General features: G+C 68.4%; 112 protein-coding genes, 1 tRNA gene and 1 pseudogene (1 of these 114 cut by a window edge). 45 read left to right on the forward strand and 69 right to left on the reverse strand.

All coding sequences use genetic code 11. The features are described 5' to 3' along the window. Positions 1-16, reverse strand: the 5' portion of a protein-coding gene (locus tag EOD42_RS08630; RefSeq protein ID WP_127787077.1) for a tripartite tricarboxylate transporter substrate binding protein. Its footprint begins 953 nt before the window's first position; the window shows 16 of its 969 coding nt (coding positions 1-16); its start codon is at positions 14-16; the stop codon falls past the left edge of the window. Positions 17-100: 84 nt separating this feature from the next. On the opposite strand from EOD42_RS08630, the gene EOD42_RS08635 reads away from it, so the two are divergent. Beyond that, the gene (locus EOD42_RS08635) at positions 101-472 is read left to right on the forward strand and encodes a glyoxalase superfamily protein (protein ID WP_127787078.1); all 372 of its coding nucleotides are present in this window, start codon (positions 101-103) and stop codon (positions 470-472) included. Here EOD42_RS08635 and EOD42_RS08640 read toward each other — a convergent pair. From EOD42_RS08640 to EOD42_RS08650, 3 genes are read right to left on the reverse strand one after another with little or no spacing between them, the layout of a single operon-like run. Next, entirely contained in the window at positions 469-1,626 is a 1,158-nt protein-coding gene (locus tag EOD42_RS08640; RefSeq protein ID WP_206020299.1) for an acyl-CoA dehydrogenase family protein, read from the reverse strand. The genes EOD42_RS08635 and EOD42_RS08640 overlap by 4 nt on opposite strands. 3 nt (positions 1,627-1,629) lie before the next feature. Further along, complete coding sequence (locus EOD42_RS08645) at positions 1,630-2,742, reverse strand: CaiB/BaiF CoA transferase family protein (RefSeq protein WP_127787079.1); 1,113 nt, start codon at positions 2,740-2,742, stop codon at positions 1,630-1,632. A 31-nt stretch (positions 2,743-2,773) separates the two neighbouring features. Further along, positions 2,774-3,562 carry a glycosyltransferase family protein gene (locus EOD42_RS08650; protein ID WP_127787080.1) on the reverse strand — a complete coding sequence of 263 codons (789 nt, stop codon included), beginning with the start codon at positions 3,560-3,562 and terminating at the stop codon, positions 2,774-2,776. Between the two features lie 167 nt (positions 3,563-3,729). Here EOD42_RS08650 and EOD42_RS08655 point away from each other — a divergent pair, with 167 nt between their 5' ends. Continuing rightward, positions 3,730-4,641, forward strand: a complete 912-nt coding sequence (locus EOD42_RS08655; protein WP_240655072.1) for a sensor domain-containing diguanylate cyclase — start codon at positions 3,730-3,732, stop codon at positions 4,639-4,641. Here EOD42_RS08655 and EOD42_RS08660 read toward each other — a convergent pair whose 3' ends face one another. The 4 genes from EOD42_RS08660 to EOD42_RS08675 all read right to left on the reverse strand — a co-directional run bounded on the left by EOD42_RS08660 (position 4,642) and on the right by EOD42_RS08675 (position 10,268). Then, complete coding sequence (locus EOD42_RS08660) at positions 4,642-5,616, reverse strand: quinone oxidoreductase family protein (RefSeq protein WP_127787081.1); 975 nt, start codon at positions 5,614-5,616, stop codon at positions 4,642-4,644. Between the two features lie 39 nt (positions 5,617-5,655). Continuing rightward, positions 5,656-6,801 carry an OmpA family protein gene (locus EOD42_RS08665; RefSeq protein WP_127787082.1) on the reverse strand — a complete coding sequence of 382 codons (1,146 nt, stop codon included), beginning with the start codon at positions 6,799-6,801 and terminating at the stop codon, positions 5,656-5,658. Positions 6,802-6,867: 66 nt separating this feature from the next. Next, positions 6,868-7,437: a DUF924 family protein gene (locus tag EOD42_RS08670; protein ID WP_127787083.1), complete on the reverse strand. Its 570-nt coding sequence runs from the start codon at positions 7,435-7,437 to the stop codon at positions 6,868-6,870. Further along, positions 7,434-10,268, reverse strand: a complete 2,835-nt coding sequence (locus EOD42_RS08675) for an FAD-binding and (Fe-S)-binding domain-containing protein (protein ID WP_240655073.1) — start codon at positions 10,266-10,268, stop codon at positions 7,434-7,436. The genes EOD42_RS08670 and EOD42_RS08675 overlap by 4 nt, the downstream gene beginning before the upstream one ends. 151 nt (positions 10,269-10,419) lie before the next feature. On the opposite strand from EOD42_RS08675, the gene EOD42_RS08680 reads away from it, so the two are divergent. The 3 genes from EOD42_RS08680 (at position 10,420) to EOD42_RS08690 (ending at position 13,173) form a co-directional block, all read left to right on the forward strand. Then, on the forward strand, positions 10,420-11,601 hold the full coding sequence (locus EOD42_RS08680; protein ID WP_127787085.1) for a pyridoxal-phosphate-dependent aminotransferase family protein: 1,182 nt from the start codon (positions 10,420-10,422) through the stop codon (positions 11,599-11,601). Beyond that, positions 11,601-12,401 carry a hypothetical protein gene (locus EOD42_RS08685; RefSeq protein WP_127787086.1) on the forward strand — a complete coding sequence of 267 codons (801 nt, stop codon included), beginning with the start codon at positions 11,601-11,603 and terminating at the stop codon, positions 12,399-12,401. The genes EOD42_RS08680 and EOD42_RS08685 overlap by 1 nt, the downstream gene beginning before the upstream one ends. Positions 12,402-12,477: 76 nt before the next feature. Further along, positions 12,478-13,173, forward strand: a complete 696-nt coding sequence (locus EOD42_RS08690) for a glutathione S-transferase family protein (protein WP_127787087.1) — start codon at positions 12,478-12,480, stop codon at positions 13,171-13,173. Between the two features lie 227 nt (positions 13,174-13,400). Here the strand turns inward: EOD42_RS08690 and EOD42_RS08695 are convergent, their stop codons facing one another. After that, positions 13,401-14,009 (reverse strand): class I SAM-dependent methyltransferase, encoded by a 609-nt coding sequence (locus tag EOD42_RS08695; protein WP_127787088.1) that lies wholly within the window; start codon positions 14,007-14,009, stop codon positions 13,401-13,403. 26 nt (positions 14,010-14,035) lie between these two features. On the opposite strand from EOD42_RS08695, the gene EOD42_RS08700 reads away from it, so the two are divergent. Beyond that, positions 14,036-15,400 carry a PleD family two-component system response regulator gene (locus EOD42_RS08700; protein ID WP_127787089.1) on the forward strand — a complete coding sequence of 455 codons (1,365 nt, stop codon included), beginning with the start codon at positions 14,036-14,038 and terminating at the stop codon, positions 15,398-15,400. Positions 15,401-15,473: 73 nt separating this feature from the next. Here EOD42_RS08700 and rpmG read toward each other — a convergent pair whose 3' ends face one another. The 9 genes from rpmG to ruvX form a co-directional block, all read right to left on the reverse strand. Beyond that, entirely contained in the window at positions 15,474-15,641 is a 168-nt protein-coding gene (gene rpmG / locus EOD42_RS08705; RefSeq protein ID WP_127787090.1) for a 50S ribosomal protein L33, read from the reverse strand. A 94-nt stretch (positions 15,642-15,735) separates the two neighbouring features. Next, a complete protein-coding gene (gene rnr, locus EOD42_RS08710) occupies positions 15,736-18,159 on the reverse strand; it encodes a ribonuclease R (protein WP_240655075.1) in 2,424 nt (807 codons plus the stop codon). Beyond that, positions 18,156-20,837, reverse strand: coding sequence for a type I DNA topoisomerase (gene topA / locus EOD42_RS08715; RefSeq protein WP_127787091.1), 2,682 nt, complete (start codon positions 20,835-20,837; stop codon positions 18,156-18,158). The genes rnr and topA overlap by 4 nt, the downstream gene beginning before the upstream one ends. Positions 20,838-20,872: 35 nt before the next feature. Next, positions 20,873-21,964 carry a DNA-processing protein DprA gene (gene dprA / locus EOD42_RS08720; protein ID WP_127787092.1) on the reverse strand — a complete coding sequence of 364 codons (1,092 nt, stop codon included), beginning with the start codon at positions 21,962-21,964 and terminating at the stop codon, positions 20,873-20,875. After that, positions 21,961-22,545 carry a glycerol-3-phosphate 1-O-acyltransferase PlsY gene (gene plsY / locus EOD42_RS08725; protein ID WP_127787093.1) on the reverse strand — a complete coding sequence of 195 codons (585 nt, stop codon included), beginning with the start codon at positions 22,543-22,545 and terminating at the stop codon, positions 21,961-21,963. The genes dprA and plsY overlap by 4 nt, the downstream gene beginning before the upstream one ends. Then, positions 22,542-23,813, reverse strand: coding sequence for a dihydroorotase (gene pyrC / locus EOD42_RS08730; protein WP_127787094.1), 1,272 nt, complete (start codon positions 23,811-23,813; stop codon positions 22,542-22,544). The genes plsY and pyrC overlap by 4 nt, the downstream gene beginning before the upstream one ends. After that, a complete protein-coding gene (locus EOD42_RS08735) occupies positions 23,810-24,253 on the reverse strand; it encodes a GNAT family N-acetyltransferase (protein ID WP_127787095.1) in 444 nt (147 codons plus the stop codon). The genes pyrC and EOD42_RS08735 overlap by 4 nt, the downstream gene beginning before the upstream one ends. Then, positions 24,250-25,200, reverse strand: coding sequence for an aspartate carbamoyltransferase catalytic subunit (locus tag EOD42_RS08740; RefSeq protein ID WP_240655078.1), 951 nt, complete (start codon positions 25,198-25,200; stop codon positions 24,250-24,252). The genes EOD42_RS08735 and EOD42_RS08740 overlap by 4 nt, the downstream gene beginning before the upstream one ends. A gap of 372 nt (positions 25,201-25,572) precedes the next feature. Continuing rightward, positions 25,573-26,049 carry a Holliday junction resolvase RuvX gene (gene ruvX / locus EOD42_RS08745; protein ID WP_127787096.1) on the reverse strand — a complete coding sequence of 159 codons (477 nt, stop codon included), beginning with the start codon at positions 26,047-26,049 and terminating at the stop codon, positions 25,573-25,575. Positions 26,050-26,083: 34 nt separating this feature from the next. Here ruvX and gatC point away from each other — a divergent pair, with 34 nt between their 5' ends. The 5 genes from gatC to EOD42_RS08770 all read left to right on the forward strand — a co-directional run bounded on the left by gatC (position 26,084) and on the right by EOD42_RS08770 (position 31,396). Beyond that, complete coding sequence (gene gatC / locus EOD42_RS08750; RefSeq protein WP_127787097.1) at positions 26,084-26,371, forward strand: Asp-tRNA(Asn)/Glu-tRNA(Gln) amidotransferase subunit GatC; 288 nt, start codon at positions 26,084-26,086, stop codon at positions 26,369-26,371. Next, positions 26,368-27,846 (forward strand): Asp-tRNA(Asn)/Glu-tRNA(Gln) amidotransferase subunit GatA, encoded by a 1,479-nt coding sequence (gene gatA, locus EOD42_RS08755; protein ID WP_127787098.1) that lies wholly within the window; start codon positions 26,368-26,370, stop codon positions 27,844-27,846. The genes gatC and gatA overlap by 4 nt, the downstream gene beginning before the upstream one ends. Continuing rightward, entirely contained in the window at positions 27,843-29,291 is a 1,449-nt protein-coding gene (gene gatB / locus EOD42_RS08760; protein WP_127787099.1) for an Asp-tRNA(Asn)/Glu-tRNA(Gln) amidotransferase subunit GatB, read from the forward strand. Before gatA ends, gatB begins: the two co-directional genes overlap by 4 nt. Then, a complete protein-coding gene (locus EOD42_RS08765; RefSeq protein ID WP_127787100.1) occupies positions 29,291-29,686 on the forward strand; it encodes a VOC family protein in 396 nt (131 codons plus the stop codon). The genes gatB and EOD42_RS08765 overlap by 1 nt, the downstream gene beginning before the upstream one ends. Before the next feature lie 96 nt (positions 29,687-29,782). Then, positions 29,783-31,396 (forward strand): methyl-accepting chemotaxis protein, encoded by a 1,614-nt coding sequence (locus tag EOD42_RS08770; RefSeq protein ID WP_127787101.1) that lies wholly within the window; start codon positions 29,783-29,785, stop codon positions 31,394-31,396. Between the two features lie 4 nt (positions 31,397-31,400). Here EOD42_RS08770 and EOD42_RS08775 read toward each other — a convergent pair whose 3' ends face one another. Next, on the reverse strand, positions 31,401-32,432 hold the full coding sequence (locus tag EOD42_RS08775; RefSeq protein WP_127787102.1) for a DNA topoisomerase IB: 1,032 nt from the start codon (positions 32,430-32,432) through the stop codon (positions 31,401-31,403). Between the two features lie 84 nt (positions 32,433-32,516). Here EOD42_RS08775 and EOD42_RS08780 point away from each other — a divergent pair, with 84 nt between their 5' ends. Next, a complete protein-coding gene (locus tag EOD42_RS08780) occupies positions 32,517-33,152 on the forward strand; it encodes a glutathione S-transferase family protein (protein ID WP_127787103.1) in 636 nt (211 codons plus the stop codon). On the opposite strand, the gene EOD42_RS08785 is transcribed toward EOD42_RS08780, so the two are convergent. The 3 genes from EOD42_RS08785 to EOD42_RS08795 all read right to left on the reverse strand — a co-directional run bounded on the left by EOD42_RS08785 (position 33,142) and on the right by EOD42_RS08795 (position 37,090). Then, positions 33,142-35,697, reverse strand: coding sequence for an HWE histidine kinase domain-containing protein (locus tag EOD42_RS08785; protein ID WP_127787104.1), 2,556 nt, complete (start codon positions 35,695-35,697; stop codon positions 33,142-33,144). The two genes, EOD42_RS08780 and EOD42_RS08785, sit on opposite strands and share 11 nt — an antisense overlap. A 2-nt stretch (positions 35,698-35,699) precedes the next feature. Beyond that, entirely contained in the window at positions 35,700-36,281 is a 582-nt protein-coding gene (locus EOD42_RS08790) for a biliverdin-producing heme oxygenase (RefSeq protein WP_127787105.1), read from the reverse strand. Between the two features lie 557 nt (positions 36,282-36,838). Beyond that, a complete protein-coding gene (locus tag EOD42_RS08795) occupies positions 36,839-37,090 on the reverse strand; it encodes a hypothetical protein (protein ID WP_127787106.1) in 252 nt (83 codons plus the stop codon). Positions 37,091-37,305: 215 nt separating this feature from the next. On the opposite strand from EOD42_RS08795, the gene EOD42_RS08800 reads away from it, so the two are divergent. The 5 genes from EOD42_RS08800 (at position 37,306) to EOD42_RS08820 (ending at position 41,090) form a co-directional block, all read left to right on the forward strand. Further along, positions 37,306-37,713: a hypothetical protein gene (locus EOD42_RS08800; RefSeq protein WP_127787107.1), complete on the forward strand. Its 408-nt coding sequence runs from the start codon at positions 37,306-37,308 to the stop codon at positions 37,711-37,713. A 174-nt stretch (positions 37,714-37,887) separates the two neighbouring features. Next, positions 37,888-38,394: a YciE/YciF ferroxidase family protein gene (locus tag EOD42_RS08805; protein WP_127787108.1), complete on the forward strand. Its 507-nt coding sequence runs from the start codon at positions 37,888-37,890 to the stop codon at positions 38,392-38,394. Next, entirely contained in the window at positions 38,391-38,579 is a 189-nt protein-coding gene (locus tag EOD42_RS08810; RefSeq protein ID WP_127787109.1) for a hypothetical protein, read from the forward strand. The genes EOD42_RS08805 and EOD42_RS08810 overlap by 4 nt, the downstream gene beginning before the upstream one ends. 230 nt (positions 38,580-38,809) lie before the next feature. Further along, positions 38,810-39,022 carry a hypothetical protein gene (locus EOD42_RS08815; RefSeq protein ID WP_127787110.1) on the forward strand — a complete coding sequence of 71 codons (213 nt, stop codon included), beginning with the start codon at positions 38,810-38,812 and terminating at the stop codon, positions 39,020-39,022. 1,330 nt (positions 39,023-40,352) lie between these two features. Beyond that, positions 40,353-41,090 carry a Crp/Fnr family transcriptional regulator gene (locus EOD42_RS08820; protein ID WP_127787111.1) on the forward strand — a complete coding sequence of 246 codons (738 nt, stop codon included), beginning with the start codon at positions 40,353-40,355 and terminating at the stop codon, positions 41,088-41,090. A gap of 430 nt (positions 41,091-41,520) precedes the next feature. On the opposite strand, the gene EOD42_RS08825 is transcribed toward EOD42_RS08820, so the two are convergent. The 3 genes from EOD42_RS08825 to EOD42_RS08835 all read right to left on the reverse strand — a co-directional run bounded on the left by EOD42_RS08825 (position 41,521) and on the right by EOD42_RS08835 (position 43,435). Continuing rightward, positions 41,521-42,405 (reverse strand): peptidoglycan-binding domain-containing protein, encoded by an 885-nt coding sequence (locus tag EOD42_RS08825; RefSeq protein ID WP_127787112.1) that lies wholly within the window; start codon positions 42,403-42,405, stop codon positions 41,521-41,523. After that, the gene (locus EOD42_RS08830) at positions 42,402-42,728 is read right to left on the reverse strand and encodes a hypothetical protein (protein ID WP_127787113.1); all 327 of its coding nucleotides are present in this window, start codon (positions 42,726-42,728) and stop codon (positions 42,402-42,404) included. The genes EOD42_RS08825 and EOD42_RS08830 overlap by 4 nt, the downstream gene beginning before the upstream one ends. A 386-nt stretch (positions 42,729-43,114) precedes the next feature. After that, the gene (locus EOD42_RS08835; RefSeq protein ID WP_127787114.1) at positions 43,115-43,435 is read right to left on the reverse strand and encodes a hypothetical protein; all 321 of its coding nucleotides are present in this window, start codon (positions 43,433-43,435) and stop codon (positions 43,115-43,117) included. A gap of 181 nt (positions 43,436-43,616) precedes the next feature. Between EOD42_RS08835 and EOD42_RS08840 the strand changes: the two genes are divergently transcribed. The 3 genes from EOD42_RS08840 to EOD42_RS08845 are packed head-to-tail and all read left to right on the forward strand — an operon-like array spanning position 43,617 to position 44,273. Then, a complete protein-coding gene (locus EOD42_RS08840; RefSeq protein ID WP_127787115.1) occupies positions 43,617-43,823 on the forward strand; it encodes a hypothetical protein in 207 nt (68 codons plus the stop codon). Between the two features lie 34 nt (positions 43,824-43,857). Then, positions 43,858-44,031 carry a hypothetical protein gene (locus EOD42_RS25850; protein ID WP_164867839.1) on the forward strand — a complete coding sequence of 58 codons (174 nt, stop codon included), beginning with the start codon at positions 43,858-43,860 and terminating at the stop codon, positions 44,029-44,031. Further along, complete coding sequence (locus EOD42_RS08845; protein WP_127787116.1) at positions 44,028-44,273, forward strand: hypothetical protein; 246 nt, start codon at positions 44,028-44,030, stop codon at positions 44,271-44,273. Before EOD42_RS25850 ends, EOD42_RS08845 begins: the two co-directional genes overlap by 4 nt. 1 nt (position 44,274) lies before the next feature. Here EOD42_RS08845 and EOD42_RS08850 read toward each other — a convergent pair whose 3' ends face one another. The 29 genes from EOD42_RS08850 to EOD42_RS08990 form a co-directional block, all read right to left on the reverse strand. Next, positions 44,275-44,592 (reverse strand): phage holin family protein, encoded by a 318-nt coding sequence (locus EOD42_RS08850; RefSeq protein ID WP_164867753.1) that lies wholly within the window; start codon positions 44,590-44,592, stop codon positions 44,275-44,277. Next, positions 44,589-44,909 carry a hypothetical protein gene (locus EOD42_RS08855; protein ID WP_127787118.1) on the reverse strand — a complete coding sequence of 107 codons (321 nt, stop codon included), beginning with the start codon at positions 44,907-44,909 and terminating at the stop codon, positions 44,589-44,591. The genes EOD42_RS08850 and EOD42_RS08855 overlap by 4 nt, the downstream gene beginning before the upstream one ends. Beyond that, on the reverse strand, positions 44,906-46,030 hold the full coding sequence (locus tag EOD42_RS08860; protein ID WP_127787119.1) for a hypothetical protein: 1,125 nt from the start codon (positions 46,028-46,030) through the stop codon (positions 44,906-44,908). Before EOD42_RS08860 ends, EOD42_RS08855 begins: the two co-directional genes overlap by 4 nt. A gap of 10 nt (positions 46,031-46,040) precedes the next feature. Further along, complete coding sequence (locus tag EOD42_RS08865) at positions 46,041-46,874, reverse strand: hypothetical protein (protein ID WP_127787120.1); 834 nt, start codon at positions 46,872-46,874, stop codon at positions 46,041-46,043. Beyond that, positions 46,871-48,520: a hypothetical protein gene (locus EOD42_RS08870; RefSeq protein WP_127787121.1), complete on the reverse strand. Its 1,650-nt coding sequence runs from the start codon at positions 48,518-48,520 to the stop codon at positions 46,871-46,873. The genes EOD42_RS08865 and EOD42_RS08870 overlap by 4 nt, the downstream gene beginning before the upstream one ends. Beyond that, positions 48,517-52,410, reverse strand: coding sequence for a coiled-coil domain-containing protein (locus EOD42_RS08875; RefSeq protein ID WP_127787122.1), 3,894 nt, complete (start codon positions 52,408-52,410; stop codon positions 48,517-48,519). Before EOD42_RS08875 ends, EOD42_RS08870 begins: the two co-directional genes overlap by 4 nt. A 6-nt stretch (positions 52,411-52,416) precedes the next feature. Beyond that, positions 52,417-53,118 carry a DUF6441 family protein gene (locus EOD42_RS08880; protein ID WP_127787123.1) on the reverse strand — a complete coding sequence of 234 codons (702 nt, stop codon included), beginning with the start codon at positions 53,116-53,118 and terminating at the stop codon, positions 52,417-52,419. Positions 53,119-53,122: 4 nt separating this feature from the next. Next, positions 53,123-53,881, reverse strand: a complete 759-nt coding sequence (locus EOD42_RS08885) for a hypothetical protein (protein ID WP_127787124.1) — start codon at positions 53,879-53,881, stop codon at positions 53,123-53,125. Positions 53,882-53,891: 10 nt separating this feature from the next. Further along, the gene (locus EOD42_RS08890; RefSeq protein WP_127787125.1) at positions 53,892-56,207 is read right to left on the reverse strand and encodes a hypothetical protein; all 2,316 of its coding nucleotides are present in this window, start codon (positions 56,205-56,207) and stop codon (positions 53,892-53,894) included. Further along, a complete protein-coding gene (locus EOD42_RS08895; RefSeq protein ID WP_127787126.1) occupies positions 56,204-56,404 on the reverse strand; it encodes a hypothetical protein in 201 nt (66 codons plus the stop codon). Before EOD42_RS08895 ends, EOD42_RS08890 begins: the two co-directional genes overlap by 4 nt. Positions 56,405-56,451: 47 nt before the next feature. Next, positions 56,452-57,063, reverse strand: a complete 612-nt coding sequence (locus tag EOD42_RS08900; RefSeq protein ID WP_127787127.1) for a hypothetical protein — start codon at positions 57,061-57,063, stop codon at positions 56,452-56,454. A gap of 11 nt (positions 57,064-57,074) precedes the next feature. Beyond that, a complete protein-coding gene (locus EOD42_RS08905; protein WP_127787128.1) occupies positions 57,075-58,244 on the reverse strand; it encodes a hypothetical protein in 1,170 nt (389 codons plus the stop codon). 18 nt (positions 58,245-58,262) lie between these two features. Then, on the reverse strand, positions 58,263-58,736 hold the full coding sequence (locus EOD42_RS08910; protein ID WP_127787129.1) for a hypothetical protein: 474 nt from the start codon (positions 58,734-58,736) through the stop codon (positions 58,263-58,265). A gap of 6 nt (positions 58,737-58,742) precedes the next feature. Beyond that, positions 58,743-59,078 carry a head-tail joining protein gene (locus EOD42_RS08915; protein WP_127787130.1) on the reverse strand — a complete coding sequence of 112 codons (336 nt, stop codon included), beginning with the start codon at positions 59,076-59,078 and terminating at the stop codon, positions 58,743-58,745. Further along, positions 59,078-59,425 (reverse strand): DUF2190 family protein, encoded by a 348-nt coding sequence (locus EOD42_RS08920; RefSeq protein ID WP_127787131.1) that lies wholly within the window; start codon positions 59,423-59,425, stop codon positions 59,078-59,080. Before EOD42_RS08920 ends, EOD42_RS08915 begins: the two co-directional genes overlap by 1 nt. A gap of 26 nt (positions 59,426-59,451) precedes the next feature. Further along, a complete protein-coding gene (locus tag EOD42_RS08925) occupies positions 59,452-61,428 on the reverse strand; it encodes a prohead protease/major capsid protein fusion protein (RefSeq protein WP_127787132.1) in 1,977 nt (658 codons plus the stop codon). A 13-nt stretch (positions 61,429-61,441) separates the two neighbouring features. Next, entirely contained in the window at positions 61,442-62,956 is a 1,515-nt protein-coding gene (locus tag EOD42_RS08930; RefSeq protein WP_164867840.1) for a phage portal protein, read from the reverse strand. Continuing rightward, a complete protein-coding gene (locus tag EOD42_RS08935; protein ID WP_127787134.1) occupies positions 62,956-63,192 on the reverse strand; it encodes a hypothetical protein in 237 nt (78 codons plus the stop codon). The genes EOD42_RS08930 and EOD42_RS08935 overlap by 1 nt, the downstream gene beginning before the upstream one ends. Positions 63,193-63,204: 12 nt before the next feature. Further along, positions 63,205-65,217, reverse strand: a complete 2,013-nt coding sequence (locus tag EOD42_RS08940; RefSeq protein ID WP_127787135.1) for a phage terminase large subunit family protein — start codon at positions 65,215-65,217, stop codon at positions 63,205-63,207. Continuing rightward, the gene (locus EOD42_RS08945) at positions 65,132-65,677 is read right to left on the reverse strand and encodes a hypothetical protein (RefSeq protein ID WP_127787136.1); all 546 of its coding nucleotides are present in this window, start codon (positions 65,675-65,677) and stop codon (positions 65,132-65,134) included. Before EOD42_RS08945 ends, EOD42_RS08940 begins: the two co-directional genes overlap by 86 nt. Positions 65,678-65,931: 254 nt before the next feature. Then, positions 65,932-66,489, reverse strand: coding sequence for a hypothetical protein (locus EOD42_RS08950; protein WP_127787137.1), 558 nt, complete (start codon positions 66,487-66,489; stop codon positions 65,932-65,934). Between the two features lie 221 nt (positions 66,490-66,710). After that, positions 66,711-68,444 carry a hypothetical protein gene (locus EOD42_RS25855; RefSeq protein WP_164867841.1) on the reverse strand — a complete coding sequence of 578 codons (1,734 nt, stop codon included), beginning with the start codon at positions 68,442-68,444 and terminating at the stop codon, positions 66,711-66,713. Beyond that, positions 68,441-69,463 (reverse strand): CHC2 zinc finger domain-containing protein, encoded by a 1,023-nt coding sequence (locus EOD42_RS08960; protein ID WP_127787138.1) that lies wholly within the window; start codon positions 69,461-69,463, stop codon positions 68,441-68,443. The genes EOD42_RS25855 and EOD42_RS08960 overlap by 4 nt, the downstream gene beginning before the upstream one ends. After that, positions 69,460-69,849: a hypothetical protein gene (locus EOD42_RS08965; RefSeq protein WP_127787139.1), complete on the reverse strand. Its 390-nt coding sequence runs from the start codon at positions 69,847-69,849 to the stop codon at positions 69,460-69,462. Before EOD42_RS08965 ends, EOD42_RS08960 begins: the two co-directional genes overlap by 4 nt. Continuing rightward, on the reverse strand, positions 69,846-70,031 hold the full coding sequence (locus tag EOD42_RS08970; RefSeq protein WP_127787140.1) for a hypothetical protein: 186 nt from the start codon (positions 70,029-70,031) through the stop codon (positions 69,846-69,848). The genes EOD42_RS08965 and EOD42_RS08970 overlap by 4 nt, the downstream gene beginning before the upstream one ends. Next, positions 70,028-70,291 (reverse strand): hypothetical protein, encoded by a 264-nt coding sequence (locus EOD42_RS08975; RefSeq protein ID WP_127787141.1) that lies wholly within the window; start codon positions 70,289-70,291, stop codon positions 70,028-70,030. Before EOD42_RS08975 ends, EOD42_RS08970 begins: the two co-directional genes overlap by 4 nt. A gap of 38 nt (positions 70,292-70,329) precedes the next feature. Continuing rightward, positions 70,330-70,818: a GcrA family cell cycle regulator gene (locus EOD42_RS08980; protein WP_127787142.1), complete on the reverse strand. Its 489-nt coding sequence runs from the start codon at positions 70,816-70,818 to the stop codon at positions 70,330-70,332. Between the two features lie 60 nt (positions 70,819-70,878). Next, positions 70,879-71,256, reverse strand: coding sequence for a hypothetical protein (locus EOD42_RS08985; RefSeq protein WP_127787143.1), 378 nt, complete (start codon positions 71,254-71,256; stop codon positions 70,879-70,881). Between the two features lies 1 nt (position 71,257). Beyond that, positions 71,258-71,587, reverse strand: a complete 330-nt coding sequence (locus EOD42_RS08990; protein WP_127787144.1) for a hypothetical protein — start codon at positions 71,585-71,587, stop codon at positions 71,258-71,260. A 145-nt stretch (positions 71,588-71,732) separates the two neighbouring features. Between EOD42_RS08990 and EOD42_RS08995 the strand changes: the two genes are divergently transcribed. Together EOD42_RS08995 and EOD42_RS09000 are read left to right on the forward strand one after the other, a co-directional pair. Then, positions 71,733-72,050, forward strand: coding sequence for a hypothetical protein (locus EOD42_RS08995; protein WP_127787145.1), 318 nt, complete (start codon positions 71,733-71,735; stop codon positions 72,048-72,050). An 11-nt stretch (positions 72,051-72,061) separates the two neighbouring features. Continuing rightward, complete coding sequence (locus tag EOD42_RS09000) at positions 72,062-72,439, forward strand: hypothetical protein (protein WP_127787146.1); 378 nt, start codon at positions 72,062-72,064, stop codon at positions 72,437-72,439. A 2-nt stretch (positions 72,440-72,441) separates the two neighbouring features. Here EOD42_RS09000 and EOD42_RS26595 read toward each other — a convergent pair whose 3' ends face one another. Beyond that, positions 72,442-72,684, reverse strand: a complete 243-nt coding sequence (locus tag EOD42_RS26595) for a helix-turn-helix domain-containing protein (RefSeq protein WP_338069633.1) — start codon at positions 72,682-72,684, stop codon at positions 72,442-72,444. 94 nt (positions 72,685-72,778) lie between these two features. On the opposite strand from EOD42_RS26595, the gene EOD42_RS09010 reads away from it, so the two are divergent. Continuing rightward, a complete protein-coding gene (locus EOD42_RS09010; protein ID WP_164867842.1) occupies positions 72,779-73,354 on the forward strand; it encodes a helix-turn-helix domain-containing protein in 576 nt (191 codons plus the stop codon). On the opposite strand, the gene EOD42_RS09015 is transcribed toward EOD42_RS09010, so the two are convergent. Beyond that, entirely contained in the window at positions 73,351-73,725 is a 375-nt protein-coding gene (locus EOD42_RS09015) for a hypothetical protein (protein ID WP_127787148.1), read from the reverse strand. The two genes, EOD42_RS09010 and EOD42_RS09015, sit on opposite strands and share 4 nt — an antisense overlap. A 159-nt stretch (positions 73,726-73,884) precedes the next feature. Here EOD42_RS09015 and EOD42_RS09020 point away from each other — a divergent pair, with 159 nt between their 5' ends. From EOD42_RS09020 to EOD42_RS09070, 12 genes are all read left to right on the forward strand, one after another. Further along, positions 73,885-74,106 carry a hypothetical protein gene (locus tag EOD42_RS09020; RefSeq protein WP_127787149.1) on the forward strand — a complete coding sequence of 74 codons (222 nt, stop codon included), beginning with the start codon at positions 73,885-73,887 and terminating at the stop codon, positions 74,104-74,106. 5 nt (positions 74,107-74,111) lie between these two features. Further along, positions 74,112-74,558, forward strand: coding sequence for a hypothetical protein (locus tag EOD42_RS09025; protein WP_127787150.1), 447 nt, complete (start codon positions 74,112-74,114; stop codon positions 74,556-74,558). Next, positions 74,555-74,821, forward strand: a complete 267-nt coding sequence (locus tag EOD42_RS09030; RefSeq protein WP_127787151.1) for a hypothetical protein — start codon at positions 74,555-74,557, stop codon at positions 74,819-74,821. The genes EOD42_RS09025 and EOD42_RS09030 overlap by 4 nt, the downstream gene beginning before the upstream one ends. Then, positions 74,821-75,369 carry a 3'-5' exonuclease gene (locus tag EOD42_RS09035; RefSeq protein ID WP_240655095.1) on the forward strand — a complete coding sequence of 183 codons (549 nt, stop codon included), beginning with the start codon at positions 74,821-74,823 and terminating at the stop codon, positions 75,367-75,369. Before EOD42_RS09030 ends, EOD42_RS09035 begins: the two co-directional genes overlap by 1 nt. After that, entirely contained in the window at positions 75,362-75,508 is a 147-nt protein-coding gene (locus EOD42_RS25860; protein ID WP_164867749.1) for a hypothetical protein, read from the forward strand. Before EOD42_RS09035 ends, EOD42_RS25860 begins: the two co-directional genes overlap by 8 nt. 31 nt (positions 75,509-75,539) lie before the next feature. Then, positions 75,540-75,827 (forward strand): hypothetical protein, encoded by a 288-nt coding sequence (locus tag EOD42_RS25865; protein WP_164867843.1) that lies wholly within the window; start codon positions 75,540-75,542, stop codon positions 75,825-75,827. A 9-nt stretch (positions 75,828-75,836) separates the two neighbouring features. Further along, positions 75,837-76,481: a hypothetical protein gene (locus tag EOD42_RS09045; protein ID WP_127787153.1), complete on the forward strand. Its 645-nt coding sequence runs from the start codon at positions 75,837-75,839 to the stop codon at positions 76,479-76,481. Continuing rightward, positions 76,478-77,017 carry a hypothetical protein gene (locus tag EOD42_RS09050; protein ID WP_127787154.1) on the forward strand — a complete coding sequence of 180 codons (540 nt, stop codon included), beginning with the start codon at positions 76,478-76,480 and terminating at the stop codon, positions 77,015-77,017. Before EOD42_RS09045 ends, EOD42_RS09050 begins: the two co-directional genes overlap by 4 nt. A gap of 37 nt (positions 77,018-77,054) precedes the next feature. Then, on the forward strand, positions 77,055-77,315 hold the full coding sequence (locus EOD42_RS09055) for a DUF2312 domain-containing protein (RefSeq protein WP_127787155.1): 261 nt from the start codon (positions 77,055-77,057) through the stop codon (positions 77,313-77,315). Positions 77,316-77,317: 2 nt separating this feature from the next. After that, positions 77,318-77,665 (forward strand): hypothetical protein, encoded by a 348-nt coding sequence (locus EOD42_RS09060; protein ID WP_127787156.1) that lies wholly within the window; start codon positions 77,318-77,320, stop codon positions 77,663-77,665. Next, a complete protein-coding gene (locus tag EOD42_RS09065) occupies positions 77,658-77,885 on the forward strand; it encodes a MerR family transcriptional regulator (protein WP_127787157.1) in 228 nt (75 codons plus the stop codon). Before EOD42_RS09060 ends, EOD42_RS09065 begins: the two co-directional genes overlap by 8 nt. Positions 77,886-78,025: 140 nt before the next feature. Then, entirely contained in the window at positions 78,026-78,949 is a 924-nt protein-coding gene (locus EOD42_RS09070; protein WP_164867844.1) for a tyrosine-type recombinase/integrase, read from the forward strand. Positions 78,950-79,019: 70 nt separating this feature from the next. Here EOD42_RS09070 and EOD42_RS09075 read toward each other — a convergent pair. The 3 genes from EOD42_RS09075 to EOD42_RS09085 all read right to left on the reverse strand — a co-directional run bounded on the left by EOD42_RS09075 (position 79,020) and on the right by EOD42_RS09085 (position 79,613). Next, positions 79,020-79,095 (reverse strand) — tRNA-Glu (locus EOD42_RS09075). Positions 79,096-79,110: 15 nt separating this feature from the next. Beyond that, positions 79,111-79,332 (reverse strand): DUF2256 domain-containing protein, encoded by a 222-nt coding sequence (locus EOD42_RS09080; protein ID WP_127787159.1) that lies wholly within the window; start codon positions 79,330-79,332, stop codon positions 79,111-79,113. After that, positions 79,332-79,613, reverse strand: coding sequence for a DUF6476 family protein (locus EOD42_RS09085; protein WP_127787160.1), 282 nt, complete (start codon positions 79,611-79,613; stop codon positions 79,332-79,334). Before EOD42_RS09085 ends, EOD42_RS09080 begins: the two co-directional genes overlap by 1 nt. Between EOD42_RS09085 and EOD42_RS09090 the strand changes: the two genes are divergently transcribed. Beyond that, positions 79,613-80,584 (forward strand): RluA family pseudouridine synthase, encoded by a 972-nt coding sequence (locus EOD42_RS09090; protein ID WP_240655080.1) that lies wholly within the window; start codon positions 79,613-79,615, stop codon positions 80,582-80,584. The genes EOD42_RS09085 and EOD42_RS09090 overlap by 1 nt on opposite strands. 225 nt (positions 80,585-80,809) lie before the next feature. After that, complete coding sequence (rpoH, locus tag EOD42_RS09095; protein ID WP_206020300.1) at positions 80,810-81,691, forward strand: RNA polymerase sigma factor RpoH; 882 nt, start codon at positions 80,810-80,812, stop codon at positions 81,689-81,691. A gap of 135 nt (positions 81,692-81,826) precedes the next feature. On the opposite strand, the gene EOD42_RS09100 is transcribed toward rpoH, so the two are convergent. From EOD42_RS09100 to hpnI, 4 genes are all read right to left on the reverse strand, one after another. Further along, positions 81,827-82,780, reverse strand: a complete 954-nt coding sequence (locus EOD42_RS09100) for a lysylphosphatidylglycerol synthase domain-containing protein (RefSeq protein WP_127787161.1) — start codon at positions 82,778-82,780, stop codon at positions 81,827-81,829. Then, on the reverse strand, positions 82,777-83,604 hold the full coding sequence (gene hpnK, locus EOD42_RS09105; RefSeq protein WP_127787162.1) for a hopanoid biosynthesis-associated protein HpnK: 828 nt from the start codon (positions 83,602-83,604) through the stop codon (positions 82,777-82,779). Before hpnK ends, EOD42_RS09100 begins: the two co-directional genes overlap by 4 nt. 151 nt (positions 83,605-83,755) lie before the next feature. Beyond that, positions 83,756-85,192 carry a hopanoid biosynthesis associated radical SAM protein HpnJ gene (hpnJ, locus tag EOD42_RS09110; protein ID WP_206020301.1) on the reverse strand — a complete coding sequence of 479 codons (1,437 nt, stop codon included), beginning with the start codon at positions 85,190-85,192 and terminating at the stop codon, positions 83,756-83,758. An 80-nt stretch (positions 85,193-85,272) separates the two neighbouring features. Continuing rightward, positions 85,273-86,400, reverse strand: coding sequence for a bacteriohopanetetrol glucosamine biosynthesis glycosyltransferase HpnI (gene hpnI, locus EOD42_RS09115; RefSeq protein ID WP_127787163.1), 1,128 nt, complete (start codon positions 86,398-86,400; stop codon positions 85,273-85,275). A 27-nt stretch (positions 86,401-86,427) separates the two neighbouring features. Between hpnI and EOD42_RS09120 the strand changes: the two genes are divergently transcribed. The 4 genes from EOD42_RS09120 to EOD42_RS09135 all read left to right on the forward strand — a co-directional run bounded on the left by EOD42_RS09120 (position 86,428) and on the right by EOD42_RS09135 (position 91,243). Continuing rightward, positions 86,428-87,504, forward strand: a complete 1,077-nt coding sequence (locus EOD42_RS09120; RefSeq protein ID WP_127787164.1) for an MlaA family lipoprotein — start codon at positions 86,428-86,430, stop codon at positions 87,502-87,504. Between the two features lie 67 nt (positions 87,505-87,571). Further along, complete coding sequence (locus EOD42_RS09125; RefSeq protein ID WP_240655081.1) at positions 87,572-88,633, forward strand: glycosyltransferase family 4 protein; 1,062 nt, start codon at positions 87,572-87,574, stop codon at positions 88,631-88,633. Positions 88,634-88,856: 223 nt separating this feature from the next. Next, positions 88,857-90,266, forward strand: a complete 1,410-nt coding sequence (locus EOD42_RS09130) for an amidase family protein (RefSeq protein WP_164867845.1) — start codon at positions 88,857-88,859, stop codon at positions 90,264-90,266. Between the two features lie 11 nt (positions 90,267-90,277). Continuing rightward, entirely contained in the window at positions 90,278-91,243 is a 966-nt protein-coding gene (locus tag EOD42_RS09135; RefSeq protein ID WP_127787167.1) for a Bug family tripartite tricarboxylate transporter substrate binding protein, read from the forward strand. A gap of 21 nt (positions 91,244-91,264) precedes the next feature. Here EOD42_RS09135 and EOD42_RS09140 read toward each other — a convergent pair whose 3' ends face one another. Continuing rightward, the gene (locus EOD42_RS09140; RefSeq protein ID WP_127787168.1) at positions 91,265-91,984 is read right to left on the reverse strand and encodes an SDR family oxidoreductase; all 720 of its coding nucleotides are present in this window, start codon (positions 91,982-91,984) and stop codon (positions 91,265-91,267) included. Positions 91,985-92,081: 97 nt separating this feature from the next. Between EOD42_RS09140 and EOD42_RS09145 the strand changes: the two genes are divergently transcribed. Continuing rightward, a complete protein-coding gene (locus tag EOD42_RS09145; protein ID WP_127787169.1) occupies positions 92,082-92,984 on the forward strand; it encodes a LysR family transcriptional regulator in 903 nt (300 codons plus the stop codon). A 6-nt stretch (positions 92,985-92,990) separates the two neighbouring features. On the opposite strand, the gene EOD42_RS09150 is transcribed toward EOD42_RS09145, so the two are convergent. From EOD42_RS09150 to EOD42_RS09165, 4 genes are all read right to left on the reverse strand, one after another. Next, on the reverse strand, positions 92,991-93,188 hold the full coding sequence (locus EOD42_RS09150; protein WP_240655082.1) for a twin transmembrane helix small protein: 198 nt from the start codon (positions 93,186-93,188) through the stop codon (positions 92,991-92,993). After that, positions 93,185-95,491, reverse strand: a complete 2,307-nt coding sequence (locus EOD42_RS09155; protein WP_127787170.1) for a xanthine dehydrogenase family protein molybdopterin-binding subunit — start codon at positions 95,489-95,491, stop codon at positions 93,185-93,187. Before EOD42_RS09155 ends, EOD42_RS09150 begins: the two co-directional genes overlap by 4 nt. Before the next feature lie 70 nt (positions 95,492-95,561). Then, positions 95,562-96,314 carry an SDR family NAD(P)-dependent oxidoreductase gene (locus tag EOD42_RS09160; RefSeq protein WP_127787171.1) on the reverse strand — a complete coding sequence of 251 codons (753 nt, stop codon included), beginning with the start codon at positions 96,312-96,314 and terminating at the stop codon, positions 95,562-95,564. Between the two features lie 236 nt (positions 96,315-96,550). Beyond that, complete coding sequence (locus EOD42_RS09165; RefSeq protein WP_127787172.1) at positions 96,551-97,675, reverse strand: LLM class flavin-dependent oxidoreductase; 1,125 nt, start codon at positions 97,673-97,675, stop codon at positions 96,551-96,553. A 161-nt stretch (positions 97,676-97,836) separates the two neighbouring features. Here EOD42_RS09165 and EOD42_RS09170 point away from each other — a divergent pair, with 161 nt between their 5' ends. From EOD42_RS09170 to EOD42_RS09180, 3 genes and pseudogenes are all read left to right on the forward strand, one after another. Then, entirely contained in the window at positions 97,837-98,547 is a 711-nt protein-coding gene (locus EOD42_RS09170; RefSeq protein ID WP_127787173.1) for a GntR family transcriptional regulator, read from the forward strand. A gap of 361 nt (positions 98,548-98,908) precedes the next feature. Next, the gene (locus EOD42_RS26645; protein WP_164867846.1) at positions 98,909-99,139 is read left to right on the forward strand and encodes an IS3 family transposase; all 231 of its coding nucleotides are present in this window, start codon (positions 98,909-98,911) and stop codon (positions 99,137-99,139) included. Positions 99,140-99,166: 27 nt separating this feature from the next. Then, a pseudogene (locus EOD42_RS09180) lies at positions 99,167-99,512 on the forward strand (transposase); the annotation flags it as partial. 110 nt (positions 99,513-99,622) lie between these two features. Here the strand turns inward: EOD42_RS09180 and EOD42_RS09185 are convergent. Beyond that, positions 99,623-99,768: integrase core domain-containing protein (locus EOD42_RS09185; protein WP_164867847.1), on the reverse strand; the 146-nt coding region annotated here is incomplete at its 5' end.

Raw genomic sequence — 99,768 nt, forward strand, 5'->3', positions numbered from 1 at the left:
GGCGATTCATGAGCATGGCTGTTTCCCTGTGATTTTCTTATGGGTTTGAGGCTTTCCCTCCCGCCCCTACAGAAGCAAGCGAATTCGGGAGGAATGTGTAGTGGCGATCAGTTTCGAGGCACCGAACCCGGTGCTGCGCATCTTCGACGAGGCCAAGGCGCGGGAGTTCTACATCGACTGGCTGGGCTTCAGCGTGGATTGGGAGCACCGCTTCGAGCCCGGATTGCCTTTGTACATGCAGATCTCGCGCAACGGCCTGCTGCTGCATCTCAGCGGCCATCATGGCGATGGCAGCCCCGGCATCGTGATCTTCCAGCCCATGCACGGGCTGGCCGAGTTTCACGCGGAGCTCACGGCCCGCGGCTACCACTCCCTGCGCCCCGGCATCGTGGCGCAGGATTGGGGGAAGGAGATGACCATCACCGACCCCTTCGGCAACCGCATCCGCTTCTGTGAGCGTGACGCGCATTAGAGCGTGCGCGCGATGATCTCCTTCATCACCTCGCTGGACCCGCCATAGATGCGGCCCACCCGGGCATCGGCCCAGGCGCGGCCGATCTCGTATTCGGCCATGTAGCCGTAGCCGCCATGGATCTGCAGGAAGGCGTCCAGCAGCCGGTTCTGCATTTCCGTGCCCAGCAGCTTGGCGGCCGCGGCTTCCTCGGCCGACAGCTCGCCCCGCATGTGCCGGCCCAGGCAATCATCCAGATAGACGCGGTACATGCCGATCTCGGCCTTCGCGGACGCCAAAGTGAAGCGGTGGGTCTGGAAGTCGAACACGCTCTGGCCGAACACCTGGCGCTCGCGGGCATAGGCCAGGGTCTTCTCCAGCATCGTCTCCATGCTGGTGGCGGCCCGCACGGCGATGATCAGGCGCTCCTGCGGCAGCTGGTGCATCAGCTGGTGGAAGCCGCGGTTTTCCACCCCCAGCAGGTTGTCGGCCGGCACCCGCACCTCGTCGAAGAACAGCTCCGAGGTGTCCTGTGCGTGCATCCCGATCTTTTCCAGGTTGCGGCCCTTGGTGAAGCCCGGCGTGCCTTCCTCCACCGCGATCAGGGAAATGCCGCGCCGCCCCGCCTCCGGGTCCGTTTTGCAGACGACGATGACGATGCCGCAGTTCTGCCCGTTGGAGATGAAGGTCTTCTGGCCGTTGATCACCCAATGGTCGCCGTCCCGCCTGGCCGAGGTGCGCACCGCCTTCAAGTCGCTGCCCATGCCGGGCTCGGTCATGGCGATGGCCGTGATCAGCTCGCCGCTCGCCATCTTCGGCAGCCATTCAGCCTTCTTCGCCTCAGTGGCATAGGTGGCGAAGTAGGGGACCACGATGTCCGAATGCAGCTGGAACGCGACGCCCGAGGCATTGACCCGCGCCAGCTCCTCCAGCACGACGGCGGCGTGGCCGAAATCGCCGCCGGCGCCGCCATATTCCTCGGCCAGCATGGTGCAGAGCAGGCCCTGCTCGCCGGCCTTGCGCCACAGCTCTCGCGGGACCAGCCCCACGTGTTCCCACTCGCGGTGGAAGGGCGCGATTTCCTTCTCCACGAAGCGCCGCACCTGGGTGCGGAACATCTCGTGCTCAGGCGTGAGCACGCTGCGCTGGCGGGGGGCGGGGATGGCGGTGTCCATGGATCATCCTTCCAGAAGCTCCGCGATCTCCGTCGCGGTGAAGCCTGTTTCCTCCAGGATGGCGCGGCTGTCCTCGCCGCGCAGGCGCGCGGGGTGGCCGGGCTCGGAGGGGGTGGCCGAGAAGCGCGGGGCGGGGGCGGGCTGGGTGATGCCCTCGCGCTCGAAGAAGGTGCCGCGCGCCTGGTTGTGGGCGTGGGCCGGGGCCTCGTCCATGGTCAGCACCGGGGCCACGCAGGCGTCGCTGCCCTCGAAGATGGCGGCCCATTCGTCCCGCGTGCGGGTCAGGAACACGGCGGCGAAGCGGGCCTGCAGGGCGGGCCACAATTCAGGCTTCAGCCGGTCGGCGAATTCGCCTTCGGGCAGTTGCAGCCGGCGCAGGAACTCCGCGAAGAACTGCGGCTCCAGCGGGCCCACGGCCAGGAAGCCGCCGCAGCCGCAGCGGTAGACGCCGTAATAGGGCGCGCCGCCGTCCAGCATGTTGCCGCCACGGGGGGCCTGCCAGCGGCCATTGCCCTTCATGCCGTAGATGGGGGCCATGAGCTGGGCCGCGCCGTCGCTCATGGCGGCGTCGATCACCTGGCCCTGGCCGGTGCGCTGGGCGTGCAGCATGGCCGCCATCAGCCCCATGGCCAGCAGCATGCCGCCGCCGCCGAAATCGCCCACCAGGTTGAGCGGCGCGACCGGGGTGTCCTTGGTGCCGATCGCGTCCAGCGCGCCGGTGATGGCGATGTAGTTGATGTCATGCCCCGCGAGCGGCGCGAGCGGCCCGGTCTGGCCCCAGCCGGTCATGCGGCCGTAGGCCAGCTTCGGGTTGCGCGCCAGGCACACATCCGGCCCCAGCCCCAGGCGTTCCATCACGCCCGGGCGGAAGCCCTCGATCAGCGCATCCGCGCGCTCGACCAGGCGCAGCACGGCGCGGGTGGCGGCGGGGTTCTTCAGGTCCAGCGCGATGGAGCGGCGGCCGCGGCCCATCACGTCCCGGCGGCTGCCGGGCGGGCCCTCGCGGCGTTCCACGCGCCAGACCTCGGCGCCCATATCCGCGAGCAACATGGCGCAGAACGGCCCCGGGCCGATGCCCGCCATCTCGATGACCTTGAGGCCCTGAAGTGGACCCATGCCGCTTCCCCTTATTCCTTGGGGAAGAAGCCTAGCCCTGGGTCACGGGCTCGGCAATGCGTGTTTCGACAGGCGATACGAAACGGCGGGCGGGCTCCCCCGCGAAATCATGCGCGCCGATATGGGTCAGCCGGCCCACGGTATCCAGCCAGACCTTGCCCCCGATCGCGCGCCAGCGCCGGCAGAAGGTGAAATCCTCACTGAGATAGCTGCCGGTGGCCGGGTCGATCACGCAGTCGAACAGCGCGTGGCAGGGCGTGCCGTCCGGGATGGCGGGGTCAGGCGCGCCGATGCGGCTGTAGCGGGTTTCCGGGTAGGCCGCGATCATGCGCTCCACCGCGTCGCGCCGGATCAGCATGAAGCCGGTGCCGGCATAGGTGGCGGTGATGAAGTCGCCGTCGCGCTCCGGGTTCGCGCAGGGCTCTCCGACATAGAGCAGGGAGGCGCTGTCCGGCTTCTCACCCATGGCCATGCGGGCCTGGGTGGCCGCCCCCCATTCCCGCACCTTCAGCGGGTAGATGCCGGCCACCACTTCCTTGTTCGCCGCCACCAGCCGGGTGACGTGGTCGGGCTCGAACACGATGTCGGAATCGACGAACAGGATGTGGGTGGCACCGGGCGTGGCCAGGAAGCGCGCCAGCAGCGTGTTGCGGCTGCGGGTGATCAGGCTGTCATGGCCCAGCATCTCCAGCGAGAGGGTCATGGCCTGGCCCGCCGGGCTGCAGACCAGCCGCAGGATGGAGAGCATGTAGCCCTGATGCACCATCGCCCCGAAACAGGGGGTGGCGACGACCACGAAGGGTCTTGGCGGCGGCGTCATCCTGGCGGCCTTCTGCAATGCGCGCCCAGCCTGACCCCGCCGGGTTAACGAAGCCCTTCGCCCGGCCGCTCACGCAGGCGTGAAGCCTGTTCCGCAGCCGTCACTTGATCCGGCCGGGGCTTCTCCATACGGGACATGGTGCTGACACAAACGCTGGAAGGCGGAACTTGCCGTTTCCCCAGGCCCTGGCGATGACCGGCATCTCCCCGGAAATGGCTGATCTGCTGAGGCAGAGCACCGTCCTGATCGCTGTCTTCGACGAGACGGACCGGCTGCGCTGGGCCAATGCCGCCTACCGGCGCAAGTTCAACCTCCCGGACGACGCCAGCCCCAGCTGGGCCGAGCTGCTGCGCGCCAATTGGCAGGAGGGGCTGGGCGTGTCGGTGGCCAGCAAGCCCTTCGACGAATGGCTGGCCTCGGCCGCCTCCCGGCGCGGCAAGCAGCCCTACCGCGCCTTCGAGACCGACCTGACCGACGGCACCTGGATCTGGATGACCGAGACGATGGGCAGCACCGGCTGGATGCTGTGCATCGGCAGCGACATCACCGCGCTCGCCACGCGGGAGCGCGACCTGCGCTATGCTCATGCGGTGGCGCTTCGGGCCTCCCAGACCGATGAGCTGACGGGGGTGGCCAACCGCCGCCACATCATGTCCCTGCTGGAGGACATGGCGCGCGAAAGGCAGGAGGGCTGCGTCGCGGTGATGGACATCGACCATTTCAAGGCGATCAACGACACCCACGGCCACCCGGGCGGCGACACGGTGCTGGTGGATTTCGCCAGCCGGGTTCTGGGCGGCGTCAGGCGCAGCGACAGTTTCGGCCGCATCGGCGGCGAGGAGTTCCTGCTCGTCATGCCCGGGCTGTGCCCGGATACCGCGCGGGAAATCCTGGAACGCGTGCAACGCGACATCCACGCGGCACGCCCCCTGCCGGAGGTACCGGGGTTCCGGTACGGATTCTCCTGCGGGGTGACCGCGATCGGGCCGGGCGAGAGCGCGGCCGAGGTGTTCGCCCGCGCGGACCGGGCCTGCTACCTGGCGAAACAGCAGGGGCGCGACAGGATCGTGACGGGCTGACTAGCCCACCCGCATCACGATCTTGCCCAGGTGCCGGTTGGCCTTCATGTGCGCCAGCGCCTCCGTCACCTCATCCAGCGCGAGGATCCGGTCGATCGGCAGGCGCAGTTCGCCCGCCTGCACCGCCGGCCACAGGTCGGCGCGCATCTTGCGGACGATCTCGCGCACTTCCTCCTTCGTGCGGGTGCGGAAGGTGACGCCGACATAGGTGATGCGCCGCTGCGCGTGCAGGTCGAAGTCGAATTCCGCCTTGAAGCCGCCCAGCCGGCCGACATTCACGATGCGGCCCAGGATGGCGGTCGCGGCGAGTGTCCGGGACATCAGCTTGCCGCTGATCTGGTCCACCACCGTGTCCACGCCCACGCCGTCCGTCATGGCCAGCACCTGGTCCACCCAGGCGGGATCATTGGTATCGACGGCCAGATCGGCGCCGAATTCAGCCAGCCGCGCCCGGCGCTCGGGGTTGGTGGAACTGCCGACGACCAGCCGCGCACCCATGCGCTTGCCGATCATCATGCCCATCAGCCCCACGCCGGAGGACGCGCCCTGGATCATCAGCGTGGTCCCGGGCCGCACCTGGCCATGGGTGACGACGGCGTCGTGCATGGTCTGCAGGGCCACGGGCAGGCTGGCCGCGACCTCCCAGGAAAGCCCCTCGGGCACCGGGTTCAGGCGGCCGTAATCCGCGAGGCCGTATTCAGCATAGGCACCCGCGATGCCGCCCATCACGGCCATGCCGGGGCGGATGGTGTCGGGCACGCCGGGGCCGACCTCGACCACCTCGCCCGCGCCTTCCATGCCGGGAATGGTGCCGGGCCCGCCGACGCTGCCATGCATATGGCCCGAGGCCACGCCCAGATCGGCGCGGTTAAGCCCGATGGCCTTCAGCTTCACCAGCACCTGCTCAGGGCCAGGCTTGGGCACCGGCACATCCTGCAGGCGCAGACCCTGTTCGGTGACGACAGCGGCTTTCATGGCGCATCCCTTCCGATTTCCTGGAAGGGAATGCAGGCCTTACCGCAGCGTGATGTCAACTCGGCGCAGCTGCGGGTCCACCGGGCCCTGGCCGCCCACGGCCGAGACGGTGATGGCGCTGCGCGGCACGCCCATGCGCACCAGCTCCGCCACCACATTCTGCGCGCGGCGGTTGGACAGCGCGCGGTTGGCGGCATTGGCCGCGCCGTCGGCCGAGCCCACGACATCGAGGCCCGAGGCGCCGGCCGTCTGCGCCGTGCGCACCGCCTGGCCGATGGTGTCGCGCCCGACGGAGTCGATCACCGCCCCCCGATTCTCGAAATAGACCGCGTAGTTGCGCGGCGCGGGGGCGGGGGCGAATTGCGGCGACCCGAAGCCGAGCGGCGCGGAGGCCGCGACGGGGGCGGCGCTGGCGGCGCCCGAGGCACCGAAGGAATAGCGCAGGCCGATGCTGAAATTATGCCCGCTGATGCCCGGATGGGCGGTGCGCGACACTTCGGACAGCACATAGGCCGGCTGGTTGTTCGTCGGGATGGTGCTGGTCTGCACCCGGATCCGCGGCGAGCCCGCGCCGAAGTAGCGATATTCCGCCAGCAGCGACAGGCCCGGCGCCCAGTCGTCCAGCGGCACCGCGGCACCGATGATGGCCTGGTAGGCCAGGGTGCGGCCGTTGCCGTTCGCCGTGGTGCGCAGGCTGGTGTAGGTGTCCATGCTCAGGTCGCGGAACTGGGAATAGGCGAAGCCCAGGCCCACGCCGACATAGGGCTGGATCCAGCTCCAGCCCGGGCCGAACACGGACAGGTCGAAGTCGTAATAGGCATTGGCCATGAAGCCATAGACCTGCGCGGTGCCGGCGGTGGTGGAGATGCCGCCGTTGAAGCTGCCCTGGGAGAAGAAGCGCGCCTCCTGGATGCCGGCCCGGCGCCAATAGCCTTCAAGCTCCGCGCGGAAGCCGTTGCCGAAGCCCCAGCCGACGCTGCCGGTCACGTTGGTGCCGGTGCGGTAGGTGTACTGGCTGCCGTTGCCCAGCCCGAAGAAACCCGCCGGCGAACGGCGGTTGATGCTCTCGTTCAGCATGGTGCCGCCGGCGCCCAGGCCCACATAAAGGCCCTGGACCGTCTGCGCCGCCGCCGGCGTGGCAAGCATCAGCAATGGCGTGCAACCGAGCAGGAAGCGCTTGAGCATCGTGTTCTATCTCTCTCCGGGCAGTAACGAGTTTCTACCAAAGCGGGAGGCGATGAACAGGCGGGTTTAGAAACCTGCTCCAGGCTGTGACAGATAGATCACTTCCTGAGACGTGCTGGTGCGGGCAAGTGCCGCGTTCCTGTGCGGAAAACGTCCGAAATCGCGGATCAGGAACCAGTGGCGCCAGGCATAGTCGATGGAGCCGCCGGGGGCGGCCTTCACCCTGTCGTCGCGCATGCCCTCGAACAGGGCGACGGACAGATGTTGATCCGCCATCGATTCGCTGTGCTCGAAGGGCAGGTACAGGAAGCTGCGCTGGGTGCAGGTGACCCGCATGTCCCAGCCCTTCGCCACCACGGCGCGCGCGATGTCGCGGGCATGGGCGTCGGAGGCGAATGCCTCCGCGCTGCCGCGGAACAGGTTGCGCGGGAACTGGTCCAGCACGATCAGCAGGGCCAGCGCACCCAGGGGCGTTTCGGCCCAGCCATCCAGCGCGCCCTCGCGCGCAGGCACGACCAGGGCGCCGAATTGCTGCCGGATGCTGTCGTCGAAGGCGTCGTTCTTCTGGAACCAGGCGGGGCGGTGGGTGTCGGGGCCTTCGCTGAACCAGAAGGAAAGGACGTCTTCGGAAGTCATTTCAGCGCGCGCTCCATCAGCCTGACGGAGTGGCATGCCCCGCGCCCGGACAGCCCGTCAATCTGGTGCCGGCAGCTGGTGCCGTCGGCAACAATGATGTCATCGGCGCCCGCCGCGCGCACAGCCGGCATCAGGGATGCCTCGGCCATCGCCTTCGATGCCTCCTGGTTCGCCGCCATGTAGCCGAAACTGCCCGCCATGCCGCAGCAGGAGGAAGTGATGGGCTTCACCGTGACACCGGGGATGGTCTTCAGCACCGAGAGCGACGGGTCGAAGGCGCCGAAGGCCTTCTGGTGGCAGTGCCCGTGCACATGCACCGTGGCGGGGGTTTCCTTGAAGGGCAGGGCGGGTTTCTCCGCCGCCAGGAACTCGCCGAACAGCTTCGCGCGGGCGGCCAGGCGTTGCGTTTCCTCGCCGGGCAGCAGGGCAAGGAATTCGTCGCGCAGCGTGGTCAGGCAGGAGGGCTCAAGCCCCACCACCGGGGCATCGGAATTCGCGAGCGCCGCCAAAGTGCGGCGCGCTTCCTCCTTCGCCTTCTCCACCATGCCGGCCGCCAGATAGGTGCGGCCGCAGCACAGCGGGCGGCCATCCGCGCCTTCGGCCGGGCGCACGCTGTAGCCCGCGGCCCCCAGCACATTCACGGCGGCGCGCAGATTCTCCGGCTCGAAATAGCGGTTGAAGGTGTCGGCAAACAGGATGACCTCGCGGCCGCCGGGGCGGCGGGCCTCCTCGTCGCGGAACACGTCGCTGCGGAACTCTGGCAGGGCGCGGTCCTTGGAAAAGCCGAGCCATTTCTCGCCCAGCTGCCGCAGCAGGGATGAGCGGTTGCGCAGGTTCGCCAGCCCCGGCGCGCGGGAGGCAGCGGCCGCCCAGCGCGGCAGCTCCGCGATGATGCGGTCCTTGAAGGGCACGCCATGCTTCCGCGCGCGGGCGTGCTGCACCTCGATCTTCATGCGCGCCATGTCCACGCCCGTCGGGCATTCGCGCTTGCAGCCCTTGCAGGAGACACAGAGCGACATCGCCTCGGCCAGCGCGTCGGAGGAAAGCGCGTCCTCTCCCAACTGCCCCGACAGCGCGAGGCGCAGCGTGTTGGCGCGGCCGCGCGTCAGGTGCTGTTCCTCGCGCGTCGCGCGATAGGAGGGGCACATCACCCCGGCATCGAACTTCCGGCAGGTGCCGTTGTTGTTGCACATCTCGACCGCGCCGAGGAAACCGTTGGGGTGCTCGGACCAGTCGAGCACGGGCTTCACGGCGGGGTCGGGCGCATAGTCGGGCGCGTAGCGGAACAGGCTGCGGTCATCCATGCGCGGCGGACGCACCACGCGGTTCGGGTTCAGCAGCTCGTTCGGGTCGAAGGCGTCCTTCACCGCCTCGAAGGCGCGGGCGATGCGGGGGCCGAACATGGGCTCGTTGAATTCGGAGCGGACGATGCCGTCGCCATGCTCGCCGGAATGGCTGCCCTTGTATTCGCGCACCAGCTCGAAGCAGCGCTCGGCGATCTCGCGCATTTTGCGCACATCGCCGCCATCCTTCATGTTGAGCACCGGGCGCACATGCAGGCAGCCCACGCTGGCATGGGCGTACCAGGTGCCCTTCACGCCGTATTCGTCGAATACGCCGGTCAGGCGCTCGGTGTAGTCGGCGAGGTCATCCAGGCCCACCGCGCAATCCTCGATGAAGGAGACGGGTTTGCCGTCGCCCTTCATGGACATCATGATGTTGAGGCCCGCCTCCCGCACCTCCGCGATCGCGGCCTGGAAGGGGGCGTCGACGGCGCGCACCACCTGGCCGGGCAGGCCAAGGTCGCCCATCATCTCCTCCAGCCGGTCCAGCGCCTGCAGCAGCGGGCCGTCCTCATGCCCGTGGAACTCCACGATCAGCAGGCTGTCGGGCTCGCCGATCACCATCTTGTCGATGGTCGCGCGGTAGATCGGGATGGACCGGCCGAGGTCGATCATGGTGCGGTCGACCAGCTCCACCGCCTCCGGGTCCAGCGTGACCAGGTGTCGGCTCGCCTCCATGGCGCGGCGGAAGGTGGGGAACTGGCAGATGCCCACCACCTTGCGCGGCTTGATGGGCCACAGCTTCAAATCGAGCGCCGCCGAGAAGGCCAGCGTGCCCTCGCTGCCCACCAGCAGGCGTGAGAGGTTGCCCCGCCCGGCGGCACGCGCCGCGGGCGTCAGCGCATCCAGGTTATAGCCGCCGACGCGGCGCAGCTGCTCGGGGAACTTCTCGGCGATCTCGGCGGCCTCACGCTCACCCAGCGCGCGCAGCCGGGCCACGAGGTCGGTGTTGGGCTCATCCTCGCCGAAGCGGTGGCGGGAGCCGTCGGCCAGCAGCGCGTCGATGGCCAGCACATTGTCCGCCATCAGCCCGTAGCGGATCGACTTGCCGCCGCAGGAATTGTTGCCCGCCATGCCGCCGATGGTGCAGCGCTGCCAGGTGGAGGGGTCCACCGGATAGAACTTGCCATGCGGCTTCAGCGCCTCGTTCAGCGCGCCCAGCGTGATGCCGGGCTGCACCCGGGCCACATCGCCTTCCACCTCCAGCACGTTGCGCAGGTACTTGCTGCAATCGATCACCAGCGAGTGGTTCACCGTCTGCCCGCACTGGCTGGTGCCGCCGCCGCGCGCGAGCACGGAGACCCCTTCCTCCCGCGCCAGCGACATCGCGGCCTGAACGTCCTCGATGGTCTTCGGCACCACCACGCCCACCGGCGTCACCTGGTAGATCGAGGCATCGGTGGCATACCGGCCCTTGTCGGCCGGGTGGAACAGCACCTCGCCGCTGATGTTGGCGGACAGGCGCTGGGCGAGCCGGGATTCGGCCATAGTCGGTTTTACGAGGACGTTCATGAGCCCGCTTCTAGCGCGCGCGTCCCGATTTGGCGCATGGGAAACGCTCATGGCCGCGAAAAGCCGAACTCATTGGCGCGGGACGCGAAATCCCGGCAGAAGCGCCCCGAAACGGAGGCTTCGTCCCATGGTCTATTTCGCCGAACACCACACCGCCGGCCGGCATTTCCTGCAGATCCCCGGCCCCAGCAACGTGCCCGACCGCGTGCTGCGTGCGCTCGACAACCCGACGATGGACCATCGCGGCCCGGATTTCGGCAAGCTGGGCGCGCGGGTGCTGGAGAAGACCAAGAAGATCTTCAACACCGAAAGCCATGTGATCATCTACCCGGCCTCCGGCACCGGCGCCTGGGAAGCGGCGCTGGTGAACACGCTGTCGCCGGGCGACAAGGTGCTGATGTGCGAGACCGGCTGGTTCGCGCATCTGTGGGAGGAAATGGCCGGGCGCCTGGGCCTGCTCACCGAACTGCTCAAGACCGACTGGCGCCGCGGCGCGGATGTCGAGGGCATCGAGGCCCGGCTGCGCGCCGACAAGAACCACGAGATCAAGGCCGTCGCCGTGGTCCATAACGAGACCAGCACGGGGGCGACCAGCCGCATCAACGAGGTGCGGCGCGCGATCGACGCCGCCGGCCACCCGGCGCTGCTGCTGGTGGACACCATCTCCTCCCTGGGGTCGGTCGACTACCGCCACGACGAGTGGGGCGTGGATGTCACCGTCTCCGGTTCCCAGAAGGGGCTGATGCTGCCCCCGGGCCTGTCCTTCAACGCGGTCAGCGCCAAGGCGCTGAAGGCCAGCGAGACCGCGAAGCTCACCCGCAGCTTCTGGGACTGGAAGCCGATGATCGCCTCCAACGCGACCGGCTATTTCCCCTACACGCCGGCGACCAACATGCTCTACGCGCTGGATACCGCGCTCGACATGCTGTTCGAGGAAGGGCTGGACAATGTGTTCGCCCGCCATGACCGCCACGGTGAGGCGACGCGCCGCGCCGTGCGCGCCTGGGGGCTTGAGGTGCAGTGCGAGGATCCGCGCCACTACTCCCCGGTGCTGACGGCCGTGCGCCTGCCCGAGGGCCACAGCGCCAACGCGCTGCGCGCCACCATCCTCAAGAAGTTCAACATGTCGCTCGGCAACGGGCTCGGCCAGTTGAACGACCGGGTGTTCCGCATCGGGCACCTGGGCGATTTCGGGGACCTGCAGCTGGTGGGCACGCTGGGCGGGGTGGAGATGGGGCTCGCCGCCGCCGGCATCCCGCACAAGCCCGGGCTTGCCGCCGCCATGCAGTACCTGAACGGCAACGGCTGATGCGTGCGGCCGCGGCCGCACTGATCTGCCTGATACCGGGCGGCGCGTGGGCCCAGCAATCGCTGGGCCTTCCGCCGCCCGCTCCTGATTCGCCCTTTCTGTACGACCGCCAGGCGGCGGTGGTGGCCACCAGCAGCGGCTATGGCGCTTCCTTCAGCCAGGATGTGCGGGTGCGCTATGCGGAGCCCCTCTGGGGTGGCCGCGCCGCGATCCGCATAGAAACCCCGATGGTCTATGCACGGGTGGCCGGGGTGGCCGCCGCCGTGGGCCCCGATACCGACGCCACGGCGCATGACGGACCGCATTCCAGGCGCGGCCTGGCGGCGGGCGACGTCTCGGCGCGCCTCTCGGCCCTGCTCTGGGCGGGCGGCACCGGCGCCGTGCAGCTGTTCGCCGATATCTCCGCGCCCACCGGCAACGGCATGACCGGCGCCGCGCGCTTCATCGCCTCGCCCGGGCTTTCGGGCATCTGGTTTCCGTGGTCCCGCCTGGGCGTGGGGGCGCAGTACCGCCACTCCGCCGGCTTCGCTGGCAGTGCCGCCGCCCCGCGGGTGAACCTGGGCGAGCTGGATCTCTTCCTGTTCTGGCGGGTGCTGCCGGGGCGCGCCTGGCTGACGCTGAACCCGACCCAGCGCTTCGACATCGCACGCGGCGCCATGAGCGGCGGCACGCTGCGCCTGACCGCGGGCCTCAGGCTGGGCGAGAACGTCACCGCCTATGTGCGTCCCGGGCTGGGGGTGGGGCGCGACCGTCCCTATGGCTGGTCGGTCGAGACGGGCATCACCTTCAGCGGGCTGTAGCCGCGCCTCGTCGCTCGGTGGAACTTCTTGCAGGATTCCGGGGCGGCGCCACATCCAGCCCGATAAGGAGAATCCGATGATCGACCTGTATTCCTGGCCGACGCCCAACGGCCACAAGGTGCACATCATGCTGGAGGAGACGGGCATCCCCTATCGGGTGCACGGCGTCGACATCGGCAAGGGCGCGCAGTTCGAGGAAAGCTTCCTCAAGATCACCCCCAACCACCGCATCCCCGCCATCGTGGACCCCGATGGGCCGGGCGGCGACTTCGCGCTGTTCGAGAGCGGGGCGATCCTGATCTATCTGGCCGAGAAGGTGGACAGCCCGCTGCTGCCGCAGGACCCCGCCGCCCGCTACACCGCCCTGCAATGGCTGATGTTCCAGATGGGCGGGGTGGGGCCGATGTTCGGCCAGTACAACCACTTCGCGGCCTATGCGCCCGAGAAGCTGCCCTACGCCATCACGCGCTACACCAATGAGGTGGCGCGCCTGCACCGCGTGCTGGAGAAGCGGCTGTCGGAGAGCCCCTATCTGGCCGGGCCCGACTATTCCATCGCCGACATCGCGACCTTCCCCTGGATCCGCAACCCGGGCCGGCGCGGGATCGACCTGGCGGCCTATCCGGCGGTGCAGCGCTGGCATGATGCGATCGCGGCACGCCCGGCGGTGCAGCGCGGCGTCGAGGTGCTCTCCCAGAACCAGCGCACGGGCCCGCTGACGGACGAGGCGCGGGAGAACATGTTCGGCAGCAGGCAGTTTCAGCCCCGGTAAACGAATCGCTGCCTGCAAGCCCCTTCGGGCCAGGGATGGCTAAGATTTCACCCCGGCCCTCAATTCAGCACTTTACTTGCTTTTTTGCTCTTACTGACATTGGGGGAATAGCCTATCGAGCCGCTACGAAATGCTGCTAACCTCCCGGCGAGGCGTGGTGGCGGGATCGAGGACGGCCGTTAGCGGTGAGACTTCTGGAATACAGGACAGCCGGCGACGCCCAGCCCTCAGCGTGCAGCAGGGCGATAGCGCCAGACGCCACCGGGCGGAAAGTTCCGCCAGGTCCAGGCTTGGCGGCCGCCCTCGATTCCGTGCCTGCGGCGCGGCAGCGGCGAGGTGATGCAATAGCTCAGATGCAGAAAGCCGCGGCGCGGGCTGGCTTCCATCATGGCGCTGACGATGCGGCGCTGCTGCGCGTCGGGCAGCATCACCAGCGGGATGCCGCACACCACGTCGCCCACCGGGGGCGCGCCGGCCTGCTGCAGCACGCGCGGCAGCTCGAAGCCGTCGCCGCAGATGACGCGCACGCCGGGCAGGGCCTGGCGCAGGTGCTCGGCCATCTCGGGCACGATCTCGACCAGGATGAGCTTTTCGGGCGGGACGCCCGCCGCCAGCAGCGCGCGGGAAATCACGCCGGTGCCGGCGCCGAGCTCGACCACCACCTCATCGCCCTCATGTTCCGCCCGCTCCGCGATCATGCGGCTGAAGGTGGCCGAGGAAGGGATGATGCTGCCCATCTGCAGCGGGTTGGCGAGCCAGCGCCGGAAGAACAGGCCGCGATTGGCGACGCTGCCATGATCGTTCAGTTCGGGCTCGCTGAAGCTGGCGCCGGACATGGCATTCTCCGTGAAGGGATGCGCGCATGACCGCCCGCATCCTGGTGGTGGACGACATCGCTGCCAACCGCCGCCTGCTTGAGGCGAAGCTGCAGAGCGAGTTCTATGAGGTAGCCTTGGCCCAGAGCGGCGAGGAAGCCCTCAGGCAGGCTTCCGGCTGGTCTCCGGACATAATTCTTCTGGATGTCATGATGCCGGGCATGGACGGCTTCGAGACGTGCCGCAGGCTGAAGGCCGACCCGGCCCTGATGCACATCCCCGTCGTCATGGTCACCGCCCTGACCGAAGCGGCCGAGCGCGTGCGCGGCCTGGAGGCCGGAGCCGACGACTTCCTCTCCAAGCCCGTGGACGACGCCACGCTGTTCGCTCGGCTGCGCGCGCTGATGCGCGTGAAGCAGGTGCAGGATGCGTGGCGCCTGCGCGCCGAGACCGCCCGCGACCTGGGCTTCGAGGCGCCCGGCGCGCCCGACAGCGGCGTGGTCGGCGCCCATGCGCTGGTGCTGGGTGAGGAAAACGACGTTATCTCCACCGCGCTGCGCCAGGATGGCGTGCTGGTGGAATGCTTCGATGCCGTCGACGCCATCTGGCAGCGGCTGAACCAGGGCGGGGTGGATCTGGCCATCCTGTGCCTTCCGGCCGAGGGCGGGGATACGCTGCGCCTGGCATCGCGCCTGCGCGCCAACGGCGTGACCCGCGACGTGCCCGTCATCCTGGTCGCCCGGCCGGAGCAGAGGGCGCTGGTGCTGCGCGGCTTCGACATCGGCACCAACGACCATGTGCTGATGCCGGTGGACCCCAATGAGCTGCGCGCCCGCGTGCGCAACCAGATCCGCCGCAAGCGCTATCAGGACCGGCTGCGCGCCGAGCTGGACCGCAGCCTGGAGATGGCGGTGACCGACCCGCTGACCGGGCTGCGCAACCGCCGCTATGTCCGCCGCCACCTGGACGGGCTGCTGCGCGGCGGAGAGGTCGCGGTGCTGATGCTGGACCTGGACCGCTTCAAGCCCATCAACGACACCTGGGGCCACAATGTGGGTGACGCCGCCCTGCGGGAGATCGCCAACCGCCTGCGGGTGAACCTGCGTGCTTCGGATGTGGTGGCGCGCTGGGGTGGTGAGGAGTTCCTGGTCGTGATGGCCGGCGCCCCGCCCGAATACGCCATGCTGGTGGCCGAGCGCCTGCGCGAGGCCGTGGCCGATGAGCCCCTGCAGCTGGGCCCGGTCGAGATCAACGCGACCGTCAGCATCGGCGCGGCCGTGGCGCCCGCCGGCACCGATTCGGATGTGGTGATCGGCGCGGCCGATGCCGCGCTCTATCGCGCCAAGGCGGGCGGGCGGAATGCCGTGCGCATGGCCGATGCCGGCGACCTGGGCCGCCAGGCCGCCAACTGATCCACCGGAACGCTGAACAGCAAAAAGCCGGCGTAGGTCACCCCGCGCCGGCCCGTTCCGCGCTGGCGCGGAATTACTTGATCTTGGCTTCCTTGTAGACCACGTGCTTGCGCACGACCGGGTCGTACTTCTTCAGCTCGAGCTTGCCGGTGGCCGTGCGGGCGTTCTTCTTCGTGACGTAGAAGTGGCCGGTCTCGGCGCTGCTCACCAGCTTGATCTGGATGGTGTTGGATTTGGCCATGGGTCGGGTCCGATCAGTGCAGTCTGCAAATGAATTTGCCGCGGGAGGGACCCACGGAACGTGGCGGCCTCAATGATACAGCCGCGCCCCGGGGTCAAGCCTTTCCTGGCCGTCGCCTGCCGGTTTTGAAGGGTTTGCCTGCTCTGGCCCCCGGTTTGCCGCGGTGTCCGCCCGAAGGGCGCAGCTGGAACTGCAGGCTGCCGGTCAGGGCATTGGCCTCCCGCAGGGCCACTTCCACCTCGTCACCCAGGGAGAATCGCATCCCCGTGCGCTTGCCCACCAGGGCCATGCCGGTGCCGTCTTCCTCCCACCGGTCATCCGGCAGGGCGGAGAAGGGGACGAGGCCCGAGGCGCCCGTCTCCTCCACCGTCACGAACATGCCGAAGCGCGTGACGCCCGAGATGCGGGCGGGGAAGACCTCTCCCTGCCGTCCGGCCATGAAGGCCGCCAGGTAGCGGTCCACCGCGTCGCGCTCGGCCAGGGCGGCCCGGCGCTCGGTCAGGGTGATGTGCTCCCCGGTGTCGGGCATGGTGGTGGCCTCGGCCTCCGTGATGCCGTCCTTGCCGAGCTTGAGGCCACGGATCAGCGCGCGATGCACCAGCAGGTCGGCATAGCGGCGGATCGGGCTGGTGAAGTGGGCGTAGCGGGCCAGGGCCAGGCCGAAATGGCCGATATTGTCGGGCTCATAGGCCGCCTGGCTCTGGCTGCGCAGCATCACCTCATGGGTCAGGCGCTCATGCGGCTCGCCCTTCACCTTGGTCAGGGCATGGGCTAGGTTCTTGGGCAGCAGCCGGTCGCCCTGGGGCAGGCTGATGTCGAACTGGGCCAGGAACTGCCGCAGCCCCTCCAGCTTCTGGTCCGAGGGGCGGTCGTGCACGCGGTACATGCAGGGCTGGGACAGGCGCTCCAGCTCCTCCGCCGCGCAGACATTGGCGGCGACCATGAATTCCTCGATCAGCCGGTGCGAGTCGAGCCGCGCGCGCGGACGCACGGAGGAGACCTCGCCCTTGTCGTTCAGCACGACCTTGCGCTCGGGGATGTCCAGGTCGAGCGTGCCGCGCCGCAGCCGGTCGGCCAGCAGCGCCTGGAAGGCGCCGTAGAGCCTGGCGATATGGCCCGGGGCGAGCCCGGCCGGGTCGGTGCCGGCATCCTGGGCTTCCTGCGCCTGCTCATAGGTCAGGCGGGCCGCGCTGCGCATCAGGCCGCGCCCGAAGCGGTGACGGCGCTTGGTGCCGGACTTGTCGAACTCCATCTCCACGAACAGGCAGCCGCGATCCTCGTTCGGGCGCAGGCTGCACCAGCCGTTGGACAGCTGCTCGGGCAGCATGGGCACCACGCGGTCGGGGAAATACACGCTGTTGCCGCGCCGGCGGGCATCCCGGTCCAGCGCGGAGCCGGGCGTCACGTAATGGGCCACGTCCGCGATCGCGACCATCACCTTCCAGCCGTCTTCCAGCGGCTCGGCATAGACCGCGTCGTCGAAGTCGCGCGCGTCCTCGCCGTCGATGGTGATCAGCGGGATGGGGCGCAGATCCTCGCGCGACTTGCTGATCCGCACGCCGCGCGCCTTCTCGGCCTGGGCCACGGCCTCGGGGTCGAAATCCACCGGGATGCCGTGGGCGTGGATGCAGATCAGCGAGACCGACTTGGCCTGGCCCAGCTGGCCCAGCACCTCGACCACCCGCACCGGGCGCGGGCCGAAATGCCGGCCGGGGGAGGCGATGGGCTCGGCCAGGATGATCTCGCCCTCGGCGGCCGCCCCCTGGGCGATGGACCAGGTGGATTTGTTGCGCCGGTCGGTCGGGATCAGCAGCCCGCCCTCGACCACGCCGAGGATCTTCGCGTTGTCGCGCGCCTCGATGCGCTTGAAGGTGCGGCCCTCATACTTGCCGCCCCCGATGGGCCGGATGCGGGCCAGCACCCGGTCGCCCGGGGCCAGGGCGGGCTGGCCGCGCTGTTCGGGGCGCATATAGACCAGCGGCGCCTGGCCCTCGCCCTGCCAGCCCACGGGGCGGGCCAGCGGGTCGCCCTCGGTGTCGGTGCCGAATACCTCGACCATGCACATGTCGGGCAGGGTCTGGCGCTTGTGCAGCGGTGCCTCGACGCTGCGCCGCCCGGCGGGCGCGACCGTTCCCTCGGCCTTCAGCGAGCGGATGACGTCGCGCAGTTCGCCGCGCTGGTCCGGGCGCAGGTTGAAGGCGCGCGAGATCTCGGTCGTGCGCATCTTGCCCGGCGCATTGGCCAGGAACTTCCTGAGCTCGGCGGCCGACGGCACCTGGGCCATGGGCGGTGCGCCCTCCGGCGGGGCCACCCGCAGGCGGCGCGGCGCGATCTCGCGCTGCTGCTCGCGCGGGCGCTCGGCGGGTGCGGCGGCCTTGGGCTTGCCGCCCTTGAAGGCGCGCTTGGAGTGCTCCACCGCCTTAGGGGGGCGCTTCTCGCCGCTGACGGGCTTGCTGGCGCGGGCCAGGGCGGCGCGTGCCGCCTTCTTTCCCTTGATCGGTGGGCCCTTGCGCGTCACGCCTTTTTCGCCGCCGGCTTCTTGGCGGCGGCCTTCTTCGCCGCCGGGGCCTTGGTGGCCGCGGCCTTCTTGGCAGGGGCCTTCTTGGGCGCGGCTTCCGCCTTGGGGGCGGCCGCCTTCTTCGCCGGTGCCGCCTTCTTGCCCTTGGCGCCCTTCATGGGCGGCAGGTCCTTGCCCTTCTCGGCCAGCAGCGTCACCGCCTCGGCCAGGGTGATGGCTTCCATCTCCATGCCGCGGGGCATGTTGGCCACGCGCTTGTTGTGCATGATGAAGGGGCCGAAGCGGCCGCGCCGCACCTCCACCTTCTCGCCATCGGCCGGGTGGTCGCCCAGCGTGATGCCGCGCGGCTTGGCATCCGCCAGCAGCGCCACGGCCCGGTTCAGGCCGAGCGACAGGATGTCGTCGTCCCTGTCCAGCGACTTCGACAGCGCGCCCATGGTGATATAGGGCCCGAAGCGGCCGAGATGGGCCGTGATCTCCTCACCCGTGTCGGGGTGCATGCCCACGATGCGCGGCATGGACAGCAGGGCCAACGCCCGCTCCAGCGTCATCTGCTCGGGGTCCATGTTGCGGGCCAGGCTGGCGCGGCGGGGCTTGGTGGGCTTGCCCTTCTCATCCACCCCGCCCTCGCCGAGCTGGACATAGATGCCATAGGGGCCGCGCCGCATCGTGACCTTCTCGCCGGTCTCGGGATGCTCGCCCAGCTCACGGATGCCGTCGGCCAGCGGGCCGGTCGCGTCGCCATCGGCGCCGGGCACGGCCAGGGGCCGCGTGTAGCGGCATTCGGGATAGTTGGAGCAGCCGATGAAGGCGCCCGTGCGACCCAGCCGCAGCCCCAGCCGCCCCGCCCCGCAGGACGGGCAGGCGCGCGGGTCTTTCCCGTCATCCGCGACAGGGAAGAAATGCGGGCCCAGCTCCTCATCGAGACGGTCGATGACGTCGCTGATCTTGAGGTCCTTGGTCTCGTCGATCGCTGAGGAGAAGGCTTCCCAGAACGCCCGCATCACCGCCCGCCAATCGGCCTTGCCGTCCGAGATCTCGTCGAGCTGTTCCTCGAGGCCGGCGGTGAAGCCCGTGTCCACATAGCGTTCGAAATAGGCGACCAGGAAGGCCGTCACGAGCCGCCCACGGTCCTGCGGCACGAAGCGGCGCTTATCCAGCGTCACATACTCGCGGTCCTGCAGCACCTGCAGGATGGAGGCGTAGGTGGAGGGACGCCCGATGCCGAGCTCCTCCATCCGCTTCACCAGGCTGGCCTCGGAAAAACGCGGCGGCGGCTGGGTGAAGTGCTGGCTGGCGGTCACGTCGCCGGTCTTCACCGCATCCTTCTCGCGCATCGGCGGCAGGGTGCGGTTCTCGTCGTCGTCATCGGCGGGCGCGTCGTCGCGGTCCTCGCGGTACAGCTTCAGGAAGCCGTCGAAGGCGATGACGGAGCCCGTGGCGCGCATCCTGGTGCGGCCCGTGGGCTCGATCAGCTCGGCCACGGTCTGGTCCAGCTCGGCGGACTGCATCTGGCTGGCGACCGCGCGCTTCCAGATCAGCTCATACAGCTTGCGCTGCTGATCGCTGAGGTAGCGCGCGACATCGGCCGGCGTGCGGGAGACATCGGTGGGGCGGACGGCCTCGTGCGCCTCCTGGGCGTTCTTGGCCTTGGAGGTGTATTCGCGCGGCGCGCCGGGCAGGTAGTCGGGGCCGAACTCGCCCTTCACATGGTCGCGGATGGCCATGATGGCCTCTCGCGCCATCGAGACGCCGTCGGTTCGCATATAGGTGATCAGGCCGACGGTCTCGCCGCCGATCTCGACACCTTCATACAGCTGCTGCGCGGTGCGCATGGTCAGCTGCGCGCCGAAACCCAGCTTGCGGCTGGCTTCCTGCTGCAGGGTGGAGGTGGTGAAGGGGGCGGGCGGGTTGCGGCGGACGCGCTTCTTCTCGACCGAACCGACCGAGAACTGCCCGGCCTCCACCGCGCGCTTGGCGACATTGGCCAGCGCCTCGTTGTTCAGGTCGAACTGATCGAGCTTGCGGCCCTCGTGATGGGTCAGGCGCGCCAGGAAGGGGGCGCCCAGCGGCGTGGCGAAGCGGCCCTCCACCGTCCAGTATTCCCGCGCCTTGAAGGCCTCGATCTCGGCCTCGCGCTCGCAGATCAGCCGCAGCGCGACCGACTGCACGCGGCCGGCGGACTTGCTGCCGGGCAGCTTGCGCCACAGCACGGGCGACAGCGAGAAGCCCACCAGATAGTCCAGCGCGCGGCGGGCCAGATAGGCCTCGATCAGCGGGGTATCCAGCTGGCGGGGGTTGGCGATGGCGTGCTGGACGGCGCGCTTCGTGATCTCGTTGAAGGTGACGCGGCTGACTTCCACGCCCTTCAGCGCGCCGTCGCGCGCCAGCATGTCCTTCACATGCCAGGAAATCGCCTCGCCCTCGCGATCCGGGTCAGTGGCCAGGTAGAGGTGGCGCGCGCCCTTCAGGGCCTTGGCGATGGCCTGGACCTGCTTGCGGCCGCGGTCATCGGCCTCCCAGTCCATCGCGAAGTCTTCCTCCGGCCGCACGGAGCCGTCCTTGGGCGGCAGGTCGCGCACATGGCCGAAGCTGGCGAGAACGGTAAAACCGCTTCCCAGATACTTGTTGATGGTCTTGGCCTTTGCGGGGCTTTCGACGACGAGGACGTCAGGCATCAAGCGTTCCAGATGGGAGAAGGCAGCTGGGGCTTTCAGGCCCTGGCCACCCGGTTCCCCGAGAGTGTTTGCACGCGCCCCTCCAGCTCCAGGTCGAGCAGGATGGCACGCAGTTCCGGCACCGATAGCTGGCAGCGGCGGGCCAGATCGTCAACCGAGACCGCGTCGGTGCCTAGTAACTCAATGATTTGCAATGTGTCCGGCGGGGCGCCCGAGGCCTCGGGCGGCGCCTCCGGCGGCTGGTCGGGCAGGTGGCGGGCGGAAAACAGCGGTGCGTCCGAGGGCGCTTCGGGCAGGTGTTCCAGGATGTCGGCGGCGGTTTCGGTCAGGCGCGCGCCCTGGCGCAGCAGGTCGTTCGGGCCCCGCGCGCGGGGCTCCAGCGGGTGGCCGGGGATGGCGAAGATCTCCCGCCCGTATTCGAGGCCCAGGCGGGCGGTGATGAGGGTGCCCGACTTCGCCATGGCCTCCACGATCACGATGCCGAGCGACAGCCCCGCCACCAGCCGGTTGCGGCGGGGGAAGTGGCGGGCCAGCGGCGCGGTGCCGAGCGGCGCCTCGGTGATGACCGCGCCGCCGCGCTCCAGGATGCGGGCCTGCAGGGGCGCGTTCTCGGGCGGGTAGGGCTTGTCGAGGCCGCCGGCGACCGCCGCGATGGTCGGGCCCGCGCCGGAAATCGCGCCTTCATGCGCCGCGGCGTCGATGCCGCGCGCCAGGCCGGAGACGACGCACAGCCCCTCCCGCGCCAGGTCGCGGGCCAGGATCTCCGCGATGCGGCGCCCGGCCAGCGTGGCGTTGCGCGCGCCCACGATGGCCACGGCCTTGGGGGCGAAGGCTTCCTCATAGCCAAGGCAGGACAGCACGGGCGGCGCGTCGGGAATGGTGGCCAGCAGGGCGGGGTAGCCGGGCTGGCCCAGGAACAGGAAGCGCCCGCCGAGCCGGTCGGTCGCGTCCCACTCGCGCGCCGCCTCATCGGCCTCGGCGGGCCGATAGCGGTCCGGGTGGCGCGACAGCGCGCCCAGGGCGGCCTCGGCCCCGCCGAAACGGTCGAGCAGCTTGCGGAAGGTCTGGGGGCCGATGCCCTCCCCCCGGGCGAGGCGCAGGCGGGCCAGCGCCTCGGCGTGCTTCACTTCCCTTTGCCGATCCGGGGCTCGGTGCCCGCGATCAGGCGGCGGATATTGGCGCTGTGCCGCCAGGCGACGAACAAGGCCAGCACCAGGGCGAACAGCGCCAGGTTCATGTCACCCGCCAGCAGCGCGACGATGGGGGCTGCGGCGCAGGCGACGAGGGCCGAGGCGGAGGAGATGCGCGTGAGAAAGGCCGTGGCCAGCCAGACGCCCGCCACGATCAGCCCCATCCACCAGGCGGCGGCCAGCAGCACGCCGGCGGCAGTGGCCACGCCCTTGCCGCCCTTGAAGCCCAGCCACACCGGGTAGCAATGGCTGACGACGGCGGCGAGGCCCGCCAGCAGCCCGGCATCGCGGCCCCACAGGTACTGGCAGACCAGCAGGGCGATCACACCCTTCAGCACGTCCAGCACCAGCGTGGCGGCCGCCACCTTCTTGTTGCCCGTGCGCAGCACATTGGTGGCGCCGATGCTGCCGCTGCCGATGGTGCGGACATCGCCCAGCCCCGCCGCGCGGGTCAGGATCAGCCCGAAGGGGATGGAGCCCAGCGCCGCGCCGATCAGCAGGGACAGCAGGTAGCTCACGCGCCGAACACCTTGCGGCCGGCCTTGAAGGTGGCCAGCACCTTGCCTTCCAGCGCGCGGCCGTCGAAGGGGGTGTTCTGCGCCTTGCCGGGCAGCTGGCCGTCCTTCACCTGCCAGCCGCGCCGCAGGTCGAACAGCATCAGGTCGGCGGCCGCCCCCTCCTTCAGCGCACCGGCCTCGATGCCCAGCAGCTTCGCGGGCTTGCAGGTCAGCAGGGCCAGCGCCTCCAGCAGCGTGACATCGCCGCCGTGATAGCGCGCCAGCGTGACCGAGAGCAGCGTGGCCAGCCCCGCGCCGCCGGCCTCGGCCTGCAGGAAGGGCAGGCGCTTGTCGTCGGCATCGCGCGGCTGGTGGTCGCTGACCACGGCGTCGATCGTGCCGTCGGCCAGCGCCGCCGCCACCGCCAGGCGCTCGCTTTCCGGGCGCAGCGGCGGGCTGAGCTTGGCATAGCTGCGATAGCCGGTGATCGCCGTCTCGTTCAGGTCGAAATAGGGGGGCGCGGTGTCGCAGGTCACGCGCAGCCCCTCGGCCTTGGCGGCACGGATGAGGTCGAGCGCGGCACCCGTCGAGACGCGGGAGAAATGCACATGCCCGCCCGAGAGCCTGGCCAGCGCGATATCGCGCGCCACCATCATGGATTCGGCCAGCATCGGGATGCCCGGCAGGCCGAGCCGGGTGGCGAGCTCGCCCTCCGTCGCCACGCCGCCGGCGGCGAGCGTCGGCTCCTCCGGGTGCTGGATGATGAAGGTGCCGAAGGCGCGCGCGTAGCCCAGCGCAAGCCGCATCGTGCGCGGGCTGGCGATGGCCCGGCCGGCATCGGTGAAGGCCACGGCCCCTGCCTCACGCAGCAGGCCGAATTCCGAGATCTCCTTGCCCTGCAGCCCCCGCGTGGCGGCGCCGAAGGGGTGGATGGTCAGGCTGCCGGTCGCCTCACCCTGGCGGGCGACGAAATGGATCAGGGCGGCATCGTCCAGCACGGGGCTGGTATCGGGCAGGGCGCAGAGCGTGGTGATGCCGCCCGCCGCCGCCGCGCGCGCGGCCGAGGCGATGGTCTCGCGGTGCTCGGCGCCGGGCTCACCCAGGCTGGCGCGCATGTCCACAAGGCCGGGCGCCAGGCAGGCGCCCCCGGCATCGAGCGTGGGCACGCCCTCGGCCGGCGCGCCGGTGAGCGAGGCGATCCTGCCGTCGCGGATCAGCAGCGAGCCCTGGGCATCGAGCCCCGTCGCCGGGTCCAGCAGCCGGGCATTGGTGATCAGCAGGTCGGTCATGCCAGGGGCTTCTCCATGAACACACGGCGGAACCCGGCACCCTCGGCGCGATGGGTCTCGACATAGCCGTGCCGCGCATACAGCGCGATGTTCGTCGTCATCAGTTCATTGGTGTAGAGGCGGATGCGCGTGTAGCCGCGCCGCCTGGCCTCATCCTCGGCGAAGGCCATCAAGGTCAGGCCATGCCCGCGCCCCTGGCTGCCGGTGGCCACCGCGATGTTGTCCAGCAGCAGCGCGCCGTCGTCATCCTCCAGCACCAGCGCGCCTTCGAGGCCGTGCCCGGTCTCCAGCAGCCAGGCCTGGCCGGCGGCGATGCGCGCGGGGTAGTCGTCGGTCATCGGGAACGGCTCGCGTCCGATGACGGGCACCCAACGGGCATAGGCCTCGCGCACCAGGCTGCGCATGGCCTCTGCCTCATGCGGAAGGGCAGGGCGGATCATGCGTTGCGCCGCAGGTTGCGGGCCAGCACGTCCAGCACCGCCATGCGCATCGCCACACCCATCTCCACCTGCTCACCGATCACGCTGCGGGTGGGGTCGTCGGCCACCGCGCTGTCGATCTCGATGCCGCGGTTCATCGGGCCGGGATGCATCACGATGGCGTCGGGCTTGGCATAGGACAGCTTCTCGTGATCCAGCCCGTAGAAGCGGAAGAACTCGCGCGCCGAGGGGATCAGCCCGCCCGCCATGCGCTCCTTCTGCAGGCGCAGCATCATCACCACGTCCGCCCCCGCCAGCCCCTTGCGCATGTCATGGAACACCGTGACGCCCAGGCGATCCACATCCGTGGGCAGCAGCGTGGGCGGCGCGATCAGCCGCACCTCCGCGCCCATGGCCGACAGCAGGTGGATGTTGCTGCGCGCCACGCGGGAATAGGTGATGTCGCCGCAGATCGCGACCACCAGCCCATGCAGGTCGCCCTTGTGGCGGCGGATCGTCAGCGCATCCAGCAGCGCCTGGGTCGGGTGCTCATGCGTGCCGTCGCCCGCATTAATCACCGCGGCCGAGACCTTCTGCGCCAGCAGCGCCGGCGCGCCGGACTGCGCATGCCGCACCACCAGCAGATCCGTGTTCATCGCATTCAGCGTTGAAGCCGTGTCGAGCAGCGTCTCGCCCTTGTTCACGCTGGACTGGGCGACCGACATGTTGATCACATCCGCCCCCAGCCGCTTGCCCGCCAACTCGAAGCTGGTGCGGGTGCGGGTGCTGTCCTCGAAGAACAGATTGATGAGGGTGCGGCCCTTCAGCAGATCCCGCTGCGTCTTACCCTGGCGGTTCAGCAGGGCATAACTCTCGGCCAGATCCAGCAACGCCTGGATATGCGGCGGCTCCAACCCCTCGATCGCAAGCAGATGGCCCTCAGGGAGAATAGGATAAGAGAAGCTCACGGCGCGAATCCTGCTCTGGGCAAACTTCCGCCTCTTACTCCCCAGGCGGCCCCGGGGCCAGAGGCGGGAAGCTGCCCGGTGGGTGCGTTGGGGGCCGGGGCGGAACCGGGGGCTTCACCCCCGGCCCCCGACCAGGGCTTTGCCCTGGACCCACCAAAGGCCGGGAGGCCTTTGGAAACCGGGAGCTGAAAGTTTGGAGAAGGGGCTCCGAACGCCCTTTGACCCGAAGCGCCTTTGCTGCCCCTTCTCCAAACTTTCAGAAGCCTCACGGGGGTCCAGGGGCCCCAGGCTCCTGGCGGGGTGCAGGGGCAGCGCCCCTGCGCGGGGGTCTGGGGGCAAGGCCCCCGGTTCCGCCCTGGCCGCCCGGCGCAACTACCCGGGCAGTGTCCCCGCCGTGGCGTCCAGGGCCGCCTGCAGGGTGTAGGCGGCCGCGGCGGCGTCCACTACTTCGGCGCGGCGCTTCCGTGTCGTGTCCATTTCCTGGATCAGCATGCGGTTGACGGCGGAGGAGGAGAGGCGTTCGTCCCACAGGGCCACGGGCAGGCCTGTCTGCTGGCCCATGGCGGTGGCCCAGTCCTTGGCGGCCTGGGCGGCGGGCCCGAAGCTGCCGTCCATGCTCAGCGGCAGGCCGACGAGCAGCCCGCCCACGCCTTCCTTCTTCGCGATGGCCTTGATCTCAAGGGCGTTGGCCGAGAGCTTGCCGCGCTTGAGACCGCCGTAGGGGGTGGCCAGCATGAGCATCACGTCGGTCAGCGCGAGGCCGATGGTTTTGGAGCCCGGGTCGATGCCCAGGATGCGGTCGCCTCTCGGCAGGGTTGCGCGTAGCTGCGCCATGGTGAACAACGCCATTCTTCACCCGTTACCTGAGGGACAGACCGCTGTCATGAGCGTGGACACCGCGGCGATCCGCCGCATCGCGAAACTCGCCCGTATTCATGTGGAGGAGGAGGCCCTGCCGGGTCTCGCTGCCGAGTTCAATGGCATCCTGCAATGGATCGAGCAATTGCAGCAGGTGGACACCTCGGGCGTGGAGCCCATGGCGGGCGGCGGGGCCACGGCCCTGCGCTGGCGCGCTGATGAGGTGACTGACGGTGCCCAGGCCGAGCGCGTGCTGGCCAACGCCCCCGAGCGTGAGGGCGAATATTTCTCCGTGCCGAAGGTGGTGGAATGACCCGGCTCACTGACTTTACGCTGGCCCAGGCGCGGGATGCGCTGAAGGCCCGCTCGATTTCCGCGCGTGAGCTGACCCAGGCCTATCTGGACGGCATCGCGGCGCTGAACCCGCGCATCAACGCCTATATTACGGTGACGCCGGAGCTGGCGCTGGCGCAGGCCGATGCCTCCGACGCCAAGCTCGCGGCCGGGCAGGGCGGTTCGCTGGAGGGCATTCCCCTCGGCATCAAGGACCTGTTCTGCACCGAGGGCGTGAGGACGACCGCGGCCAGCCGCATCCTGGGCGAGTTCACGCCGCCTTATGAGAGCACGGTCAGCGGCAACCTGAAGCGTGACGGCGGCATCTTCCTGGGCAAGCTGAACCTGGACGAGTTCGCCATGGGCAGCAGCAACGCCACCAGCGCCTTCGGGCCGGTGGAGAACCCCTGGTCGCGCGCCAATGACCCGGCGAAGCGCCTGGTGCCGGGTGGTTCCTCGGGTGGTTCGGCGGCGGCGATCGCGGCGCGGCTCGCGCTGGGGACGACGGCGACCGACACAGGTGGGTCGATCCGCCAGCCCGCGGCCTTCTGCGGCGTGGCGGGCATCAAGCCGACCTATGGGCGCTGCTCGCGCTTCGGCGTGGTGGCGTTTGCGTCCAGCCTGGACCAGGCCGGGCCGATCGCGCGCGACGTGACCGACTGCGCGCTGATGCTGAACTCCATGGCCGGTTTCGACCCCAAGGACTCCACCAGCGTCGACATCGCGGTGCCGGATTTCGCGGCGGCCGTGGCGCGCGGCGTGAAGGGCCTGCGCATCGGCATCCCGCGCGAGTTCCGCATGGACGGCATGCCGGCCGAGATCGAGGCGCTGTGGCAGCAGGGCATCGCCTGGCTGAAGGCGGAGGGGGCGAGCATCGTCGACATCTCCCTGCCGCACACGAAATACGCGCTGCCGACCTATTACATCGTGGCGCCGGCCGAGGCGTCCTCCAACCTCGCCCGCTATGACGGCGTGCGCTTCGGCGCGCGGGAGAAGGGCGCGGATCTGGTCGAGCTGTATGAGAAGACCCGTGCCGCCGGCTTCGGCGCCGAGGTGCGGCGCCGCATCATGATCGGCACCTATGTGCTCAGCGCCGGCTATTACGACGCCTATTACCTGAAGGCGCAGCAGGTGCGGGCGCTGATCAAGCGCGACTTCGACCTGGCCTGGGAGAAGTGCGACGCGATCCTGACGCCGGCGACGCCCTCGGCCGCCTTCGGCCTGGACGAGAAGCACGACGACCCGGTGGCGATGTACCTGAACGACGTGTTCACGGTGACGGCCAATTTGGCGGGCATTCCGGGCATGGCGGTGCCGGCGGGCCTCGATGCCAACGGGCTGCCCCTGGCGCTGCAGGTGCTGGGCAAGCCCTTCGATGAGGAAACCGTCTTTGCCGTCTCGGGCGCCGTCGAGCGCGCGGCCGGCTTCAAGGCAACCCCGCAGGTGATGGCATGAGCTATACGCTGGAGGGCAAGACCGGCCCCTGGGAAATCGTGGTCGGCCTGGAAGTGCACGCCCAGGTCATCAGCAATTCCAAGCTGTTCTCCGGTGCGGCGACCGCCTTCGGCGCCGAGCCGAACAGCCAGGTCAGCTTCATCGATGCCGGCTTCCCCGGCATGCTGCCGACCATCAACGAGGTCTGCATCGCCCAGGCGGTGCGCACCGGCCTCGGCCTGAAGGCCGAGATCAACCTGTGGTCGCGCTTCGACCGCAAGAACTACTTCTATGCCGATCTGCCGCAGGGCTATCAGATCAGCCAGTTCGCCCACCCCATCGTGGGCAAGGGCGAGATCGAGGTGAGCCTCGCGGATGGTTCCACCAAGATGATCGGCATCACCCGCCTGCATCTGGAACAGGATGCCGGCAAGTCGATCCATGACCAGCACCCGTCCAAATCCTTCATCGACCTGAACCGGTCGGGCGTGGCGCTGATGGAAATCGTGTCGGAACCCGACATGCGTTCCCCGGAGGAAGCCGGCGCCTATCTGACCAAGCTGCGGCAGATCCTGCGTTACCTCGGCACCTGCGACGGCAACATGGACGAAGGTTCCATGCGCGCCGACGTGAACGTCTCGGTCCGCAAGGCGGGCGAGGGCTTCCGGACCCGCTGCGAGGTGAAGAACGTCAACTCGATCCGCTTCGTCATGCAGGCGGTCGAGGCAGAGGCGCTGCGCCAGATCGAGGTGTGGGAAGCGGGCGGCACGGTCGATCAGGAAACCCGCCTGTTCGACACCAACCGTGGCGTGACGCGCAGCATGCGCAGCAAGGAAGACGCGCATGACTACCGCTACTTCCCCGACCCCGACCTGCCCCCGCTGGTGCTGGAGCAGTCCTGGGTGGACGCGCTGAAGGCGAGCCTGCCGGAACTGCCGGACGAGCGCCGCGCGCGCTACCTGGCGCTCGGCCTCACGCCCTATGACGTGCATGTGCTGACGCTGGAGAAGGAGACGGCCGTCTTCTTCGAAACCGTCGCGAAGGGCCGCGACGCCAAGCTGGCCGCCAACTGGGTGACGGGCGACTTCTTCGCAGCCCTCAACCGGCTGAAACGCGACATCAGCGACCCGCCGGTGACGGCGGAGCATCTGGGCGAGCTGCTCGACCTGCTCTCGGACAACACGATCAGCGGCAAGCTGGCCAAGGACGTGTTCGAGATCATGATCGAGACCGGCAAGTCCCCGCTGGTGCTGGTCGAGGAACGCGGCCTGAAGCAGGTGACCGACACCGGCGCGATCGAGAAGGTGATCGCCGAGGTGATGGCCGCCAATGAGGGCAAGGTGGCGGAATACCGCTCCGGCAAGGACAAGCTGTTCGGCTTCTTCGTGGGTCAGACCATGAAGGCCTCGGGCGGCAAGGCCAACCCGGCCATGGTGAACGAGCTGCTGAAGAAGATGCTGGCCTGATGGGCAAGCTGATCCATTCCATGATCCGTGTGCTGGAGGAGGCCCGCTCGGTCTCCTTCTACCGGGAGGCCTTCGGCCTCTCGGTCGCGCAGCGGCTGGAATTCGACAGCTTCACCCTGGTCTATCTCTCGAACCCCGAGACGGCGTTCGAGCTGGAGTTGACCATCAACAAGGGCCGCACCGAGCCGTATGCGCTGGGCGACGGCTACGGGCATCTCGCGGTGTCGGTGGATGACGTTGACGCCGAGCATGCGCGCTTTGCCGCCGCCGGGCTGAACCCCGGCAAGCTGGTGAGCTTCGAGCGCGACGGGGCGCTGTTCGCGAAGTTCTTCTTCGTGAGCGACCCGGACGGCTACAAGATCGAGGTGCTGCAGAGGCACGGACGGTTTCTGTAGGGCTCGGCGCTACCTTCCGGCCAATTCGACGCGTTGTTCAGCGATTATTCGGATTCCGCCGGTAATCGGGGCGTTCAGTCACAGGGAACGCCCCGAATGAACAGCCAAGACAATCGCCTTGCCGTGTTCAACATTACCCAGGACGACCTCGCGACGTTGCGGAGCCTGGCCGGCTATGCGCGGGACAGGCTGCCCGCTCTGCTGCAGGAACTGCACCCCAGCTTCGCGCCCTGGCCCGAGATCCAGCGTGCCCTGGCCTTGCCTGAGGTGCACAGCGCCCGCGTGTCGCACTGGTGCCGGGTGGTGTCGGGGGATGTGGGGGCGGGGTTTCAGGAATCGGCCCATACGCTGGCCTCCCTGTTCTATGCCCATGGCGTGCCGGCCTATGCGGTGGCGATCTGCCACGCCAGCGTGATGAACGGCATCCTGGCGGATATGGGGCTGGCCGAGGAAGCGCCGCGCGGCTGGTTCGGCCGCCGGCCCGGCGGCGCGCCCATCCGGGCCGCGCTGAACAAGGGTGCCTGGTTCGATCTGGAACTGCTGCTGGAAACCTATGCCGCCGCCGAGCAGACCAGCCGCCGCGCCGCGCTGACCAGCATGGCCGAGGCCATCGAGCGCGAAGCCGGCGATGCGGTGGCCCAGGTGGGCGCCCTGACCGGGCAGATGGCGGAAACCGCGCAGGGCCTGTCCGCCACGGCCGGCCGCACCGGCCATGATGCCGACCAGGCCGCCCTGGCCGCCCGGCAGACGCGGGAGACCGCCGACCAGGTCGCCGATGCAGCGGAGGCACTGACCCATTCCATCGACAGCATCGTCCGCCAGGTGGGCGCATCGACCGATGCGGCGCGGCGGGCCGTCTCCGCCGGCCAGGGCGCGCGCCAGGGCATCCAGGCCATGTCCCAGCAGGCCGAGGAGATCGGCAAGGTCGCGGACCTGATCGGCGACATCGCCGCCCGCACCAACCTGCTGGCGCTGAACGCCACCATCGAGGCCGCCCGCGCGGGCGATGCCGGCAAGGGCTTCGCGGTGGTCGCCAGCGAGGTGAAGCAGCTTGCGACCCAGACCGCGCAATCCACCGCCGCCATCGCGCGCCAGATCGAGGCCGTGCGCCAGGCCACCACCAATGCCGCCGAGGAGGTGGGCCAGGTGGTCGGGCTGATCAGCGAGATCGACGCCACCATCGCCGCCGTGGCCGCCGCCGTGGCGGAACAGGGAGAGGCCACCGCCGCCATCGGGCGCAGCGTGCTGGACACGGCCGGTGCCGCCACGCGCATGAGCGAGCTGACCGAGGACGTGCGCGCCGCCGCCGGCGAGACCGACCGCCAGTCGGGTTCCGTGCGGCAGACCGCCGCGGCCCTGGATGGCGCCGTGCGGGACCTGCGCCAGACCGTGGTGCGGGTGGTCCGCACCTCGACCCGGGAGGTCGATCGCCGGCAGAACGAACGCGTCGATTGCGAGCTGCCGGCCGAACTGCGCATCGGCGGCGACAGCCGGCGGGTGCAGGTGGTCAATCTCTCCGTCAGCGGCGCGCTGATCGCCGGGGCGCCTGCGGCCCCGCGTGACACCGCGGGTGTGCTGGCCTTCGCCGGCAGCTCATTCCCCTGCCGGGTTGTCACGGTGCGCGACGGCCGGCTGGTGGTGCGCCTGACGCCTGACGACGCGCAGCTGGGCCTGATACAGCGCCTGCTGCACCAGGCCAGGGCAGCCTGACCCCTCAGCCCGGCTGCCGGGCGCAGCGGCGCAGGAAGCGCAGCACCGCCGCTTCCTCGGGCCGCAGCGCGGGGCCCTTGCCGCCAGGCCGGCGCAGCGTGATCCGCAGCTTGCCCTCGGCATGGTGCTCGAGCACGGCGGGGTGGATGTAGCATTTGCGGCAGATGGTGGGGGTGTTGCCCAGCCGGGCGGAGGTCCGCGCGATCGCCTCCTTGGCCTGGGCGCGCGTCATGCCGATGCCGGTGGCGGCGGGCATCGCCGCCAGCTCCAGCGCGGCCAGCACCGTGCCGGCCCAGGTGCGGAAATCCTTGGCCGTCACGTCCTCGCCCGTGATCTCGCGCAGATACCCGTTCACATCGGCCGACCCCACCGATTGCAGCCCGCCATCCTCGTCGCGGTACTGGAACAGCGCCTGGCCCGGCAGGTCCTGGCAATGGCGCAGGATCCGCGCGATGCGCCGGTCCTGCAGCCGCACCCGCCAGGGCTTGCCGCCCTTGCCGGTGAAGTGGAAGCGCATCTCGCCACCCTTCACGTCCAGGTGCCGGTTGCGCAGGGTGGTCAGGCCGAAGCTCTTGTTCAGCCGGGCGTATTCCTCATTGCCCACCCGCGCCAGCGTCGCTTCCAGCAGCCAGACCACGGTGGCCAGCACCTTCTCGCGCGGCAGGCCGGGGCGGGCGATATCGGCCAGCACCCGCTCGCGCAGGGCGGGCAGGCCACGGGCGAAGTGCAGCAGCCGGGTGAATTTGTTGCCGTCGCGCGCCGCCCGCCAATCCGGGTGATAGCGGTACTGGCGGCGCCCGCGCGCGTCCCGCCCCGTGGCCTGCAGGTGCCCGTCAGCGGTCGCGCAGATCCAGACATCGGTATAGGCGGGCGGCACGGCCAGCCTGCGGATGCGCTCCAGCGCGGCCTTGCCCCGGATCAGCCGCCCCCGGGCATCGCGATAGGTGAAGGCGCCGGGCATCCCCTCGCGCCGGATGCCGGGTTCCTCGGCGGAGACATAACGCAGGCCGGCCGCTTCGCCATCGCTGTGGGACATGGCGGCCAAACGCGGCGCCGCCCGGGTGGGTTGCCGCGCGGCCGCCGCCGGAGGAGGCTCGCGGCAAAGCGGAGGAAGCCAGCGATGCGCCTGTTTCACGCGCCCGGATCACCCTATGCCCGCATCGCCCGCATGGCGGTGATCGAGCTGGGCCTGGAGGATCGCGTCACGGTCACCGAGACGACGCTGCGCGACCCCGCCTCCGACCTGCTGCCTTACAACCCGCTGGGGCGCGTGCCGGCGCTGCTGCTGCCCGGCGGCATCACGGTCACGGAAACCACCCCGGTGCTGATGATGCTGGATGCGCTGGTGGAGCCCGCGCGCCGACTGCTGCCGGGGCCGGAGCGGCCGGGGCTGCTCGCGGCCTATGGCCGGGCGCTGGGCTTCATCGACGGCATCGCGGTGTGGAACCGGGAACTGCGCCGGCCGGCCTGCGAACGCTCGCCCGGCGTCATCGCGCTGGAGGAGGCGCGGGCGGAACGGGCGGCGGATGCGCTGGAGGCCGATGTGCGCGACGGTGGCTTCGCGTGCCGCGATGCCGGCTGGCTCGCCCTGGTCTCGGCGCTGGGGTACTGCGAGCGGCGCCACACGGCCTTTGCATGGGGCAAAGGGCGCCCGGCGCTGCGGGCGCTGTTCGAGGCCGCGGCCGGCCGCCCCTGCGTGGCGCGGACGGTGCCGCCCGCCGGGATGGGCAGTGCCGCGCCCGCCCTCAGTCGCTGAACACGCTGGCCAGCGCCTTGCTCAGCGCCGCGGCATCGAAGGGCTTGCGCACCTGCGGGCGCTTCTTGTGCGCCTCGGGGAAGGAGATGCTGTCGGCGTAGCCCGACAGGAATATGAAGGGGATGCCCCTTTCGGCCAGCGCGTCGGCGACGGGGAAGCTCGTCTCCTGGCCCAGGTTCACGTCCAGCACCGCGAAGCCGATATCGCCCTTGGCGATCACCTCCAGCGAGCGGCGGACGCTGGAGGCCAGCACCACCCCCTCGCAGCCCATGGAACGCAGCGTCATCTCGCTGTCCATGGCGATGATGACGTTGTCCTCCACCACCAGGCCGCGGCCGGGGGGGAAGGTCAGCCCGCCCTTGCGCGCGCGCTCCGCGGCCCGGCGGGCCCCCGCGCCGGTCAGGCGGGCCATGTGCTCGGGCGCCACGCGCAGCGTCATCCTGAGCCCGTCCAGGCGGAAATCCTGATCCACCGTGCCGCCCAGGTCATGGGCGACGGTGCGGCCGATCAGGACGGCGCCGAAGCCGCCATCCTTGGGCGCCTGTACCGGCGGGCCGCCGCTCTCGACCCATTCCAGGGTCAGCCAGCCCGCCTCGTCCAGCGTGCTCCTGACGGACAGACGGCCGGTCTGGGTGTGCAGCGCGCCGTACTTGGCGGAGTTGGTCGTCAGCTCATGGATGACGAGCGCCATGGCCGAGAAGCTCTGCGGCTTCAGCCCGACATCCTCGCCCTCGATGACCACCCGTCCGGGGCTATCGGCACCGAAGGCCGTGGTCTCGGTCTCGATCAGCTCGAACAGCGAGCCCGAGCTCCAGTCCCGCGCCGTCAGCTGGTCATGCGCGCGGGCCAGCGCCTGCACGCGGTGGTCGAAGACCTCGACGAAATCCTCGGCGGAGCGGTCGGTGTCCACCTGGCGGATCAGGCCGCGGATCAGCCCCAGGATGTTGCGCACCCGGTGGTTCAGCTCGCCGATCAGCAGTTCCTGGCGCTGGCGGGCGGCCTTGCGCTCATTCTCCAGCAGGTCGGCATGCTTCAGGATGACTTCGAGCAGGCTGACGCGCAGCCCTTCGGCCAGGCGGCGCTGCGCCAGGGTCCAGGGCTCGCTCTGGCCGCGCGCGGTCTCGCGCCACAGCTCGAAGCTCTCACGCGGGGTCAGCCGCGCGCCGAGCGGGCCGACCGTCACGGGCTTTTCCGGATTGCCCGCCCAGCGGATCTCGCGCTCCACCTCCTTGCGGAAGAACACCAGATAGTCGCGCGGCCGGCGGGAGACGGGGATGGCCATCATGCCGGAGGCACGCTCGGCGAAGGCCTTGGCGCGGGGGAAGATCCGGCTCAGCTCATGCGTCACCTGGATGCTGCCGGCGGCGGTGCGGCGGTTCAGGAAGTCCACCAGCTCCAGGAACTGCATGCGGTCGGGCGCGTGGCGCCACAGCCGGATCTTGCCGTCCACGATCATGCCGATGCCGTCGCACTCGACCAGCGCGCACATCTCGGGGAACAGATCCGTCAGCTGGGACACCGGGCCCTCCTGCGGGCCCACCATGCGCAGCACCTTGCTGTGGAAGTCGAGCGCGCGCCGCTCGGCCTCCATCTCGCTGTCGCGGATCTGGGCATCGAGGGCGAGGGAGAACACGCGGCCCACCAGTTCGGTGGCGGTGCGCACGTTCAGCGGCACGCGGCGCGGCGAGTAGTGGTGGCAGGCGATCAGCCCCCAGAGCTTCCCGCGCAGCATGATCGACACCGACATGGAGGCGCAGACCCCCATGTTGCGCAGGTATTCCAGATGGATGGGCGAGACCGAGCGCAGCACGGAGTTGGACAGGTCGATCGGCATGCCGTCTGGCGCCGAGAGCGGCAGGATGGCGTGGGAGGGGCCATCCACGTCGGCGATGATGCGGATCGGGTTGCGCTTGTACAGCTCCCTCGCCTGGCGGGGGATGTCGGAGGCCGGGTAGCGCTGGCCGAGGAAGGAATCGATCCCGTGCTGGCGCGCCTCCGCGATCACCTCGCCGCTCTCGTCGTGCAGGAAGCGATAGATCATCACCCGGTCGAAGCCGGTCAGCGCCATCACCAGCTGGGCGGCGGTGTCGTGCAGTTTCTCGATGGAGGGGGCGGCGTGCAGGCGCTGGACGATGCGCCGGACCATCGAATCATTGCTCTCGGGGCCCGCGCGCGCGGGTTCGCACTCGATGATGATCAGGTCGCCCGCCATATGCAGCGCGACGTCGCACATCTCCCCGCCCGCGTGGATGGAGAGATCGAAGACGCGCTCCACATCATCGGCGCCCGAGAGCAGGTTCAGGTGCTCGCGCAGCGTGGCCAGGAATTCGGGTGAGACGTGATTGGCGATCGGCTGGCCGATCAGCGCGCCCGCGGGCTGGTGCAGCCATTCGCCCGCATTCTCGGACACATATTGCACGATCCAGTCGGTGGAGGTGGCGATCAGCAGGCCGAAGCCCTGGATGCGGCCCAGGCGATGGATGGGTTCGCGGTCGCAATTGGTCAGGTCGACGGCGGGGACCGGGATGGTGGATTCCAAAGGCATGATCAGGGTTCCGCCTGGGCAGGAAGTACGGGGCCGAAGGCGGGCATCGCCGCTTCGAACAGGGCGAAGGTCCGGTTGGCGGCAGCGGCCGCCTCGGCGGCGCAGATGCCGGGCAGGGTGTCGATGATCTCGACGAAGCGCGGCCAGAGGCGTTCGCCCGCGCCGTGCTCGAGATAGGCGGTGGCGGCGGGGCGCAGCGATGCCGCCACGGTGCGCGCGAGTGCCGCCCCGCCGAGGCGCGAGCCCTCCAGCACATAGGCCGTGCCCACCATGGCCGAATCGCCCGTGGGCGCGGGGATCCAGGCAGCAGGCGGGCAGGCGGCGCCCAGCGCCCTCAGGTCGGCCAGCAGCGCGTCGCGCCGGCGCCGCTCGGCCCAATCGGGGATCAATCGGGCGATCCCTGCCTGTTCCAGCGCCCGTTCCAGCGGCGGGACGATGGCTGCATGCCAGCGCAGGAAGGCTGCGTAGAGCCGCGGATCGTGAAAGGCGAGGGCAGGGAGTGCGGAATCGAGCCTGGCATGGGCATCGCGCGTACCGGAGCGAAGCGCCTGGCGCAGGCCGGTTTGAGGGGCGGTGCCGCTCAAGCAGCCGGTTTCCCGGAATGCGATGTCCAGTGGGGCAGGCGGGCCATCTCGAACCAAATCCTTCAGCCAGTCACGTTTGGCGAGTGCCGACCGAAATACAATGCCCCCGTCGGAACGATAACGACAAAGGGAGCAGAAGGTTGCGCGCCGGGCGAAATAATCCGCCCGCGACTGCCGATGCCATGAAGGAGAGAGAGTGGTGACCCCTACGGAAATCGGCGGGGAATGTACTTTCAGATAGATGGCATTCCAACCCGGTAGATCGCAGCTACGAAAAAACAATGGGTTACACGTCGATTTCCAAACTGCCATTGCCTTATGGACTATGGCTAAGGCGTCCGCAATTGCGTCTTCGAGGCGGCAGCGTCCCGCAGTACTGATCGCCCCTCACCCCCGTCAGCACAGCTCGCGTGTCCATTCCGGCATCGCAATCGGCGCCGCTATTTTCTGGCTCCCGCAATCCCCTCTCCTGGCGTTGCAAGGCGGTTGATGAGAACGGCAGACGGGGCAGACCCGTGGGGCGTGATTGCCGGCTGGTGGGAGACTTAGGCCGAGAACTAATCTTCCTCCCGACGCCACGTCGCGTGCTCGTCCGCGTATCGATAGAGCATCGTTGCGATCTCCGCGTCCGGCATGACGCGTTGAAGTCGCGAAATGGAGGCCTTGAGCACGCCACGGCAGACATCTACGGCATCGAAGCTTTCGGTCTCTACCAGCCGCCAGATCACATCGCGGGCCTCCACGAAGCCGTACTGCTCCGCAGGTGTGGGATCGGGTGCTTCGCAGCTCAACTGCTCCTCCACGGCCATCTTTCGGCATGCGTCTTTGCTGGGACGCGCGCCGCGGCATCGAGATGCCTGACCAGAACGCGGCGGTCGAGTCAATGCGGCCGCATATTATTGAGATAATTGTCAGTAAAGTTGTCGCGTTTTCGCTTTCATTGCGCCACCGATAAATGATAGCTTTCGAATGTGCTTAGTGAATAAATAATGTGGGGAATTCGCTCATGGGCCAGAGGCACCTGGTGACCAATAAAGTTAAATATAATCCTATGCGCGGAGCAACGATTGCCGAATGTGAGGCATTTATCATGCTTGCGCTAGAGTGGCGGCGGACAGCTGACCCAGCCAGCATTATTGTAAAGAAGCTCGATCAATTCCTTGGGGAACTGCTTGTGGTTGTCGGTATGGCAGAATGGCCGGGCCGCCTCGAACCTGAAGTACCGCCTATACTTCCAGGCGAGCAGCGGTTGATCGTGCGCTTAGGCTTCTGCCGGATTGCATGCCTGGCGTTCTTGGACAGGCACCCTTCAGGAGGGCCGCAGCAGCACGTCGCCTCCCGACTGATTGCGCGCAGCGATGCCCTTGCTGAAGCCTTGACGGGTGTGCCGGACTATTTCAGCGATCGGCGCGCCGATGAGGCTCTACACTAAGAGCCTCTCCGTTCTTGCTAATTTATACTTGGTATTTTCAGCAGGCCAGGCAATATCCGACCTTGGGCTTTGGTATTGAAACAATTCAAATTTCTTGGATTGTTTGTTTCAGGCTGGAACCCTGGTGCAGCCGATTAGTTCAGAACCTCGGGCAACCCATGCAGCGAGGAAACCATGGCCAAGCAAAACACGCTCGCCGATCTGTTTCATGACACGCTCAAGGATATCTATTATGCTGAGCGAAAGATACTGAAAACCCTGCCAAAAATGGCCAGGGCGGCGCAGTCGACCGAGCTCAAGGATGCTTTCCAGAAACACAAGGCCGAGACCGAGGGGCAAGTCGAGCGCTTGCAGCAAGTCTTCGAGATCATCGGGAAGCGTGCGCAGGGAAAGACTTGCGACGCGATCGAGGGCATCGTCTCGGAAGGCGAGGAGATTATCGAAGAGTACGGCGGAACCCCAGCTGTCGATGCCGGGCTGATCTCCGCGGCCCAGGCGGTCGAGCACTACGAGATCACCCGTTACGGGACGCTGCGCCGTTGGGCGCAGGTTCTGGGCTATGCCGATGCCGTGGCCTTGCTCGATGCAAATCTCCAGGAGGAGAGCAAGACCGACGAAGACCTGACCGCCCTGGCCGATGCCGGCGCCAACGATATGGCAAAAGCGGGCAAAGAGGCATGACCGTCGGCAAGCCCAACCCCGGCAGTTCGAAGAAGGGTGACATCGACACGCGGAGCACCGACGCCCATGGCAAGCAAGCCGATGAGGTCGAAAGCCACGCCGAGCGAGCAAAAAGGAACCAGCGCCCCAAGGCTAAGCCTGACGGGGAAACGGCCGGCGCATTGAAGGACCAGACTGCGCGTTAGCGCGTGATCCGCTCACGAGCTCGCTTCGAGGCGGAGGAATTAACCCATGTGAATGCGAGGGCACATAATGTGACCCCAGATACATAACCCGCGGATGACTAGGACGCTTCCGGGGGTCTCCAGGGCGGCGGGATCTTCCAGCGGTCCCGCCGCTTTTGCATCCCAAAGCACGCAACGACATTGCCCGTTGCGCGTTCAGTTCGAGAAATCCGCCATTGGAAGGTTTGAACATGGCTGCGCCTGGCGTCATCCTGCTTCACGTAGAACGTGACGTTCCTGCCTGCAGATGGGTCGCCCGCGCGGGTGCCTATCAGGGCCTCATTGCGGACGCAGAAACGCTGGATGACATGCTGCGGTGGACCCGTCCCGCACTGGGCGGCTATCCTGAGTTTGAAGAAGGTGGCGACTACACCATCAAGATGGTGGTCGACGCGCCACTCTAAGGGTTCAGATAATCGCGACCTGCGTTCACAATTTCTGAGCGCTTGAGATGGTTACTGGGGTTCTGCGGAAACCCTCGAGCGACCAGGGCGTTATGCGCGGGCGTTTGGAACCCTGGGCATGTTCGAAGCTTCGCTGATCAAGGAATACAACGGTAGGCCGGCGGTCCCCATACGGAGGGATGCCGGAACCGTGGTGTTTCACGGCCCCGCAGGCCAGGAAAGCCTTCCCGTTGGAGAGTGGGAGGCGCTCTCGGTATGGCGCGGCTCCTACGTGGCGGGAACGGATAGTTCGGAGTTCCCAAAAGATGCGGCACCGCCAGCTCATGACGGTGAGGCCCATTTAGACGAAGCGCAAAGCCACGCCGATCCAGCTGGTCCGGCCTCATAATGCTGTCGGCATAAGGGGCTGGTTACGGTCAGCTTCGGGACTGAGGCCGCACCTTGCCATCGGGAGTCCAATTTCGATCCGAAATAGCAATAATATATTAGTTTGAGAGACACTGCCGCCCCGCGCGCGGAGGCTCTCTACGCCCGCCGTAATGTGGAACGACCTAACGAAATGGCATTTCAAAGACTTGACGCCGAGTCGGCTACGAGAACGTTACAAATCGCGCAAAGAATCTCGAAAAGGATTGCGAACGATATGCCCCATAATGTTTAGACGGGGTAACGGAACGGGTTGGAGAAGTTGGTTTCATGTGCGGAGTAAATTTCGATATTGATTATGAAATTCTGCGTGACGGTTCAGTCATGGCAGAACTTGATCATTATGACATTCTGGAAATCGCTCAATATCTTGAGGCTCGCCTTCGATATGATGGGGAAGTGTACTCCGCTATCCTCTTAAGGCACATCTGGGAAGGAATCCGCGACAGCGCGATCGCTAAAGGCTTACATCCACGACCTGCAACCCATGCCTTGATGGTTGGGCAACCTTATACGAAGCAATCCATTACTCGATAAAGCCGACTTCTTGAGTCGGTCATCTGCTGGTGGCCTGAGGCATGGCTGGAGGCGTCAGATCCTCGAGCAGTTCCTTGCCTTGCACCGCGTTCTCGATCAGGGGCGGACGCGGGGCGATCGGGAATGCTGCGTCAGCGCCTGTGGATGCTCGACGAAGTGCCGGGGACGACCGAAAGCGATGCCTCTACGAAGCAGCCGGTCATCGCGGGGTCGTCCCTTGCAGCTATCCGCGGACACTGATGATCACGCGTTATCGGCAAGCACGCGCCCACTGCCATCCAGAATGTGTTGGATTGGATACAAGATAACGTCAGTGAAACTTGAATCCGTCTAGTCTTCCAGGATATTCGATAGATGGGAGGCTGCAATGCTTAATCATTCATTAATCGTACGGACTGCGCCTCAAGAAGTCCCGGCTGCTTGTGCTAATTGCGGGGGGCGCACCGCCGGCATCTGCGCCGCGCTGGACACGGCGGGGCTGGAGGAAATCTCGCACGAGACCCGGCGCACCGCCGTGCGCCCGCACGACATGCTGTACCACGAGGGCGACAGCGCCCAATCCGTGGTCATGCTGATGCGTGGCGTGGCGAAGCTAACGCGTCAGCTTCCAAATGGTCGGCAGCAGGTGGTCGGCTTCCGTTTCGCGGGTGACATCCTTGGCTTTACCACCCGTCGGAGCTTCGCCTCCGACGCGGAGATGCTGACCGAGGGTCAGGTGTGCCGAATCTCGCGGCTTGATTTCGAAGGAATGCTGGCGCGCTTCCCGGCCACCCAGCGACGCCTGATCGATCTGTGCAGCCAGGAACTGGCCGAGGCCCAGGAGCAACTGGTCACCGTCGGCCGCCGCCAGGCGGAGCAGCGCGTCGCTGCCTTCCTGATCGCGCTGGCTGAGGCGGCGCGCCGCCGGGGCCAGAGCTATGATGTCCTGGACATGCCCATGACCCGAGCCGAGATCGGTGACTTGCTGGGCTTGGCGCTGGAAACCGTCAGCCGCGCCTTCACGCAGCTGAAGAAGCGCGGCTTTGTGAAGGAGTTGGGCCGGGGCAGGGTGGAGCTCCCCGACATACCGGCCCTCGCCGCCATGGCCGAAGGAGACATAGAGTGAGAGGCTTCAGTAGTCCCTGGCACCGTGCAGTTGAAACGAAAACTGCGAAATTAAAAAGTAAAAGCTCGACTTTATGAGCATCACTTCCAAATTCCTACCATATAGCATATAGCAACTATAAGTATTAATGCGTATATGATGCAGAGTGCGGCTGTCGTTAATCTGACGCGGCCGAATCTCCTGTGAGCGCCTCTTTCGGCGGACCTCATCCTCTCATACCTCTTTGCCTTGTGGCACCTTATCCAAGTTGGCGCGGCCGCCAACGATTATCTGCTCCAGCACTGGTTGGGCCGACCAGATTTGCGGCTGGAAGGCCCTATTCAGCCAGAGCAGAGCTGAATGGTCGCCAGGAAAAGAAACAGCCACCGGTTCTGTGCAGCGCTATGCGATGCGGAAGGGCTCGAGAGCAGCTCTGCGCGCAAGATGCTCGTCAGGCCCCCAAGATCCGACGCCAGCGCTGGAAGGCCGCCATCTGGTCATCGCCATGGATGCTGGCCCAGATGCCTGACAGCGCGGCCTGGGTCCGCTTTCCTGCCACGATGCGCAGCACCTCGCGCATGTCGCCGCGGTTGGCCGCTTCCAGCCCGCCGAAATGCCAGATGTACCAGGGGCCCGTCAGTGCGGCGCCCGGGACGGTGCGCATGTAGGCGCGGGCATCGGCCAGGCTCATGCCAAGATAGCTGGCATAGGCCAGCTGGTTGTCGTACCCGGTCAGCTGAACGATGCCGCCTCCACGGGCCTCATACCCACCCAGCGCAGCATACACCTGGTCGCCCAGCGCCTTCGGGTTGCGCAGCAACGCCCCGGGGTTGGCGCCGGCCCGCGAGCCAAACATCAGCCGCACCTGCGCCTCGGTGGTGTAAAACAGGTTCTCATCGATCCGGGTCAGGCCGCCAGTCTCGATTTCGGCCTTGGCGATGACGCCGGCCGCACCCAATCGGGTATAGGCCGGGAAGCGCGCGAAGGCGCCGGTCAAAGCCCCCGCCCAGACATCGGGAGCATCGCATTTCGGAAAGCCTGTCCTCACCATCGCGGGGGTGATCCGGATGCTGAACCCAGAAGTCGCGGGCGCTGGTTTCAACCCCGGATCGGCGGTAACGCCTTGCGCTCCCAGTGCGAGCCAGGTTCGAGGCCCCACTGTGCCGTCGCCCAGTAGCCCATGCTTCAGCTGCCAGGCAAGTACGGCGCCGGCGGCCTGGGGCCCGTAGACCCCATCGATCATCACCCCGCCGATGCGCTGCTGCACCCAGCGGACATCCTCGCCCCGGGCGCCGACACGCAGGACGCGGGTGCCAGGCAGGACCGTTTCGCTCATCGCGGCACCGCCTGGCCCAGCTTGCCCAACTCGCCCCGGATCATGCCCACGAGCGTGTCCTGCGGCAGGTTGGCCGTGCTGTCCGGAAAGCGCTCGCGGAGCTTCGAGGCAGCAGCGTCAAGCCAGTCCACGGAAGGCGCAGCTGCAGGCTGGCCAGCGCCAAGCTGCGCGATGATCTCGCCCGCGATGCGTGCGGCGCCATCGCCCAGGCGCTGCTGGATCTGATTGAGCATGAAGGCGCGAAGGGCCTTGATGCCATAAACGGCGAGGGCGACGACCGAAGGCGCCGCCAAGCCCCACAGGGCCTGTACGAACTGATCCATGAGGATCTCCTGATTGTAAGGTTTGCCGCTTCCCGCGGCGGGGTCAGCTGCGCCTGAAGGCCAGGGCGCAGAATTCGTGGTTCTTCACAGGCTAGGAGCTGAGTTGCATCGAACCGCCGAACACACGCTTACGGCGAAGAGCTCAAGATCAGTGCCTATGTTTTCGATGCGAAAGCGGATCAAAATTGCCGAATCGCATCAACATGACGTGGCATTAATTCCTGGGAAAGGACGTGCCAGGGCGGCGCTGCTTCAGCTTTGGCTGGCAGTCAATTCCGCTGAGAGGGCCGAACGCCGCGAATCTTCTCAAAAGTTGTTAATGGAATTCAGAAACGCATGTTCACAATTGAACTCCGGTCTAGCGATGCATCAGTGATTCCAGTTGCTTACATCCGAAGCTCGATCCGCCACCTAAAGTTGTGTCTTTCCGGCAACACTTCCTCGCTCACTTGTGAGTGATGTTGCAACCTTAAGTTGCTTCGTTTGCGCCGAGTCGCATCATTGGCGGGCATCGACAAAACGGGGTTGGGCAAGTGCTTCTTCAAAATGAGAGCGACGAAATGCAGCACGCTGAGCAGTCCATTGTTGCCATGCTGCGTTACGCAGAGCAGGCTTTGAACGATTGTGGGCGGACCTTCGAAGCCGCCGTTTTGCGCCATGTCTGGGAAGGTCTGCATCGCGCCCCGGATGAGCAGCAGCTGACGCATGATGAGGATAAGCCGCTTCAATCTTCAACTTGAAGTTAGTTGCGAAGGCGTTGCATTTCAGCCAGTTGGCGGGAGTTCGCCTCGGCGCGTCCATTCCCTACGGCTGATCATAGCAACCCATTCCGGGGGATGGACTTAGAGATGCGGAGGACAGAGCGCATAAGGCTAAGGAGTTCGCATCTTGGAAACGACACCCTTCGGATTTGACATCAATCGTCCGGGCGCTGACGTGCCCAACCCTGGCCCAAAGGATAGGGAACGCCTGTTCGAACTCTGGCATCAGTTGGGGAGCCAGGGACGCAAGGTGGTCTATGTGACCGCATTCGCGCTGGCGGCGAAGCAAGGCGTGATTGGGCCCGATGAAAGCATACTTCCGACTGGCGATTGATCAGCCCTTCGCGGCCACAGGGCAGGATGGAGCCATGAGCAGAACTAAGCTTGTTGGGACACGTGTCGAGGCATCGACGCTAGCCGCGCTCGATCAGGCCGCGTCGAACGCAGGCTGCAACAGGGCCCATCTGATGAACATCATCTTGGTCCGCTGGCTGACAGCCCGCGGTTACTTGGTGGAGGACGGCCAGGAGGTGCTGCCGTGAAGGTCTATCGCGACATCGACGGCGAGAAGCGCCTGATCGGCCGCGCCGACATCCCCGAAGCTGTCGGCGCGGTGTTTGAGGTGCCGCTGTTCGGGCGCAGCTCGACCATTGCGGAGCGCTTCATGGTCGGGGCTGTAACTTCTTATCCCGCTGGCCGGGATGCTCCCTTTGTGGAGCGGGCGATCATTGCGAGCGAAGGCCAAACGGTCGAGTTGCTGCCTGGATGGCAGGCACTGACATAGCCTAAGCCCGCCCCTCCGGCCCCGTGCGCTGCCGCACGATGCGGATCAGTAGCAGGGAAATAGCCTGCGTGCCGATCAGCCCGGCCGCGCTGGACACCCCTGCCAGCACACGCACGTCGCTGATCTGGAGGTACTGCACCACGGCCGAGGATATGGAGCCGCAGACCACGGCCTCGGCCAGCAGGGCCAGCAGCGAGGGCAGCGGCCGGGTGGAGGATTTGGCCCGCACATAGGCGCCGGCCGCGGCGCTGACGGTTCCCACGGCGAGCGCCACGGCAGCCTCGCCCCACACGCCTGGCGGCTCGGTCGGGCCGCTCACAGGGCCACCGCCTGGGCCCAGCCTGCATCCAGCTCTGCCTCGGTCAGGCCCAGGTCACCCGCCAGGCGCACCAGCAGGGGGTGATCGCGGCGGTACTCGCTGCTGTCCTGCCACTCGATCATCGCCGCCTCGCGCTCGCCCTCCGGCAACGCCGCAATGGCCGCCTCGATGTCGGCGGTGCTGATGCCCCGCCCCAGCAGCCACAGGCGCAGCTGGCGCCGCGTCAGGGGCGGCCGGGGCAGCGCGAACGGCACGACCCCTTCGGAATGATCACCCGTCAGCAGCGTCACCTGCACGCCCGTCATTGCCTCGCTCATGCCCGTGCCCCCATGACGATCAGGCGCCCGGCGGTGAAGTTCCGCGGACTGCCCGAGATATTGATGATCCGCACCGCCTCGATGCGCTGATTGGCGCCGAGCGCAATGTCACCCTCGGCCACGAGAGGCGCCCACCCGTAGCCACCTGCACCGGCGTTGGAGTCCGATCGCGTGAAAGCCTTGGCGTAATCGGCATAGCCGTTGCCCGCGCAGTTCAGGATCTGCGTGATGGATGTCAGCGGATCGTCACCACTGCCAATCCACCCCAAATAGTGCCCATAGAGAGCATCGGTTTTGGGCTGGGCCACCTGGCCGCTCAGCTGCGTGTTGAAAAGCCGGCTGTCGAAGTACTGATTGGAAGGGCCGGTGAGCCACACCCCGCCCACCTTGGCCTGCAGATAGATTTGCTGGACCGCGCCGGAGCCGACGCGAGCGCCCTCAACCGCCACCTCCAGCATGTGCACCCACTGCGGGACCGTGACCTCAACCCCGTTGCCACCCACCATGCTGGTGCTCGCCAGCAGCTCCCGCCCCAGGTCGCGGCGGTTGACGTCGGACAGCACGCGGAACTCGCTGCCCGTCCAGAGCCACCGGATGGTCTGCCCGGCGATCAGCTCGCCCAGGCCGAACTCGCTGCCGTTCGCCCGCCGCAGCGGCTGGGCGCCCAGCCCGTCGATAGCCAGCGTGACGGCCCCGGTGTTGGTGGTGGTGACGGTGTGCGCGCCCGTCATGCCGGGCCGCAGCACCAGCAGGGGCGGCTTGTGCACGATGGCCTGGGCATTGGCCGTGCCGCCGGCCGAGGGCACGGCGCCCACGATCCCGAAGCGCGCGGCATCGGCCAGGGCCGTGCAATAGATGCGCTTGGCGCCAGACACCCAATTTACCGCGGCGTTGGCGTTGCTGGACCGAACCACGTTGCGCGTGAGCGTGTCGGGCGTGCCGGCCGTGACGGTGCCCCAGCCCTCTTCCCAGGCGGCATCCGATTCGCAGCGGTACCAAGCCTCGCCCCCACTCCCGATGCCGGTCACGAAGCTGATGCGCAGCGGGTCCGTGGGGTCCGTCAGGTCATAGGTGCCGGTGCCCACCGTGGTGGTGGTCTGCTCGATGGCATTTTGCAGCATGGTGCGCCCCTTAGAGGGATTGGCGGATGGAGAACGACGCGCGGTGCACGCCGAATGCGGGTTGCGTGATGGGCTGGATCTCGGTCAGGCGGCCGATGATCCAATTGGCCTGCTGCGCCGGGGTGTCGGGCTGGATCGCGGCCAGCACCTGGCGGCCGGTGCCCGCGATGCGCTGCAGCTCGCGCACCGCCTCCGCCTCGGCCGTCGTCAGCGTCGGCAAGGTGAAGGTGAGCAGCCGGCGGCGGGGGCCGCGATCCACGAAATCGAGGCCCGAGCGGCTGTTGGTGGAGACGACGGCGCCATCCTCCATCGCCCACCCCCAGTCATAGGCGTAGTTGCCGCGCGCCGGCCGGAAGGCAGGGCCGATCCAGGCCCGGCCGAGATCCAGGTAGCCGACGCCCGCAGCCAGCGACCAACCGCCGATCTCCGCCCGCCATTGCCGCGCCGAGAGCGCGGCAGGGGGCACCAGCATGTGCATGCCGTATCCCGGCACCCAGCCACCGGGTTGCGCGCCCGTGTCGAGCACCCCGCCGCCGCCCGGCGTCGCGGCATCCAACAGGTGGCGCACCTCATCGGTGGAGCGCATCCAGCCCCGGGCATCGCCCATGGCATCGACGCCGCCGGCGTCATCGGGCTGCGCCAGGGCCAGCACCCCCACCTCGCGCAGCGCGCCGAGATCGACCGTGAGGACAGGGTTGATGATTCCGGCGGCGCTGCGCCAGCGGCGGCGCAGGATGGGATCGGCCAGGCGCGTGACGCCGAGGCCGCCCGTCTCGCTGTTGGTGGTGATGGAGACGCCCGGCCGGTCCAGCCAGTTGACCCAGGACAGCAGGAGCTTAGTCATCCCAGCACCGTCAGATCCACGCGGTTGCCCCGCACGGACTGCCCCACCACACGCACGTCGCGCCCGGCCGCCAGGCCGTAGCGCGGCCAGGTCAGCCGCGCCTGCTGGCCCAGCCCCATGCCCCAGCCCATCATGCCGACCGGCACGCGCCATAGGCCCAGCCCCGGCCGCAGCAGGGACAGGATGTTGTTGCCGAGCGCCATCGCATCCGCCTCATCATCGAACAGGGTTTCCAGGGTCACATCGCGCGCCTGGGCATTGCGCACCCGGCGCGCTGCGATCTCGACCGAGACGCGGCGGCTGGCCTCGGCCAGCTCCTGCCGCCGCGCCGCCGTGATGGTGGGTTCCGGCACAAGGTCCGTGCCCGAGAGCGGCGACCAGTTGCGGCGATAGCCCAGGCCCGCCCGCCAGGCGGGCGCGGGCGGTTCCAGCGGCTCCACATCGTCCAGGATGCTGTCCTGGTCCAACAGGATGCCGCCGGGGCCGCCGGGGGCGGAGACGCGCCCCACCACGATGCTGCCCCCGCCATCGTCGCCCCACCACAGGCCCGCGCCCGCGGCGAGGCGAGAGATGGCCTCGGCGAATGTCACCTGCTCCGCCAGCCAGAGACCGGCGGTGCCGGGCGCGTAGCCCTCAGCCGAATCAAAGGCGGCGGGGTTTGTGGCCACCCCGCCGCGCGCCAGCATCAGCCGCATCATGCGTGGGATGCTTGCGCCACCGGGCTGGCCCCAGAGATCCGCCGTGACCGTGCCGTCAGGGCTGCTTCCGAGGCGCAGGTAGCTGCCTGTGGGCGTGATGGCCCAGGAATAGGTGCCGCCGGGCACCGTGGCGGCGGCCAGCGCGGAGTAACTGCTGTAGCCGGCACCGGCATCGATGGGCGCGCCGCGGACATACACGCCCGTGATCTCGCCGATCTGGCGGGCATGCAGCTGATAGATCAGCAGCCCCGCATCCACCTGCAACGGAGGCACGTTGCGCAGGCGCCCCCAGGCCTCCGGCACCGGCTTGCCCCGCAGCTCATCCCCGCCATCGGCACCGCCCGTGCCGCCGTAGAGGCCGAGCATGGGCACATCCAGCACATAGGCCAGGCTGGCGGCGGTGATGCGGAGCAGGCGCCGATCGGCACGCCAGCCGCTGCCGATGCCGGCGAACACCAGGCGCCGGTCGGCATAGGCCGCGCTGCGATGGCCCAGCAGGCTGACGGAGAGCGGCCGGCCGTCGATGGCCAGCCCCTCCGCCGTGCCGTCATAGGCGCCATCGGTGTTGTCCACCGGGATTTCGCCCAGCGCGGCCGCGATCCGGCGCTCACCGGCCGGGTCCAGCGGGAGGCTGCGTTCCAGGGTGATGTCGCCCGCCCGCCCCTCGAAATGCACGTTGGGGCGGGTGTCGGTCGGCTGGGATGTCCAGTCCACATCCGACCAGTCCAGCCGGACATCGCCGCCGGAGACGCGGCCGGGCAGGATGCCGGCGGGCAGGATGCCCGCCGTGAGCGGCCCGCCCGTGGTGACCAGCACGCCATCCGTCGCGCTGCATTCCACCAGCAGCACCGCATCCGCCAGGGCGGGCTGCGGCAGCGCCAGCAGATCGAGCGCGACCCGGGCGGCGGGTTCCTCGATCCCCGCCGGCCAGGCGCCCGCTACCGTCATGAGTTCAGGTTCCTTGTGATCATGTTGATGCGGGTTTCGTTCGCGAGCGCGTCGAACTTCGCGCCCATCTCTGCCAAGCGCCGGTCAAGCATCTGGACCATGCCTTCAAGCGCCCGGATGGTGGCAGAGTCACCGCTCTGCCGGGCCGAGTAGGCCCCGTAATCGGCCACCTCGCCGCGCACGAAGGCCTCCCGCTGCGCATAGGTGCTGCTGGCCCCGCCATAGACCTGCTGGCTGAGGGTCAGCAGCGCATCGGCAGCCGAGGTGACCTTGGTGGCATCCGACCCCGACAGGGCGGTGTCCAGATTGCCCTGCGCGATGCGCAGCCGCTCCGTAGGGGAGAGGCTGGAGGTGCTGCTGAGAGCCTGGCCGTTCAGCCAATCCAGCACCGATTGCGCCGCTGCCTTCTGGGCATCGGCGGCCTGCTGGGCATAGCGCTTGACCAGGGCCACCCTTTCCTCGCCCAGCACTTCCTCCGTGCGGGTGATCCGGCTGGCCACCTCGGCCGCCGTCAGGCCCAGTGCCTCCAGCGAGGCCTGCGCCTGCAGGATCTCGGCCCGGCCCGCCACGTCGAAGGCCATCAGGTCGGCCTGCTGGTTCTCCCCACGGGCGCGGAGGCTGCGCACCTCCAGGCCCGTGTCATAGCTGGAGACCTGCAGCGCGCGTTGCGCCCGCAGCCGGTCCAGTTCCTTATCCCGGGTGGCGGTCAGCTGTTCCGTGGCAAGGCTCAGCTCGCGCGCCTTGTCGATCTGCGTCTGCCACTGGGCTTCCAGGGCCTTCAGCGACTTCTCGAACTCGCTGGCCTGCGTGCCGGTCAGCGCCTGATAGGTGTTCTTGTACCAATCGAGGTTGCTGGTCAGGGTGTCCACGTTGTTGCCGGAGGCGTTCAGGATGCCGCGATAGTCGCCCGTCGCGATGTTCTTGAAGCCTTCCAGCAGGAATTCCGTGGCCCTGCTGGCGAGCTGCTGCGCGCCTTCCTCGGTATTGGCGAACTGCGCCTTGCTGCCGGAATAATCGAGATACAGGTTGCCCGGGTCATTGCCGCCCCGGCCAGAGGTGACGCCCACCGCCAGCTCACCACCCAGGCGAAGGCCGCCCAGCTGATCGCCGATGGTGCTGGCCAGCTTTTCCAGGTTGCGCACCGCCGTTTCCGCCTGCGTGGCATTGGCAGCGGAGTAGCGCGCCCCGGTCAGGCCGTTGCGTTCTTCCTCCAGGCTGTACAGGTCCAGGCGGAATTCCTGGCCCTTGCCGGACGGCTTCTGGCCGGGGAGCAACCCACCGATCAGCGCCAGGACCGCGCCGCCGATGATGCCGGCGGGACCGAGGGCGCCGAGGGCGGGCAGCAGGCCAAGAGATGAGCCGAGGGAGGCAGCACCCGTAACGGCGCTGGTAACACCACCCAGACCCTGAAGGGTCCCACCCACGCCGCCACGCTGGAAGCCATTCACAGCACCGAAGATGCCACCGCCGATCGCCAGGGCACTGCCGAGGGCGCCGCCGAGGGTGATGCCCATTGGGTCCCCACCGCCACCCACGAATGCACCCGGTTCACCAGACATAGCCGTGCCGGAATAGAAGCCGCTGGGGGTCAGCGCACCATTGGCAGCAGGTGTGTAGAGGTTGGTGTTCAGCAGGCTGTCCAAGCCGCCCCAACCGGTGTTTGCCATGCCCGTGGGACTGGTCAGGAAGCTGTAGCCCCCGAACCCGCCGCCGCTGCCGCCGAACAGGTTGCGGCCGATCGACAGCGCCCCGCCACCCGTGGACAGCAGGGAGGATTCGGAGCCCCCCGCCGCCGTGCCAGCCGTACCCGCCGCGACGGCGGTGGGCGAGACGCCGCCCAGCAGGCCGCTGACATAGCGCACCATGGGCGTGGTGACGGTCTGCGAGAGGATGGCGCTGGCCGCCTGACGCAGAAGGTTGGTGAAGGTGCGCGACAGTGTGGCCGCCGCGCTCTCCCCGTTCTTGAAGCCGTCGAACAGGCCCTGCGTGGTCGCATCGGCGATGCGGTCACCCCAGTTCTGCGCGAAGCGTTCCGCCTGCTGCTGGGCCCGCTCCGCCTCGCGACGGCTTTCCGTCTCGGCCCGTTCCCGCGCCCGTTCTTCCTCGCGCTGCGTGCGCCGCCCCTCGGCGGTCTGCTGGCGGATGACCTGGAAAGCCCGGTCATCCGATGGCGACATGGAAAGTAGGCCCGTAGAGGCATCGCGGCGGAGGACCTCGTACAGGTCGCGCATGTCTTGCGCTGCACGGGCGGCGCCACGGAAGGCCGCTTCCTGCTGGCGGAGACGTTCGTTACCGGTCTGGAGCGTGCCCAAACTGGCATTCACTGCCGCGGTGTAGCCAGCGACAGCCTGCTCAGCCTCCTGCCCCGTGATGCCCAGGCGCTGAAGTTCCTGGCGATAGTCGGCCACATACCGCCGTGCACGATCTTCGGTCGCAATATCAGCCCGCGCGCGACGCAGGGCATCCTCGCCCTGGGAGGCCGCCTCGTTCAAGCGCTGAATATTGGCCACTTCCCGGCTGAGAGAGGCCGCCACATTCAGCTCGAAGCCCTGAAGCTCCAAAGCCGCCCGACGCATTCGGGCGGCAGCCCGCTCCGCTGAACCGCCAGATTCATCCAACGCCAGCCCCGCCGCGCGTGCGCGCTGGCTCAGCTGCTCCATCCGTTCTTCGAGCTGGCGGGCGTTGCCGGTGAAGCCATCCAACTCACGCGCCGTCTTGCGAATATTCTCGCTGACCTGATCGTTGCCGGTGACCAGACCCATCAGGGCATCATGGAGCTGGGCCAGGGCTTCGCGAGATACGTTGCCAGCCTCACGGAAGCCCTCCACCACCTCCACAAAGGTGCGAAGACGCTGCACATCCTCGTTGCTGACGATCAGATTGTACTCTTGGGAACCGCGCCCATAGTTCTGAGCGGCCTGCTCCTGCATCGTCCACAGATCACTGCGCACGCCGGCGGCCATCGGCCCTACGCGCTCAAGCACCTGCCGCTGGAGAGCATTCTGCTCACCCTGCAACGCCGCGCGATCCTGCGTGATATTGCGGATTTCCTGCTGCTGGCGCGCAACGCTCAGGGCATTGTACCGCTCGGTCAGCTCGCGGACCGCCGAAGCCTCGGTTTCAAGGGCGGTGTGATAGGTCCGTGCCTCATCCTGCACTTGGCGGAAGTTCTCCGCCAGGCGCTTCACGACATCGTTGAATCGCTCGGTCTCACTCCGACCGTTGACGAGCTGCGCCGCCAGCACGCCGACCGTCAGCGCCGCACCAGCAATGGCGCCGCCCGTACCGAAAACCCCCAGCAGCTGGCTACCCTGCTGACCGAAAGCCACCAGGGCGGACTGGCCGGCGGAGACCTGCACCGCGAAATCCTGGATCTGATAGCCAGCCTGGCCCATCACCTGGCCCAGGCGCGCGCCGCCACGGGAGGCGTTGTCGTTGGCCGCGTCGAGCCGGGCGGTCGCCGCGGCAGCCCCGTTGACTGCCGCCGACATCGTCCCAAGCCGAGATTGGGAAATTTCCACGGCTTCATTGAAACGGCGCAGCGCCGCGACGCGCAGTTCACCGACGCGCTGCGCCGACTCAGCTCCGGATGCCTCCGTGCGGTTCAGCACGTCCAACTGCCGGGCCAGACGTTCGGCAGCTGCCGCCGCCGGGTCCAGCACCGCCTGCGTCCGCGCGAAGGCACGCGCGAGGTTGGCCTGGGACTGAGCGGACTTCTCCGCAGCGGCCCCCGTGCCCTCCAGCGCGGTACTGGCAACCTCGGCCGCCGCCGGGATCTGCTGCAGGGCGGCCTGCCCCGCCTGCCCAAGCCCTTCCAGCAACTGACGCGCGCGATCCGCCGCCTCCACGCTCACGCGCATGGAGACGCCGCCCCCGGCAAATCCGGCCATGTGTGATTATCCTTCGAGGATCGGTTGCACCGCGGCGCGCAGCTCCTGCGCCGCTTCTGCCTGCACGGTCCCGAGATCGAGCAGGCGGGCGTTCCGGCTGCTGGGCAGCAGCAGGAACCATGGGGTGCCCCGGCGTTCGCCAGGGCGCTTCAGCACGGCCAGCAGGGCGCCGGCACGCGACTTCGTGGGAAACAGCACGAATTGCGGCCGGCGCTTGCCCTCGCCGCGCTTCGGCTGCGCGCCCTTGGCCGAGGGGGTGGCGCTGACCACATCCGCGCCCAGCGCCTCGGCCGCATCATCCAGGCGGCTCAGGCGCCGTTTCTGGCCGCCCGGCACCGGGCCGCCCTTCCGGTTTCGGTCGGTGTAGGCGAAGCCCGCCCGCACCGCGGGCTCCAGCGGGATCACCAGGAACCGGCCGTTGCGAGGCAGGATGGCCGCCCCCTCCGCGAAGGCCGCGTGCAGCACCTCGGATTTCGAGTAGACGAGGCTGGCCGGGCGCAGGGTACGCTTGCCGCGCGGGTAGTGCTCCAGTTGCCAGGCCTTGGCCAGGCCGCCGCCCAGCCCGGCCTGCTCCACCTGCCGGCGCAGCTTGGCCTGGGCATTGCGGGCCACGCCATGCACGGCGGCGGCCAGGCCGTCCTGAATGCCCGCCACCTGATCGGCGATGATGCGCGACAGGTCGCCCTCGATGGTGGTGGCGAGGCGCATGGCGTCAGACCGTGATGCCGCGCCTGGCCGCCAGATAGGCGCGGATGCCCGTCGCCACCTTGGCCTGTTCCGTGCTGGTCAGCGCCACGTTGTGGATTTCGGCCGCCGCGACGTGGTTGCGGCCCTGGTAGTCCGAGCGGAAGGTCGAGCCGATCCGAAACTTGCGGCTGCTGGTGTCGAGCAGGCGAGGGTTCACGTTGACCGTCGTGACAACTTTGTTGTCGGTCCAGTCGCGGAACTCGAAGCCCACGCCCGAAGTGATGGTGATCGACACCAGCCGGGCCTTCGTGTGGTCGTCAATCGGCATCGCGGAACCCGCTATGCCAGGGACGCCGGCGGTCGTGTATCCAATCAGGAAGCGGAGATACGGCTTGTTGGTAACCGCCTCCAGCCCCTGGAAGTAAATCGCAACACCTCCGGTGCTGGACCCGCCGTTATTGCTCAGGCACGTCGCGTTGAGGGCCGCATCCGTGTTGCTCGGCAGGTCGATGCTGTCCAGCACGGCGAACAGCGTCATGTCAGCCGTCTCGGCCACCTGCGTCTGCATGTAATTCACGGTCGATTTGTAGGCCGCGCCCTTCGCGTCATAGGTCGGCGTGCCCACGATCGTCGCGTCACCCACCCCGCTGGCATAGTAGTTCCGCGCAGCCTCGGCATCGCTGACGCCCGGGAACCACAGGCCCTGCAGGCCGCGTGTCACCTGGGGGATATAGCCCACGATGGGGCCGGTGTAGTTGGCATTGATCACATAATCGACGCCCATGATGCCTCCGTCAGGCTGCGATGGCGGGCATGGAGAAATGCGCGCACCAGTTGTTTTGCGGGTAGGGTTTGCCGACCAGCGCGGCGATGTTCTCGGTCGCGTCCATGCCGGTGCTCGGCAGGTAGGTGTAGGCGGTGGTCGACACGGTGCCGTCGCTGTCGCGCAGGCAGCCGTTGCCCGCGCAGCTGTTCTGCTGGCCGTATTCGATGATCGGCGTGCCCACGACGTCCCGGCCGAATGCCAGCAGCACCACGCGCTGGCCCGCGATCTGCACCGAGGTGAGCGGGATGTCGCCCGCATCGTCGCGGGCACTGAAGCCCTTGGTGGCGTAATCGGTGGCCACGCCCTGCACATAGGGCAGCCCCCATTGCAGCGCTCCCTCGGGCGTGTGGAATGCCAGCAGCGCCGAGCGGGCCCGCCACAACAGGCGCACCGGGTGCAGCGGCTCCCAATCGCGCCGGTCGATCAGGATGCGCGCCATCACCTTGCCGAAGATGGCGCCGAGCCACCGCACCCCGTTGGTGGTCAGGTGCCCACCCTTGTCCGGGACGAAGTAGCTCGGCGAGGCCATGAACACGTCAGGCCGCTCCAGCGCCAGTTCCAGCTGCGCCTGGCCGATGGCCAGGTTGGAGGCCTGGCGCACATAGGCGCCCCCGGTCTGGTACATGAAGCAGGCGGGCGGCCGGGCATCGCCAGCGCCGGCCGTGGCCGCCGCCAGGGCATCGGCATTCGCCGCGGCGCGGATGGTCTCGAAGGTGGCCCGGTAGGTCGCCTTGTCGATGCCGGATGCGGTGTAGTCCTGCTCACCCTGGAGCCAGGGCCAGGCCACCAGCTGCCATGGCAGCGCGGCGCCCGTGGCGGCGGCCTTGCCTTGGGTCATGGCCCCGGCGATGCGGGCGTAGCAATTGGCCGAGGCGCCAGGCACGAAGTTCGCGATGGGCTGCCCGCCCTGGCCGCTCTCCGTCGCCACGAACAGCAGGGAGGGGTCGGCGGAGAGACCCCGCCGGTCCAGATACACCTGGCGCAGGTGGTCCAGGGCGCATTCCAACACCGTCTCGCCGAAGGCATCGTCACCGAAGGTCAGGGCCGCGATCTGCTCGGGCGTCAGCAACGTGGCCGATGCACTGTCCCGCACCGTCGCCACCAGCGGCGACAGGGCCGTGCTGCCGAAGGGCGTCCAGGGGGCCGAGGCGGCGTGGACCGAGCCCCCGATCATCCTGTTGTCCAGCCGCTGGCTGGTCATGGCGGCCGGGTGGGTCTCATAGCCCACGGCCAGGGACTGACCCCGGATGTCGAACTGGTTCAGCCCCGGCAGCAGGGGCCGCACGGCGGTGACCTGGCGCCCGTTGACGCCGGCGCTGTAGGCCGCCGCGTAGGCGTCAGCCGCGGCGATTTCCTCGGCCGTGAAGCCGCTGGTGGAGCCGCCGGCATAGGTCTGGATGCGGGGCACATGCACTGTGCCGTCCGTGCCGATCTTGGCCACGATCATGTTGCCCACGCGCAGCCGCAGCAGCGCGGCAGGATCGTCCAGCGGCATGGCGTCCAGCCCCAGATTGGAGGAGCTGCTGCCGTCGCTGGCCAGGGTCATGCCGGGCAGCGCGATGCCGCCTGTGGTCAGCTTGAGCCCGCCGATCTCCACCGTGCCATCCGCGAGCCACTGGGCCAGCACCAGGCCGCTGGAGAGGCGGATGCGGTACAGCACCCGGCCCGTGGGATCATCGGCCGGGGTCTCCAGCGCAAAGCCCAGGAGGCTTTCCTGGCGGCCGGTGTGCTCCACCGACAGGCCGGCCGTGGCCCAGCGCGTGTTGTCGAGCAGCGCGGCCACCATGCCGCGCGGATCGACCAGCTGCCACAGCGCGCTGCCGGACCCGGGGCGGATGGCTCCGGCGGGCATGCGAAAGGTCCCGTCCTGCTCAATAGAGAGCAGGCCATCGCCTGCCAGGGTGCGCAGCACCCACACGATCCAGTCCCGCGCGGCGTCTGAGGCGAAATTGCCTTCCAGGGTGGCGGTGCGCTGGCCGAGCACGCCCACGCTCGGCCCGTCATAGGTCCAGGCGGAGCCGGACCAGCGATAGCGGCCATTGCGGTTGGACCCATCGGGGTTGGCGGTGGCCGGGGCAGCGGGGTCAGCATAGACCTCGGCCAGCACGCCCACCCCGGTCCCGGCAATCAGCTGCAGATCCGCGAAGGTGCGCACCTGCGTGGCGGCATCGAGCACCGCCGCCTTGACGGCATCGAGAGCCTGCACAGCCTCATCCCGCGCCACCAGGGCCTCGTCGATGCGCTCCTGGTTGGCGTAGGTCATCAGCGTCTCGACAACGCTCATCGCGACGGCCTTTCCTGATCTTCTTGGGTGGCCCATGCCCCGCCGATCTGCCCGAAGGCATCGATCAGCCAGGCGGACTGGTCGTTGATCCCGCCGGGGTCAGGCAGATGCGCCAGGCCGCCCATGTCGCCGCGGCAGCGGCACCACAGGCGGACCAGCTCATGCCAATCGTCGGGGATGGTAAGACGGGGGTTCATGGGCCAGGGGCGATTGCCCACCAGCCATTCGCCGCCGTCAGAGGGCTTCAGGCCCCCTCGGAACCCGTCTGGGGCGCGGGCGCAGGCGACGGCGCCCCAGATGAGTTTCCCGCGGCGGCCGGCACATAGGCCAGCTCATAGGCACGCCAGCCGAGCGAGAGAATGTCACCCTCGATCGCCTCCAGCAGCTCATCGGGCACCTCATTCAGCGCGCGCCGGAAGGGCGGCAGCCCCGCCCCCTCCCAGCCGCGCAGGGCACGGCGCAGGATGATCTGGGGCATCAGGTCCCACCACAGCTGATCGGCGGCGCGCGCCGAGGCGAAGAACGGCACGGCCATCGCGGCCAGCACCATCGTCTCACGGTCGCGCACCAGTTCGGCGGACAGGAGGTTACCGGCATCTTCCGCCGCCTCGCAGGCGTCGAGGGTGGCCAGCAGCTCATCCAGCGTTTTGGGCGCCAGCTCGGCTAGCGCATCGCGCAGCAGCTGCCGCATACGCAGCAGGCCAGGCGAGAGGGCCCCGGCCGCGATCATGTCGCGGCGGAACTGCTGCCGCTCCAGCATCGTCAGCGGGGCCAGCTGATAGGCACGCTCGGACGGCTTGCCTTCGTCATAGCGCACCGTCACCAGCTGGCGGCGCGACGTAACCACATCGGTCATGGGGGTGTCCCTCAGTACTGGCAGAGCAGGAAGCCGGCGTCGGTCAGGTTCGCCTGCGCGCGGATGCTGTTGGCCTCGAAGCCCTGGCTTTCGCCCGGGTCCTGCTGCAGCTGGCGGATGCTGGGCATGGTCGCCATGAAGCGATTGCCGGGCGTGGTGCCGAGCTGGGCGTAGAACGACCCGCTGGCGCCGCTGCGGAAGGCATCGAACAGCCCAGCCTGGTTGGTGGTGTCGATCAGCGGATCGAGCGTCAGCATGCTGGCGCGGCTGATCGGAACGCCCGAGCCCACGCCGCCGGCCGCCTCCGGGTCCGGCGGCAGCGCGGTGCTGACGCCGAGATCGAAGGAGCAGGAGCGCAGCTGCGCCTTGAGGCCGAGCAGGCGGGACTTGCCACCCTGGAAGATGGGCGGCTGCTGCGCGGCGCCGGCCACCAGCAGGGTGGGGTTGGCGTTCGCGCCCTGGTCCAGCATCTGCGCCTGCAGGGAGAACACCAGCGTGCCGATGCCGCCCGTGCTGAGATCGAGCCGGGCAGTGCCGGTGGCCCCCGTGAAGCGCCAGCGGTAGCCGTCCTTCCAGAGGTAGACGGTGACCGTCTTGTACACGCTCTCATCGCTGGTCGGGCGCCACAGCACGTTGGGCGGCACCTGCACCAGCGTGCTGGTGGACAGCACGGGCGAATAGGTCTCGGCCAGGGTGGCGACGCGGCCGCTGGTGTAGTCCAGGCAGGCCGCCACGGCACCGCCACCGGGGTTGCCGGTCAGCAGCAGCGGCACGCCGCGGTAGATCTGGGCGGTGTTGGAGAAACCCACCGGCAGCGTGAGGCTGGTGGCGCTGCCCGCCGTCGCGGCCGTGGCCGCCACGCCCGTGTTGTCGATCACCTGTTCCATGGCGCAGGCCTGGAGCAGGCGGCCCCAGGAAGGCGGGGTGCCGCCGGCGCCGGTACCCCGAAGGGGCACCCTCAGCTCCAGCGTGGGCTGGAAGCTGCCCAGCGCGGGCGGCAGCACGTCCAGGCTGCCCGAAAAGCTGGGGTCCTGTACCACCTGCGCCCCGAAACGCGCCTGGCAGTCACCCAGGATGAGATCGGCCAGCAGCGGCGAGCCCGCGATGGCGTCGGTGCCGGGCGTGGTTTCCACGCGCACGGCCACAGCCGCGAAGCGACTGCGCAGCAGAGATCCGCTCATGGGATCATTCCTCTGATGTTAGGGGATGCTGGTCTGGCCAGCGACGAGCCACAGCGTGGCGGCGACGGTGATGGAGACCTCACCGAGATGGTCGGAGCTTTCTTCGACCGGGTAGGCATCGGCGCTTGAGCTGCGCACCTGGACATCCTCACAGAGCGGCAGGCCGCCCCGATCGAGGCGCGCGCCCTCGGCCTCAATGGCGGCGATCAGGTCTGCCTCCAGCTGGGCCAGGGCATCGCTGCAGGCGACTTCCGTCGCCGCGGCGACGGGGTAGCCCACCACGGTGATGCCAACCGTCCAGAGCGTCTGATACGGCGTGGTGGTGTTGTCCGCCGCGGCGTCGCCCGTCACATCGATGCAGATCAGCGGGCGGGCCTCATCGGGCACGTCGTCGCGGCGCGCGCGCTCGATCGTGTAGCCGTCGAGCGACGCCGCATCGGCCAGGCGTGCGAGCAGCGCCTGACCCAGCGCGGTGCGGAAGGGCACAGGCATGGGGCCTCACTTGGAGAGGGTGATGGTGGCCTGCGTCCGCTCGGCGTCGATCTCGACCACCGCCACCTTGCTGATCTCGGTGCCGATGCGCAGGACATCGCCCGCCAGGGGCTCATAGGGCAGATCGGCCAGGCAGAGCGTGACGTGGCGCGGGTCGGTGCTGGCCTTCCGGCTGGCACCAGGGAGGGAATAGCCCTCCGTGGGTGCCGTCCGGGTCACGCGCAGCGGCTGTTCCCCTGACGGCACGCTGCTGCGGCCGGGCGCTGCGGTGTACCAGGCCTCGACTGAGGCGTTGGGATCACGGTGCAGCGCCCGCGCCGCAGCGGCGAAGGCGTCGGACATTACGCGGCCACGGCGTTCGGGCCGCCCAGCTTCACCATCAGAGTGGTGGCGCCGGAGGCGTAATTGCCCGGACCAACCGCCCAGCCGATGCAGCGATTGCTGGTGGCCGTCGTGGTCACGTTCCCGGCCGCGTTGTCCCAGAAGACGCGCACGCCCTCATTGATGGCGGTGCCGGACACCTTGGGGAGGGTGAAAACACCCTCCGTCTCGATATCCACCGGGGAACCGGAGGCGGCGTCACGCAGCGCGACGCCGAACAGGTCACCAACCAGAACGCCCTGGCCGGAAACCACCGTGGCCGGGGCCGTGACGGTCACGGCACGGCCCTCATGGATGTAGTTCTTCATGGTGTGAGTTCCTTCTGTGCTGCGGATCAGGCGCCCTGGTTGAACCAGGCACCGCGCCAGCCGATGGCGCCCACCGCGAAGTCGTGGACCACCTCCACCTGCATGCCGTCACGCCCCGGGATGGGGTTGTGCACGCGGATCTGCGGGGCAGACTGGCCGTTGACGTAGCCGTACACGAAGGTCGGCGCGGCACCGGGTTCCGGGAACAGGTACCAGCGGTTGCCAGTCACGTTCGCGTCCACGATCGGCTCCAGATCCGTGTACAGCGCCACCTTGCCGGCTTCGGTCGCCACGATCTGGCGCGTGTAGCGAAGCGCCGCACCGCGGTACGCCGAACCGGTCAGCAGAATGGACGGGCGCAGGTTCAGCTTCAGCCCGTCGAGCGAGGTGTGCTCGATGATGCCCGCATAGGCCGCGTCGAGCGTGGTTTCGCTGATCGCAGCACCGCTGGCGGCCCGATTGCCGCGCGTCGTCGCGAACAGCGTGGTGTTGCCCTCTGCCAGAGTGGGCCCGGCACCGCTGTTGGCCCCGAGCTGCGCATAGGCCATCGCATTCTCGAAGTCCGCGACGCGGCGGCCGATCATGCTGCCGAAGTCGGTGAAGGCGCCGAGATCGTCGTTCACCAGCATCTGCCGGGTGACGGCGATGGCCTTGGCATAGGTCTTCGCGGTCACGCGCTCGCGCTTCTCGGAGATCGTGCCATCCTTGATGGCACCGCCCTCGCCCAGTTCCTCAAGCGCCGGGAAATCACCGGCCGTCAGGAAGCTGTGCGCCTTGAAGTCGTTGAACGGGCGATAGGCGAAGATGCGGCGATAGCTGGGGTTGGCCAGCGCCATCCCCGCCTCCAGCATCTTGTTGCCGGCATTCTCCAGCAGCAGCGGGAAATCGCTGCTGGTGTGGAAGCTGCGCTCCAGGAAGTCCTGGCGGTCGCGGGGCGAGACGCGCTCGCCGCGGAGATGCGCCAGCTCCATCAGCATATCGCTGGGGCGCATCCGCAGGAACTCGCGGTAGCGCATGCTCTCCTGGCCCTGGGCCAGGCCAGGCATGGTGCGCACCGCGATGGCGGTGGCCATCGCCGCACGGACCTCCGCCGGATCGTCACCCGATGCGCCGACGCGCGGGCGGGAGGAGGGGTCGGGGCCGCCGGCGACCTTCGCCCGCGCCTCCAGCTCCGCGATCAGGCGGGACTGCGCCGTTTCGACGCTGATACCCTCTTCCACCAGCTTCTCGGCCTGTTCCTGCAGGCCAAGGGTACGGCAGGCAGAGTGGATGCCGGCGATACGGCTGCGTTCGGCCTTGGCCGCCTCGGCCCGAATCGCGTCAGCGTTCGGCGCCTCATTCACGGGCGGCGTGTTGGCAGGCGGGTTGCCCGCCGGGTTGGAACCGCTCATGCGGATATCCTCATGATGAGCCGGCGGCGCCGGCGGGGTGGGAAGGGATGCGGGGCCCGGGGCGGGCATGCCGCGCGTGCCGGAACCGGCATCCGCCGGCACCGCCACGAAAGACAGCTCGAAGGGTTGCCACCGCAGCAGCTCGCGCAGCTCCGGCTCCTTCTTGGTCGGGTCCGGCGTCACCCGCACCTGGTCGGGCTCATAGGTGTAGCCGACCGAGATATTGCGGATGACGCCGGAGGCGATGTCACGGATGAGGCCCTGGATTTCCTCGCGTTCACCGAAGCGCAGGACCGCCTTGCCGGTACCGTTCTCCAGCCAGGCGCGCTGGACTACGCCAATCTGCGTGTCGAGACCCCAGCGCTGATGGCTGTCCAGGACCGGCGCGGCGCCGCTGCCGAGGCGGGTCATATCCACCGCGTCGTCGCTGACCACCAAGCGCTCCAGATAGTAGCGCTCGGTCCACCAGTCATAGCGGCGGACATCGGCACCCGTGGTCCACACCACCTCAATGGTGCGCGTATCAGGGTCCCAGGTTTCCGGGGCGAAGCTGGCGTCACGACGCAGCAGATCGCCCGCAGGCGCCTTTCGCGCCTCGGTTTCGACGGCCATCAGGCCCTCCAGGTCAGGTGGTGGTGGTATCGTCCGGCGCGGCGCCGTCACTGCCGGCGCCGGGCGTGCTGGCGGCGCCGTTCTTCGCGGTGCGGCGTGGGTCGGAATCGAGTATCAGGCCCAGCTGGTCGGCCAGATCGTTGACGTGCCTGATGGCATCGAACACCTGGCGGGTGGTGTAGCCCCGGCCCGCATGCAGTTCCGTCAGCGGGGTCAGGCCGCCACGCGCCTCGATCAGCTCGGCCTGGGCATCCTTCAGCGGGTCAACCCAAGGGCGCTTCGGGAAGCCCCATTCGCAGCGCAGGCCGGGCACGCCGGCCGTGGCCTGCACCCTGTTCCAGGCGGGGCGCAGCAGCTGCGGCACGAGCATCAGCCACTGCCAGCGGTCCAACAGGGTCCAGAATTCCAGCTTTCCCGCGCGCATACTGCCGTAATTCGCCGTGCTCAGGTCGCCGGTCAGCTCCGCATAGGGCAGGCCGATACCGGCAGAGATCGCCAGCATTTCCCAACGAAGGTAGTCCGTCAGGCCCTGATCCCGGGGCGGAGTGACCGATACGATGTCTTCATCAAGCCCCAGGCGTTTAATGGTGCCGGGCTTGATGGTCTCGTTCAGCTCCTGCGAACCGCCGCGCCCGCTTTGCACCACCTGCTCGCCCAGGGGGGAGGCGCGCGGGGTATTGGCCGGCCCCTTGATGAAGATTGCAAGCGCCGCGGCGATCTTCTTCCGCATGCGCTCGGCGCCCAGGTAATCATCCATGTCGCGCAGGCCGAGCATGGAAGCGGCGAGCCAGGGCACACCGCGCACTTGGCCAGCACGCAAGCGCTCAAACACATGATCCACGAAGCGCGCCTCGACGCGTACCCGCTTGCCGATCGCGCCGAGCGGCGAGAGGGGGTCGCCCGGGTGTTCCAGGCGCAGGTGATAGGCGACGCGCCGCCCCCGCGCATCGAACTCCACCCCGTTGATGATCCTGCCGGAGCCGTTTCGCGACATCTCGTTATGCTGCTCATCGAGGTAGTCGCCCTCCAGCACCTGCGTGGTCCAGCCGCCCGGCGCCTTTGCATTGGGGGTCCAGATCAGCAGCGCCTCGCCGCTCTCCACCACGGTGCCGACCAGCAGATCCTGCTGGGCATAGAAGCCAAGCCCTTCCTGTTCATCCGTCGCCTCTGCCCAGTCCGACCAGGCGCTTAACGCGCGCTTGCTGGTGCGCTCGGCCGCCGTTTCGTCGGGGCGGGGCACCACGCCCGTGCCCACCATGTGGGCGGGCAGCTGGCGGCGGGCCTTCCGCGCCCAGTTGTTGTTCCGCACCAGGTCACGGCTGCGATTGCGCAGCATGGCCAAGGCAGGGCCATCCTCCGCCGCTGCCGAGCTGCCCGCCGTGCGCCAGTTCCGCGTGCTGCGGCTGACCTTGCCGGCGTCATAGCCCCGCATCGCCAGCAGGCCATCGAACTGCACGCGGGCTGCCGCTCGCCGCAGCGCCCAGCCAGGCAGCAGCGGCGCCAGCATGCGCTCCAGGAAAAGGGCCATCAGTCGCGATCCCATGTGGCATAGGAAACGCCGCCCACCTGATCAGCGGGCGAGAACACGGTGGCCGGCACCGCCGAGGCGATAGCGGAACGCAGGGTCTGAAGCCTACCCAGGTCGGCATCGGCATACTTCACCATGCGGCCATCCGCGAAGCGAACCTCTGTCACCCTCTCGCCGCTGACGAGCGCCATGATGGCGCGGTCGACCGCATCCAGATCCGCGCTGGTGAAGGCCATGTTTCTCTCCTGTCAGTCGAACAGTTCCTCCGCGCCTGCGAAGAAATCGTCATCCGGTTCGGTCTCTGTGATGACGCGGCTCTGCGCGTCCTCTTGTTCGGCGCGCAGGCGCTCCGCATCAGCCGAGGCCTGTGCCGCGGCTTCCGCCTGTGCCCGCAGATCGGGTGACCAGAGGGCCGACAGATCGGGCTGCGCTGCCTCCGGTGGGCCGAGACGCTGCGCCATGAGCCCCTGCCACATCTCGTCGGTCCAACCGCTGGTGTAGTGGCGGGCCAGGGCTCTGGTGTAGACGGCCAGGTCCCAGGCCTCGTTGCGGGACGTGATCTTGTCCCACTTGCGCTTCCCCGTTTTCGGGTCCTCAACGAACCGCTCCGCCAGAAGCTGATTCATCCAGGCAAGATCCACGATTTCCGAGAAGCGCAGCGCACCAGGCGGCCAACCCTCGGGGCCGGGGCCCTGCTCGGTCAGCTTCAGCGCGCCGGCCAGCTCGGATTTGATGTCCCAGGTGCCCACCGGCCACAGCGCGACTGTGCCAAGTTTGCGGCCTGCGAAGTCCACAGCCTGCCGCGTGGGGGTACCGAGCGGCGGCAGCTTCCAGCCCTCGCGCCCGTCCAGCGCCATCACGCGCGGCTCGGGCCGAGCGGCATGGCGGCGGACATAAGCATAGACGTGGCTGGACATGTAACCGGTGTCCACGCCCCAGGCCTCGGGCTTCAGGTCCCGGCCCCACGCATCGCGCCAGGTCCGGTCCAGCAGCTTGTCGTGCTCGGCCCAGGTGCTGGGCTGATCGGCCGCACCCTCGATCACGCCCCAATCCACCAGCCACTGGCCGAAGGCCTGATCGAAGCCCCACACCGCCCACTCCAGGCGGTTGCCCTGCACGTCCGTAGCCGCCATCAGGAACAGCACGCCGGCGGGAACCTGGCGCGTGGGCCAGCGATCACGGCGCAGCAGCAGCACCTCTGCCTTCGGCAGATCATATGCCTCATCCCAGGCTTCACCCAGCATCTGCTGGTGGAACACCTTCAGCTTGCCGGGGTCGGCAGCGGCCTTGTCCGAAGCCTCCGCCACATCGCGCCAGGGTGTGAAGGGCGAGTACAGGGCATTGAGGTGGTAACTGGGGCGTCGGCCGACCAGCTCTGGGACCTCATGCACCCACTCGCCCGCCGCCAGCATGTGCGCCTTATCGGCCTCGCGGTGCAGGTGACCGCAGACCTCACAGGCATATTCCGCCCCCTCAGGCTTGCCTGGCGCCCAGATCAGCTGGGCGAGGCGCAGATGCTGGCGGTGTCTGCAGCCGAGGCACGGCACATAGAAGCGCCCCCGGCTGCCAGCTTCGTACTCCTTGGTGGCCCGGCATTTCCCCTTCACGCCGGGGGTGCTGATACCCACGATCTTCTCGCCCACCTTTCGGAAGGCGAGGGTGCGCGAGATGGCCTGATCAGCCGGGTGGCCGCGCCCGTCCGTGTCTTCCGGGTACTCGGCCAGTTCCTCCAGCACCACCAGGCGAGCGGAGCGCGACTGGAGATCCGCCGAGGAATTGGCGGAGAGCAGTTCGACCTGGGCATTGCGGGCGCCGCGCTTCACCGTGGTGGTGGAGCCGCCGCCGTCGCGGCTGGTGACATCGGCCACCGCCTCGCGCAGCTCCGGCGAGCCGGTCAGCATCGGCTCCAGCTTGTCGCGATTGTACATCCGCATGGAGTTCTGTGAGGGCAGCACAACCAGGGCATTGGTGGGCGTCTCGTGCAGCACCTGCCCCAGGATGTTCAGCCCCATCTGCGTCTTGGCGATCTGCGCCGAGCCGAGAAACATCACCCACCGGGCCGGGTCGCGCAGCGTGCAGCGGTCCATCGGCTCGCGCAGGTACGGCACCCGGCTGGTGCGCCAGCGGCCCTGCGCCGGGCCCTCGCTGACATACCGGATGTCGTCAGCCCAAGCGCTACAGGGCCGTCGCGGATTCGGGCGCGCGCCCTTCGCCATCGTTTCCAGCAGCCACTGGCGATCGGCTTCCAGTGCCTCCTGCATCGATGGTTTCCCTCGCGAATTGCTCGAAGATGTCGTCAATCAGGTCCGCGAGGCGGACCCGCTCGGCGTCGTCGGTCACGTTGTCGCGGGCCATTTCCTGCAGGCGCTCGCGCAGCTGCCGGGCGGCAGGGCCGATGACGCCGGCCACCACAGTGCGCGGAACCAGCTCACCACGCCGAGCCTGCAGCTCCATTTCCGCGCGGGCAGCATCGGCCGCCATCTTGCGGGTGCGCTCGCGCTGGAATTCGCTGTCATCCTGCGGCTGGGCGCCCAGGGTCAGCTGGCCGCCTGCGGCGGGGCCGCGCGTCTGCAAAGCAGGATCGAGGTCCCCGGCTCGGCGGCGCTTGTATTCCTCGATGTCCACTTTCTTGTCGGGGCCGACGATGCCCCAGTCATTGGCTTGGCGCGACACAGTGGACTTGTTGACGCCCAGCTCGGCCGCGATGGCCGTCATGGTCATGCGAGACATGGTGTTGCCTTGTTGTGCAACGGGTTGCGGGCGTTGCACCCTCCCGGCAACGGGGCACTAGCGAACGCGCGCGCGACTGCGCCCCGTATAGACGAGGCGCCAGGAGGGACCCGCGATTTCGGGGGCGGAGGGTGGGCGGTCACATGGCCAACCTCCCTCCAGAAATGACAACGCCCGGCAGCCTGTTGGCGTCCGGGCGCAAATATCAACGATGGTGCTTTGATAGGCTGAAAGGGCACTCGGGGTCAAGCGGCGAAATCGGCATCAGGAAGAGGGTCAATCCACCTCGCCTGCTCGGCATACCAGAACAGGCTGAGCTGGAGCTTCCGCAGGGCCGTCATGCGGTGGATGCCATGGCGCACGCCATACTGCTTGCAGCCGAGGTTATCGGCGCAGATGCCCAGCGTGATCTGGCGGAATGTCAGGCCCTTCACCGCCTCGGCCTTGGCCCACTCCGACCAGGGACGGAAGCGCTCGACATAGGCGCTCCGCATGTGAGAGGGCCAGTCATCAGCATCGCTGCCGGTGATGCGCTCGTCATACCGTGCGACCACATTACCGATGATGCCCGCCGTGGTGGCATAGACCATCTCGGCAATCTCTCGCCCTGCCCTGCATTGCTCCGGCCGCAGCAGCCCAGCGTCCAGCATCATGACCAGCACGTCACGCTGCAGGGGGCGAGGGTCAGCGACTGCGGGACGAGAAGCACGCTGTTCCTCGACCGCAGCCTGATGTCCCGCCCGAGCGGCTTCGGCCTGTTCGTCCGTGGTGACGTAGGCCAAGCCTTGCACGGTGTGCGACATTTCGGCTTGTCCCCTCGCTGTCCCCTTCATGTCTCCTTCTATCCTTTTGATAAACCTGTTGAATTCTAATGAGGGGACAAGGGGACGCAGGGGACGGGCATGAGGTGACCATGCGGTCACGCCTGCATGCACATATCGTATCCCTATTATTGCGTCCCCTGCGTCCCCTCGTCCCCTGGCGTCGATTATCCGAGCAATATCAACGCTATGAGAGGGGACGGCTAATCTTGGTCACCGTCCCCTCCGTCCCCTGGATAGGGCAGCAGGGCGCGCGGAATCACCACGACACGGATCTTGTTGCCCGTCGAGAGCTTTATAGGGTTCGGCGGCACGACAGCGCCGGGAAGTCGCGCCAGATCCTCGCGCCATTTCTCGCCTGCCCATCTGGTGCCTGCGAACATGCGGGCCAGCTGCTGGTGCTGGTTCATGACGTACAGCACGGGCGCGCCAGCCTGATCCTTCAGCGGGTAGGGGCCGACGCGCATCCCATGGTTCAGCAGGCTGCGCTTCGCTTCGTCCCTGATCCCCGCATCGGCGGCGATCGCGTCCAGGACTGTGCGCCAGACCACGGGCCGCTCGCCGCCCTTCTGCTGGTCGAGCTGGGCATGCAGCAGGTGGTGCAGGCACTGCCTTGGCCCGCCTTCGCTCTCCCGATCCTCGGCTGACGGGATGGCCCAGCGCACCAGGTCGAGATCGTCGCCCACGGCCTCCGGCGGCCGGTCGCTCAGCATGATGTGCCTGGCGGCCAGGATGGTGCCCAGCTGGTCCGCCATGCGCGGCGCGTTGCCATCCAGCTCGATCAGCGCGGCATGGTAGACCCGGAATACCTCCATGAAGCGGGGCGCGACCAGCAGCGCGCGAGACAGGAAGGCCGGGGCCCGTGACCGCAGATCGCGGATCTGCACCTCGGATGGCAGACCCTTGCTGTCTGCCGCCTTGCGCCGCAGGTCCAGGCGCGTGATGCGGCTGGCGTCCTGCGGCTTGAAATTCGGCGGCAGGATGCCGCCCATGATGGCGCTGCACACCACGTCGAAGCGCTGCGCCGAGCCGTCCGGGCTGCCGCGCAGGACCTGGGCACCCTGGCCGCCCGATGTCAGGCGCAGGAAGCCGATCACGCGCTGCAGCTTCTCGGCCTCCGCCTGTTCATCCGCATCGGCCTCATCCATCAGCGCCGCGGAGGCGCGCTGGCTGAGGGATTGGCGGATGCCCGCCTCGGTATAGCTATTGACCAACAGGGCCGTGGGATTGGCCGCCGCCAGCAGCCCGAACAAGGTGGACTTGCCGGAATAGGCCTCGCCCACGATGAAGGCATGCGGGCGCCAGGGGATGGACGCGCCCAGCACGCCGGCGCACCAAAGGCCGAACATCACCTCGGCCGAGCCGTCATGCGCCCAGTTCCATCGGCGCATCATCGCCTCCAGCTCCGCCAGGTCACCCGGGGGCGCGGGGGGCTGCACCTCGAACAGCGGCGGCCGGGCCGGCCACAGCGCGCCCTCGGCTTGGAAGCCGGGGTGGCGCCATTCGCCATCCCAGCAGATGCGGTCGCCGAGATGGGCCACCACGGCTTCCCCAGCGCGCCAGAGGCCCAGGCCCCGGCTGGGCATGGAGCCATCGAACACCATCGAACCAGCCTCGCGGATGATCCAGCGGTTGGCGCCGTCGACGCTGTAGCTGCCCGTGGGGTCACCGTGCTTGTCGAAGGCGGGGAACTGGTCCACCAGCCATTGGATGCCGCGATCGCCGAACAGGGCGTTGATGTGCTGCTTGATGCCGATCTGGTGGGCCGTCAGCTCGCGGAACTGGCCCATGTAGTCGAAGAAGTAGAAGGTGCCGCTTCGCTGCCCCAGCACCGTGATGGGGCCACCAGCCGGCCCCTCATCCGCAGGGGGCTCGGGGGGCTCGGGGGGCGGGGGCGGCGGGCCGTCGAAATCCTTTCGCAGCTGAACCACAGTCATTGTGCTGCCTCCTGTTCGCGGATGGCCGCCAGCACATCGGCATAGTCGCCGAAGGGCGCATGTGGCATCCGAATCTCGGTTTCGACATGCAGGGGCCTCAGCCGCTCCTGCAGGGTGCGGGCAGCCTGGAGGCCGCGGCCCTCGGGCGAGCGCGGCTTGGGCTGGTCCCGATCGGCGAAGATGACCACGCGGCCCACATCGAAGGGCGGCGAGAACTGCTCCAGCACCGTGGCGGAGATACAGGCCCACACCCCGATGCCGGAGAGCTGCGCGGCGGCCAGGGCGGTTTCGATGCCCTCCGCCACGCCGATCTCCGGCCCGACCGGCGCCAGCCGGATGGTGGAGGCCTTGAGCCGACCCTTGGCCAGCTTGGGGTGCTCGACCGGCAGTTTCCGGCCGTCATCGGTCAGGAAGATGCGATGCACGGCGCAGGGCGTGCCATCCGGAGCATCCACGCGAGCCACCATGGCCCAATGGCGCGACCGCGTGTGCGGATGCTCCAGCCTGGCCTGGCGCAGCACCTGGCGCGCAGCAGGCGGCAGCGGCCAGATATGGCGGCGCCGCAGATAGGCCGCGATCGGGCCATCCAGGGCAATGTCGCCGGCCCCGATCCAGATCCGGCGTGCCGCCTCGATGCGATCCCCATCATCGGGCTCGGCATCGGCCAGGGGCGCCGCAGGCTTCGGGCGGAGCGCGGGGGGCACGGGGGCCGGGCGTTCGCGGCGCGACGGCAGGGCAATGCCGGCGTCGGCCGCCAGGGTCTCGACGGCCTCCATGAAGCTGAGGCCGCGCCGCTGCATCAACCAATCCAGCGCGCTGCCATGCGCGCCGCACCCGAAGCAGTGATAGAACCCCTTATCGTCCACCACGCTGAAGGACGGGCTCTTGTCCGGGTGGAACGGGCAGCAGCCCGACCAGCGGCCGGCGCCGTTGCGCTTCAACCGCACCTCGCCCTGCACCAGGCTGGATAGTCGGGTGGCGCGCTTGATGGCATCCAGCTGCTCGGCCGGGATGGTCACAGTGGCTCACCGCACATTCGGGCCACAGTGCGGGGCGGGCAGTGCATGGCCCAGCACTGGCGGCGCAGCAGGATGCTGATGCCGGGCCAGCGCCCTACCACCTCATGCACATCATCGATGACCAGCTGGCCGCCGGCCAGCAGGATGGACGCCACCTGGCGGTCACCATCGATGGCTGAGGCCAGCAGCTGCGTGGTGCGGCTGCGCAGGCGGGCTGCGATATCCTCGGCGGAAAAAGCCCCGGGGCGCGGGGCCCCGGGGGAGTTGATCCGGGAGGAAACGCCCGCGGCGCGGGGCCGCGAGCCTTCCGGCAGCCCTGCCGGAAGCTGGATGGATGGCGCCGGCTGGGCCGGGTCATCGAACAGGGGGAGAGGGAGGGCGGTCATGGCCACGCCCCGAACCAGATGCCGACACCGTGAACCACGGCGACGGGCGCGCAGATTCCGCCAGCGATCAGGAACAGCCAGGAGGCTGCCTTGATGCAGGCAATGACGTGAGTGAGCCAGGCAGCGAACAGCGTGACGGCGAGCAGAAGGCCGAACGCACCGGCAGCTTCATTATCCGTCATCCCCAGCGCCTCCGATCATGCCACTGCATGGCCTCGACCTCCGCGTCGCGGCGGGAGACGCCACGCGCGACCTGGCTTTCGATGCGACGGCGGGTAGCGTCGTCATGGCCGGGCGCAGCATCGGCTGCCCGGCGGGCAGCGCGATCCGCGCGCTGATCCAGCCAAGCCTGCTGCTCAGCGGCGGTGCGGGCGATATGCGGCGCCAAACCCAGATCCCGGCCGATGATGGCCCATCCGGTGCCACCAGCGTGTCGCGCCATCGCAGCGCGCAGCTGCTCGGGAGTGACGGGGGCGGGCGTCATGCCGCACCCGGCCGCTGCTGGAGAACAGCGGCGGAGGGCACCCAGCGCGTGTAAGCCCGGGCGTAATGGTCCGGGCAATAGCTACTGGCGGCCTCACCCCGCATCAGCACCGGGGCATCGCAATACTGGTGGGTGGTCGGGCCCTTGTCGGGCCACAGGGGCCAGCAGCAGCGGTGCCGCGAAGAAGGCGGAGGCGGAGGGAAGCTGACATCCACCATGCGGAACGGCGTGGTGGGGGCAACGCCAGGGGCGCTCTCCATCGCCATGAGGGGCAGCGTGACTTTGGGCTGCCGCATCGGGATGGGCGCGCGCGGCTGGGCATCTGCCTTGATGGGGCTGGGGCGGGACGGCAGGCCGAGGCGATGCGCCTTGCCCAGCACGGCGTTCTTCGACACGCGCAGGATGGACGCGATGGTGCTGCCGCTGTTGGCCGGGTTGGCCCACAGCGCCTTCAGCTGGTCGATGCGTTCGGGCGTCCAGCTCATGGCCAGCGCGCCTTCAGCCGCGCGGCCTTGCGGAAGCACCAGTTGCCGGCGTCCAGCAGCTTATTGCCCAGCCAGGACAGCGCCCGGCCGAGCCCGCGCAGCAGTTTCCGCATGGGGGGAATTCTCCAGTTCTTCCAGCTCGGCCCGCAGCTTGTGCGCGCGGGTCCGGCGGAGTTCGTTTCGGGCGACCAGGGCCACCGCGTGCTCGGCCGCATCGATGCGGCCGGCGGTGCCCTCATAGAGGCTGCGGGCGCGCCTTTCGGTCACACCCAGCGCATCAGCAAAATGAATGAGGCCGCGCGCGCGAGAGCCGTGAAACAGCACGAATAACCTGCTGATTTCCTGCATTTCTCGGGCGATCCGCGCGGCCGCTTTGTCCAGCCGGTTTGACACGCCGCTGCCTATTTTGGACACGTCCGTGCATATCGTGAGGCTCATCTCATGCTCTCCGGATACTGTTCGGGGCATGGAGAGTGTTGTTCGCTATTTTCTGGTTCCTGGCTGGCGAAGGGGGGCAACCCTTCGCCAGCACCCAGATCTCGGCTTGAGCAGCGGCCTGGAGCAGACCGGCGGCGGTGCCCTGATCACGCAGGGCCCGGGGCGCCACGCACACGACGCATTCCAGGCGGACCGACCGCACCACCTCATCATCCCCGCCGTTGATCCAGCGCAGCGCCTCCCGGGCGATGGGCAGCATGCCCTGGCAGGCGCGCAGCACCCGCAGGTACAGGCCGAAGTCGTCGGCAGGCGCGATTGTGCAGTCAGACATTGCCACCGCCACGAAAGAAAGGAGCAAAGAGGCGTGCGATCCCGCGCGCCCAACGGCGCTCCCGCGCGCTCAACCCAACAGTGGCTTGCGGATGTGTGCCGACATCCTTCAGCCTGGGGGCGGAAGACTGATCAGGGAGAGATGAATGAGCAGCCCCTTCAAAGGTGCGGGAGCCGTTGCCGTGTCCTGGTACGACGCCGACAGCTACCTCGCTGTCCGGGCCATGATGAGCGATGCCCATGTGCTGCCCGCCACCTTCGACAAGTTCAAATACAGCGCGCTGAAGCACGAGGAGGACTTGCGTCGCAAAGGCATCGCCGCGGTGCGTGTTTACCTCGACATAGACAAATTCCCCCGCTTCTGCCGGGAGAGGAACCTGCAGCTCGATGCCAAGGGGCGCATGGAGTACGCCGCCTTCGTGGCCGCGAAGATCGTGGATTCGCACAATGCCGGCCAGGCGTGAGGGTATTTGAGATGACATCACGACACCTCGCGATGCTGGCGGCGGCGGGGATGCTGCTGGCGGGGGCGGCGCAGGGGCAGGAAGCGTTGCTCCCTGTCGGCGGAACCCGAGAATCGATCCAACTCGCGCAGAGCTTTGCCTCCGCCGCCGAGGTTCGACAGTTTTGCCGGCTCCAGCCCGACCTTGATGGCGCCAATGCGCTGCTGCGTCGCCTGAGCGAGCAGCTGAGGCAGATGCCCACAGAGCAACAGACGTATGTCGCCGGCTACGTATTCGCTCGTCAGGAGGCGACCATGGGCCGCGCACTCGACGCGGAGGCGCGTGCAGCGGAGTGCACCAGCGCGCTTACGCGACTCGGTCGCGCCGAGATGAGGAGGAGCAGCCAGTGACATCAGGCGCTCACCTCCGGGCACTGCCTCGGGACCCTGGAAGGCTGGGCTGCGGAGTAGGCTGCGTAGAGATCAGCGGGCTGAACTTCACCTGCCGTAGCCTCCACAATCCTGGCCACGAAGCCGGGGTTGGGCATCGTCACGCCACGCCGCGTGCGGTTGATCGTGGTCTGGTCTTTCCCGACCAGCTCCGCGAACTGCGCATCCGTCATCTTCCGGTCAGAGAGCCACTGTGAGAGCCGCATGAACAAAAGTATGCATCAGATGCAACATTCACGGAAGCCAATTTCTGCATCTGATGCACTCACGCAGGTATGCATCACATGCCTAAATTCAGGCATGGCCAATCGCATCAAGGCATTGCGGAAAGCGGCTGGCATGACGCAGCAGGATCTGGCCGACCATATCGGCGTCGATAAGACGACGATCTGGAGGTACGAGACCGGCAGCCAGGAGTTTTTCCAGAAGCCAGTCACGGACATGGCGAGGATTCTTGGCGCCCCGTCACCCGAGCAGCTGCTGTCGAGCTTCCCAGAGCCCGTTCGGCTCTACGGGAATGTTGGCGCTGGCGCCGAGGTCATTCCCCTGGATGAGGAAACCATATGGCTGGATGGCCCGCCGGGCTTAAATGACCCCATCGCCGCCGAGGTGGTGGGCAGGTCGATGCTGCCAGTCTATCGGCCGAGGGATATCTTGTTCTTCGATCGGCGCACGCGCGTAGACGAGGATGTCATCGGCGAAGATTGCATGGTCAAAGTCTCCGACGGGCGCATTCTCGTTAAGCGCGTGCTTCGCGGCTTTCTCAAGGGCCATTACCGCCTTTTCAGCTACGACACCCAAGAGGAAAGCGAGGATCTGAGGCTCGAATGGGCGTCGCCAGTGGAGTGGGTGAAGCGCGCCAGGACTCGCGGCTAGATCAAGTGGCGCATCTTTTCGAGCTGCGCGCTCACAGCCTCGGACATCGCCCTTACGGCCAGTGCCTGGCACTCCGCCTGGCGCTTTGCCTCAACACCCTCGGCGTTGAAAACATACTCTTCAGCTGCCAGTAGCGCGTCATCCAACTCCCGCTGCCACACCTCCAGCCTTCGGCGAAGGTCGCCCTTGGACAGGTGATCCTCCACCTCCCACGCTCCAATCAGGGCCCGTGTTGCCTGCGCAATCCGGGAGGCGGGCTCACCTTTCATGGCGCGCTGCGCGATGACGGTTGCCGCCTTAAGCGCTCCCGCCTTTCCAGCATCCGGCACCGGCGCAAATGGACGAGAGTCTCGCGTCACACCTATCCGCATCTCATGCAACTCCTTATGAGAACAAGAAGGGAACACGAGACGTAACGCGACTCGTGCTGGGCGCGCAATATGCATTTGGTGCAATAATCCACTTGCCAGAAAGTATGCATGTGATGCAGACAATAGGGAGCCGCCCACCCGGGTGGCTTGGAGGCATCCATGTCCAAACCCATCACCCCCGCCACGACGGCCGAGCCCAAGGCGAACGATCCCGATCTCGCCCGCTTCGCCCGCGCCTTTACCGAGTGGGACCGTCGCTATCGCGAGAACCCGGAGTGGTTCGAGAGCGAGGCCGTGCACCTGCTGAAGGGCACGCCTGAGACCTATGGCGATGCGGCCGCGCCCTACTTCCTGGCGATCCTCACCGAGCAGGGGGAGTGACCGCCATGCTCGACACCCCCGCGCCCACCGCGCGCATCGCGCCCTGGCCCGATCGGCCCCAGGCCCATAGCGGCCACGTCGCCGCCGACGCGCCCCCGGCGCCCCGCCGCGATCCCGCCGCCCTGCACGCCACCATCACCGCCGGGCGCTACGCGCTGCTGCGCATGACGATTGAGGCGCGGAAGGCCCTTTGCCACCGGCCTGAAGCGAACCTGCTCTCGGCCGTGGATGGCGCGCTGGCAGAGCTGGACCGCGGGGAGCCGCAGCAGAACGCCTATCCGGGCCTGCTGGCCCTGGACGCCCGCATCACCACCCGCCAGCTGGCGCTGCTGGTGCTGGAGGTGACGCGCACCATCCCGGAGGATCAGCGCACGCCCAGCATGCGCGCCGCCCTGGCCGATGCCGCCGGCATCGCCGCCGACGCCCTGCGCCTGCCGGATGCCGCCGCATGACCCGCGCGTATGAGGCGATCGACAAGATCCGCAGCGAGGTGAGCACGGATTACGCAGGCCACCAGCCCAGCGCCGTGGAGCTGTCCCGGCTGCGGTCCAGCCTGCACGCGCTGCGCGGCGCCGCCAGCCACGTCAGCGATGCCCTGCCGCTGTCTCACTGCACGCCGGAGCTGCTGCAGGCCGAGGGCACCATCCTGCTGGCGGCCACCGCGGAGGTTCAGGCGTTCCGCCGGCGCCACCCGCTGGGGCGGAGGGCTGCGTGATGCACGTCATGCTCGACCTGGAAACCCTCAGCACCCGGCCGAACGCCGCCATCATCGCCATCGGCGCCGTGGCGTTCGACCCGGAGCGGATGGAGGTGCTGACCACCTTCGAGGCCCGCATCCGGCCGTCCAGCGCGCACCATTACGACCGGCATCTGGAAATGGAGACGCTGGCCTGGTGGATGCATCAGCCGGACGCCGTGCGCGCCCAGTGGGATGAGGGCGGCATGATCCTGCCGGAAGCCCTTTCGGATTTCGTGGACTGGCTGCACTTCTTCTGGCCCGGGGAGGTAACGGCCGTTTGGGGCAACGGTGCCGCCTTCGACAACGTGGTGCTGCGCGATGCCTGCCGTGCCGTGAAAGGCTCGGCGCCCTGGTCCTACAAGCAGGACCGCTGTTACCGCACCCTGCGCGCGTTGTTCCCGCACATCGAGGAGCCGCCCTTCGAGGGCGAGCGCCACACCGCCCTGGCCGACGCCCTGCACCAGGCCAAGCACTGCATGCGCCTGCTGGCGGCGCTCCGCACGGAGGCCCAGCCCCATGCGTAGCGGCTGCACCCACCTGTTCGGCCTCAGCTGGAGCCCCAGCCACCACGCCCGCGCCATGCGTCGCCGCCGCCGGCGCCGCCTGATCCGCCGCGTGACCCGCATCGGCGCCTGCCTGGCGCTGCTGGCCCTGCTGGCCTGACCCCCGCCACCCCGATCCGCAGGAGCATCCCATGCTCAACCTGACCCACTACCAGCGCACGCTGGGGCGCGAGGCCCTGGGCCTGCCCGCCCCGGGCAACACCACCACCCGCAACCGCTTCGCCGTGGCGCCCGATGCGCCCGCGATGCTCAACACCTGGCATGGCCTGGTAGCGCGCGGCGCGGCCGAGCTGCTGGACGCCGAGGGCGCGCAGGCGGAGGTGTTCCGCCTGACCCTGGCCGGCGCCCTGGCCGTGCTGCAGCCGGGCGAAAGCCTGTGCCCGCAGGAGTTCCCCGACGCGCCCGCGGCAGCGGCGTGAGGGGAGGCGATGACCGACCGCCCCATCATCTTCTCCGCGCCGATGGTGCGCGCCCTGCTGGACGGCAGGAAGACGCAGACGCGGCGGGTCATCAAGAAGCCGGCGGCGCTGGACGCGCTGGCGGTCTTCGGTCCTTCCTTCCTATCGAAGGCCGGGAACGCCGATCTGGTGGGCTACGCCCCCGGCGACCGGCTGTGGGTGCGGGAGAACTACGCGCGCGTCGGCGATAACGAGGATGACATTCACGCCTGCCCTGATCTGCGGGTCCATGCTTACTACCGCGCGGATGCGGTGTGCCCGGGCCACCTTCGGTGGCGCCCCTCCATCCACATGCCACGCTGGGCCAGCCGCCTGACGCTGCACGTCGAGGCGGTGCGGGCGCAGCGGCTTCAGGACATCAGCGAAGAGGATGTGCGAGCCGAGGGCGGCTTGCAGCTCCGATCCGGACGGTGGGTTACTGCCCAGGGCGAGCAGCACTTCGGCCTGGCGCATCACACCGCTCGGGGCTGTTTCGGCAGGCTATGGAGAGACCTTCACGGTCCCGACGCCTGGGCCGCCGACCCCTGGGTCGCGGCCGTCACCTTCCGCGTCGAGCGCCACAACATCGACGCCACGCCAACCACCACAACCCCAACCACGGAGCCCACCCCGTGAGCACCACCATGCAGCCGGCTGTCCAGCAGCGGCCGCAGGCGCCGGCCGGCGCCACGCCCACCCCCGAGGCACCGCGCCGCCGCAAGGCCTGGGCCGTGCACGTCCAGCGCATCGACGGTCCCGATGGCATCTATTTCGCGCCCACCCGTGCGAAAGCACGCTCCAAGGTGATCGCGGACATTCGCGATGCCTGGGACTGCGACTGGCTGCGCGCCGCCAAGCACATCCTCGCCATCCGTCGCGCGCCCCACGTCGACGTGCTGCTGCCACAGCCCCATCCGCTGGCTGACACGCTGAGCATCGAGCACCTGCACATCGTCACGCACGCCTATGGCGGCACCGGCCCGCAGGCCGGCTATCGCAACCACTACTTCACTACGTCCGATGACCCCGACCTGCTTGCCCTGACAGAGACGGGGTTCTTCCGGCGCGGTCGGGAGGTTCCCGCGCGCTTCAGCGGCGGCGACCCCCACACCTACTTCCAGCTGACCGAGCTGGGCCGCGCCGTCGCGGCCTCGCTGGTCGACACCTATTAGCCGCGCCCGCGGCCCCACCCGAACCCGGAGCCCACCCATGCCCGAACCCGAGACCAATTCCGATGTGGGCGGCATCGCCACCGACCGCCTGCGCAGCATCGTGGAGCGCATCGAGCGCCTGGAGGAGGAGCGCAAGGCGCTCGCCAGCGACATCGGTGACATCTACGCCGAAGCCAAGGGCGCCGGCTTCGAGCCCAAGGTGATCCGCCAGATCATCTCCATCCGCAAGAAAGAGCCCGCCGAGGTGGAGGAGCAGGAAACCCTGCTGGACCTGTACCGCCGCGCGCTGGGGATGTGACGATGCCGATACGCGCCGAGAATCGGAAGCGTTATCCAGGCGAATGGCCGGCCATCAGCCTGCGCATCCGGCGCGATCGCGCGGCCTGGCGCTGCGAACATACCGACCAGCACGGCGAGCGTTGCCTCGCCGTGCATGGCCAGCCTCACCCTATCACCGGCAGCAAGGTGGTACTGACCGTGGCCCACCTGGACCACACGCCGGAACATTGTGACGAAAGCAACCTGCGCGCTATGTGCCAGCGCTGCCACAACACTTATGACGCCCCCACGCGCCGCGCCGGCACTCAACAGCGGGCCCGCGCTACGCTGGCCATCGCAGAGTTGGATCTGGGGAACGGCAATGCCTGACGGCTCCACCCACCCCTGGCCAGCCCTCATGCGCGCTGAAACGGCCGCCCGCTATCTGGACGTGAGCAAGACCACCTTCCTGACGACGATCGCACCGGAGCTGCGCGAGATTACGGTGGGCAAGCGCGTAAAAGCATTTCGCCGGACTGATCTCGACAACTGGCTAGACCTCAAAGCAGGCATCAAGCCAAAGTCGGACTTCAAGAACCCCTGGCATTGACCGCAGCCATGAGCCCAGTGCCCGTTCGGCTGAAGCACATCAGCCGGTTCAAAGATCGCCATGGCAAGACGCGACACTATTTGCGAGTGCCTGGATGCAAGCCAGTGGCGCTGCCTGGGGAGCCCGGCAGCCCGGAGTTCATGGACGCCTATCTCAATGGCGTGCGCACCGCATCGGCCAAGAAGCCCGGCGAAGGTAAGGTGCAAGCCGGAAGCCTCGATGCGGTCGCCATCAGCTTCTACCAATGCGACCTGTTTAAGGGCCTGCGTGCCAGCACCCAGGTTCAATACCGCCGCGTCATCGAGGATCTGCGACGGGACCATGGTGGCAAACCATTTGCGCTCCTAGACAAGCAGGGCACGAAGAAGCTGCTGGAGGAAAAGTCCGGTCGCCTAACGGCATACAACCGGCGCCTGCGCATGCTGAAGCTGATGGTGAAGCATGCCATGGATGACCTGGAGCTGCTCGATGAAGACCCCACCGAGGGCGTGACGCGAAAGAAGCATCAGGCGACCGGCTTCCGACCGTGGGATGAGGGACACATTGAGCAGTACCGGGCCCGGCACCCGAGCGGTACGACCGCCAGGCTGGCGCTCGAGCTACTGCTTAATGTGGGTCAGCGGCGCGGCGACACCGTGACAATCGGCCGCCAGCATTTGCGGGAAGGCGGTAGCAAGATCGGGCTGCGCCAGTCGAAGACCGGTGAGTGGGTGAATGTGCCGATTCTGCCGGACCTACAGCGAGAGCTAGCCCTGCTGCCCGCCACTCAGATGACGTTCCTGGAGGTGAACGGGCGGCCGCGTAGCGCGAACGGCTTCTACAACACCTTTCGTGACTGGTGCGCCCAGGCCGGGCTGGAAGCGGGGCTGGCGCCACATGGTCTGCGCAAGGCTTGCGGCCGGCGCTTGGCCGAGGCCGAGGGCAGCGCGCATATGATCATGGCCGTGCTGGGCCATCGAACCCTGGCCGAGGCGCAGAAGTATTGCGACGACGTGAACCGCGCGAGGCTGGCAGAGCAGGGCATGGAGAAGGTGCGGGTAATGACGCGGCAGGGTGAAAAGTGAACGCCCTTTCCAAACCTCACTTCCAAACCTGGAAGGCTTTGCAGCGACTTCAACGGTTTGGATGAGAGAGTGGTGACCCCTACGGGACTCGAACCCGTGTTTGAGCCGTGAGAGGGCTCCGTCCTAGACCGCTAGACGAAGGGGCCAGCGCGAGCCGGGTATTAGTCCGGGCTGTTCGGATGCGCAAGCGGGGGGGTGCCATCTTCCTGCAATCGAGCGGCATTTCTTTCGCGATGCCCCGAGCCCGCGCCCACGCCCCGGCGGCAGGCATCGGAGCAATGGCGCACATTCTCCCAGTCCCGCGCCCATTTGCGGCGCCAGGCAAAGGGCCTTCCGCAAGCGGCACAGGGCTTTTCGGGCAGGTGCGGCTTGCGGTGCGCCATCAGCGCGTGGGCACGGCGCCGGCCCGGATCTCACCCGCGCGGCGGCCGGTGGCGGGGTCGATCAGCAGCACGCGGCTGCCCTCCGGCCCGTCGATCCACAGGGCCAGCCGGCCTTCGACGCCCGCCATGCCCATGATGCGGTTGCCCGCGGGGATTTCCGCTGTCACATCAGCGGTGGGCGCGGCGCCACCCATCCGCTTCGCCAGCAGCACCACCAGCGTCACGGTGCCACCCACCAGCAGCACGCCCATCACCACCACCAGACCATAGAGCGCCCGCATTGGCCGAAACCCCCACCATTCATGACATCCAGGCCCAGCCGGAACATGCCGGGCAGCGCGCGGACCGTTTCCTCGCGGATGCCATAGGTTCTTTGTCGCGCTCCCGCGTCAAGTCGCTGATGGAGACGGGGTGGGCCACGCGCGACGGGCAGCCGCTGACCGAGCCCGCGGAGCCCGTGCGCCCCGGCAGCCATTACCGGCTGAAGGTGCCGCCGCCGATTCCCGCCAAGCCCATCGCGCAGGACATCCCGCTGGAGATCCTGTTCGAGGACCGGCACCTGATCGTCATCAACAAGCCGGCGGGCCTAGTGGTGCACCCGGCGCCGGGCAATGCGGACGGCACGCTGGTGAACGCGCTGCTGGCCCATGCGGGGGAGGAACTGGAGGGAATCGGTGGCGAGGCGCGCCCCGGCATCGTCCACCGGCTGGACAAGGACACCTCCGGCGTCATGGTCGTGGCCAAGACCGAGCGCGCGCACCACGCGCTGTCGGAAGCCTTCGCCACGCGTGACCTCTCACGCGAGTACCTGGCCCTGTGCTGGGGCCTGCCGAGCCCGGCCGAGGGCGACATCGAGGGCGCGATCGGCCGCCACCCCACCGACCGCAAGCGCATGACCGTGGTGACCAAGGGCGGCAAGCACGCGCTGACGCATTACTGGACCGAGCGCGCCTTCGGCACCGGCGCCGCCCTGCTGCGCTTGAAGCTGGCGACCGGGCGCACACATCAGATCCGGGTCCATCTTTCCCATATCGGGCATCCGCTGGTGGGCGACCCCGTTTATTTGCGACGCATCCCTTCCGCCGCGAGCGCGTTATCCAAGACGACGAAGGACACGCTGTTGTCCTTTCCCCGTCAGGCGCTCCATGCCGCCACGCTTGGATTCCGTCATCCGGTCTCGGGGGAGGCGCTGGCCTTCAGCGCGAAACTCCCGGAAGACCTGCAAATGTTACTGGACGGTATCCAAGCGTAATAAGACCTTTCCGGTCGGTTTTGGTTGCAACCGACGCCGCATTGCGGTATTAGAACATCACGGCAACCAGACCCGGGTGCCGCATGGAACCCAAGGCCAGTACCTCGTCACTCCGTGACAGTGGCAGGCGGCCGGGTGGGCCCGGGGAAGGCAGCGCTGAGACCGCCGATGCATCATCCGCCGTCACGGGGAGGATGCCCGGCAACCAAGGAAGGAAGGTCGACTATGGCTTCCCTCGCTATTCCGATGGCCCCTGAAGGCAACCTGTCGCGCTATCTTCAGGACATCCGCAAGTTCCCGATGCTCAAGCCGGAGGAGGAACTCCAGCTTGCGCATGACTGGCGCGACAAGGGCGACGAAAACGCGGCTCACCGCCTCGTTACCTCGCACCTGCGTCTCGTCGCCAAGATCGCCATGGGCTACCGCGGTTATGGACTGCCGGTCGGTGAGCTCATCAGCGAAGGCAATGTCGGCATGATGCAGGCGGTGAAGCGGTTCGATCCGGACCGCGGCTTCCGTCTGGCCACCTACGCCATGTGGTGGATCCGCGCCGCCATTCAAGAATACATCCTTCACAGCTGGTCGCTGGTGAAGATGGGCACGACGGCCGCGCAGAAGAAGCTGTTCTTCAACCTGCGCCGCCTGAAGGGCCAGATGGCCGCGCTGGAGGAAGGCGATCTGCAGCCGGAGGTGGTCGAGAAGATCGCCACCACGCTGCAGGTGCCCGAGGCCGACGTGATCAGCATGAACCGCCGCCTCTCGGCGCCGGACAACAGCCTGAACGCCCCCATCCGCGCCGACAGCGAGGGTGAGTGGCAGGACTGGCTGGTGGACGACAGCGAGAGCCAGGAGGAGGAGCTGGCCGAGCGCGAGGACATGTCGAGCCGCAAGGCCCTGCTGGCCACCGCGCTGAAGACGTTGAACGAGCGTGAGCGTCACATCCTGATCGAACGCCGCCTGAAGGACGAGCCGACGACGCTGGAGGAGCTCTCGCAGCAGTACAACATCAGCCGCGAGCGCGTGCGCCAGATTGAGGTGCGCGCCTTCGAGAAGCTGCAGAAGAGCATGAAGCAGCAGGTTGATGCGCGGCGGCTTGAGCTGGCCTGATCTTCTTTTTCTGTAGAAAAAGAAGCAAAAAGACTTTTGACTGTTCGGCGCCGGGCGGGGAATGAACCTCCTGCCCGGCGCAACTTTTTAGCTGCCAAAAATTTTTTGGTTCTTTTTTATAAAAAAGAACATCGTTTATTTCCCGCTTCTCTCCATCCACGCCCAGGCCGCCAGCCCCGGCAAAAACACCACCACATCCCGGAACCGCCGCGCCAGCCCCAGCGCCGCCCCCGCCGCCGGCGGCAGGCCCGCCAGCACCGCCAGGCCGACGAAGCCGGCTTCCTGGATGCCCAGCGCCCCCGGCACCAGGAAGGCCGCCGAGGACAGTGCCTGGATCAGCGCCTCGATCATCAGGGCGTCCGCCCAGCTGATCGGCAGGCCGAGCGCCCAGCCCGCCACCCAGATCTCCACCGCGCCCACCACCCAGGCCGCGAATTGCCAGACGGTGCACAGCACGGCCGCGCGCGGCCGGCGCCACAGGCGGCGCATGTAGGTATCCAGCCGGCGCGTGCCCGCGGCCAGCCCCGCCAACCTGTCCTTGGCCAGGCCGTTCAGCACGTCGATGGCACGGCTGAGCCAGTTGGCGCGCATCGCCATGATGGTCGCGCCGGCCAGCAACAGCCCGGCCAGCGTGCCGAGCAGGATGGTGAGCCAGCCGACCACCGCGCCCCCGGCCGACAGCAGTGCCAGCCCCAGCAGGGAGAACAGCATCTGCGAGATCATCGACAGTGCCAGGTCGGCCATCATGCTGCCGGCCGCCGCCGGGCCGCGCACGCCCCAGCGGCGCAGCAGCCGGAAGCAGACCACCTCGCCGCCGATACGGCCCACGGGCAGCAGGCCGTTGATGCTCTCGCGTATCCAGACCTGCAGCGTCATGCCGGGCAGGGAGGGGCGCTTGGCGCCAGGGATCAGCATGGCCCAGGCCTGGGCATTCACCGCCATGGGCAGCACATGGGCGAAGGCGACGAGGAACAGCGAGGCGCCGGCGCCGGCCAGCAGGGCAGAGACCTCCGCCCAATCCTGTTGCCACACCACCCAGACGGCGAAGCCGAGGCCCGCGACCGCCGCGATCAGGCCGATCCGGTTCATGCGCCCAGCATGGCCCGGTAGCCGCCGCGCGGGGTGCCCGCCATGGCGGCGATCACGCGCGGGTCGGTCAGGGCGGCGAGCTCCGCGCGATAGCGGTAGCCGGGCGCGCCGCCCGGCACATCGTCGCGGGTGGCGGGGTGGAAATACAGCTCCGTCACGCCACCCTTGATGCGGGGCAGGGCGGACAGCAGGCGCTCGGCGGTGAAGGCGCCGGACCAGTGCAGCCCCACCACCCGGTCGGCGGCCGCAAGGCCCAGGCGGGTGGCGCGGCGGCGCAGGCGCTCGCACCAGGCATGGGTGATGCCGTTGGACCAGTGCACGCGGCCGCCCACGGTCGCGGGTTCCTCATCCGGCAGGCGGATGCAGGGGATGCCCTCGGCGACGGCCACTTCCATCAGCACGGCCGCGATGGCGGGGTGCAGGTGATAGTGCTTGTGGCTGTTGATGTGATCGGGCGTGAGGCCGGTGTCGCGGAAGCGCGCCATCTGGGCCGCGACCTCGGCGCGCAGTTCGCCGCGCGCCGCCCCTGAAAGCGCCAGGGTAAGCCCCATCCGCGCCATGTCGTCCCGGAAGCGGCCATTGGGTTGGGTCAGGGAGGGGATCTGCGCGGGCGGCAGCACCGGCACACCGTCGGTCAGCACCACATGCAGCCCCACGGCCAGATACGGGTTGCGGCGGGCCAGACGCACCGCCTCATCATGCCCCGGGCTGCCCACCATCAGCGAAGCCGCCGACAGCACCCCGTCATTATGCGCCTGCTCGATGGCCTCGTTCACCGAGGCATCGAGGCCGAGGTCATCCGCGTTGACGATGAAGCGGCGCATCCCACCCCCCAACAAAAACGGCCCGATGCGCTGCATCGGGCCGGGAGCGCAAAGCGCGACCGCGCCCAGACTGACCTCAGGCCAGGCGCCACCGGCGCGGCGCGCAAGCCAAGCCGCCGGATGGCGGCGCCGGCGCCTGAGGCATCAAAAATCAGGCCGCCTTGGCGGCCGTCTTGCGCTCCTTGAGGAAGCGGAAGAACTCCACGCCCTCACGCAGGCGGCGCACCAGCATCTGCCGGTCGCGCACCATCTCACCGCAGATCGAGGCGATCTTGGGCACGCGGAAGTAGAACTTCCGGTAGAATTCCTCGACCGCCTTGAAGATTTCCTCATGCGAGAGGTGCGGGTAGTGCAGCGGCGCGATCTGCACGCCGTGCGCGTCCACGTATTCGGTGTGGGCCGTGTCCAGCCAGCCTTCCTTCTCCGCCTGGTTCCACAGGTAGGTGCCGGGATAGGGCGCGGCCAGGCTGACCTGGATGGTGTGCGGGTTGGTCTCGATCGCGAACTTGATCGTTTCCTGGATGGTCTCGCGCGTCTCGCCGGGCAGGCCCACGATGAAGGTGCCGTGGATGGCGATGCCGAGCTCGTGGCAGTCCTTGGTGAACTGCCGCGCGACTTCGACGCGCATGCCCTTCTTGATGTTGTGCAGGATCTGCTGGTTGCCGCTCTCGTAGCCGACCAGCAGCAGGCGCAACCCGTTCTCGCGCATCACCTTCAGGCTCGCGTAGGGAACGTTCGCCTTGGCGTTGCAGGACCAGGTGACGCCCAGCTTGCCCAGCTCCTTCGCGATGGCTTCCGCGCGCGGCAGGTCATCGGTGAAGGTGTCGTCGTCGAAGAACAGCTCCTGCATCTCGGGGAAGTTCGCCAGGATGTACTTCACCTCGGCGATCACATGTTCCACCGAGCGCGTGCGGTAGCGATGCCCGCCCACCGTCTGCGGCCACAGGCAGAAGGTGCAGCGGCTCTTGCAGCCGCGGCCGGTGTAGAAGCTGACGTAGGGGTGCTTCAGGTAGCCGATGAAGTACTTCTTCCAGTCCAGGTCGCGCTTGTAGACCTCGGACACGAAGGGAAGGCTGTCCATGTCCTCCAGCACTTCGCGGTCGTCGTTGTGCACGATCAGGCCATCGGCGGTGCGGTAGGACAGGCCCTTGATGGTCGCCCAATCCAGCCCCTCGGCCACGTCCTTGATGGTGAAGTCGAAGTCGTTGCGGGCCACCCAGTCGATCACCGGGGCATCGCGCAGCGATTCATCGGGCTGCACGGCCACCTTGGCGCCGATCAGGCCGATCTTCAGGTTCGGATTAGCCTGCTTCAGCATCTCCGCCACCTTCACGTCCGACGCGAAGGAGGGGGTGGAGGTGTGCATCACGCACAGGTCGAAATCATTCGCCTGCGGCAGGATGTCCCCCATGGTGATGCCGTGCGGCGGCGCGTCGATCAGCTTGCTGCCGGGCACGAGGGCCGCGGGCTGGGCCAGCCAGGTCGGGAACCAGAAGCTCTTGATCTCCCGCCGGGCCTGGTAACGGGCGCCGGCGCCGCCGTCGAACCCGTCAAAGGTGGGGGCCTGGAGAAAGAGGGTGCGCATCATCCGCTAAGATACCTTCAGCAAGTCCGGGAGGGTTTGGGCGAAGCCGCCAGGAAGCTCAAGTGGCTTCTTCGCCATGTCCTTCAACCCGGCTTCATACGACCATCCGCGCCGATACGGAAGCGTTCGCTGCCCCAGGCCACCCGGCCGGGCCACAGCCCCGCCAGCCAGACCGCGAAGGAAAGCGCATCGCGCAGCGGCACCCAGGCGGGGCGGGGCGCCAGCCCCAGGGCCCGGTCGATCCAGGCCGTGGCCGAGAGGCGCATGGCCAGCGACAGCCCAAAAGCCCCGGCGATCCAGGGGTTTTCCGGCGCCAGGACCAGGGCCAGCAGCGCCCAGGGCAGGGGGTGGGTCAGGCCGAGGCCCAGATAGCCCCAGGGGTTGAGCAGCCTGACCGTGCGCGCCCAGCGCAGCTCATGCCGCCACAGGCCGGGCAGGGCGGCCTCATGCATCACATGGGCGGGAAGCTCGTCGGCCAGCACGACCTTGAGCCCCAGCCCGCGCACCGCCACGCCCAGCGCGTGGTCGTCGGCCAGCAGGTCCAGGAAGGCCTCGAATCCGCCCAGTCGCTCCAGCGTCTCGGCGCGCAGGGCCATGGTGGCGCCGTAGCAGCCATGGGCCTGGCCGAGCGATTCCCCCAAGGCGGCGCTCGGCAGGAAGTGCCAGTCCACCTGCAGCGCGGTCAGGCGGGAGAAGAAGCCCCCATCCGCCGGCACGCCCCGGTACAGGCAGGTGACGAGGCCCACGGAGGGATCGGCCAGCGGCGCCGTCACGGCCGTCAGCCATCGCGCAGAGACCCGCATATCCGCGTCCACCACCGCCAGCACGGGGTGTGCGGCCTCTCGCGCCAGGTGCACCAGCTGCGACACCTTGCGATTCGCCCCCAGCACGGCACCGCCCTGGTGCAGCCGGGCCGGCGGGCAGAAGCGCGCGGCGACCGGCACGGCGGCATCGCCAGGGTCGGCCACGGCCATCAGCAGCTCATGCGGGGCGGTGTGGGCCTGGTCCAGGTGGCTCGCGATATTGGCGTCCAGCCCCGGCTCCGCGCCATAGAGCGGCTTGAGGATGGAGGCGGCCAGCATCGGCCCCTCGGGCGCGCCCCCGGGCGGCTGCGCGGCGGCCAGGCGCGAAACGGCGCGCGCCGCCAGCATGCCCTGAACCGCCGCCGCGATGCCCAGCAGCGCGAAGAATGCGGCAACCGCTGTCAGCATCGCCGATCCATCCTATAAAGCGGTTCCATGCGCGCCCATCTCTCCGTGCCGATGCTGCTTCTGCTCGCTGCCTGCGGGTCCACGCAAGTGGCGCGCGGCGGGGTGGAGGTGCCGACCGCCGCCTCGATGTATGCCGGAGCGAACGACGCCGGCGACCCGTTCGAGCGGGTGAACCGCCACCTGTACGACGTGAACTACGAGCTGGACGAGAGCGTCTTCCGCCCGGTGGCCGAGACCTATCGTGCCGTGGTGCCGGAATACGGGCGCACGCGGGTGCGGACCTTCCTGCAGAACCTGGGTGAGCCGCTGATCTTCGCGAACAACCTGCTGCAGCTGCGCTTCGATGCCGCGGGCACCACCATGGGCCGCTTCGCGCTGAACACCACGCTCGGCGGGCTCGGGCTGTTCGATGTGGCGGCCGACCAGGGACTGCGCCGCCAGACCGGCGATTTCGGGCAGACCATGGCGCGCTACGGCATGCCGGGCGGCCCCTATCTGATGTTGCCCATCCTGGGGCCGAGCAATGTGCGCGATGCCGTGGGCGACGGCATCGAGAGCTTCGGCAACCCGCTGCAGCTCGCGCTCGGCCCGTATCTGTCGGCCTATACGCTGCGCACGCTGAACATCACGCGCGGGGCGCTGGGCGGCGTGGACCTGCGCGCCGAGAACCTGGACACGCTGGATGTGCTGCGCGCCGACAGCCTGGACGGCTATGCCCGGCTGCGCAGCGTGATCCGCCAGCGCCGCGACGCCGACATCATGGAGGCCCACCCGCGCGCCGCGCGCGACGTGGCCGCGGGCGGCGCCCCCGCCGTGCTGGACGACCCCGGTGCCGGCCCCACCGTGCTGGACGACCCCGGCACGAGCGGGCCGAGCGCCGTGGCGGTGCTGGACGACCCGGGCACCGGCAGCACGGGGTCAGCACCCGCCGCAGCGCCCGCCCAGGCGGCCCCGCGCCCGCGCGTGGAGGTCGAATGGGCCGCCCGCACCCTGCGCCAGGCCGACCTGGCCACCCCCGGCGAGGCCAGCGGCGAGGCCCTGCCGGCCGCCGGGCGCGTGGACGGGCAATGGGCGCGCGACGTGCTGCGGGGTCGATCCCCGTAACACCTTGTCACCGGCCGGGCCCATTGCATGCGGCCCCGCCCCGGGCGAGAACACGCCGCCCATGCAGATGTCCGTTTTCCTAGAGCACCTGGCCTTCGCCTTCTGCCTCGCCCTGGTTTCCGCCCTGGGCGTGGCGCTGATGATCCGTTTCCCGATCCTGGACCATCCGGACGCGCGCAAGGCCCATCGGCGCCCCACGCCCAAGGGCGGCGGGGTGGGGGTGGTGCTGGCCTTCATGCTGGGCATGACGGTGCTGTACGGGCTGGCCGATTTCGCGCGGCTGGCGGAACCCCAGTTCCTGGGCGTGATCCTGGCGGGCTTCGCCATGGCGCTGGTCGCATTGGCCGATGACGTGAAGGATTTCCGCTTCCTGGTGAAGCTGGGGGCGCAGTTCGGCGCCGCGCTGGTGGCGGTGGCCTCCGGCCTCGTGCTGACGCGGCTGGCGCTGCCGGGCCTCGGCGTGGTGGAGCTGGGCTGGCTCGGCGTGCCGCTCACGCTGTTCTGGATCCTGGGCTGCACCAATGCGGTGAACTTCATGGACGGGTCTGACGCGCTGGTGGGGGGCGTCATGTTCCTGGCCAGCGCCGCGCTCTGCGCCGTGGCGCTCAGCCAGGGGGCCTGGTTCGTCTATGCCGCCAGCCTGTTCCTGGCGGCGGGCTTCCTGGGCTTCCTGCCTTTCAACCTGCCGCCCGCCCGCATCTTCATGGGCGATGTCGGCAGCCAGTTCGCGGGCTTCATGATGGCCGTGCTGGCGGTGGCCGCCGCGCGCTTCGATGCGCAGCAGGTCAGCGTGCTGATCGTGCCGCTGCTGATCTTCTCCCTGCTGTTCGATGCGCTGTTCACGCTGGTGCGGCGTGCCATGGCAGGGCGCTCGGTCAGCCGGCCGCACCGCACGCATCTGTACCAGATGGCCGTGCGCAGCGGGCTGTCTCCGGCCCGGGTGGCGCTGCTGCATGCGGTGTTCACCCTGTTCCATGCGGGGCTGGTGGCGGCCTTCTTCCAGCTGACGCCGAGCCAGAAGCCGCTTGTGCTGCTGCCGGCACTCGCGGTGCAGGTGGCCTGGGCGGTGGTGGTGCTGGGCCGGATGCGCCGCGCGGGGCTGACCTTCCAGGAGCCCTCGGCGGGCTGATCGCCTCGTCGATGCCGCGTGCCGGGGGCCGATACGCTCCCGGACGCATGCGGCGCTGTGCATCAGGCTGGGGCAATCCGTATCCAGGCGCATGCCGCCGGGGCAGCCTTGCCGCATCAGGCTGTATGATCGTCTGGTTCGTACAAGTTGACACTCTCCATCGCGCGGCCTGCCATGAGGGCCATGCATTCGCCCCCGTTCCGGGGGCTTCCGGAGAGCCGTTTTGCCCGCCCTTGCCGTTACCCCGCTGCCCGCCGACGCCCCGCGGCGCCGCATCGCCTATGACCCCCGCAACCCCCTGGCGCGCCCCTTCGCGTCACAGCTCGGGGCCTTTCGGTCCGGTACCTCCACACCGCGCGCCTTCCTGGAGGAATGCCTCGACACGCTGACCCGTGACGAGCCCGCCATCGCGGCCTTCGTGACGCTGGGGCTGGACGCCGCGCGCGCGTCCGCCGATGCCGCCACCGCCCGTTGGCGTGAGGGGCGCCCGCTGTCGCTGGTCGACGGCATGCCCATCGCGGTGAAGGACATGATCGAGACCATCGACATGCCCACCCAGATGAACAGCCCGATCTTCGCGGGCTGGCAATCACGCCGGGATGCCGCCTGCGTGGCCGCTATGCGCCAGGCGGGCGCGGTGATCGTGGGCAAATCCGTCACGACCGAATTCGCCTGCGGCAATTCCGGCCCCACCCGCAACCCGTATGACAGCGCGCGCACGCCGGGCGGTTCCTCCAGCGGGTCCGCGGCCTCGGTGGGGGCGGGCATGGTCAGCATGGGGTTCGGCACCCAGACCCACGGCTCCACGATCCGCCCGGCCGGCTATTGCGGCGCCTATGGGCTGAAGCCCAGCCTGGGCGCGCTGCATACGGGGGGCCTTGCGCCGCTCGGCCCCACGCTGGACCACCTGGGCATCATCGCCGCCAGCCTGGAGGATGCCTGGACCAGTGCGAAGGCCATTGCCTCCATTGCCGGCGGCACGCCCCCGCACCCCGGCATGCGCGGGCCGATGGAGACCCCGGCGGCGCTGCGCCCCGCCACCCTGGTGCGGCTGAACACGCTGGGCTGGGCGGAGACGCCCGCTTCCTCTCAGGCGGCCTTCGAGGCGGCGGTCTCGGCCATCGCCGCGGCGGGCGTGACCATCCTCGATGCCTCCAACGACGCCGGGGTGGCGGCGCTGGAAGCCGAGCTCGCCCGTATCGACGATTACGCGACCGACCTGCTGGCCTGGGAATCCCGCGCCGCGCTCGGGGCCTATCGGGCCCATGGCGACCACATGGTGGGCGCGCGCGTGCATGACCTGCTGGAGCGCGCGGCCGGCATGGACACCGCCCGCTATGAGCGCGGCCTGGCCGGTCGGCAGCGCCTGCGCGACCTGGTGGCGGGCTTCGCCGGCCGGGTGCAGGGCTTCGTCATGCTGTCCTCCAGCGGGCCGGCCATCGCGGACCATGCCTATACCGGGTCCCGCAACTACGCCTTGCCCTGGACGATGGTGGCCGCGCCCTCGATCTCGCTGCCGCTGCTGGTGGACCAGGAACTGCCGCTGGGCCTGCAGATCGCGGGCTTTGCCGAGGGCGACGCCGAGACCTGCGCCATCGGCGCCTGGCTGCGCGACACGCTGCTGAAGCATTGAGAGGAACCGACATGACCCTTCGACGCACCCTGCTGGGCGCCGCCCCCGCGCTGCTCGCGGCTCCCGCCTTGGCCCAGACCAGCTTCGCCACCCGCCCGATCCGCATGGTCGTGGGCTATCCGCCCGGCGGCACCACCGATGTCGCGGCGCGGCTGATGGCGCCGCGCATGCAGGCCATGCTGGGCCAGCCCGTGGTCGTGGAGAACCGTACCGGCGCCAGCGGCAATATCGGCACCGAATACGTGGTGCGCGCCCCGGCCGACGGCCACACCATCCTGATGGGCACCATCGGCGCGCTGTCCATCAACCCCACCTTGTACGGCAACCTGCCCTTCGACCCGCAGACGGACCTGACGCCGATCACGCGGGTGGCGCAGATCGTGAACGTGCTGGCGGTGCCCACCAGCAAGCCCTGGCGGACGGCCGCCGATGTCGTTGCCGCCGCGCGTGCCAATCCGCTGACCTATGGTTCCTCGGGTTCGGGCGGCGCGGGGCACCTGGCGGGCGAGCAGCTGAACGTCATGGCCGGGCTGCGCAACATCCACGCGCCCTATCGCGGCGGCGCGCCCATGATCACCGACATCGCCAACGGCACGCTGGATTTCGGCTTCACCCCTGTCTCGGGCGCCAAGCCCCTGGCCGATGCGGGGCGGCTGCGCATCCTCGCGGTTTCGACCCTGGCCCGCAGCGCGCAGATCCCCGATGTGCCGGCCCTGGCGGAGACGCCGGGCCTCGCCGGCTTCGACATGCAGGACTGGAGCGCGCTGATGGCGCCGAAGGGCCTGCCGGCAGCCATCCAGCAGGCGCTGCACGCCGCCGCCGTGGCGGCGCTGGCCGAGCCCGAACTGGTCGCGGCCTTCACCCAGCGCGCGCTGGACGCCACGCCCTCAAGCCCTGAGGAAACGGCGGCCTTCCTGCGGGCGGAGACGGCGAAGTGGACGCCGATCATCCGGGCATCTGGCGCGACGCCGACCTGACCCTGCGGGCGGGCGGGCGTCTCAGACCAGTCCGCCGCCGCCATCCACCGCGATGACCTGGCCGGTGCCGTAGGTCTGGCGCATGGCATAGAGATAGGCTTCGGCCACTTCGGCCGTCTCCCCTGCATGGCCGGCCGGCAGCGTCTCGGCGGTCGTCCGGTAGAGCGCCTCGCGGTCCGCCTCCGTCATGTCCGACCACAGCGGCGACCTGACGATGCCCGGCGCCACGATGTTGACCCGGAGCGGCGCCAACTCGACCGCCAGCGCGCGGGTCAGCCCCTCCATCGCGCTGCAGATGCTGGCACCCAGCGCCCAGCCGGCGCGCGGCCGCGTGGCGGCCAGGCCCGAGGTGAAGGTGATCGACCCGCCCGGGCGGATATGGGGGCTGCCATGCTTGGCGGCCATCAGGGCGCCGAAATAGCGCAGGCCGAAGTAGCTGAGCGCGACGTCCAGCCGCATGTCCGGCAGCAGGCCGAGCTTCAGCGGCCCGCCCGCGGTGAAGACCAGGTGGTCGAAGGCGCCCAGCCCGGCGAACAGCCCCGCCACCGCGGCCGCGTCGCTCAGGTCAAGGGCATGGCCTTCGGCCTGCGCGGGCAGGGTGGCCAGCGCCTCATCCACCCGCGCCTGCCGGCTTGAGGCGATGACGACCGTGGCACCTTGTCCGGCCGCCGCCTGCGCCACCGCCAGCCCGATGCCCGAGCTGCCGCCCAGCACGATGATCCGTTTGCCTGTAAGGGTCATGGAATGTCTCCGTCGCTTGTGACGGGGACCGATATCCTCCCTTGACGGAAATGCTCACAGCGCAGCTTTGTCTCTCTCATAGTGACGGAAAATCATCATGGGCTTCGATGGCAGATTGCTGGCGGGCATAGGCGTGATGCAGGCGGTGGTGGAATCGGGCAGTTTTGCCCGTGCCGGCGAGGCCTTGGGCCTGACGCCGTCGGGTGTCAGCCGGGCGGTGTCGCGGCTGGAGGCACGGGTGGGGCTGCGCATATTCGAGCGCTCACCTCGGCTGGTGGCGCTGACCGAGGAAGGCCGCCGCTTTCATGCCCAGGTCGCGCCCCTGCTCGCAGGGATCGAGGAGGCGGCGCAGGAGGCCGCCGGAGCCTCCGCCGCCGTGCGGGGGCGGCTGCGCATCAACGCCGACCCCTGGTTCGCCCGCTTCGTGCTGGCCCCGCGCCTGCCGGAATTCCTGGCGACGTATCCGGCACTGTCCCTGGAACTGGTCGTGCGAGACACGCTGGGTGACCTGGTGGCGGAGGGGTTCGACGCCGCGGTGCGCTTCGGGGAGCCTGCGCAGTCAGGGCTGATGGCGCGCAAGCTGCTGGAGACCCGGGTGCTGGCCTGCGCCTCGCCGGGCTATGTCGCGCGCCACGGCATGCCCCTGCATCCGCGTGATCTCGAGCGCCACGAATGCCTGTTCTACCGCGACCCGGCCACCGGGAGGCCCTTTCCCTGGGAATTCCAGGGCCATGGCCAGGTGGTCGAGGTGAAGGTGAGCGGCCGCACCGTGACCAACGACCTGGCCACGAAGCTGGCCGCTTGTGTGGCGGGGCTCGGAGTCGCGCAGAGCATCGAGATCGGGCTTGGAGATGCCTTCGCGCGCGGCGAACTCGTGCAGCTGCTGCCGGACTGGGCGGAGGAGCGGTATCCACTCTATGCCTACCACCTCTCCCGACACCGGGTCCCCGCGAAGGTCAGGGCCTTCCTGGACTTCGTCGTGGCCAGGACCCCGGGCTGAGGGGGGTCAGCCCCTCAACAGCATCAGCAGCAGCACGAACATCGCCAGCGCCGCACCCTGGAACAGGATGCGGTACTGCATCAGCCGGTTGGAGCGCGCGGGGTCCGGGTTGCCGCGCGCCATCTGGAACAGGCCCATCACCAGGGCGATGACGGTGGCCGCCATCGCCAGCGGCACCAGGACCGAGAGGATCGTGACCATCATGCGGCACAGGCCTTCCATATCACTTCGGGGGTCGCCGGCATGTCCACCTGGCGGCCGCCCAGCGCATCAACCAGCGCGTTGACCATGGCGGGCGGGCTGCCGACGGCGCCTGCCTCGCCCGCGCCCTTCACCCCCATCGGGTTGGTGGTGCAGGGAATTTCCATCAGCTCCACCTCGATGTCCGGCAGATCCGACGCGCGGGGCAGGGCATAGTCCATGAAGCTGGCCGAGAGAAGCTGCCCCGACTCCGGATCATAGGCCGTGCGTTCCAGCACCGCCTGGCCGATGCCCTGCGCCACGCCGCCATGCACCTGGCCGCGCACGATCAGCGGGTTCAGCGCATGGCCCACATCATCCACCACGACGTAGTGCGGGATGGAGACGAGGCCCGTCTCCGGGTCCAACTCCACCTCCGCGATGTGGCAGCCGTTGGGGAAGGTGTGGGCGGGGATGGGGGCGACCTCGGCCGCGTCCAGCAGGGTCACGCTCTCACCGCGCGCGGCGCGTTCGCGCTGGGAGAGGGCGAGTTCCAGGATGCCGATGCCCTTATCCGTGCCGGCCACGGCGAAGCGGCCCTGCGTGAACTCGATGTCGGCGGTGGCGGCTTCCAGCGCCTCGCCGGCGGCCTGCTTGCCCTTCTCGATCACGGTGGCGGTGGTGGCCAGGATGGCCGTGCCTTCGGAATACAGGCTGCGCGCGCCGCCCGTGCCGCCGCCGGTCGGCACCTCGTCGGTGTCACCCTGGCGGATGCGGATCTTCTCGATCGGAATGCCCAGCTCATGGCTGGTCATCATCGCATAGGCCGTCTCATGCCCCTGGCCGGTGGATTGGGTGCCGACCCAGACCTCGGCGAAGCCGTCCTGGGTGAAGCGGACTTCGGCGCGTTCGGAGGCATCGCCGCCCGTGGCCTCCAGGTAATAGGCGAGGCCGATGCCGCGCTTGCGGCCGGCGGCCTCCGAGGCAGCCTTGCGGGCCGCGAAGCCCGCCCAATCGGCCTTCTGCAGCGCGGCATCCAGCACGGTGGCGAATTCGCCGCTGTCGTATTTCTGGCCGACCGCGGTGGTGTAGGGCATGGCCTCGGGCCCCACGATGTTGCGGCGGCGCAGCTCGATCCGGTCGATGCCCAGCTCCCGCGCGGCGGTGTCGATCAGGCGCTCGACCAGGTAGTTGCTCTCAGGACGGCCGGCGCCGCGATAGGCGTCGACCGGCACGGTGTTGGTCAGCACGCCGATGACGTTCGCGTAGATCGCCTGGAAGTTATAGATGCTGGCCAGCACCTTGGTGCCCGCCCCGGTCGGGATGAAGGGCGCGAAGGTCGACAGATAGGCGCCCATCCCGGCCACGTTGCGGGTCCGCAGGGCCAGGAACTTCCCGTCCTTGTCCAGCGCCAGCTCACCGGTCGTGATGTTGTCGCGGCCATGGGTGTCGGAGAGGAACGCTTCGCTGCGCTCGCTCGTCCATTTCACCGGGCGGCCCACCTTGCGGGCGGCATAGGCGCACAGCGCGTATTCGGCATACAGATACAGCTTCATGCCGAAGCCGCCGCCGACATCGGGGGTGACGACGCGGATCTGCTTCGGATCCACCTTCAGCACCACCTTGGCCAGCAGGTCCCGCACCAGCCAGGAGCCCTGGGTGGTGCAATGGAGCGTGAACTTGCCGCTGGCCGCATCGTATTCCGCGCCGCAGGCCCGGCCTTCCATGCTGTTCACGATGATGCGGTTGTTCACCACCGTCAGCGTGGTGACGTGGGCGGCCTGCGCGAACAGCGCCTCGGCCTCGGCCTTCTTCCCGGCCTCCCAGTCGAAGCAGATGTTGTTGGCGACACCGGGCCAGACCAGCGGCTGGCCGGGGGCGGTCGCGGTGGCGAGGTCCGTGACGGAGGGCAGCTCCGCATAGTCGATCTCGATCGCCTCGGCCGCGTCGCGCGCGGCCTTCAGGCTGTCGGCCACCACGAAGGCCACCGGGTCACCCACATGGCGCACCGTGTCGGTGGCCAGCGGCAGGCGGGGCGTCTCGCCGCGCGGGGAGCCGTCGCGGTTCTTCATCGGGATGACGCAGGGCACCTCGCCCACGCCCTCCGCCGCCAGCTCGGCGCCCGTGACGATGGCGAGCACGCCGGGCATGGCGGCGGCCGCGGCGGTGTCGATCGCGGCGATGCGCGCATGGGCATGCGGGCTGCGCAGCACATAGCCGAAGCTCTGGCCGGGCAGGGCGATGTCGTCGGTGTAGCGCCCGCCGCCGATCAGCAGGCGGGGGTCCTCGATACGACGCAGCGACTGGCTGAGGCCGAACTTGGCCATGGCTTTTCTCCCTGTTCCGACTTCTGGACAGGGAGAATGGGGGCTGAACGCGATTTCGGAAAGGGTGGCGTTAGGGCCGCCCGCCCTCGACCGGCAGCACCTGGCCCGTGATCCAGCTCGCCTGCTCACTGGCCAGGAACATCACGGCATGCGCGATGTCCTCGGGCTCACCCAGGCGCCCGGTGCTGAGCTGGGCCAGAACCTGGGTCTTCTTTTCCTCGCTGTAGCCGTTCCACTGGTCGATGGCGTCCGGCCCGGACAGGATCAGCCCCGGCGCCACCGTGTTGGCCGTGATGCCAAGCGGCCCGAGCCCCACGGAAAGCTGGCGCGTCAGCCCGATCGCCGCGTGCTTGGCCGCCGTATAGGCATGCAGCCCGGTGCGGCTGGCGCGCAGCCCGGCGCCGGAGGAGACGATGACGATCCGCCCCCACTTGTTCTTCGCCATCTCGGGCGCCGCAGCCTGCGAAAGCCACAGGCCGGTCTTTACATTGGCGTCCATGATGCGGTCCCAGTTCGCATCGTTGATCTCGGCCAGCTGCAGCCCGCCCAGCCCGCAAGGGCCGCCGGCCGCCAGCGCCAGCACGTCGAGGCGCCCCTCGGCCGCGACCACGGCGCGGACCACGCCGGCCGCCGCCGCCTGGTCCGACAGATCCGCCACATGGGCGGTGATGCCCAGTTCCTGGCCCACCTGCATGATGCGCGGGTCGCGGTCGACCACATGCACACGGGCGCCGGCGTCGCGGAAACCCACGCAGATCGCGCGGCCGATGCCCTGGGCGCCGCCGCTGACCAGCACTGTGCGGTTATTGAACCTGATATCCATCTCTGCTCCTCAGCCGAGGGCTTCGCCCCCGGGCCCCCACCAAGGGCGCTGCCCTTGGAACCCGCCAAAGGCCGAAAGGCCTTTGGAAACCATGGACTGGCGCTTCGGCTTGATAGTTCCGGCGCCAATTTATTATTGAAAATCAAATGGAAAGACGCTTCCAAGCCTTGGTGCCAAGTGCCTGGGGTCCAGGGCCGCTACGGTCCTGGCGGGGGCTCGGGGGCAAAGCCCCCGCCTCACCAGGAATACCCGCGCTTCTCCGGCGGCACCCACACCCCGGCCTTTTCCAGCAGCTTGAACACCGGCCCCAGCCGCAGCATTTCCTCGGCCGACCACAGCGGCATGCGGAACAGCAGCCCGTTCACGCCGAATTTCCGGCGGGTCTCGATGATCTGTTCCGCCACCTCGGCGGCGGTGCCGGCGAAGAAGGGGAATTGCTCCGGCGTGTCCTGGTTCCGGCGCAGCACGGCCATCTGGGCGGCCCATTTGCGGCCGGCCTCGCCTTCCATGCTGCCCAGCAGGTCTTCCATCAGCTGTCGGCCGTGGCCGGGCTCGTCGCGCACCAGGATGTCGGCCAGCGCCAGCACCTCCGGCGGGTCGGCACGGCCGACGGCGGCGGAATGCTCGGCGAGCGAGGAGTAGACGCCCGGCATGTCGGCCATTGTGGCCGGGGAGGCGAACAGGAAGTCGCAATGCTGCGCCGTGAAGCGCCGCCCGCTGTCCGAGGCCGCGGCGCAGACGAATACCGGGCGCTCGGGCGGGAAGGGGCCGCGCATCTTGCCATGGGCGCGGAAATGGGCGCCGTCATAGTCGACGCGGCCTTTTCCGTTCCAGACGCCCTCGCAGATCGCGACCGCATCGCCGGCGGCCTCATACAGGGCCTTGCTGTCGGGCAGCTTGTCGATGCCGAACAGGCTGGCCTCATAGTCGCGATAGCCGTTGACGATGTTCCAGCCCCAGCGCCCGCCGCTCAGCCAGTCGAAATGCGAGCCGAAGCGCGCAATCTGGGTGGGGTGGAAGAACTGGGTGTGCAGGGTGGTGATGATGCCCAGGTGCTTCGTGGCCTGCATCAGCGGCGCGGTCAGGATGATGGCGTGCAGGGAGGGGTCCTGAAAGCCGATGCCGCTGGCTTCCTCCGAGCTCGGCGCGTAGCCGTCGCCGATCAGGGTCAGGTCCAGGCCCACCGCCTCGCAGGCCTCGGCCAGGGCGATGTGGTTCTTCAGGTCCATCGCGTCCGGGTTCAGGGCGGCGATTTTACCCGAGGGCAGCATGGTCTTGGCCTTGGGCCAGAAGGTGCCGAACCGCATGGTGCCGTCCCGCAGGCGCGGCTTGCGCGAGGATGGGGGCGCGGTCTCGGTCATGCGTCTCTCTCTCGGATCGTGATGGGTGAAGGCTAGAGGCTGGCGGTTTTCCTGACAAGCTGTTTGCAAGATTGTAAGACAAAAAACTTGATGGCGCCGCCGCCCGCCGCCACGGCGCCCGGCGTTGACACCCTGGGTGCCCGCGCGGAAAACCGCCGGGCATGCCCCGTAGCGCCCCCTCCGCCCATCCCGCCGGCCTGATCGAGGAAATCGCGGAGAAGATCCACGCGAAGATCATCGCGGGCGAGCTGAAGCCGGGTGAGCGGCTGAAGCAGGATCTGCTGGCCGAGGAATTCGGCGTCAGCCGCACCCCGGTGCGCGAGGCACTCTCACGCCTCGACGCGCGCGGCATCGTGAAGCTGGAGGCACGCCGCAGCGCCACCGTCAGCGTGCCCTCGCCCCGTGAGGTGCGGGAGATGTACCAGGTGCGGGCGGAGCTTGAGGGGCTGGCGGCGGCGCTGGCCGCCGAATGGATCACCGGCCCGCAATTGCTGGCGCTGCAGGCCGCGCATGAGGCCTTCGTGGCCGCGGCCGAGCGGCTGAAGGCCGCAACGCCCCCGGAGCTGCCGCGCCTCTGCCTCGACTGGATCGAGACCAATGCCGCCTTCCACGGCGTGATCGTCACGGCGTCAGGCAATGCCTCGCTGGCGCGCGTGCTGGGCGAGATTTCCGCCGGCTATGTTCGGCATATCCTGCTGGCCTCGGCCGCCGAGACCACCGCGCCGCGCATGGATGCCAATGTGGCGGCCCACGCCGCGATCCTGGCCGCGATCGGCGCGCATGACAGCGCGGGGGCACGGCTGGCGATGCGCGAGCATATCCGCGAGGGCGGGGAGTTCGTCTCGGGATGGTTCGAGAGGCGGGGAGGGTGAGGAACGGGGGCGTTGCCCCCGAAAGCCCCCAGTCAGGGGCTCTGCCCCCGACACCCCCGCCAGGACCGTAGCGGCCCTGGACCCCGGGGAGTTGGCGCCTGATCCTGACAGGGTTGAATATTATAATAAAAATGGCGCCCCGCCTGCGAAGGTAGGGCGCCAAACTCCTATCAGGTCCAGGAGATATTATCTCCTGGCGGGGTTCCAAGGGGGCGGACTTTCTTTTGGCGCGATACCTTCTGCATTACGCTCAATGCGGTCAGCATGGGGCGGTCGGGCCACTCACGAAAGCAGTCGTAGTTTCAGGCCTCACGACGCTCATCCATCTCAACCCTCACCGGTCGCCGCAGTCTGGCGGCGGATGCGCCGGGAAGGCTTTGAGGTCGCCCACTGTACGGTGGCGCGCCTGACGAGCGAGCTTGGCCTGCAAGGAGTGATCCGGAGGAAGACGGTTTGCACCACGATCAGCGTCAAGGCCTCGCCCTGTCTGCTGGACCACGTGAACCACCTGTTCCACCATCCGGCGCCTGACCGGCTGTGGCTGTCGCACGTCACCTATGGCCTGCTGCCGGTCTTGTGGACACCTGGTTAAGGTTTTCACTCGATCGGAGGCCCAAGGATTGGACGCAGGACGTTCAGCCGCGAGTTCAAGCTCGAGGCGGTAAAGTTGGTGAGGGATCGCGCGGGGTGGCTGTGGTACAAGCCCGCCGCGACCTGAACATTGCGGAGAGGGTGCTGAGGCGCTGGGTCCGGGAGAGCGAGGCGGATCCACGTTTTGCCTTCCCCGGCCAAGGCCATTTGCGTCCCGAGCAGCAGGAAATCGATCGTCTTCGACGAGAGGTCGCCAAGCTCAAGGCGGAGCGTGACATCCTAGAAAAGGCCGCAGCCCACTTCGCCAGGGACGCGACATGAAGTTCGCGTTCATGGCGAGGCACAGGACGATTTGGCCATTGGCCTGGATGTGCTCGGTGACGTGCCCCCCTGAAACTCCTCCAAAAATAACTAGAGTCCGCCCGACCCTGAAGTGCTCCCCAAAACTAGGCCAGCGTGAGCTGGAAAATTCCGGGGTTAAGGCTCATCCCGGCGATGCCGCCGGGAGGCCGTTCATCAGCGATATCGGCGCCTTGTTGCCGAGTGCGCTGTGCGGGCGAACTTCGTTGTAGTCCCTGCGCCAAGCCTCCAGTTTCGCCCGCGCGTCGTCAAGGCTCATGAACCAGTGCG

It is taken from the genome of Rhodovarius crocodyli (assembly GCF_004005855.1).
Lineage (GTDB): Bacteria > Pseudomonadota > Alphaproteobacteria > Acetobacterales > Acetobacteraceae > Rhodovarius > Rhodovarius crocodyli.

Coding starts and splice junctions, on each gene's coding strand:
- EOD42_RS08640 (WP_206020299.1), bottom strand. CDS start 1,626: ATGGACACCGCCATCCCCGCCCCCCGCCAGCGCAGCGTGCTCACGCCT.
- EOD42_RS08645 (WP_127787079.1), bottom strand. CDS start 2,742: ATGGGTCCACTTCAGGGCCTCAAGGTCATCGAGATGGCGGGCATCGGC.
- EOD42_RS08650 (WP_127787080.1), bottom strand. CDS start 3,562: ATGACGCCGCCGCCAAGACCCTTCGTGGTCGTCGCCACCCCCTGTTTC.
- EOD42_RS08660 (WP_127787081.1), bottom strand. CDS start 5,616: ATGAAAGCCGCTGTCGTCACCGAACAGGGTCTGCGCCTGCAGGATGTG.
- EOD42_RS08665 (WP_127787082.1), bottom strand. CDS start 6,801: ATGCTCAAGCGCTTCCTGCTCGGTTGCACGCCATTGCTGATGCTTGCC.
- EOD42_RS08670 (WP_127787083.1), bottom strand. CDS start 7,437: ATGACTTCCGAAGACGTCCTTTCCTTCTGGTTCAGCGAAGGCCCCGAC.
- EOD42_RS08675 (WP_240655073.1), bottom strand. CDS start 10,268: ATGGCCGAATCCCGGCTCGCCCAGCGCCTGTCCGCCAACATCAGCGGC.
- EOD42_RS08680 (WP_127787085.1), top strand. CDS start 10,420: ATGGTCTATTTCGCCGAACACCACACCGCCGGCCGGCATTTCCTGCAG.
- EOD42_RS08685 (WP_127787086.1), top strand. CDS start 11,601: ATGCGTGCGGCCGCGGCCGCACTGATCTGCCTGATACCGGGCGGCGCG.
- EOD42_RS08690 (WP_127787087.1), top strand. CDS start 12,478: ATGATCGACCTGTATTCCTGGCCGACGCCCAACGGCCACAAGGTGCAC.
- EOD42_RS08695 (WP_127787088.1), bottom strand. CDS start 14,009: ATGTCCGGCGCCAGCTTCAGCGAGCCCGAACTGAACGATCATGGCAGC.
- EOD42_RS08700 (WP_127787089.1), top strand. CDS start 14,036: ATGACCGCCCGCATCCTGGTGGTGGACGACATCGCTGCCAACCGCCGC.
- rpmG (WP_127787090.1), bottom strand. CDS start 15,641: ATGGCCAAATCCAACACCATCCAGATCAAGCTGGTGAGCAGCGCCGAG.
- topA (WP_127787091.1), bottom strand. CDS start 20,837: ATGCCTGACGTCCTCGTCGTCGAAAGCCCCGCAAAGGCCAAGACCATC.
- pyrC (WP_127787094.1), bottom strand. CDS start 23,813: ATGACCGACCTGCTGATCACCAATGCCCGGCTGCTGGACCCGGCGACG.
- EOD42_RS08735 (WP_127787095.1), bottom strand. CDS start 24,253: ATGATCCGCCCTGCCCTTCCGCATGAGGCAGAGGCCATGCGCAGCCTG.
- ruvX (WP_127787096.1), bottom strand. CDS start 26,049: ATGGCGTTGTTCACCATGGCGCAGCTACGCGCAACCCTGCCGAGAGGC.
- gatC (WP_127787097.1), top strand. CDS start 26,084: ATGAGCGTGGACACCGCGGCGATCCGCCGCATCGCGAAACTCGCCCGT.
- gatA (WP_127787098.1), top strand. CDS start 26,368: ATGACCCGGCTCACTGACTTTACGCTGGCCCAGGCGCGGGATGCGCTG.
- gatB (WP_127787099.1), top strand. CDS start 27,843: ATGAGCTATACGCTGGAGGGCAAGACCGGCCCCTGGGAAATCGTGGTC.
- EOD42_RS08765 (WP_127787100.1), top strand. CDS start 29,291: ATGGGCAAGCTGATCCATTCCATGATCCGTGTGCTGGAGGAGGCCCGC.
- EOD42_RS08770 (WP_127787101.1), top strand. CDS start 29,783: ATGAACAGCCAAGACAATCGCCTTGCCGTGTTCAACATTACCCAGGAC.
- EOD42_RS08775 (WP_127787102.1), bottom strand. CDS start 32,432: ATGTCCCACAGCGATGGCGAAGCGGCCGGCCTGCGTTATGTCTCCGCC.
- EOD42_RS08780 (WP_127787103.1), top strand. CDS start 32,517: ATGCGCCTGTTTCACGCGCCCGGATCACCCTATGCCCGCATCGCCCGC.
- EOD42_RS08785 (WP_127787104.1), bottom strand. CDS start 35,697: ATGCCTTTGGAATCCACCATCCCGGTCCCCGCCGTCGACCTGACCAAT.
- EOD42_RS08795 (WP_127787106.1), bottom strand. CDS start 37,090: ATGGCCGTGGAGGAGCAGTTGAGCTGCGAAGCACCCGATCCCACACCT.
- EOD42_RS08805 (WP_127787108.1), top strand. CDS start 37,888: ATGGCCAAGCAAAACACGCTCGCCGATCTGTTTCATGACACGCTCAAG.
- EOD42_RS08810 (WP_127787109.1), top strand. CDS start 38,391: ATGACCGTCGGCAAGCCCAACCCCGGCAGTTCGAAGAAGGGTGACATC.
- EOD42_RS08815 (WP_127787110.1), top strand. CDS start 38,810: ATGGCTGCGCCTGGCGTCATCCTGCTTCACGTAGAACGTGACGTTCCT.
- EOD42_RS08820 (WP_127787111.1), top strand. CDS start 40,353: ATGCTTAATCATTCATTAATCGTACGGACTGCGCCTCAAGAAGTCCCG.
- EOD42_RS08825 (WP_127787112.1), bottom strand. CDS start 42,405: ATGAGCGAAACGGTCCTGCCTGGCACCCGCGTCCTGCGTGTCGGCGCC.
- EOD42_RS08830 (WP_127787113.1), bottom strand. CDS start 42,728: ATGGATCAGTTCGTACAGGCCCTGTGGGGCTTGGCGGCGCCTTCGGTC.
- EOD42_RS08835 (WP_127787114.1), bottom strand. CDS start 43,435: ATGCGTCAGCTGCTGCTCATCCGGGGCGCGATGCAGACCTTCCCAGAC.
- EOD42_RS25850 (WP_164867839.1), top strand. CDS start 43,858: ATGAGCAGAACTAAGCTTGTTGGGACACGTGTCGAGGCATCGACGCTA.
- EOD42_RS08855 (WP_127787118.1), bottom strand. CDS start 44,909: ATGAGCGAGGCAATGACGGGCGTGCAGGTGACGCTGCTGACGGGTGAT.
- EOD42_RS08860 (WP_127787119.1), bottom strand. CDS start 46,030: ATGCTGCAAAATGCCATCGAGCAGACCACCACCACGGTGGGCACCGGC.
- EOD42_RS08865 (WP_127787120.1), bottom strand. CDS start 46,874: ATGACTAAGCTCCTGCTGTCCTGGGTCAACTGGCTGGACCGGCCGGGC.
- EOD42_RS08870 (WP_127787121.1), bottom strand. CDS start 48,520: ATGACGGTAGCGGGCGCCTGGCCGGCGGGGATCGAGGAACCCGCCGCC.
- EOD42_RS08875 (WP_127787122.1), bottom strand. CDS start 52,410: ATGGCCGGATTTGCCGGGGGCGGCGTCTCCATGCGCGTGAGCGTGGAG.
- EOD42_RS08880 (WP_127787123.1), bottom strand. CDS start 53,118: ATGCGCCTCGCCACCACCATCGAGGGCGACCTGTCGCGCATCATCGCC.
- EOD42_RS08885 (WP_127787124.1), bottom strand. CDS start 53,881: ATGGGCGTCGATTATGTGATCAATGCCAACTACACCGGCCCCATCGTG.
- EOD42_RS08890 (WP_127787125.1), bottom strand. CDS start 56,207: ATGAGCGTTGTCGAGACGCTGATGACCTACGCCAACCAGGAGCGCATC.
- EOD42_RS08895 (WP_127787126.1), bottom strand. CDS start 56,404: ATGAACCCCCGTCTTACCATCCCCGACGATTGGCATGAGCTGGTCCGC.
- EOD42_RS08900 (WP_127787127.1), bottom strand. CDS start 57,063: ATGACCGATGTGGTTACGTCGCGCCGCCAGCTGGTGACGGTGCGCTAT.
- EOD42_RS08905 (WP_127787128.1), bottom strand. CDS start 58,244: ATGAGCGGATCTCTGCTGCGCAGTCGCTTCGCGGCTGTGGCCGTGCGC.
- EOD42_RS08910 (WP_127787129.1), bottom strand. CDS start 58,736: ATGCCTGTGCCCTTCCGCACCGCGCTGGGTCAGGCGCTGCTCGCACGC.
- EOD42_RS08915 (WP_127787130.1), bottom strand. CDS start 59,078: ATGTCCGACGCCTTCGCCGCTGCGGCGCGGGCGCTGCACCGTGATCCC.
- EOD42_RS08920 (WP_127787131.1), bottom strand. CDS start 59,425: ATGAAGAACTACATCCATGAGGGCCGTGCCGTGACCGTCACGGCCCCG.
- EOD42_RS08925 (WP_127787132.1), bottom strand. CDS start 61,428: ATGGCCGTCGAAACCGAGGCGCGAAAGGCGCCTGCGGGCGATCTGCTG.
- EOD42_RS08930 (WP_164867840.1), bottom strand. CDS start 62,956: ATGGCCCTTTTCCTGGAGCGCATGCTGGCGCCGCTGCTGCCTGGCTGG.
- EOD42_RS08935 (WP_127787134.1), bottom strand. CDS start 63,192: ATGGCCTTCACCAGCGCGGATCTGGATGCGGTCGACCGCGCCATCATG.
- EOD42_RS08940 (WP_127787135.1), bottom strand. CDS start 65,217: ATGCAGGAGGCACTGGAAGCCGATCGCCAGTGGCTGCTGGAAACGATG.
- EOD42_RS08945 (WP_127787136.1), bottom strand. CDS start 65,677: ATGACCATGACGGCCATCGCGGCCGAGCTGGGCGTCAACAAGTCCACT.
- EOD42_RS08950 (WP_127787137.1), bottom strand. CDS start 66,489: ATGTCGCACACCGTGCAAGGCTTGGCCTACGTCACCACGGACGAACAG.
- EOD42_RS25855 (WP_164867841.1), bottom strand. CDS start 68,444: ATGACTGTGGTTCAGCTGCGAAAGGATTTCGACGGCCCGCCGCCCCCG.
- EOD42_RS08965 (WP_127787139.1), bottom strand. CDS start 69,849: ATGACCGCCCTCCCTCTCCCCCTGTTCGATGACCCGGCCCAGCCGGCG.
- EOD42_RS08970 (WP_127787140.1), bottom strand. CDS start 70,031: ATGACGGATAATGAAGCTGCCGGTGCGTTCGGCCTTCTGCTCGCCGTC.
- EOD42_RS08975 (WP_127787141.1), bottom strand. CDS start 70,291: ATGGCGCGACACGCTGGTGGCACCGGATGGGCCATCATCGGCCGGGAT.
- EOD42_RS08980 (WP_127787142.1), bottom strand. CDS start 70,818: ATGAGCTGGACGCCCGAACGCATCGACCAGCTGAAGGCGCTGTGGGCC.
- EOD42_RS08985 (WP_127787143.1), bottom strand. CDS start 71,256: ATGAGCCTCACGATATGCACGGACGTGTCCAAAATAGGCAGCGGCGTG.
- EOD42_RS08990 (WP_127787144.1), bottom strand. CDS start 71,587: ATGTCTGACTGCACAATCGCGCCTGCCGACGACTTCGGCCTGTACCTG.
- EOD42_RS08995 (WP_127787145.1), top strand. CDS start 71,733: ATGAGCAGCCCCTTCAAAGGTGCGGGAGCCGTTGCCGTGTCCTGGTAC.
- EOD42_RS09000 (WP_127787146.1), top strand. CDS start 72,062: ATGACATCACGACACCTCGCGATGCTGGCGGCGGCGGGGATGCTGCTG.
- EOD42_RS26595 (WP_338069633.1), bottom strand. CDS start 72,684: ATGCGGCTCTCACAGTGGCTCTCTGACCGGAAGATGACGGATGCGCAG.
- EOD42_RS09010 (WP_164867842.1), top strand. CDS start 72,779: ATGGCCAATCGCATCAAGGCATTGCGGAAAGCGGCTGGCATGACGCAG.
- EOD42_RS09015 (WP_127787148.1), bottom strand. CDS start 73,725: ATGCGGATAGGTGTGACGCGAGACTCTCGTCCATTTGCGCCGGTGCCG.
- EOD42_RS09020 (WP_127787149.1), top strand. CDS start 73,885: ATGTCCAAACCCATCACCCCCGCCACGACGGCCGAGCCCAAGGCGAAC.
- EOD42_RS09025 (WP_127787150.1), top strand. CDS start 74,112: ATGCTCGACACCCCCGCGCCCACCGCGCGCATCGCGCCCTGGCCCGAT.
- EOD42_RS09030 (WP_127787151.1), top strand. CDS start 74,555: ATGACCCGCGCGTATGAGGCGATCGACAAGATCCGCAGCGAGGTGAGC.
- EOD42_RS09035 (WP_240655095.1), top strand. CDS start 74,821: ATGCACGTCATGCTCGACCTGGAAACCCTCAGCACCCGGCCGAACGCC.
- EOD42_RS25860 (WP_164867749.1), top strand. CDS start 75,362: ATGCGTAGCGGCTGCACCCACCTGTTCGGCCTCAGCTGGAGCCCCAGC.
- EOD42_RS25865 (WP_164867843.1), top strand. CDS start 75,540: ATGCTCAACCTGACCCACTACCAGCGCACGCTGGGGCGCGAGGCCCTG.
- EOD42_RS09045 (WP_127787153.1), top strand. CDS start 75,837: ATGACCGACCGCCCCATCATCTTCTCCGCGCCGATGGTGCGCGCCCTG.
- EOD42_RS09055 (WP_127787155.1), top strand. CDS start 77,055: ATGCCCGAACCCGAGACCAATTCCGATGTGGGCGGCATCGCCACCGAC.
- EOD42_RS09060 (WP_127787156.1), top strand. CDS start 77,318: ATGCCGATACGCGCCGAGAATCGGAAGCGTTATCCAGGCGAATGGCCG.
- EOD42_RS09065 (WP_127787157.1), top strand. CDS start 77,658: ATGCCTGACGGCTCCACCCACCCCTGGCCAGCCCTCATGCGCGCTGAA.
- EOD42_RS09070 (WP_164867844.1), top strand. CDS start 78,026: ATGGACGCCTATCTCAATGGCGTGCGCACCGCATCGGCCAAGAAGCCC.
- EOD42_RS09080 (WP_127787159.1), bottom strand. CDS start 79,332: ATGGCGCACCGCAAGCCGCACCTGCCCGAAAAGCCCTGTGCCGCTTGC.
- EOD42_RS09085 (WP_127787160.1), bottom strand. CDS start 79,613: ATGCGGGCGCTCTATGGTCTGGTGGTGGTGATGGGCGTGCTGCTGGTG.
- rpoH (WP_206020300.1), top strand. CDS start 80,810: ATGGCTTCCCTCGCTATTCCGATGGCCCCTGAAGGCAACCTGTCGCGC.
- EOD42_RS09100 (WP_127787161.1), bottom strand. CDS start 82,780: ATGAACCGGATCGGCCTGATCGCGGCGGTCGCGGGCCTCGGCTTCGCC.
- hpnK (WP_127787162.1), bottom strand. CDS start 83,604: ATGCGCCGCTTCATCGTCAACGCGGATGACCTCGGCCTCGATGCCTCG.
- hpnJ (WP_206020301.1), bottom strand. CDS start 85,192: ATGATGCGCACCCTCTTTCTCCAGGCCCCCACCTTTGACGGGTTCGAC.
- hpnI (WP_127787163.1), bottom strand. CDS start 86,400: ATGCTGACAGCGGTTGCCGCATTCTTCGCGCTGCTGGGCATCGCGGCG.
- EOD42_RS09120 (WP_127787164.1), top strand. CDS start 86,428: ATGCGCGCCCATCTCTCCGTGCCGATGCTGCTTCTGCTCGCTGCCTGC.
- EOD42_RS09125 (WP_240655081.1), top strand. CDS start 87,572: ATGTCCGTTTTCCTAGAGCACCTGGCCTTCGCCTTCTGCCTCGCCCTG.
- EOD42_RS09135 (WP_127787167.1), top strand. CDS start 90,278: ATGACCCTTCGACGCACCCTGCTGGGCGCCGCCCCCGCGCTGCTCGCG.
- EOD42_RS09140 (WP_127787168.1), bottom strand. CDS start 91,984: ATGACCCTTACAGGCAAACGGATCATCGTGCTGGGCGGCAGCTCGGGC.
- EOD42_RS09145 (WP_127787169.1), top strand. CDS start 92,082: ATGGGCTTCGATGGCAGATTGCTGGCGGGCATAGGCGTGATGCAGGCG.
- EOD42_RS09150 (WP_240655082.1), bottom strand. CDS start 93,188: ATGATGGTCACGATCCTCTCGGTCCTGGTGCCGCTGGCGATGGCGGCC.
- EOD42_RS09155 (WP_127787170.1), bottom strand. CDS start 95,491: ATGGCCAAGTTCGGCCTCAGCCAGTCGCTGCGTCGTATCGAGGACCCC.
- EOD42_RS09160 (WP_127787171.1), bottom strand. CDS start 96,314: ATGGATATCAGGTTCAATAACCGCACAGTGCTGGTCAGCGGCGGCGCC.
- EOD42_RS09165 (WP_127787172.1), bottom strand. CDS start 97,675: ATGACCGAGACCGCGCCCCCATCCTCGCGCAAGCCGCGCCTGCGGGAC.
- EOD42_RS09170 (WP_127787173.1), top strand. CDS start 97,837: ATGCCCCGTAGCGCCCCCTCCGCCCATCCCGCCGGCCTGATCGAGGAA.
- EOD42_RS26645 (WP_164867846.1), top strand. CDS start 98,909: ATGCGCCGGGAAGGCTTTGAGGTCGCCCACTGTACGGTGGCGCGCCTG.